At 62.4% G+C, this 113,427-nt stretch carries 105 protein-coding genes, 2 tRNA genes and 1 pseudogene (1 of these 108 only partly in view); 36 read left to right on the top strand and 72 right to left on the bottom strand.

Going from position 1 to position 113,427, the window contains the following annotated elements:
• On the bottom strand, positions 1-429 hold the 5' portion of the coding sequence (locus FYJ68_RS05105) for an SIR2 family NAD-dependent protein deacylase (RefSeq protein WP_326832232.1). Its footprint begins 402 nt before the window's first position; 429 of the gene's 831 nt are visible here — the first part of the coding sequence; the start codon lies at positions 427-429; its stop codon lies beyond the left edge, outside the window.
• Entirely contained in the window at positions 422-1,231 is an 810-nt protein-coding gene (locus FYJ68_RS05100; protein ID WP_229772039.1) for a protein-ADP-ribose hydrolase, read from the bottom strand. The genes FYJ68_RS05105 and FYJ68_RS05100 overlap by 8 nt, the downstream gene beginning before the upstream one ends.
• A gap of 146 nt (positions 1,232-1,377) precedes the next feature.
• Here FYJ68_RS05100 and FYJ68_RS05095 point away from each other — a divergent pair, with 146 nt between their 5' ends.
• The 4 genes from FYJ68_RS05095 to FYJ68_RS05080 all read left to right on the top strand — a co-directional run bounded on the left by FYJ68_RS05095 (position 1,378) and on the right by FYJ68_RS05080 (position 4,863).
• Positions 1,378-1,989: a 4Fe-4S binding protein gene (locus tag FYJ68_RS05095; protein WP_195837729.1), complete on the top strand. Its 612-nt coding sequence runs from the start codon at positions 1,378-1,380 to the stop codon at positions 1,987-1,989.
• Positions 1,990-3,531 carry an ABC transporter permease/substrate-binding protein gene (locus tag FYJ68_RS05090; RefSeq protein WP_154434645.1) on the top strand — a complete coding sequence of 514 codons (1,542 nt, stop codon included), beginning with the start codon at positions 1,990-1,992 and terminating at the stop codon, positions 3,529-3,531.
• Positions 3,531-4,364, top strand: coding sequence for an ABC transporter ATP-binding protein (locus FYJ68_RS05085; protein ID WP_154434643.1), 834 nt, complete (start codon positions 3,531-3,533; stop codon positions 4,362-4,364). The genes FYJ68_RS05090 and FYJ68_RS05085 overlap by 1 nt, the downstream gene beginning before the upstream one ends.
• 64 nt (positions 4,365-4,428) lie before the next feature.
• Complete coding sequence (locus FYJ68_RS05080) at positions 4,429-4,863, top strand: Rrf2 family transcriptional regulator (RefSeq protein ID WP_154434641.1); 435 nt, start codon at positions 4,429-4,431, stop codon at positions 4,861-4,863.
• A 74-nt stretch (positions 4,864-4,937) separates the two neighbouring features.
• Here FYJ68_RS05080 and FYJ68_RS05075 read toward each other — a convergent pair whose 3' ends face one another.
• The 3 genes and pseudogenes from FYJ68_RS05075 to FYJ68_RS10480 all read right to left on the bottom strand — a co-directional run.
• The gene (locus FYJ68_RS05075; RefSeq protein WP_229772038.1) at positions 4,938-5,720 is read right to left on the bottom strand and encodes a PhzF family phenazine biosynthesis protein; all 783 of its coding nucleotides are present in this window, start codon (positions 5,718-5,720) and stop codon (positions 4,938-4,940) included.
• Between the two features lie 98 nt (positions 5,721-5,818).
• Entirely contained in the window at positions 5,819-6,196 is a 378-nt protein-coding gene (locus FYJ68_RS10165; RefSeq protein WP_229772057.1) for a TipAS antibiotic-recognition domain-containing protein, read from the bottom strand.
• A gap of 212 nt (positions 6,197-6,408) precedes the next feature.
• Positions 6,409-6,513, bottom strand: a pseudogene (locus FYJ68_RS10480) (MerR family DNA-binding transcriptional regulator); the annotation flags it as partial.
• 142 nt (positions 6,514-6,655) lie between these two features.
• On the opposite strand from FYJ68_RS10480, the gene FYJ68_RS05065 reads away from it, so the two are divergent.
• A complete protein-coding gene (locus FYJ68_RS05065) occupies positions 6,656-7,615 on the top strand; it encodes a GIY-YIG nuclease family protein (protein ID WP_154434639.1) in 960 nt (319 codons plus the stop codon).
• Between the two features lie 76 nt (positions 7,616-7,691).
• Here the strand turns inward: FYJ68_RS05065 and FYJ68_RS05060 are convergent, their stop codons facing one another.
• The 8 genes from FYJ68_RS05060 to FYJ68_RS05025 all read right to left on the bottom strand — a co-directional run bounded on the left by FYJ68_RS05060 (position 7,692) and on the right by FYJ68_RS05025 (position 15,878).
• Positions 7,692-7,922, bottom strand: a complete 231-nt coding sequence (locus FYJ68_RS05060) for a hypothetical protein (protein ID WP_154434638.1) — start codon at positions 7,920-7,922, stop codon at positions 7,692-7,694.
• Entirely contained in the window at positions 7,915-9,408 is a 1,494-nt protein-coding gene (locus tag FYJ68_RS05055; RefSeq protein WP_195837728.1) for an ATP-binding cassette domain-containing protein, read from the bottom strand. The genes FYJ68_RS05060 and FYJ68_RS05055 overlap by 8 nt, the downstream gene beginning before the upstream one ends.
• A 704-nt stretch (positions 9,409-10,112) precedes the next feature.
• Positions 10,113-11,486 (bottom strand): MATE family efflux transporter, encoded by a 1,374-nt coding sequence (locus tag FYJ68_RS05050; protein ID WP_326832231.1) that lies wholly within the window; start codon positions 11,484-11,486, stop codon positions 10,113-10,115.
• Positions 11,487-11,652: 166 nt separating this feature from the next.
• A complete protein-coding gene (locus FYJ68_RS05045; RefSeq protein WP_154434634.1) occupies positions 11,653-12,501 on the bottom strand; it encodes an aldo/keto reductase in 849 nt (282 codons plus the stop codon).
• Positions 12,502-12,549: 48 nt separating this feature from the next.
• Positions 12,550-13,410 carry an aldo/keto reductase gene (locus FYJ68_RS05040; protein WP_154434632.1) on the bottom strand — a complete coding sequence of 287 codons (861 nt, stop codon included), beginning with the start codon at positions 13,408-13,410 and terminating at the stop codon, positions 12,550-12,552.
• A 196-nt stretch (positions 13,411-13,606) separates the two neighbouring features.
• Complete coding sequence (locus FYJ68_RS05035; protein WP_154434630.1) at positions 13,607-14,278, bottom strand: flavodoxin; 672 nt, start codon at positions 14,276-14,278, stop codon at positions 13,607-13,609.
• Between the two features lie 130 nt (positions 14,279-14,408).
• Positions 14,409-15,311, bottom strand: a complete 903-nt coding sequence (locus FYJ68_RS05030) for a prolyl oligopeptidase family serine peptidase (protein ID WP_229772037.1) — start codon at positions 15,309-15,311, stop codon at positions 14,409-14,411.
• A gap of 114 nt (positions 15,312-15,425) precedes the next feature.
• A complete protein-coding gene (locus FYJ68_RS05025) occupies positions 15,426-15,878 on the bottom strand; it encodes a flavodoxin family protein (protein ID WP_154434628.1) in 453 nt (150 codons plus the stop codon).
• 249 nt (positions 15,879-16,127) lie between these two features.
• On the opposite strand from FYJ68_RS05025, the gene FYJ68_RS05020 reads away from it, so the two are divergent.
• The gene (locus tag FYJ68_RS05020) at positions 16,128-16,706 is read left to right on the top strand and encodes a TMEM175 family protein (RefSeq protein WP_154434626.1); all 579 of its coding nucleotides are present in this window, start codon (positions 16,128-16,130) and stop codon (positions 16,704-16,706) included.
• A gap of 127 nt (positions 16,707-16,833) precedes the next feature.
• Here FYJ68_RS05020 and FYJ68_RS05015 read toward each other — a convergent pair whose 3' ends face one another.
• The 4 genes from FYJ68_RS05015 to FYJ68_RS05000 are packed head-to-tail and all read right to left on the bottom strand — an operon-like array spanning position 16,834 to position 20,376.
• A complete protein-coding gene (locus FYJ68_RS05015; RefSeq protein WP_154434624.1) occupies positions 16,834-17,451 on the bottom strand; it encodes a flavodoxin family protein in 618 nt (205 codons plus the stop codon).
• A gap of 10 nt (positions 17,452-17,461) precedes the next feature.
• On the bottom strand, positions 17,462-18,295 hold the full coding sequence (locus FYJ68_RS05010; RefSeq protein ID WP_154434622.1) for an SDR family NAD(P)-dependent oxidoreductase: 834 nt from the start codon (positions 18,293-18,295) through the stop codon (positions 17,462-17,464).
• Between the two features lie 51 nt (positions 18,296-18,346).
• Positions 18,347-19,465 carry an alpha/beta hydrolase gene (locus tag FYJ68_RS10475; RefSeq protein ID WP_154434620.1) on the bottom strand — a complete coding sequence of 373 codons (1,119 nt, stop codon included), beginning with the start codon at positions 19,463-19,465 and terminating at the stop codon, positions 18,347-18,349.
• Positions 19,462-20,376, bottom strand: coding sequence for an alpha/beta hydrolase (locus FYJ68_RS05000; protein ID WP_229772036.1), 915 nt, complete (start codon positions 20,374-20,376; stop codon positions 19,462-19,464). The genes FYJ68_RS10475 and FYJ68_RS05000 overlap by 4 nt, the downstream gene beginning before the upstream one ends.
• Before the next feature lie 794 nt (positions 20,377-21,170).
• Here FYJ68_RS05000 and FYJ68_RS10545 point away from each other — a divergent pair.
• Together FYJ68_RS10545 and FYJ68_RS09995 are read left to right on the top strand one after the other, a co-directional pair.
• On the top strand, positions 21,171-21,668 hold the full coding sequence (locus FYJ68_RS10545) for a helix-turn-helix domain-containing protein (protein ID WP_154434616.1): 498 nt from the start codon (positions 21,171-21,173) through the stop codon (positions 21,666-21,668).
• On the top strand, positions 21,592-21,888 hold the full coding sequence (locus FYJ68_RS09995) for a hypothetical protein (protein WP_195837737.1): 297 nt from the start codon (positions 21,592-21,594) through the stop codon (positions 21,886-21,888). Before FYJ68_RS10545 ends, FYJ68_RS09995 begins: the two co-directional genes overlap by 77 nt.
• A gap of 80 nt (positions 21,889-21,968) precedes the next feature.
• Here the strand turns inward: FYJ68_RS09995 and FYJ68_RS04990 are convergent, their stop codons facing one another.
• The gene (locus FYJ68_RS04990; protein ID WP_154434614.1) at positions 21,969-23,129 is read right to left on the bottom strand and encodes an iron-containing alcohol dehydrogenase; all 1,161 of its coding nucleotides are present in this window, start codon (positions 23,127-23,129) and stop codon (positions 21,969-21,971) included.
• A gap of 57 nt (positions 23,130-23,186) precedes the next feature.
• Positions 23,187-24,554, bottom strand: a complete 1,368-nt coding sequence (locus FYJ68_RS04985) for an MFS transporter (protein WP_154434612.1) — start codon at positions 24,552-24,554, stop codon at positions 23,187-23,189.
• Positions 24,555-24,701: 147 nt separating this feature from the next.
• Here FYJ68_RS04985 and FYJ68_RS04980 point away from each other — a divergent pair, with 147 nt between their 5' ends.
• Positions 24,702-25,541 (top strand): LysR family transcriptional regulator, encoded by an 840-nt coding sequence (locus tag FYJ68_RS04980; RefSeq protein ID WP_154434610.1) that lies wholly within the window; start codon positions 24,702-24,704, stop codon positions 25,539-25,541.
• Positions 25,542-25,656: 115 nt separating this feature from the next.
• On the opposite strand, the gene FYJ68_RS04975 is transcribed toward FYJ68_RS04980, so the two are convergent.
• From FYJ68_RS04975 to FYJ68_RS04960, 4 genes are all read right to left on the bottom strand, one after another.
• Positions 25,657-26,274, bottom strand: coding sequence for a flavodoxin (locus FYJ68_RS04975; RefSeq protein ID WP_229772035.1), 618 nt, complete (start codon positions 26,272-26,274; stop codon positions 25,657-25,659).
• Positions 26,271-26,954 carry a hypothetical protein gene (locus tag FYJ68_RS04970; protein ID WP_154434608.1) on the bottom strand — a complete coding sequence of 228 codons (684 nt, stop codon included), beginning with the start codon at positions 26,952-26,954 and terminating at the stop codon, positions 26,271-26,273. Before FYJ68_RS04970 ends, FYJ68_RS04975 begins: the two co-directional genes overlap by 4 nt.
• A 140-nt stretch (positions 26,955-27,094) precedes the next feature.
• Positions 27,095-27,379, bottom strand: a complete 285-nt coding sequence (locus tag FYJ68_RS04965) for a cupin domain-containing protein (protein WP_326832242.1) — start codon at positions 27,377-27,379, stop codon at positions 27,095-27,097.
• Positions 27,380-27,494: 115 nt separating this feature from the next.
• On the bottom strand, positions 27,495-28,763 hold the full coding sequence (locus tag FYJ68_RS04960; RefSeq protein ID WP_154434606.1) for a 3'-5' exonuclease: 1,269 nt from the start codon (positions 28,761-28,763) through the stop codon (positions 27,495-27,497).
• 398 nt (positions 28,764-29,161) lie between these two features.
• Between FYJ68_RS04960 and cas1 the strand changes: the two genes are divergently transcribed.
• Both cas1 and cas2 read left to right on the top strand, forming a co-directional pair.
• On the top strand, positions 29,162-29,911 hold the full coding sequence (gene cas1, locus FYJ68_RS04955) for a type II CRISPR-associated endonuclease Cas1 (RefSeq protein ID WP_154434604.1): 750 nt from the start codon (positions 29,162-29,164) through the stop codon (positions 29,909-29,911).
• Positions 29,902-30,207, top strand: a complete 306-nt coding sequence (cas2, locus tag FYJ68_RS04950) for a CRISPR-associated endonuclease Cas2 (RefSeq protein WP_154434602.1) — start codon at positions 29,902-29,904, stop codon at positions 30,205-30,207. The genes cas1 and cas2 overlap by 10 nt, the downstream gene beginning before the upstream one ends.
• Before the next feature lie 68 nt (positions 30,208-30,275).
• Here cas2 and FYJ68_RS04945 read toward each other — a convergent pair whose 3' ends face one another.
• Entirely contained in the window at positions 30,276-31,076 is an 801-nt protein-coding gene (locus FYJ68_RS04945; protein ID WP_154434600.1) for a DUF1295 domain-containing protein, read from the bottom strand.
• Between the two features lie 135 nt (positions 31,077-31,211).
• Between FYJ68_RS04945 and FYJ68_RS04940 the strand changes: the two genes are divergently transcribed.
• Positions 31,212-31,718 (top strand): hypothetical protein, encoded by a 507-nt coding sequence (locus tag FYJ68_RS04940; protein ID WP_154434597.1) that lies wholly within the window; start codon positions 31,212-31,214, stop codon positions 31,716-31,718.
• 100 nt (positions 31,719-31,818) lie between these two features.
• Complete coding sequence (locus tag FYJ68_RS04935) at positions 31,819-31,959, top strand: hypothetical protein (RefSeq protein WP_154434595.1); 141 nt, start codon at positions 31,819-31,821, stop codon at positions 31,957-31,959.
• A gap of 210 nt (positions 31,960-32,169) precedes the next feature.
• Here the strand turns inward: FYJ68_RS04935 and aspS are convergent, their stop codons facing one another.
• Entirely contained in the window at positions 32,170-33,939 is a 1,770-nt protein-coding gene (gene aspS / locus FYJ68_RS04930) for an aspartate--tRNA ligase (protein ID WP_154434593.1), read from the bottom strand.
• Between the two features lie 248 nt (positions 33,940-34,187).
• Here aspS and FYJ68_RS04925 point away from each other — a divergent pair, with 248 nt between their 5' ends.
• Positions 34,188-34,853, top strand: coding sequence for an HAD family hydrolase (locus FYJ68_RS04925; protein ID WP_154434591.1), 666 nt, complete (start codon positions 34,188-34,190; stop codon positions 34,851-34,853).
• 679 nt (positions 34,854-35,532) lie between these two features.
• On the top strand, positions 35,533-35,841 hold the full coding sequence (locus FYJ68_RS04920; protein WP_154434588.1) for a CDP-alcohol phosphatidyltransferase: 309 nt from the start codon (positions 35,533-35,535) through the stop codon (positions 35,839-35,841).
• Between the two features lie 158 nt (positions 35,842-35,999).
• Here the strand turns inward: FYJ68_RS04920 and FYJ68_RS04915 are convergent, their stop codons facing one another.
• The 3 genes from FYJ68_RS04915 to FYJ68_RS04905 form a co-directional block, all read right to left on the bottom strand.
• Positions 36,000-37,628, bottom strand: a complete 1,629-nt coding sequence (locus FYJ68_RS04915) for a 4Fe-4S dicluster domain-containing protein (protein WP_154434586.1) — start codon at positions 37,626-37,628, stop codon at positions 36,000-36,002.
• A gap of 68 nt (positions 37,629-37,696) precedes the next feature.
• Positions 37,697-38,392 (bottom strand): RluA family pseudouridine synthase, encoded by a 696-nt coding sequence (locus FYJ68_RS04910; RefSeq protein ID WP_154434584.1) that lies wholly within the window; start codon positions 38,390-38,392, stop codon positions 37,697-37,699.
• Positions 38,389-39,393 carry a LysR family transcriptional regulator gene (locus FYJ68_RS04905; protein ID WP_195837725.1) on the bottom strand — a complete coding sequence of 335 codons (1,005 nt, stop codon included), beginning with the start codon at positions 39,391-39,393 and terminating at the stop codon, positions 38,389-38,391. Before FYJ68_RS04905 ends, FYJ68_RS04910 begins: the two co-directional genes overlap by 4 nt.
• A 244-nt stretch (positions 39,394-39,637) precedes the next feature.
• Between FYJ68_RS04905 and FYJ68_RS04900 the strand changes: the two genes are divergently transcribed.
• Entirely contained in the window at positions 39,638-41,047 is a 1,410-nt protein-coding gene (locus FYJ68_RS04900; RefSeq protein WP_154434582.1) for a Na+/H+ antiporter NhaC family protein, read from the top strand.
• 158 nt (positions 41,048-41,205) lie between these two features.
• On the opposite strand, the gene hisS is transcribed toward FYJ68_RS04900, so the two are convergent.
• A complete protein-coding gene (hisS, locus tag FYJ68_RS04895) occupies positions 41,206-42,519 on the bottom strand; it encodes a histidine--tRNA ligase (protein WP_154434580.1) in 1,314 nt (437 codons plus the stop codon).
• Between the two features lie 1,029 nt (positions 42,520-43,548).
• Positions 43,549-44,637, bottom strand: a complete 1,089-nt coding sequence (locus tag FYJ68_RS04890) for a hypothetical protein (protein WP_154434578.1) — start codon at positions 44,635-44,637, stop codon at positions 43,549-43,551.
• A gap of 299 nt (positions 44,638-44,936) precedes the next feature.
• Between FYJ68_RS04890 and FYJ68_RS04885 the strand changes: the two genes are divergently transcribed.
• A complete protein-coding gene (locus FYJ68_RS04885; protein ID WP_154434576.1) occupies positions 44,937-45,794 on the top strand; it encodes an aldo/keto reductase in 858 nt (285 codons plus the stop codon).
• A 231-nt stretch (positions 45,795-46,025) separates the two neighbouring features.
• Here FYJ68_RS04885 and FYJ68_RS04880 read toward each other — a convergent pair whose 3' ends face one another.
• The 6 genes from FYJ68_RS04880 to nadA all read right to left on the bottom strand — a co-directional run bounded on the left by FYJ68_RS04880 (position 46,026) and on the right by nadA (position 52,493).
• Positions 46,026-47,273 carry a hypothetical protein gene (locus FYJ68_RS04880; RefSeq protein WP_154434574.1) on the bottom strand — a complete coding sequence of 416 codons (1,248 nt, stop codon included), beginning with the start codon at positions 47,271-47,273 and terminating at the stop codon, positions 46,026-46,028.
• 231 nt (positions 47,274-47,504) lie between these two features.
• Positions 47,505-48,554, bottom strand: a complete 1,050-nt coding sequence (locus tag FYJ68_RS04875; RefSeq protein WP_326832241.1) for a branched-chain amino acid aminotransferase — start codon at positions 48,552-48,554, stop codon at positions 47,505-47,507.
• A gap of 261 nt (positions 48,555-48,815) precedes the next feature.
• Positions 48,816-49,361: a transcription repressor NadR gene (locus FYJ68_RS04870; RefSeq protein WP_154434570.1), complete on the bottom strand. Its 546-nt coding sequence runs from the start codon at positions 49,359-49,361 to the stop codon at positions 48,816-48,818.
• 1 nt (position 49,362) lies between these two features.
• Entirely contained in the window at positions 49,363-50,223 is an 861-nt protein-coding gene (gene nadC / locus FYJ68_RS04865; protein ID WP_154434568.1) for a carboxylating nicotinate-nucleotide diphosphorylase, read from the bottom strand.
• Positions 50,205-51,464, bottom strand: a complete 1,260-nt coding sequence (locus FYJ68_RS04860) for an L-aspartate oxidase (protein ID WP_154434566.1) — start codon at positions 51,462-51,464, stop codon at positions 50,205-50,207. The genes nadC and FYJ68_RS04860 overlap by 19 nt, the downstream gene beginning before the upstream one ends.
• Before the next feature lie 9 nt (positions 51,465-51,473).
• The gene (gene nadA / locus FYJ68_RS04855) at positions 51,474-52,493 is read right to left on the bottom strand and encodes a quinolinate synthase NadA (protein ID WP_229772034.1); all 1,020 of its coding nucleotides are present in this window, start codon (positions 52,491-52,493) and stop codon (positions 51,474-51,476) included.
• Positions 52,494-52,769: 276 nt separating this feature from the next.
• Between nadA and FYJ68_RS04850 the strand changes: the two genes are divergently transcribed.
• Entirely contained in the window at positions 52,770-53,828 is a 1,059-nt protein-coding gene (locus tag FYJ68_RS04850) for a threonine aldolase family protein (RefSeq protein WP_154434564.1), read from the top strand.
• On the top strand, positions 53,828-54,835 hold the full coding sequence (locus FYJ68_RS04845; protein WP_154434562.1) for a DMT family transporter: 1,008 nt from the start codon (positions 53,828-53,830) through the stop codon (positions 54,833-54,835). Before FYJ68_RS04850 ends, FYJ68_RS04845 begins: the two co-directional genes overlap by 1 nt.
• A 214-nt stretch (positions 54,836-55,049) precedes the next feature.
• On the opposite strand, the gene FYJ68_RS04840 is transcribed toward FYJ68_RS04845, so the two are convergent.
• Positions 55,050-56,492, bottom strand: coding sequence for a radical SAM protein (locus tag FYJ68_RS04840; RefSeq protein WP_154434560.1), 1,443 nt, complete (start codon positions 56,490-56,492; stop codon positions 55,050-55,052).
• Positions 56,493-56,675: 183 nt separating this feature from the next.
• On the opposite strand from FYJ68_RS04840, the gene FYJ68_RS04835 reads away from it, so the two are divergent.
• The 3 genes from FYJ68_RS04835 (at position 56,676) to FYJ68_RS04825 (ending at position 60,179) form a co-directional block, all read left to right on the top strand.
• Positions 56,676-57,248 (top strand): TetR/AcrR family transcriptional regulator, encoded by a 573-nt coding sequence (locus FYJ68_RS04835; protein WP_154434558.1) that lies wholly within the window; start codon positions 56,676-56,678, stop codon positions 57,246-57,248.
• A 322-nt stretch (positions 57,249-57,570) separates the two neighbouring features.
• Positions 57,571-58,449 carry a radical SAM protein gene (locus FYJ68_RS04830; protein WP_154434556.1) on the top strand — a complete coding sequence of 293 codons (879 nt, stop codon included), beginning with the start codon at positions 57,571-57,573 and terminating at the stop codon, positions 58,447-58,449.
• A gap of 503 nt (positions 58,450-58,952) precedes the next feature.
• Positions 58,953-60,179, top strand: coding sequence for a DUF349 domain-containing protein (locus tag FYJ68_RS04825; protein WP_154434554.1), 1,227 nt, complete (start codon positions 58,953-58,955; stop codon positions 60,177-60,179).
• A gap of 165 nt (positions 60,180-60,344) precedes the next feature.
• Here FYJ68_RS04825 and FYJ68_RS04820 read toward each other — a convergent pair whose 3' ends face one another.
• Positions 60,345-61,340: a 3-hydroxyacyl-CoA dehydrogenase gene (locus FYJ68_RS04820; RefSeq protein ID WP_154434552.1), complete on the bottom strand. Its 996-nt coding sequence runs from the start codon at positions 61,338-61,340 to the stop codon at positions 60,345-60,347.
• 198 nt (positions 61,341-61,538) lie between these two features.
• Here FYJ68_RS04820 and FYJ68_RS04815 point away from each other — a divergent pair, with 198 nt between their 5' ends.
• On the top strand, positions 61,539-62,360 hold the full coding sequence (locus tag FYJ68_RS04815; RefSeq protein ID WP_154434550.1) for a Cof-type HAD-IIB family hydrolase: 822 nt from the start codon (positions 61,539-61,541) through the stop codon (positions 62,358-62,360).
• A 222-nt stretch (positions 62,361-62,582) separates the two neighbouring features.
• On the opposite strand, the gene FYJ68_RS04810 is transcribed toward FYJ68_RS04815, so the two are convergent.
• Positions 62,583-63,203 carry a flavodoxin family protein gene (locus FYJ68_RS04810; RefSeq protein WP_154434548.1) on the bottom strand — a complete coding sequence of 207 codons (621 nt, stop codon included), beginning with the start codon at positions 63,201-63,203 and terminating at the stop codon, positions 62,583-62,585.
• Positions 63,204-63,361: 158 nt separating this feature from the next.
• Here FYJ68_RS04810 and FYJ68_RS04805 point away from each other — a divergent pair.
• Positions 63,362-63,437: transfer RNA gene (locus tag FYJ68_RS04805), tRNA-Thr, on the top strand.
• 384 nt (positions 63,438-63,821) lie between these two features.
• Here the strand turns inward: FYJ68_RS04805 and FYJ68_RS04800 are convergent.
• The 8 genes from FYJ68_RS04800 to frlD (FYJ68_RS04765) all read right to left on the bottom strand — a co-directional run bounded on the left by FYJ68_RS04800 (position 63,822) and on the right by frlD (FYJ68_RS04765) (position 71,140).
• Positions 63,822-64,652, bottom strand: coding sequence for a BtpA/SgcQ family protein (locus FYJ68_RS04800; RefSeq protein WP_326832230.1), 831 nt, complete (start codon positions 64,650-64,652; stop codon positions 63,822-63,824).
• 59 nt (positions 64,653-64,711) lie between these two features.
• Positions 64,712-66,238, bottom strand: coding sequence for an FGGY-family carbohydrate kinase (locus tag FYJ68_RS04795; protein ID WP_229772033.1), 1,527 nt, complete (start codon positions 66,236-66,238; stop codon positions 64,712-64,714).
• Positions 66,239-66,481: 243 nt separating this feature from the next.
• On the bottom strand, positions 66,482-67,207 hold the full coding sequence (locus FYJ68_RS04790) for a GntR family transcriptional regulator (RefSeq protein WP_154434546.1): 726 nt from the start codon (positions 67,205-67,207) through the stop codon (positions 66,482-66,484).
• Positions 67,200-67,934: a GntR family transcriptional regulator gene (locus tag FYJ68_RS04785; protein ID WP_154434544.1), complete on the bottom strand. Its 735-nt coding sequence runs from the start codon at positions 67,932-67,934 to the stop codon at positions 67,200-67,202. The genes FYJ68_RS04790 and FYJ68_RS04785 overlap by 8 nt, the downstream gene beginning before the upstream one ends.
• Before the next feature lie 223 nt (positions 67,935-68,157).
• Positions 68,158-68,586, bottom strand: coding sequence for a secondary thiamine-phosphate synthase enzyme YjbQ (locus FYJ68_RS04780; RefSeq protein WP_154434542.1), 429 nt, complete (start codon positions 68,584-68,586; stop codon positions 68,158-68,160).
• Positions 68,587-68,594: 8 nt separating this feature from the next.
• Complete coding sequence (locus tag FYJ68_RS04775) at positions 68,595-69,446, bottom strand: amidohydrolase family protein (protein WP_154434540.1); 852 nt, start codon at positions 69,444-69,446, stop codon at positions 68,595-68,597.
• 14 nt (positions 69,447-69,460) lie between these two features.
• Entirely contained in the window at positions 69,461-70,288 is an 828-nt protein-coding gene (frlC, locus tag FYJ68_RS04770) for a fructoselysine 3-epimerase (protein ID WP_154434538.1), read from the bottom strand.
• 51 nt (positions 70,289-70,339) lie between these two features.
• Positions 70,340-71,140 carry a fructoselysine 6-kinase gene (gene frlD / locus FYJ68_RS04765; protein ID WP_154434536.1) on the bottom strand — a complete coding sequence of 267 codons (801 nt, stop codon included), beginning with the start codon at positions 71,138-71,140 and terminating at the stop codon, positions 70,340-70,342.
• A 277-nt stretch (positions 71,141-71,417) separates the two neighbouring features.
• Between frlD (FYJ68_RS04765) and frlD (FYJ68_RS04760) the strand changes: the two genes are divergently transcribed.
• The gene (frlD, locus tag FYJ68_RS04760; RefSeq protein ID WP_154434534.1) at positions 71,418-72,203 is read left to right on the top strand and encodes a fructoselysine 6-kinase; all 786 of its coding nucleotides are present in this window, start codon (positions 71,418-71,420) and stop codon (positions 72,201-72,203) included.
• A gap of 156 nt (positions 72,204-72,359) precedes the next feature.
• Here frlD (FYJ68_RS04760) and FYJ68_RS04755 read toward each other — a convergent pair whose 3' ends face one another.
• The 4 genes from FYJ68_RS04755 to FYJ68_RS04740 form a co-directional block, all read right to left on the bottom strand.
• Positions 72,360-73,322: a PfkB family carbohydrate kinase gene (locus FYJ68_RS04755; protein ID WP_154434532.1), complete on the bottom strand. Its 963-nt coding sequence runs from the start codon at positions 73,320-73,322 to the stop codon at positions 72,360-72,362.
• Positions 73,323-73,387: 65 nt separating this feature from the next.
• A complete protein-coding gene (locus FYJ68_RS04750) occupies positions 73,388-74,224 on the bottom strand; it encodes a TIM barrel protein (RefSeq protein WP_154434530.1) in 837 nt (278 codons plus the stop codon).
• Between the two features lie 50 nt (positions 74,225-74,274).
• Entirely contained in the window at positions 74,275-75,372 is a 1,098-nt protein-coding gene (locus FYJ68_RS04745; RefSeq protein ID WP_154434528.1) for an aldose epimerase family protein, read from the bottom strand.
• 136 nt (positions 75,373-75,508) lie between these two features.
• Positions 75,509-76,471 (bottom strand): dihydrodipicolinate synthase family protein, encoded by a 963-nt coding sequence (locus tag FYJ68_RS04740; protein WP_154434526.1) that lies wholly within the window; start codon positions 76,469-76,471, stop codon positions 75,509-75,511.
• Positions 76,472-76,803: 332 nt separating this feature from the next.
• Here FYJ68_RS04740 and FYJ68_RS09990 point away from each other — a divergent pair, with 332 nt between their 5' ends.
• From FYJ68_RS09990 to FYJ68_RS04730, 3 genes are read left to right on the top strand one after another with little or no spacing between them, the layout of a single operon-like run.
• A complete protein-coding gene (locus FYJ68_RS09990; protein WP_195837724.1) occupies positions 76,804-77,859 on the top strand; it encodes an SIS domain-containing protein in 1,056 nt (351 codons plus the stop codon).
• Entirely contained in the window at positions 77,844-78,818 is a 975-nt protein-coding gene (locus tag FYJ68_RS04735) for an ROK family protein (RefSeq protein ID WP_326832229.1), read from the top strand. Before FYJ68_RS09990 ends, FYJ68_RS04735 begins: the two co-directional genes overlap by 16 nt.
• Positions 78,819-78,825: 7 nt before the next feature.
• On the top strand, positions 78,826-79,902 hold the full coding sequence (locus FYJ68_RS04730; RefSeq protein WP_195837722.1) for an SIS domain-containing protein: 1,077 nt from the start codon (positions 78,826-78,828) through the stop codon (positions 79,900-79,902).
• Positions 79,903-79,988: 86 nt separating this feature from the next.
• On the opposite strand, the gene FYJ68_RS04725 is transcribed toward FYJ68_RS04730, so the two are convergent.
• The 6 genes from FYJ68_RS04725 to FYJ68_RS04700 form a co-directional block, all read right to left on the bottom strand.
• Entirely contained in the window at positions 79,989-81,386 is a 1,398-nt protein-coding gene (locus FYJ68_RS04725; protein ID WP_154434520.1) for an ROK family protein, read from the bottom strand.
• 10 nt (positions 81,387-81,396) lie between these two features.
• Entirely contained in the window at positions 81,397-82,521 is a 1,125-nt protein-coding gene (locus FYJ68_RS04720) for an SIS domain-containing protein (RefSeq protein ID WP_154434518.1), read from the bottom strand.
• A 91-nt stretch (positions 82,522-82,612) separates the two neighbouring features.
• Entirely contained in the window at positions 82,613-84,139 is a 1,527-nt protein-coding gene (locus tag FYJ68_RS04715; protein WP_326832228.1) for an amidohydrolase, read from the bottom strand.
• A gap of 5 nt (positions 84,140-84,144) precedes the next feature.
• Positions 84,145-85,092, bottom strand: coding sequence for a ribokinase (locus tag FYJ68_RS04710; protein WP_154434514.1), 948 nt, complete (start codon positions 85,090-85,092; stop codon positions 84,145-84,147).
• A gap of 3 nt (positions 85,093-85,095) precedes the next feature.
• Entirely contained in the window at positions 85,096-85,992 is an 897-nt protein-coding gene (locus FYJ68_RS04705) for a 6-phosphogluconolactonase (RefSeq protein WP_154434512.1), read from the bottom strand.
• Between the two features lie 102 nt (positions 85,993-86,094).
• Positions 86,095-87,546, bottom strand: coding sequence for an amino acid permease (locus FYJ68_RS04700; protein ID WP_154434510.1), 1,452 nt, complete (start codon positions 87,544-87,546; stop codon positions 86,095-86,097).
• A gap of 309 nt (positions 87,547-87,855) precedes the next feature.
• Here FYJ68_RS04700 and FYJ68_RS04695 point away from each other — a divergent pair, with 309 nt between their 5' ends.
• The gene (locus FYJ68_RS04695) at positions 87,856-88,632 is read left to right on the top strand and encodes an alpha/beta hydrolase (protein WP_154434508.1); all 777 of its coding nucleotides are present in this window, start codon (positions 87,856-87,858) and stop codon (positions 88,630-88,632) included.
• An 80-nt stretch (positions 88,633-88,712) separates the two neighbouring features.
• Here FYJ68_RS04695 and FYJ68_RS04690 read toward each other — a convergent pair whose 3' ends face one another.
• The 3 genes from FYJ68_RS04690 to FYJ68_RS04680 all read right to left on the bottom strand — a co-directional run bounded on the left by FYJ68_RS04690 (position 88,713) and on the right by FYJ68_RS04680 (position 91,525).
• A complete protein-coding gene (locus FYJ68_RS04690) occupies positions 88,713-89,570 on the bottom strand; it encodes a sugar phosphate isomerase/epimerase family protein (RefSeq protein WP_154434506.1) in 858 nt (285 codons plus the stop codon).
• A gap of 85 nt (positions 89,571-89,655) precedes the next feature.
• Positions 89,656-90,651, bottom strand: coding sequence for an SIS domain-containing protein (locus FYJ68_RS04685; protein ID WP_154434504.1), 996 nt, complete (start codon positions 90,649-90,651; stop codon positions 89,656-89,658).
• A gap of 100 nt (positions 90,652-90,751) precedes the next feature.
• Entirely contained in the window at positions 90,752-91,525 is a 774-nt protein-coding gene (locus FYJ68_RS04680) for an SDR family NAD(P)-dependent oxidoreductase (protein ID WP_154434502.1), read from the bottom strand.
• Positions 91,526-91,671: 146 nt separating this feature from the next.
• On the opposite strand from FYJ68_RS04680, the gene FYJ68_RS04675 reads away from it, so the two are divergent.
• The gene (locus tag FYJ68_RS04675; protein WP_154434500.1) at positions 91,672-92,568 is read left to right on the top strand and encodes a Cof-type HAD-IIB family hydrolase; all 897 of its coding nucleotides are present in this window, start codon (positions 91,672-91,674) and stop codon (positions 92,566-92,568) included.
• Between the two features lie 56 nt (positions 92,569-92,624).
• Here FYJ68_RS04675 and FYJ68_RS04670 read toward each other — a convergent pair whose 3' ends face one another.
• From FYJ68_RS04670 to fdrA, 6 genes are all read right to left on the bottom strand, one after another.
• The gene (locus FYJ68_RS04670; protein WP_154434498.1) at positions 92,625-94,052 is read right to left on the bottom strand and encodes an MATE family efflux transporter; all 1,428 of its coding nucleotides are present in this window, start codon (positions 94,050-94,052) and stop codon (positions 92,625-92,627) included.
• Positions 94,053-95,108: 1,056 nt separating this feature from the next.
• A complete protein-coding gene (locus FYJ68_RS04665; protein WP_154434496.1) occupies positions 95,109-95,357 on the bottom strand; it encodes a putative toxin-antitoxin system toxin component, PIN family in 249 nt (82 codons plus the stop codon).
• A 196-nt stretch (positions 95,358-95,553) separates the two neighbouring features.
• Positions 95,554-96,813: a dicarboxylate/amino acid:cation symporter gene (locus FYJ68_RS04660; RefSeq protein WP_154434494.1), complete on the bottom strand. Its 1,260-nt coding sequence runs from the start codon at positions 96,811-96,813 to the stop codon at positions 95,554-95,556.
• Between the two features lie 85 nt (positions 96,814-96,898).
• On the bottom strand, positions 96,899-98,137 hold the full coding sequence (locus FYJ68_RS04655) for a dicarboxylate/amino acid:cation symporter (protein ID WP_154434492.1): 1,239 nt from the start codon (positions 98,135-98,137) through the stop codon (positions 96,899-96,901).
• Positions 98,138-98,167: 30 nt separating this feature from the next.
• Entirely contained in the window at positions 98,168-98,977 is an 810-nt protein-coding gene (locus FYJ68_RS04650) for an oxamate carbamoyltransferase subunit AllH family protein (protein ID WP_229772030.1), read from the bottom strand.
• Between the two features lie 40 nt (positions 98,978-99,017).
• Positions 99,018-102,023: a bifunctional FdrA/YlbE family protein gene (gene fdrA / locus FYJ68_RS04645; protein WP_154434488.1), complete on the bottom strand. Its 3,006-nt coding sequence runs from the start codon at positions 102,021-102,023 to the stop codon at positions 99,018-99,020.
• Positions 102,024-102,357: 334 nt separating this feature from the next.
• On the opposite strand from fdrA, the gene FYJ68_RS04640 reads away from it, so the two are divergent.
• Together FYJ68_RS04640 and FYJ68_RS04635 are read left to right on the top strand one after the other, a co-directional pair.
• Positions 102,358-103,980 carry a PucR family transcriptional regulator gene (locus FYJ68_RS04640; RefSeq protein ID WP_195837719.1) on the top strand — a complete coding sequence of 541 codons (1,623 nt, stop codon included), beginning with the start codon at positions 102,358-102,360 and terminating at the stop codon, positions 103,978-103,980.
• A gap of 5 nt (positions 103,981-103,985) precedes the next feature.
• On the top strand, positions 103,986-104,855 hold the full coding sequence (locus FYJ68_RS04635) for an alpha/beta hydrolase (protein WP_154434484.1): 870 nt from the start codon (positions 103,986-103,988) through the stop codon (positions 104,853-104,855).
• Between the two features lie 314 nt (positions 104,856-105,169).
• Here FYJ68_RS04635 and FYJ68_RS04630 read toward each other — a convergent pair whose 3' ends face one another.
• Together FYJ68_RS04630 and FYJ68_RS10540 are read right to left on the bottom strand one after the other, a co-directional pair.
• Positions 105,170-105,487 carry an MGMT family protein gene (locus FYJ68_RS04630; RefSeq protein ID WP_154434482.1) on the bottom strand — a complete coding sequence of 106 codons (318 nt, stop codon included), beginning with the start codon at positions 105,485-105,487 and terminating at the stop codon, positions 105,170-105,172.
• Positions 105,421-105,792 (bottom strand): TOTE conflict system archaeo-eukaryotic primase domain-containing protein, encoded by a 372-nt coding sequence (locus FYJ68_RS10540; protein ID WP_407670316.1) that lies wholly within the window; start codon positions 105,790-105,792, stop codon positions 105,421-105,423. The genes FYJ68_RS04630 and FYJ68_RS10540 overlap by 67 nt, the downstream gene beginning before the upstream one ends.
• 351 nt (positions 105,793-106,143) lie before the next feature.
• Between FYJ68_RS10540 and FYJ68_RS04625 the strand changes: the two genes are divergently transcribed.
• A complete protein-coding gene (locus tag FYJ68_RS04625; protein WP_154434480.1) occupies positions 106,144-106,560 on the top strand; it encodes a hypothetical protein in 417 nt (138 codons plus the stop codon).
• A 240-nt stretch (positions 106,561-106,800) separates the two neighbouring features.
• Here FYJ68_RS04625 and FYJ68_RS04620 read toward each other — a convergent pair.
• The 4 genes from FYJ68_RS04620 to pepT all read right to left on the bottom strand — a co-directional run bounded on the left by FYJ68_RS04620 (position 106,801) and on the right by pepT (position 110,878).
• Positions 106,801-106,877, bottom strand: a tRNA-Met gene (locus tag FYJ68_RS04620).
• Positions 106,878-107,039: 162 nt separating this feature from the next.
• Complete coding sequence (locus FYJ68_RS04615; protein ID WP_154434478.1) at positions 107,040-107,339, bottom strand: hypothetical protein; 300 nt, start codon at positions 107,337-107,339, stop codon at positions 107,040-107,042.
• 659 nt (positions 107,340-107,998) lie between these two features.
• A complete protein-coding gene (locus tag FYJ68_RS04610; RefSeq protein WP_154434476.1) occupies positions 107,999-109,564 on the bottom strand; it encodes a YfcC family protein in 1,566 nt (521 codons plus the stop codon).
• 87 nt (positions 109,565-109,651) lie between these two features.
• Positions 109,652-110,878: a peptidase T gene (gene pepT, locus FYJ68_RS04605; RefSeq protein ID WP_154434474.1), complete on the bottom strand. Its 1,227-nt coding sequence runs from the start codon at positions 110,876-110,878 to the stop codon at positions 109,652-109,654.
• 325 nt (positions 110,879-111,203) lie between these two features.
• Here pepT and FYJ68_RS04600 point away from each other — a divergent pair, with 325 nt between their 5' ends.
• The 3 genes from FYJ68_RS04600 to FYJ68_RS04590 all read left to right on the top strand — a co-directional run bounded on the left by FYJ68_RS04600 (position 111,204) and on the right by FYJ68_RS04590 (position 113,385).
• Entirely contained in the window at positions 111,204-112,073 is an 870-nt protein-coding gene (locus tag FYJ68_RS04600; RefSeq protein ID WP_154434472.1) for a GH32 C-terminal domain-containing protein, read from the top strand.
• Positions 112,074-112,097: 24 nt separating this feature from the next.
• Positions 112,098-112,718, top strand: a complete 621-nt coding sequence (locus tag FYJ68_RS04595; RefSeq protein WP_154434470.1) for a glycerol-3-phosphate acyltransferase — start codon at positions 112,098-112,100, stop codon at positions 112,716-112,718.
• Positions 112,719-112,953: 235 nt separating this feature from the next.
• Entirely contained in the window at positions 112,954-113,385 is a 432-nt protein-coding gene (locus tag FYJ68_RS04590) for a helix-turn-helix domain-containing protein (RefSeq protein ID WP_154434468.1), read from the top strand.
• Positions 113,386-113,427: the final 42 nt, after the last annotated feature.

Genomic DNA, 113,427 nt, shown 5'->3' with positions numbered 1-113,427 from the left:
CTCGTTGTCGTAGGTGGCTTTGTGGCAGGGCTTGGAGCACTGCAGCAAGCCGTAGTCGCCCTGCGTATAGAACAGCCGGTCGTGGTCGATGCCCGCGCGCTGGAACTGGTGGTCCACGTTCGTGGTCAGCACAAAGTAGTCGCGGCCACGCAGCATGTGGAGCAGGTCCAGGTACGGCTGGCCCACAGGGCAGTCGTAGCGGTTGAGCAGGATCGAGCGGCTCCACCATGCCCAGAGCGACTCCTCGTCCGGAAAGGGATAGAACCCGCCGGAGTACATGTCCGTTATGCCATATGCGTCGCGGAAGTCCGCAAAGTTGTCGTCAAAGCGCTTTCCCGCGTAGGCAAAGCCCGCAGCGGTCGAAAGCCCCGCGCCCGCGCCCACCAAGATGGCGTCTGCATCGCGAATCGCGTCTGCAATCCTATCCACGCACTCCGAGAAGCTCCCGGTAGATGTCGTTATCAACTGGCTTGAAAACATCAAAGATCACCTTCATCTTGCTGTTGGTCTTATTCTTCCAGTCGCGCACCGTGGCCACGGCCACCTGCGCGGCCTCGCGATTGGGGTAGCCAAACTCTCCCGTCGATATGCAGCAGAACGCCAGGCTGGCCAGCCCCCGCTCGTGCGCCAGCTCCAGGCAGGACGTGTAGCAGCTCTCAAGCAGAGCACGGTCACGCCGCGAGGGCATGGCGCCGCCCACGACGGGGCCCACCGTGTGCAGCACGTACGCGGCCGGCAGGTTGTAGCCGGGCGTCACCTTTGCCCGACCCGTGGGCTCCTCGTGTCCCTGCGCGGCCATCTGGCGCGCGCACTCCAGCCGCAGCTGGATGCCCGCGTACGTCTGTATGGCGTTGTCGATGCAGCGGTGGTTGGGCACAAAGCAGCCCAGCATCTGGCTGTTTGCCGCGTTGACGATGCCGTCCGCCGCAAGCCGGGTGATGTCGCCGCGCCACACGGCAATGCCGTCAGGCGAGAAGGACACGTCCTTCTCGCCCACGGCACCACCGCGCTCGGCCAGGCGTCCCCGCAGGTACGCATCCTGCACGCGCAGCAGCTCGGGGTCGGCCGGCTCGGGCGGGCGCACGTTCACGAGGGCCCTCAGCAGCAGCCGCTGGCCCTCCGCGTCGTCTGGCATGTCGGGGGTGTCGCCACCCCAGGCCCTTCTCTCCTCCTCGAGCGCACGGATGAGCCAGAGCCTGCGCTCGTCCTGCGTCATGTCCTTCTCCGCCATGTGGTGTCCCTTCCTCCCTCGCGGGCGAGAACGCTCGCATGGGACGCTCGTGTTTGCCGGCGCAATAGTAGCAAACGTGTCAAGTTTTTCTTGACATGTTACGTGTCACAACATATATTACACGTAAGCCACAGGAGAGGAGCCCCATGAACGCACAGGACTGTTTACAGACGCTTCGCGATATCAAAGACGTGTCGTTTGCCACGGTGGATCAGGAGGGTCACCCCCAGATTCGCATCATCGACGTGATGCTGGTGAGAGATGGCGCGCTGTACTTTTGCACCTCGCGCGGAAAGGACTTCCACGCGCAGCTTATGCGCGACCCGCACGTGGCCATCGTGGGCATGACGCACGACTTCAAGATGGTGCGTCTTGCCGGCGAGGTGCGCTTTGTCACCGACGACCCCCACGCCTGGATCGACCGCATCTTCGAGCAGAACCCGTCGATGGACGACGTGTACCCTGGCAGGTCGCGCTACGTGCTGGACCCGTTCGTGATCGACAACGGCTGCGTCGAGATCTTCGACCTGGGGGTCTCCCCCATCTATCGTCAGACCTTCTCGCTGGGGGGCGCACCCACGCACCTGCAGGGCTTCCAGATAACCGACGCCTGCATAGGCTGCGGCACGTGCGCACGCAACTGCCCGCAGCAGTGCATCACCCCGGGCAAGCCCTTCGCCATAGCCCAGGAGCACTGCCTGCACTGCGGGCTGTGCTACGAGAACTGCCCCGTCCAGGCCATAGAGAAAAGGGGATAGATGCTTGCGCAGACTTGGAACCTGCTCGTCCAACGCTGGGGCTTCTTCTCGGGCCTGCTCCTGGAGCACGTGGAGATATGCCTGGTCGCCGTCCTTATCGCCATCGTGTTTGGCGGCATCGCCGGCATCCTCATTGCCGAGTACCAGAAGGCGGCCAAGCCCACGCTGGCCGTCGTAAACTTCCTGTACACCATCCCGTCCATCAGCATGCTGGGCTTTCTCATCCCCTTCAGCGGCGTGGGAGACGCAACCGCCATCATCGCGCTTACCGTCTATGCGTTGTTGCCCATGGTGCGTTCCACCTACACGGGCATGACCAACGTGGACCCCACCGTCATGGAGGCCGCCGAGGGCATGGGCGGCACGCGCATGCAGACGCTCGTGCGTGTGCAGCTGCCGCTTGCCCTGCCCGTCATCATGAGCGGCATCCGCAACATGGTCACCATGACCATCGCGCTTGGCGGCATCGCGTCGTTCATCGGCGCGGGCGGCCTGGGCGTGGCCATCTACCGAGGCATCACCACCAACAACGCCGCAATGACCATCGTGGGCAGCCTTCTTATTGCCGTGCTTGCCCTGGTAGTTGATGCTGTTCTGGGCTTTGTAGAGAAGCGCGTACAGATGCGCGGTGCCAAGGCGCGGCGCACCAACCGCAGGCTGGCCATTGGTGCCGCCGCGGCATGTGCGGCCGTGGCACTGGGAGTGACCGCACCGGGCATGCTCGCCGGAGCAGGCGGCACCATCCACGTGGCCACCAAGCCCATGACCGAGCAGTACGTGATGGGCGAGGCCCTCAAGATGCTCATCGAGCACGACACCAACCTCAAGGTGGAGCTCACCGAGGGCGTAGGTGGTGGCACCTCCAACATCGAGCCCGCCATGGAGTCCGGCCAGTTCGACCTGTATCCGGAGTACACGGGCACCGGCTGGGCGATGGTCCTCAAGAAAAAGGGCACCTACTCCGAGGATGAGTTCGACCAGCTGCGGTCGGGCTACCAGAAGCTTGGCATGAGCTGGGTGGGGATGTACGGCTTTGGCAACACATACGGCATTGCCGTGCGCAAAGATGTCGCGGAGAAGTACAACCTCAAGACCTACTCGGACCTGGCCCGTGTGGCAGACAAGCTGACCTTAGGCGCCGAGGCGGACTTCTTCGAGCGGGAGGACGGCTACGATGCCCTCTGCAACACCTATGGCATGAACTTTGGCAACACCATACAGATGGATATCGGCCTCAAGTACGACGCACTGGCCCAGGGCAGAGTCGACGCCATCGTGATCTTTACCACCGATGGCAAGCTGAGCACCGCAGACGCAACGGTCCTCACCGATAACAAGGGCTTCTTCCCCTCCTACCAGTGCGGCAACGTCGTGCGCGACCAGGTGTTGCGTCAGCACCCCGAGCTGCGTGGCGTTCTGAAGAAGCTTCAGGGCACCATCTCCGAGCAGGATATGGCACGCATGAACTATGAGGTGGAAGAGAGGGGCAAGGACCCCAAGACCGTAGCCAAGGAGTTTCTCAGCTCGAAGGGACTGATCTGATGAACACCACGACGACCAGCAACGTCGCCATCGAGTATCGCGACATCTGCAAGTCCTATGGCGAGAAGAGCGTGCTTGAGCACCTGGACCTCAAGATTCCCAGGGGCGAGTTCGTCACCATGATCGGATCCTCCGGCAGCGGCAAGACCACGGCGCTCAAGATGGTCAACCGGCTGATCGAGCCCACTTCGGGAGACGTGCTGGTCGATGGGCGCAACGTCCGTGACGTGGACCCCATCCAGCTGCGTCGCAACATCGGCTACGCCATCCAGGGCAGCGTGCTGTTTCCCCACATGACGGTGGAGGACAACATCTCCTACGTACCCAACCTGCTGAACAAGCGCGACCACGAGCGCACACGCAAGGCGGTGCGCAAGTGGATGGACATCGTGGGGCTCCCCGACGACCTCCTGGAGCGCTACCCGTCCGAGCTCTCGGGCGGACAGCAGCAGCGCGTGGGCATCGCGCGTGCCCTTGCAGCGTCGCCGGACATCCTTCTGATGGACGAGCCGTTCGGTGCCGTGGACGAGATCACCCGCGGGCAGTTGCAGGCCGAGATTGCCCGCATCCACCGCAAGACCGGCATCACCGTGATGTTCGTGACCCACGACATCGCCGAGGCGCTGCGGCTGGGCACGCGCGTGCTCGTGCTTGACGCAGGTAAGGTACAGCAATACAGTGCGCCCGAGGAGATTCTGGCGCGCCCCGCAACGGCGTTCGTCGAGCAGCTGGTCTTGCGCCAGCGCCACGCCTGCGACCTGCCGGAAGATCAGTTGTGTGCCTGCAATCACAGCGGAGCGGCCCGCGCAAGGGCGGCGCTCGCCGCGAAGTAGTACTCTCGCACCAAAGGCAGAGATAATACTTCGGCAAGGTAGTAGTTACGGAATAGGTACGCACATGCAGATAACCAGCAAGCTCACGATGGCGGCGCATATGGTGTGCGCCATAGACTACTTTGGCGGCACCAGGCCCGTCACCAGCACCTTCCTCGCAGGCAGCATCGGCACGAGCCCCGTCATGGTCCGCACGATCATGGGCATGCTCAAGCAGGCGGGCATCATTAACTCCAGCAAGGGCAAGACCGGCATCACCCTGGCGCGCCCGCTGGAGCAGATAACCCTGTTAGACCTGTGGCGCGCCGTGGACCAGAGCGACGCGGACTCGCTCTTCCACTTTCACGAGAACCCCTGCCCACAGTGCCCCGTGGGCGGCAACATCCATGCAGCGCTTGACGATCGCCTGGAGGCCGCCCAGCAGGCGCTCGAGGACCAGCTGCGGCGTACCACCATGGCGGACGTCGAGAAGGACATCCGCCTGATCGCCGCCAGCTAGGCTTTGCCGGGCGGGCTTGCGATCATGGCGGCAGCTGGCCAAACGCGCTTGAAGGCGAGGTCTCGGCTCGGCGGCTAGACGCTCAGCTCCGCACTCGCAAACAGGACCGCCTTGCCGGCAATCTTCACGCGGTTGCCTGACAGGGTGGCACGGAGCTCGCCTCCCCGCTCGGACGCCTGATAGCAGCTGAGTTCCGTCTTGCCCAGCCTCGCGCACCAGTACGGCGCGATCATGCAGTGCGTGCTGCCGGTTACGGGATCCTCGTCGATCGCGAGCTTGGGTGCAAAGACCCTTGAGACACAGTCGTACTTCTCGCCCTTCGCCGTCACTGCCACAAGGAGCCCGTCCAGCTCCTTCATGCGTCCCTGGTCGGGATGAAGGTCGCGGACGTCCTCCTCAGAGGGAAGCACGAGCAGAAGGTCGCGGTCGAGGTAGGCCTCCTCCGGCCGCACGCCAATCGCCGCCTCCATGGCATCGGTGACGGGTACGGCCGTGCAGGTGTAGGACGGAAAGTCCATCACAAGGAGGTCTCCCTGCCGCTCGACGGAACACTTGCCCACCTGCGTGTCGAAGGTAATGGACCCGGCATCCGGACAATAGAAGTGGAAGAGAACGAATGCGGTGCCGAGGGTCGCGTGACCGCAGAAGTCGATCTCGCCACCCGGCGTGAACCAGCGGAGGTGCCATCCCTCCGGCTCGTGCGCGACAAACGCCGTCTCCGAGAACCGGTTCTCCTTGGCGATGTCCTGCATCAGCTGGTCAGGGGGCCATTCGTCGACGACGCAGACGGCAGCCTGGTTCCCGCTGAAGAGTTGGTTGGTAAAGGCGTCCACGATGTACTGCCTCATGGCTGGCATGCCCCCGCCCTCGTTGCTCTATTGAGTCCCAAACATCATCCCACACCTCGGGACCACGGGCCGAGTTACCTTGGCGACGGGCCGACGTCTCGCAAAAACTACGCTCGCTCGCAGTACGCTCCCACCGCGGCGGCGGCAGACTCGGCGGCACCAGGACCGGCCGCCGCGTTCATGTTTCGCGTGAAGTCGCCACCGCTGCCGTATGCCTGGCCAAGCCCCGCCAGGATCTCGTTGGTGCAGTCGTAGTAGTTCTCGGTGATGAATGCCTGAATCTTTGCAACCTGAGCCAGCGCCTCCTCGCACGAAGGGTCGGCCCCTTCGGCGGACATCCGCCCAAACGGCACGAAGAGCTCCATCAGGCTCTTGCCCATCGCGACCTGCTCCTCCTTTGGCCTTCCGACCCACTTGTCCTCATATTCCTTCCATTGCGGGGTCTTTCCCCACGAAGCCTTCGCCTGCTCGGCGTATTCGTCCAGCTTGCTCGTGTCGAACGCTCGAATTCCAAGATGCTCCCCTCTTCGCCCCTTAGGGCCTTTGCCATGTCTATCAGGCTGCCGATGTGCTCCCGACGAAGTTCCAGAAGCTCGATCTGGTGGTCGAGCGCCTTCCGCAGGTCAAAGTCCGGGCTGTCGAGAATTGCCCCTATGTCGGCAAGCGAGAACTCCAGCTCCCGAAAGAGCATGATCTGCTGCAGCCGCGCCAGATCCTTGTCGCCATACAGCCTGTAGCCTGCCTCACTGCGGGCACTTGGCTTGAGCAGGCCTATCTTTTCGCAGTGATGCAACGTCCGCACGCTCACGTGCGCAAGCTCGCTGACTTCATGCACGGTTCTCACGGATGCTCCCCTCGCTCGTCTTGACCACCCTCCACACCCTGGCAAGCTAACAACTGGTAGAGTAGGAGTTGATGTATCTCAATTCCAATCGGGAGCATCAATGCCAACGCCAATGATTCATGGGCTGCGCTTCAAACAACTCGAACTCGATGGAAGAGCTTCCATATCTACCGACCTCACCGACGAACAAGCGTCTGGAATATATGTTTACGAGTTTACCGACGGCATGTGGTACGTCGGCAAGTCAAAAAACGTGAAGGCGCGACATGTACAGCACATGCATGATTACCGCCATGAATGCCCAGCCCGTATCCCGAAGAGAATGCTGTGGGCAGAGGTACACGGCAACGAGAGACAGCTCGACTACGCCGAAACACAGGCCATTGCCTGGTTCGAGCAAAGAGGATATCCGCTTCTCAACACCATGAAGACCGGAAGACCTCGCGGGGAAATGAGTATCGTAGTCGATACCGGAGCAGGCTGGGGCGTGCCCATCCCCTGGGAACGAGAGAACCTTCCGAAGAGCGCGCGCCCATTCAAGTACCAGCCCGACGAGGAGAAACGGAATCGTTTCGAAAAGCTGAAGAATATGAATTGCTACGCAGAGCTAGCAGCCCTGCTGCGCTACTACATCAGAGAGACAATACCGGCTCCGGAGGACACCGCAGGCACCCTCTGGACCGCCACGGCCCTCCCCACCACGAGCGGGGGGTCGCGCCTTTGCACTATATCCTGCCAGAACGCTGAGACTCTCGTTATCTTGAAGGGCGAGCCAGACAATCCCGGACCATTCGGCTTCGTGAATGTCAAGCAACCAGAAGGCGGGATGCTCCCCAAATGGAGAAAACGTTACAGGCAAGACTACGGAACGCTGCCGAACGCCATCGGGCTTTACTTCGACACGCTCAAGGAAGCCGACCGCCTACTACACAAGCAAAATGCCCTCGAAGCATGCTATCGTGCCAATGCCGAGCTAATGCGACGCGGCGCCTCCATGTACCGTCGCTTCAATAACCCTTACCTTGTTGAGGACCTCCTGCGAGAAACAGGAAGCAAGTAATGCTGCGCGCCATCTAGGCGTCAAGGCATCCATTCCCCCACCCCGACTTCTCCCGCTGCGTCATAAGGTATTTCATCTAGTCCATCTGGCCGACGAGGAAGGCCAGCATCCGCTCGAATGCATCCCGTGCGACCTTGTCCGTGCGCTCGGAGGCCACAAAGCAATGCGGCATCTTAAGGCCACGCTCGGCCAGCGGACCACCTATGCTCTTGCTTCCCCCCGAAAAGCCGCCGCCGTGGAAATAGACCAGCGTCGGCCTGCGTACAGAGGTATCCGCATCGGCCGAAGGCGAACAAAACTTATTCATCGGCGACTTGTAGTCTCATCCCATTCTCGTCTCGCCTCGTCTCCCACCCAATCTGCGTGACCGCCTCCGACAGCTGCCCATCATGCGTGACCAGCAGGAACGCGCCAGGAAAACCAATCAGCATACCTTGAAGCGCTTCGATGGAGCCCACATCGAGATGATTCGTCGGTTCATCGAGCACGAGGAGGCTGGGATTCGCAACAAGCTGCTGCGCGAGCATGAGCTTGCGGAGCTCTCCAGGGCTCAAATCGTCTCCATCGAGCAGTTTATCGGGGTCGGAATTCAACCGTGCCACGATCGAGAGGATGCGGCCCTTCGTCTCTTGGTCCTGACCTAGTAGTCGTCTCAGGGCCCGCCTGCGTTCTTCCGGTCCAACGTTCTGGGGGACGTACGCCACTTTGACGGTATCGGGAACAGATTCAATGACGCTTCGTACCACCAGGCTCTTTCCCGTTCCGTTCGCGCCAGTCAGCACCACGTGATCCATTGGCGAGATCCAGAGCTCTGGCACGTCTATCGAGAAATCACCAGCGGACAGCCGCGTCGCCTCTAGGTGCACCACGCAGCTCGAACGCGCGGCAATGCCGAACGCGCCGATAGTATGGTCGTATCGCTTCGAGACGACTCTCTTCGAGAGCTCTCCCTCGGCCTTTGCCAGCCGTTCACTCATATTGGACGAGAGCCTGCCAGCCACGCCGTCCTTTCCTGAGACTATGGCACGTCCAATCCTCTCCCGTGCGTCACTGTCGTGCTTGTCCAGGTTGCGCTTGCTGCGCCTGCCCTTCTGACGCGCCGCCTCCTCGCTTCTGCGCTGGACTTCCGCCTTCAAGCGCTTCGCTTCGCGGGCAGCCTTCTCGCGGTCCCTGATTGCAGCAGAGCGCTCAATGGCCGCTTGGACACTCGCCTTCGTGTACCCTCCGGGTCGCATGGTCCAACGCACCCCCTCGCACATCAGGCTCTGGCTCACAAGGCTATCCAGCAGAGCCCTGTCGTGCGAGATGAGAATTCCGATGCCGCCGAATGAAGCGAGGGCTTCCCTCACGATGTCGCGTGTCACGATGTCGAGGTCGTTTGTCGGCTCGTCCATGATAAGGACTTCCGGTCGCGCATAGAGCGCGCATGCGATCTGGAGCCGCTTCTGCTGACCGCCGGAGAGAGTGCCATAGCGCCAGAACCAGTCGTCTTCGACGCGAAGCAAAGCCCTTGCTCGTTGCGCCTCCTTGCCCCAGTCCGATGCGAGGTCGAAGAGATGGTCCGGTTCCTGGGTCGAATCCTGCTGGCAGTACGCCGAGAACAGCTTCGGGCTCACCGTTCCGGAATCTGGCACGATGGAGTGCGCGGCGATACGGGCAAGCGTGCTCTTCCCGCATCCGTTATCGCCGATGATGCCCGTCCATCCCGACGGAAACGCGACGCTGACATCATCGATGGCGGCCGATACCGTACCAGGGTAGGTATAGCTGATGTGATTGAGATTCAGTTGCATGGCGAGCTCCTTCGAGGGGAGGTCGCGCAAAGGGTCAGGCACGCGATGCATGAACTTGAAACAAGAAGATACTGAAGCGATGCGGCACCCTGAAGCGCGACCGGATTGGCAGAATGGTCGTATGGGGCGCCCGAAATGGGCATCGCTAGTTCTTCATCTAACCTGACCTAACTCGAAGCGGCGCTTGCCAAAGGCCCCGCCGATGAATTGTCGTCGAGCATTGTAGCGTGGCTCTGGCCTGGATGCAAAGCGGATTTGCAACCAGGCGAAGAACACCCTAATGACGCATCCCTGATGCTGTCCACACAATGCCAGGTGTTACGTTTTTGATCGGAGCCTGCGCAACAAACCTTCGATGTCGCTCCAGTGCAAAGCGAGCGGACTCCAGCAAGCCTTTGGGACTCGTAGCGCTTCTGCTCATGCTCCACGTCCCCATCGGCGGCAACGATACACGCTCGACGTCATAACGGGCAAGCGCAACTTGCCTGGCAGCAAATAGCAGGAGTCCTGGCTCAACAGCTTTGAAAGGCTTCCTGAGGCTTAAGAAACTCCTCTGCCGAACTGCGTTCGGCAGAGGAGGGGGCTGCGGTGGTGATATTTTTTCTTCTCCTACTGAACGATTTTTCCAATCTCTACTACACGATTTTCACCGTCACTACTGATGGATTTTCCGCAAGCACCGTTCCACACCTGGTCGAAGACCGCTACGCCCCCTGCACGCGCTTCTTGGTCAGCGTCCTCACGGGATGCAGTATCAGCAGCAGCGCGATCAGGCACACGCAGTTAAGCCCAAGGCTGATGGGATAGATGTTCATGATGGTCTGGAACGTGTGGCTGGCGGGGAAGACGACCGCAATCCAGAAGAAGCGCAGACCACAAATTACGATCATGGTGGTCAGCGCAGGCGGCGTGGACATGCCAAAGCCGCGCAGGTAGCCGCTTATGACCTCGTAGAACATGCTGAACGCGTACGCCGGGAAGATGGTGCACAGGCGCATGTAGCCGTACTTGACCACGGCGGGGTCCGGGTTGATGAGCCCCAGCACCTGGCGCCCCAAGAACACGGCAAACAGGATGAGAAGAGCGGTCGCCACGGCCCCCTCCGCCGCGCACACGGCAAGCACACGCTTGCAGCGGTCAAGGTTGCGCGCGCCATGGTTCTGGCCAACAAATGTGGTGCATGCCTGGCTGAACGAGTTCAGCAGGCTGTAGCACACGAACTCGATGTTCATGCCGGCGCTGGAGGCTGCCATGACCTCGGTGCCCAGGCTGTTGATGGCGCCCTGGATCACGATGTTGGCGATGGAGAACACGGCACTCTGGATGCCGGCGGGCAGACCTATCTGCACGATGGTACGCAGGCTCTTCCGGTCCACATGCAGGCGGTGCGGGTCGATGCGCACCGGCGAGTCCAGGCGCAGCAGGCGCACGAACAAAAGCACCGCGATGGTGGTGTAGCACAGGTCGGTGGCGATTGCCGAGCCGACCACGCCCCAACCGAACACGCCAATGAACAGCAGGTCCAGCACCACGTTCATCACGGCCGAGAGGCACAGCGCCTGCATGGGGAACTGGGCGTCTCCGTCGGCGCGAAGGATGGCCGCCTCGAAGTTGTACAGCAGGACGGACGGCATGCCCAGAAGGAACACGCGCAGGAACAGCACCGCGTCGGGCAGCGTCTCGGGCGGCACCTGCAAAAGCACCAGCACCGGCTGTGCCACCAGCTCGCCCAGCGCGATGACCGCGAGGCCCGCCAGCGCCATCAGGATGGAGGTGTGCGCCGCCCTCGACGCCGCCTCGTGGTCGCCAGCGCCCAGAGCGCTGGCGACCGTGACGTTGGTACCCAGCGAGATGCCCACGAACAGCACGATGATTAGGCTGGTCAGCTGCGTGTTTGCGCCGACGGCCGCCATGCCCACCGTGCCCTCGGGCCCCATCAGGCGACCGATCATCACGGTGTCGATCAGGCTGCTGAGCTGCTCCAGGATGCTGGTCAGCGCCACCGGAATGGCGAACCGCAGGACGTTCGTCCAGAGGTTGCCGGACAGGAATTGTATTTCGTGATGTTGTCGCGTCAAAACGCTCCTTCCAAAAACGGGACCACCCGCGTTTGCGGGCGGCCCCATCATTCTCTACCTGGTACCATCGCGCAAATGTGGCATCGCCATACGTCGGCGACGTCCTTCTTCATTCGGAAAGAAGAGCACCCGGCAGATGAACGAGCCTCCGTCCCTTGTTCACGCGCTACGCCTGCTTGGAGTAGTCGTTGGGGCCCCAGACCCAGGCGGGTGCCTCCTCGGGGACGTTGTAGTAGGTGCGCTGGGGGATGGCGTTAATCCGCGCCATCTCGTCGTCCGTGAGCTCGAAGCCGAAGATGTCAGCGTTGGATGCCATGTGCGCGGGGTTGGTGGTCTTCGGGAAGACGACGTTGCCCTCTTGCATGTGCCAGCGCAGGACGATTTGCGGCACGGACTTGCCGTACTTCTGGGCCAGCTCCTTAAAGACGGGCAGGCTCAGCAGCGCCTTGTCGCCGTGGCCCAGCGGATACCAACCCTCCCACACAAAGTGCTCGTCGGCAAGGGCGGCCTTGAGCGGATGCTGGTTCCAGCGGGGGTTCATCTGGACCTGGATGACGGCAGGCTTGATGGTGGCCACGTCCAGGATCTGGCGAATCTTGTGCTCGTTGAAGTTGGACAGACCGATGGAGCGGACCTTGCCCTCCTTTACGGCCTCCTCCATGGCGCGCCAGCCGTCAACGTACTCGCCATAGGGCTGGTGGAAGAGGAGAAGGTCGAGGTAGTCCATGTCCAGACGCTCCAGAGTCGCGTCGATGGCAGCCTTGCACTTCTGGTACGGATAATCCTGGGGGAACAGCTTGGACGTCACAAAGAGGTCCTCGCGCCTGGTGCCTGAGGCCTTGATGGCCTTGCCCACGGCCACCTCGTTGTAGTAGGCGTTCGCGGTGTCGATGTGGGTGTAGCCGGCGGCAATGGCCTCGGGCAGGTGCTTCTCGACGTCAGCTGAGCTCATCTGGAACACGCCATAGCCGAGCTGGGGAATCTTGTTGCCGTCGTTCATGGTCAGGTACTGCATGGTATTGCTTCCTTTCGTTGTGGATTGGGTACTAGGCGAACTTGCGCTCTACGCCTGCTTCGGAGCGTTCTCGAACCACTTCATGAAGCCGGCGACCACCTTGGGATCGCGATGGTCAAAGATGATGGACTTGTTTGCGTCCATGGAGGCAATCAGCGAACGGTCCTCCTTCGACAGCTGGAAGTCGAACACGTCGATGTTCTGGGCCATACGCTCCTTGTGCGTGGACTTGGGAATTACGATGACACCCAGGTCCATGAGGTAGCGCAGCGCCACCTGTCCGACGCCCTTGCCGTGCATCAGGCCGATGGCTGACAGCATGGGGTCGCTGAAGAAGCCGTTGGCGCCCTCGGCGAAGGGACCCCAGGCCTCATGGGCGATTCCCAGCTGGTCCATTACCTGATGGTTCTGCCTCTGCTGCCAGTACACGTGGGTCTCGACCTGGTTCACCATGGGCTTGATGCGCGCGAACGTGCTGATGTCCAGGATGCGGTTCACGTCGAAGTTGCTGACGCCGATGGCGCGAACCTTGCCCTGGTCGTAGGCCTTCTCGAGGTCGCGATAAGCTCCGTAGTAGTCGCCGTAGGCCTGGTGCAGCAGCATCAGATCCAGGTAGTCGGTACCCAAACGCTTCAGGGACTCATCGATGGAGCGCATGGTGTTGCCCTCGCCGTAGTTGGTCACCCAGACCTTGCTCGTGACGAACAGCTGGTCACGCGGCACGCCGGCCTTGGCTAAGGCGGCACCCACGCCCTCCTCGTTGTGATAGGCCTGCGCCGTGTCAATCAGGCGGTAGCCGGTATCGATAGCGTCCTTCACGCAGCGCTCCGTCTGCGCGTTGTCGATCTGGAACACGCCGTAGCCCAGCATGGGCATCTGGACTCCGTTGTAAAGCTCCTTGTACTCCATGGTCTCTCCTAATCCTTGTCCCCCAAGGGGTTGCTCCTTCTGTCGTTCTGTATACATCGTATGGACAACTGACCTGCATGTACAATGCGCAATTTCCTAGTTGCTATGCATTCATCTCATAGCATTTGCTAGCGTCGCCATAAAAACAGCCGCTGAGTCGCGGCTGCCCTTACTACGTTGACGCAGCGACGATCCGTTACAGACCCAGGCTCGAGACCCAGCTGTCAACGTCGTCGTTGCTGGCGCTTTCGCCGAAGCGGTGGCCATCCTGCCAGTCACCACTCCCCGCCAGGTTGGCCAAATCGCGGCCGGAGTTGCCCAGTCCGGAGGACATGGAGGTGCAGAACGGGTAGACCGTCTTGCCCGTGAAGTCGTTGTCACTGGCAAAGTGGGCGATGGGCCAGGCGTAGTTCATCCACCAGATGGGATAGCCAACGAAGACAACGTCGTAGTCCGCCCAGTTGTCGGGAGTGGTCACGCTCAGGGGAATGTCGCGCTGGCTCTGGTCCTGGTACTCCCTGACCACGCGGCTGGAGCTGTCGTTGAAGTTCAGGTCGTCGTTGCTGTAAGGCTGCGCGGGAGTGATCTCGAACGTATCGGCACCCAGGTCCTGGGCGATGCGTTGCCCCACGCGCCTGGTGTTCCCCGTGGCCGAGAAGTACGCAACGAGCACCTTGTGGGATCCACTGTTAGAAACGGCAGAACCGGAGCTCGCACCGCCGGTGGAGCTGGAGGAACTCGTGGACGCAGAACTACCAGAGCTAGACGAGCTACCGCCCGACGCGCAGGCGGAGAGCCCCAGTCCAGCGATGGTGGCAAAGGTGCCTGCGATAAACGACCTGCGGCTGATGATGTTCTGGAACGACATGGCCCTTCCTCTCAATTTTCGTTCTTGAGTTGCGATGCTTGCGCTATCTAAAAGTCTAGGTTTGATAAAACACGACGTACAATGCCTATTGTGTCAAATTGCGATTCACTATTTGCATAGCGTGACACCTCTAGTCACGGAAGAGCCAGCCCATGATGTCCGAGTCGTGGGGGAACAGCGCGCCGCCACCCGCATGCTGGCTGGCGCCAGCGCTGCGGCCATGGTCCGTGAAGTACGAGTCTGGCTTCACGTCCAGGACCACCAGTTCAGATATCTGGGCGTCGGTTAGCCCCTTCTGACGATATGCGTCGCAAATCTGCTGGTAGGTCGCGCGATCAGGATCTGAGCCGTAGTAGTCGTCGTGCAGGCCGATGGCCATGTAAACCGGCACCTGTGCATCGGTCAGAACGTCCAGGTTGCCGTCCCACCGGGATATGGTGTGCAGGGCGCGACGATACAGGTCCGGCCTTTGCCCCAGCACCAGCGAAATGGTCTCGCCGCCACCGGAGTTCCCCGAAAGGTACACGTGGCCCGCGTCTATGTTGTACGTGGCCAGCAGCCACTCGGTCAGCGCCACCACATCGTCAGCGGACTGCTGGCCCCAGTCGTCCAGCTGTGGCGAAGCCACAATCATGTTTGGGATGTAGTCGTTTGCCACGAAGGGGAAGTCCTCCACCAGGTTGGCGCCCACCCCCTGGAAGTAGAGACCCTCCCAGCCGGGGCACGAGACGTACAGCCTGTAGGCGGCCGACCCGTCGTAGCCGTCCGGCACGTGCAGGCTGAAGTGCAGGGTGCGGCCACCGACATCGAGGGAGTCATCCACAACGAAGCCGCGGTCCACTCTACTACCTTGAGTGAACTTGGCCTCGGTCGCGATGCCCGCCGAGGATGCGGGGCCCTGGGCACCACCATCCAGCTGGGAGACGTTCGCTCCCCCATCTGCAGGTGCACGCGAGCAACCCGACAGAATCGTCCCGACGCTCATGCCCATCAGAGCGCCCAGGAACCTTCGACGGCTGAAGGGATATTCCATGAACGACCTCCTATGAAGTAATCAGTTGTTGGAAAGGGCCGCAGCGGAAACCCCGCCGTGGCACAGCCACGTGCGAAGTCCGCTGCGGCCCCAAGGCAAACGCACTCAGAAGCGTTAGATTGTCTGCCCCAGCTTCTTTGCCTCGGAAGGGGTCGTGGCCATGCCGCCCCAGTCCATGCCGTACAGACCGGCGAAGCGGCTCATGGTGAACTCGCCCGCGTCGAGCATCCACTTCTCGGGAGAGGCGCCCTGGAAGACGAGATACAGCCTCCTGCCCGCAAGGCTCCCCGACCCCACCGGCCCGTAGAAGCGGTCCAGCAGGTTGCGCATCAGACCACAGATGTTGTGCCAGTACATGGGAGACCCCATGACCACCACCTGGGCCTGTTGGATCTTCTGGAGCACCTCGTCGAACTGGTCGTCGTCAAAGCGCTGTCCGTACGCGTAGATCTTGTAGTCGACCAGGTCCAGCTGTTCATAATCGCGACCGGCCAGCATTGCCTTAGCGAGGGCTGCGGTGTTCCCATCGTGGTTGGGGCTAGCGTTCACAAAGAGAATCTTGCTCATGGGTGAGACTTCCTTTCCGTGGGTGCAACTCGCACCTTCCTTTGGACGCCTTCAAGACTAGGCGCGCCTCGCACGGAAGTACAATGTCCAGGTTAGAAGTCGGTATTTGTAACACGCATACCATTGCGCTGTAAATGTGCCGTCATACCTCATAATTAACTATATACTTTGTATCTGACAGTGTTTGTATAGCATAGTCAAAGAAGGACTGCTCTGCGGCGTAGCCCTTCGTGCAGCATTGGAGGCCCTATGAACAAAGAGCGTCTGGTGGCGTTTACCGATGCCATCCTGGCAATCATCATGACCATCCTCGTACTGGCCCTAGAGCGACCCAGCGAGCCAACCCTACAGGCATTCTGGGCGCTACGGAACAGCTACCTGGCCTATGCGCTTTCGTTCTTCTGGTTGGGATCGCTTTGGATGGGCCTCAACGAGGTGTGGGACGGTGCGCGGCACATAGACAACGCCACGGTCCTATGGACGCTCGTCCTGCTGTTTCTTGCGTCCCTGATTCCCTACGCGACCGATCTCGTGAGCTATTACTTCGAGAGCCGCATCGTGCAGTGCGGTTATGGCCTTGTGGTCCTGCTGATGACAGGCGCCAACTGGATGCTGCATCGGACGCTCGAGAGGCCGAACGCGGACGTTCCCGAACTCATCGAGACCTCACGCAGGTACCGGAAGGTCCTTGGCCCTGACATCGCGATAAAGGTGGGTGCCCTCATGCTATCGCTCCTTATTTGGCCGCCAGCCACAATGGTGGGCGTTCTCGTCGCAGCCGCGTACTTCTTCGTGATGCGCTTCAGGTGGTCGCGCCAGGAGGCCTAGCGGCTCGGACATCCATGAGAAATCGAGCGGGACGACTGGCGATTGCCTGCCGTCCCGCTCCGTCGCTAGAGCCCCTGCGAGAAGAACGTCCCGAACTTCTGGATTGCGATCGCGTCCGTTCCAGCCGCTACCTCACGAAGTTCGTGAAGTGGGTCTTGCTGAGCTCCGGCGAGCCGTAGCGCTCGCGGCCATCGGCCAGAGACCGCATCATGAAGACCATGGAGTTCGCCAGGTTCCGCATGGTCTGAACGCCCTCCTCGTCCTCGTACACGTCCTCCGCCGTATAGCCATGGACGTCGTTCCAGTAGAGCGAAGGGGCAATGGGCATGCCCGAGATGCTGAAGAACTGGTTCAGCGCCTGGTAAGAGGCACTGTTGCCCCCACGTCTGCAGGACACTATGGAAGCGCCCACCTTCATCGTGAGGTCCGCCTCGCTGCTGTAGAACAGCCGCTGCGCAAAGCTGAGGAGCGTGCCGTTGGGATTTCCGTAGTACACCGGTGAGCCCAGGATGATGCCATCGGCTTCCTCCAGCTTTGGGAGCGTCTGGTTCACCAGGTCGTTGAACACGCATTTGCCCGTGGTCTTGCAGTAGCGGCATCCCGTACATCCGCGGATGTCCTTACTGCCAATGAGGATCTCCTCCGACTGCACCCCCTGCTGATCGAAAATCTTCGCGACCTCGGACATGGCGGTGTGGATGCACCCCTTTGGGTCGGGGCTTCCGTTGATCATAAGCACCTTCATGGCCGGCTCCTTAGTAGTCCGTGCTCTCGGCGATATGGCGCCACTTGCTAATTTCAGCCTTGCGGTCGTCCAAGGTCTTCGTCGCCACCTCGATCATCCCCCTCCCCAGAATCAGAACCTTGGGAGGTTGATTCATATGCACGGCGACGTACAGGGCCTCCCCCGCCTTCGCAGGATCCCCTGGTTGGTTGTAGGGGTTCTCACTCAGGTATTTCATGGATGCGGTGGCAGTCTTTTCGTAAGCCTCCGATTGGGTGTCCGGACTCTGTATGGCGGCGGCCCTGAACTCGGTCCGGAAGGCGCCGGGTTCCAGAATCATCACGTGGATTCCCAGTGGCTCGACCTCGTTGCCCAGCACGTCGCTCAGCATCTCGAGGGCGGCCTTGGACGCGACGTAGTAGGCGTTGCCCGTGGCACCTTCGAACATGACCCCCATGGAGGAGGTGTTCACGATCATCCCCTTGCCTGCCTTGCGCATGTGGGGCAGGACCTCACGAATCATTCCTACGGGGCCAAAGAAGTTCGTCTGGAACAGTAGGCTAATGTCCTCCGACGTGCTGTCCTCTACAGAGCCGAAGTGTCCCTTTCCAGCGTTGTTCACCAGTACGTCGATTCCACCGAACTCCTGAATCGTCCGAGCCGCCACGGCATGCCTTTGCGCAGGGTCGGTAACCTCCATAGGCAGCGGTAACACCCGGTCGCCAAACTGGTCTGCCAGGTCTTCTAGCTTGTGCGGGTCCCTGGCGGTGACCGCCACCCGGTCACCGTGAAGCAGAGCCGCCCTTGCGATGCCTCTGCCCAGTCCCGAAGACGCACCCGTAATCAGCCAAGTCATTGTGCTCATAAATAACCTTTCGCTTGGTGGACATCCGTTCTAAGGACCAGCCGTTCAAGCTCACGCGGCGAACGCCTGCTGGAGGAACGCATCATATCCGTCGATCCAGCCACCCACGGCACCAAAGCCGTGTGGCCAACCGCGCAGAGCGACACCCTGGACTTCGACGCCGGCCTGCTCGAGCGTCTGTATGTTTGCCTCAAACTCATGAACGAACGGGTCGCGCGACCCATACACGAAGTAGGTGGGCGGCAGGTCGCCAGCGCGCAGTTGGTCCACGTCCTTGCTGGCAACGGAGAGCCTCCCGTAGAACGAGTAGATCATCCCGTCCGCAGATACGTCCACGGGCTCCCCGTCCAGGTCGTCGGGCACGTACGTGGCATCGTAGTCGCGAGGGCTCCTGGTGCCATCCCAGTCCAGCAGCATCTGGCCTGCGGCTATGCCTCCCGCCGAGAAACCCATGACCGCCACCGCGTCGCGCTTTGGCAGTGCGTAGTCTTGCCAGTGACGCTGCACGAACCTAACCGCACGTGCCAGGTCAATGGCGCCCAGGTCACGGCTCAGACGATAATCCACGACGAAACACTGGTAGCCGCGATCAGCCAGCCTGCGAGCCGTCGGATATGCATCGCCACGTGCGCCACGATACATGAAGGCGCCACCAGCCTCCAAGAGCACCGCCCCCTTGACCGTGACCCCCTGGGGCACCGGGAAGGTGGTGACGGCGGCCCGGAAACCAGCGCTGTCGGCACCTAGGGCCCTACCACCACCCGGGACGTTGTCCTCGTCCCAGAGGTAGAACACCTGCTGGGTGCCGGAATCCAAGTTCTGCGGTTCTGACACGCTGCCTGCGACCAAAGACAGGTCAGGAATCACGTGGTCGGTAAAGTCCTCCCGCGGGATGGACTCGAAGTCCCGCCCCTCCTGATCGGATGGAATGTAAGGCCGTATGTTGCTACTCGTGGGCATATAGTCCTCCCCCAATGCGCTCTGATTCATCCTGGACGCCGACGCCACGTCGGTCTGCACCTGCGAGCTGTCCGATGCCTGGACGCCTTGGTCACCCGCCAGGGCACCCAGCCATACCGATCTCGCCTCATATAGCATCGCCAGTGCAAAAATGACGATGGCGCCTATGCCACCCCATACGGCGAGCTGCCGCCTTTTGCTCTTCTTCACCTATTTGCCTCCCAGAACGAAACGGCCTGGTCCAGCCATCCGTCGGCCACGGTGCCTGCACCCAGGCCAAAACCGTGCCTGAGCCCGTCGTAAACGTGGAATTCGGTCGGAATGCCCGCCGCAGACATCTGGCCCAGCCGCGCCTGCATCACGCGCCAGTTGGCGATGCCATCGGAGGTCCCCACGTTGGCGTAGGTGGGAGGGTCGGTCTGCGACCAGTCCGAGAGCCCCGTGTACTGGGTCACCACCGCGGCAGGCTGGGGCAAATCCCTCTGCCCGAACGACGCCGTGCCATAGCCGCCAACCCAGGCGGACATGCGCGCTCCTGCAGAGCCTCCACCCAGAAGGTAACCGTCGGTCTGGACGCCCAGCTCGTCGGCATGATCCCAGATGAACGAGATGGCCCGTGAGAGGTCCTCGCAAGCGGTCTGGGCCCCAGGCCTGTAGATGACGGCAAAGGCGTTGTATCCGCGCTTCGACAACTCGAGGGCATGGGGAAAGCTGTCGTGCATGGCTGCAACGTAGGCAAAGCCGCCACCGGCACTCCACACCGCGAACGGATTGCCGGCGTCTCCCCTAAAGAAGAACAGGCCTGTGTCCTGCTTTGCGGGGTCATCCGCCTTCTCCTGGTCGGAGTAGATGTCATAGAACACCTGCTGACCCGAGCTGGCCTTCTCGTAGAAGTAGTTGCAGATCTCGACCGTCTTGTCGGGGTCTATGCAGCTGTACCACGCCAGATTCATGCTTCCGAGCGTACTGCCGCTCATGTAGCCCTCGTCTACGGGAAACAGCAACCTGCCCCAGCTGCCGAACGCGGGATCGTTACGCACGTCATCTATGTTCGTGTTCTGCGAGAAGGGCTGCAGGTTGGTCGAGCCACCCTGCGTCTGGGCAGAGCCACCGTTGGACATCCGTGCTCCATTCGTTGATGTACTTACCGTCGCCCCACCAGAACCCGCACAGGCAGAAAGACCCGCCACCGCAAGGACGCCTGCCCCTCCCACCAGAAGGGATAGCGCGCTTCTTCTGGTGAACGAGTGACGAAGCTGGTTTGCCGCGCGAGGGAAACGGCGATCGTTGACTGACATTGGGCTTCACCTTGGCTGTCGCATGACGTCTTCGAGTCTCAGTATGCGGAACGAAAGTGCCCAAGTACAATATCCAGTAGGTATCTTAGTATTAGGTAACTGCATAGCATAATGTGATGCGATGTAACCTTAGGGTTTGGTCGACACGACCAGTCATCACTTCACAGTTATTATCGAGCGGCATATCATTGCTTTACGCATTAAATATATCTGCTGTTCACGCGGCTTGTTACTCCTCCTCGAGGCATTACCTAAGAGCCGGCATGCACGGGTTGTCACCCGTAGCGCCGCATGGTGCCAAGGGGAGGTTTTTATATTTCAGCTATTAATCATGTATTCGTTAATCTCATATATCTACTATGCGTAACCCGGGAGACCCGCTCCTGGCAATCAAGGGAAGGAAACGTTGGACATGAGGACCATCACAAGAAGAAGACTGCTACAAACCATGGGAGTGGGAGCGGCCGGCACCGCATTCGCGCGAACGGGTAATCCGTCGATCGACGGTCTAGCCTGGGACGCCTACGACTCGCAAAACCACAACACAGTCATGGATTGCTCTTCGTAGCCCTGCCGTGGCCACCCCTCAGTAGCGGCGGGCCATCAGTTGTCCCCGCATGTTGACCCTATACCGTTCCCGACCATCACTCTGGGAGGATGGTTCTATGTACAACCATCAGCTGGACACCTTCGTATACGTGGCGGAGTCGGGCAGCTTCATGCGCGCCGCACGGAAGCTGTACATCTCTCCCGCGGCGGTCGCAAAGCAGATGAATCTCCTGGAGGCGCACCTGGGGGGCAAAGCTGTTCCACAGGTCACACGCGGGGCTCACGCTGACCCGCGCGGGTCAGAGCTTTCTGCAGGACTCGCGGCACATCATCAGCTACTCGAAGGACGCGATTGCCCGCGCGCAGGCCATAAGTCGCTCCGATGGCGAAACCATCCGCGTGGGCATCTCGCCTCTGACGCCTTCCGCATCCTTCAAGAGGCTCCTTGCGCACGTGCACCAGGAAAACCCACGTCTGAGCATACGCGTGATGCCCTTCTCGAACGGACCAGAGGCCATACAGCTGAACCACCCGAGCATCCGCATTGTGGGCTTTCCCTACTTTGACGCCCAGGTGTTCAACAGATGCGTCCAAGAAGGGGTAGCGCTGGCAACGCTGCCCCTGTGGAAGGACGTCCACCCCAAGATGAGGACCGTTCCCACCGACTGGGACCTCTGGGCATCAGTAGGAATGCTGTACTCCCGCACGCCCAGCGAGGGAGTGCAGGAATTCGTGGACCTGCTGCAGTCCGCTGCCGAGCAAAGGCACTCGGGGTCGATGCAATAGCCCCTCATTCATCGATGTAAAAACGGCGCCCGCCTGCCCGGTTGGCAGGCGGGCGTCAGTTGCATCTAGCCCATGGGGTGCTAGCGGCACTCGGCCAGGATGTCAAACAGCTCGTCGCTGGAGAGTTTCTTTGCGCAGCCGGCAGTCAGAATGGCGGTGTCGGCAACTGCGCTCAGAGTCTGGTCCGATGCATCTCCACCCAGCTCAGCGAAGGTGGTCGGAAGGCCCATCTCCTTGATGAAGGCAGCCAACGCGTCGATGCCGCGGTAGGCGGTGTCCAAATCGGTCTCACCCTCCTGGACGTTCCAGACCTCCCTTGCCCAGCGCGCGAACTGCGTCGGGGCACTGGAGGCCAGGTGACGGTACACGTGCGGATGTATCACTGCGAGGCCCTTCCCATGGTTCGTGTGGGTGTAGGCACCGTACTGGTGCTGAATCATGTGGCACTGGAAGTCAGTGACCTTGCCGACCTTCAGCACGCCATTCTCCGCCATCGCGGAGTCGTACTCCAACTCGGAGCGAGCCTGCATGTTGCCGGAATCCTCCACGAGGGCGCGCATGTTGCGGATGATGTTGCGCTGGACAGCAAAGTTCATGTCATCCGACACGTTGTCCTGACGCGGGGTACCGAAGTAGGTCTCCATGCAGTGGCTCAGCGTGTCGAAGGCACCGCTAATCAGCTGGTCGTGGGGCACTGTGAGGGTGAACGCAGGATCCAGGACGGCCCACTTGGGCAGGGCCCCCAGGAAGGGACCCTTCACGTGCGTCTCCTCGTTGGTGATGACGGCGCCGTTGTTCTGCTCGGCACCCGTGCCAAACACCGTGACGACACAGCCCATGGGGATGAACTCGTTCGGCACCTTATGCTGGACGTGTTCGAACTCGTCGATGTCCTGGTCCAGCCAGGCCTGAGCCGAGATGACCTTGCAGCAGTCGAAGACCGATCCGCCACCTGCCGCCAGAATGAAGTCGACGTCCTCCTGACGCGCCAGGCGAGCACCCTCCTGCACCTTCTCGTAGGTGGGGTTGCTCATGATGCCACCAAAGTCCACGACCTTCTTGCCCGCGGCCTTGAACTCGGACACCAGGGTGTCGTATAGGCCGCTACGCTTCAGCGAGCCACCGCCATACGCCAGCATGACCACGTCACCCATCTGGGGAAGCTCGGCCTGGAGCGCACGGTCGAGGGAACCCTTGCCAAAGTAGTTCTTTACGGGGTAGTCATACACAAAGCTTTCCATGGTGAAACCGCCTCTCGTTCGATGAAACAATGCCTTGGATACGTTCTATGTACACTGCTACTCAACGTCGCTCAGCGCCTGCACCAGACAACGCTGCTCGCTCGCCAGCACCAGGAATCCGCACACACCAGTCAGCACGATCATCAGGAGCATCATGCCCTGGGCCGCGTCGATGGCGGCCACCTCCTGCATGCCAGACACGGCCATGGAGACGGCGGCCAGGCCAACCGCTGCACCCACCTGGTGGAACACGTTCACCACGCCCGAGGCAGCGCCGGAGATGTCCTCGCTAGCACCCGCGACACCCGCCACGGTAAGGGGGCTCACGATAAGAGCCTGACCCATGCCGATGAGCACCATGGGGATGGCAACCCCCAGCAGATAACCTGCCTGGACGCCAACGGCCCAGCCCAAGAACAGACCCAGGGCATCAATGACGCAGCCCAGGATGAGCACGCGGGCGTTCGAGAACTTGCGGGTCAGCGCGGGGACCGTGAGGGACGAGAAGAACTGCGTGACCGTTAGAGGCAGGAAGCCAACTGCCGCCACGAGCGGAGTGAAGCCATATACCTGCTGAAGCGCCGTAGGCATGAGGAAGAAGTACGACATGCTGGCGCCCATCATTAGGAAGCGGCCCACGTAGGCGGCGCTACGACCAAGGTCGCCAAAGAGGCGCAGCGGCATCAGGGGCACCTTGGCGCGACGCTCGCGCAGCACCAGAGCCACCAGGGCGACGACGGCGATGACGATCGAGACCTCACGACCAACGCGGCCGTCGATGCCATAGATAAGGCAGGCAAATCCGATGACCGAAAGGATGGCGCCCGCCCAGTCGACGTTCGAGCCGCTGGAACCACTCTTGCTGGGGATGAAGCGCAGCGTGAGGACTATCAGCAGGATTCCGACGGGCACGTCGATATAGAAGGCGTAGCGCCAGGATGCATAGGCAGTGATGAAGCCACCCAGAACCATGCCCACGCTGCTGCCGATGCCTGCCACCGTGCCATACGCCGCGATGGAACGTGTGCGCATCTGGCCCTCGTAGTTGTCTATCAGAAGAGCCAGGGTGGACGGCGCCAGCATGGAAGAGCCCATGCCCTGGAGGGCGCGCATCGCCACCAGCATGTTTCCGCTAGTGGCAGAGCCCACCATAAATGACGCGGCCGTAAAGACTGCCAGACCCGCCAGGAAAATCCTGCGACGGCCAATGATGTCGCCCAGCCTACCGCCCAAAAGAAGGAACCCGCCAAAAGTCAGGGCGTATGCCGTGCTGACCCATGAGACGGCAACGCTGTCCATGCCCAGTTCGCGTGCGATGCTGAGGCTGCTGGAGAACACCACCGAGTTGTCCATCAATATGAGGAAGTACCCCAATAGAACTATGGGGAGCACCGCCCCGAATCTCTGCTTTGTCTGTTCGGCCATTGCTGCACAGGCCTCCCTTCTGTCCAACCTGCGGAGGCCGGCTCGTCGTTTCTTTGTCTGTATTCAATCTACTAATCGCTGTGAGTGAAGTACAATGTTAGATTGGGTTATATCTATTCCTCAGATGCATAGCGTTAGGAGGCTTCAATGGAACTCGAGCAACTGCGACAACTGGTAGCCATCGCAGAATACGGAACCATGTCAAAGGCGGCCGAGCAGCTGCACATATCACAGCCGTCCATCAGCAGGAGCGTCCGCGCGCTGGAGCACGAGCTGGGACAGGACCTGTTTACTCACACGCGCAACAGCGTGATTTTGAACGACGCCGGAGCCATTGCCGTCGATGGGGCACGCAAGGTGCTGGCGGATGTGCAGACGATGCGCGGCGACCTGGACGAGCATGCAAAGCGCATGCGGACCATCAGGCTGGGCACCGTGGCCCCCGCCCCCATGTGGCTTCTCACCGAGCGAACGGTGGCCGCCCATCCCGGCACGATCTTCTCGACCGAGTACATGGATGAGCAGGATCTGGAAAAGGGCCTCCTTGACAGGACGGTAGATCTGGCCATCCTGATGCACCCGCTGGCCCTCCCCACCGTCAGCTCCCGCCGCCTGCTTACCGAGAACCTGTCGGTGGAAATGCCACCCAACAGCGACCTCGCTGGCATGGATCACGTGACCTGGAACGACCTCAACGGCAGGCCGTTTTTGGTGCTGGAGTCCATCGGATTCTGGATGGACGTCGTGCACGACAACCTGCCCGACTCGCAGATTATCGTGCAGCAGGACCCGCAGGTCTTTACGCAGCTGATAGCCTCGTCCGACCTGCTGAACTTCGTGACTGATGCGTCGGCGTTCTCGCACCCCACCACGGGACGCGTGCGCATCCCCATCTGGGGCACCGGCGCCAGCGCCACGTACTTCGCGGTATGCCTGAACGACTCGAGCGACCAGGTACGCCGAGTGCTCGACCTCTTTGAGGAATAGGCCACACATGAACAAGGGACGGAGGACCGTTCATCCCTTCGTCCCATGTTCATCCTTCTCTGACCCAGCTGTCGACATCGCTTTCGCTCGGGTTCTCCCTAAAGCGCTGGCAAGCCTACCAGTCACCGGTACCCGCAACAGTGGCCAAGTTCTTTGCGGAACTACCCAGGCCGGAGGAGATAGACGTGCAGAACGGGATGACCCTCTTGCCCGTGAAGTCGTTATCGCTGGCGAAGTGAGTGATGGGCGACGCGTAGTCGCCCCACCAGATGGGGTACCCCACAAAGACGGTGTCGTAGTCGGCCCAACCATCCGGGGTCGTCTGCCGCAGGGACACGTCGCGAAGGTTCTGGTCCTGGTATTCCTTGCTGACGCTGCTGGTGTCATCGTTGTAGCCCAGGTCGTCATCCGAGTAGGCCTGGGTGGGCAGGACCTCGAACGTGTTGCCACCGGCGTCCTGGGCGATGCGCTCTGCGACGCGCCTGGTGTGGCCCTGGGCCGAGAAGTACGCCACCAGGACCTTGCGGGAGTCGCTTTCTCCCGTGGCGCCGTCGTTGGAGTCTGATGCGGCAGTCGCAGATTGGGAGGAAGCCTGCGAGGAGCTCGAGCTGCCCGTCGAAGTGGATCCGCATGCTGAAAGGCCTGGCCCGGCAGCAATCGCAAACGCCCCCGTGACAAACATCCTGCGAGTGATGTCCTCATGGTTCCCCATGACCTTCTCCAATTCTGTCATGCAGCACCGGCACCCGAGCGAGCACCGCGACCTGACAACATGCGAGCCAACGCACCCAGGAACACAAACGGAGAGCCCGCCAACAGCACCTCAAGCACCCCATAGGCAACGGGCGCGTCGACGGCGACGCCTGTGAATCCGTACGCAAACGCCAGGTGCACGGGGAATCCCATGACCACGAAGTCGTAGCTGCCCAGGGCAAGAAGTGCAAGGCAGACCACAACAGAGAGCAGGCGCGCCGAGCCCTTTGCACTTCTCCACCAGCCCCGCAGGCCGCGACCGCAATGCGTCCCCACGTGGAATTGCGCCAGCACGTATATCCAGCATGCGAGTCCCGCGTGTACGGAACGCGACGTCCAGACGCCCAGAGGGCTCGGCAGGCGCAGGGGCAGCGCCGTCGTGAGCGGCCCAATCGTCAGCAGCAGTACCACGCCCATGCCCGCAAGCAGAAGGATGGGGACGGCAACCACCACCCTGAGCGGCGTCCACCGTCCCCTGCGAAGCGTCTTCCACCAGGGGCGGTTCAGGAGGTTGTGTGCGATGACGAGCACGAAGAAGCCGATGCCCAGCCACTCGTGGATGGCGAATCCCGTGAGCGAGCGCGCCACAAGGAATGCCAGGTCCAGGAGCATGGCCACGTCGACCAGGACCTTCATGCCCTTGCGCATGTTCCCCTGCATGTTGGTACTCCTAACTGCTTGCATGTTTGGGGTGGAGGGGCATTCGACTAGGGTGCACTCGATTGGAGGCGTGCTCAGCTACGGGCACGTTCGGCGGGGAGCACACATGAGCATGAACAAACCTCCGTCCCCCGTTCACGTTACAGCTGCTCGTACGCCTGGGCGTCGACGGGCTCCAGCCACTCGGCGCTGGCGCCCTCAGCGGTCACGGCCAGAGCGATGTGCTGGAACCACGAGTCCGCCGCGGCGCCGTGCCAGTGCTTGACCTCGGGCTGGATGCTCACCACGTCGCCTGGCTTCAGCTCCTGCGCGGGCTTGCCCCACTCCTGGTACCAGCCGCGACCGGCGATGCAGATGAGCACCTGGCCACCCCTGTGGTGAATGTGCCAGTTGTTGCGGCAGCCCGGATTGAACGGGGGGACAATTTTGTCCCCCCGTTCAACCGCCCCAGGTAAGTCCGTCTTAGAAATGCGCCGCGGGTCGCGTCAGCGGCTACTTTCTACCGCAATCCAGGCCCTTGTCGTCTGTATTGACGCCCTGTCAGCTCTTCTTGGCCTTCCCGATTAGTCTCGCTGCGGGCAATAGCAGAATCACGGCGACGATGAGGGATGCCAGGCCGCCGCCGAACGGCACATACATGAGCGCGAAGGCTCCCGGGATCGCGAGTGATACTCCGATGGACCAGAGAACCAGCTTCCTAATGATTGCTTGCCCCCGCCCGGCAACGTGGCGCTCCACTTCAGGCGAAGTGCGCATATGGCCTGCTGGCTTTGCCTCCGCGACCGTATTGACCTCCATGCTCCGATTGGCGGCGGCATCGTTCGCTTCGAGCTCTCGTAGCTTGGGCCTGTCCCTCTCGGCGAGCTCCGCCGCCTTCTTGGCTAGCGGTGACCCCTCGGAGATCGTGACCGAGCAGCGAATCGACCCGGAGTCGGCTTTGCCCAGGGCGACCTCGCATGCCACCGACCCCGGAAGGTCGTCTTCCGGTCCGAGCTGCATGAATTTGCGCACCTTCTCGGTTGCGCGTGCCGTGCAGGCACCGACCTCCCTCCCGTTGAGTCGCACGAAGTAGCGGGGCATGCCCTTCGACTTGCCGCTCGCAAACTCGCCCAGGGTCAGCTCGCCGCTCCCCGTCAGGCTCGTCGTCTGTCCCGGCAGCAGGTCGGATGCCGCCTCCCTCGTCGACTTGGACTGGGTCGCCGATATCTGCCTGGCGGACGGGTAGGGCTCGGTCACGAGGCTGAGGTACTCGGGGTCGCAGAGGAGCGAGCGGAAGCACCATGCCGTGGCCCTAGCGTCCTCGAGGGAGTCGTGCGCGGAGAAGGAGTACCCGTAGAACTTCGCGCAGTCGGTTAGCTTTGAGTACCTGTACCTTCCGCTGTCGCTCCAGGAGGAAGCCCCGCGAACCCTTAAGTACTCGAGCATCACGTCGAAGGTTTGGTCTGGGCTCCATTCGCTTCCGAATATCCCGGCAGCCCTCAGGAACCCCATGTCGAACTTCATGTTGTAGGCGACCAGGAGCCTGTCCCCTCCGAAGATCTCCCTGATCTGGGGAGCCAGCCTGTCGATGGTCGGGGCCCTCCTGACGTCCCTCGGGGAGATTCCGTGGATGCGCTCGGCGTCTGGCCACGACTTCCTTCGCGTCGGCCTGACGAGGCTGTCCATCAGCCTGTTCCCGAAGGCGTCGACGATGGACACCTGGAGCAGCTCGTCCAATCCCGGCCTAAGGCCAGTTGTCTCCGTGTCGAACACCACGACCCTGTCGAGGGGTACGCCCAGCAAAAGCGAGCATATGTCGGTCGTATCCATCGTCGCTCCCTACCCCTCGCGCATCTCGTCGGCGGACTGGACCCACACGACCGTCCCGATCACGGTCACGGGGCCGTCCTCCTCCCTGAGCACGATGTCCTCGTAGCCGTCCGTTCAGCGGGGGGGACAGTTTTGTCCCCCCGTTGAACGAATATTCCTGCGCTTGCCGCAATTGTCCATCCGTTCTCGGCCATCGTACGACAATCTCACTCAACGCACCCAGTCGTACAGGAACGGGAAGCCATGGCCTTCAGAGTCGTTACCATCGAACACCCGGCAGAGGTTCACGCTCGCTCCGGACAGCTCCAGGTTATTCAAGACCAGGGGACGGCCTCCATTCCGCTAGAGGACATCGCAATGCTCATCGCTGATGCCCCTAACATCAGGCTTTCAACCACGTGCCTTGGCGAGCTTTCTGCCCATCGCATCATGCTTGTCACGATGGGGAGAAACCATCTCCCCTGCACCCTAACCATCCCGATGGTTGCCAACGCACGACAGTCCCGCCTCACGGCTCGGCAGGCCGCCATGCCCGAAGCGTTCAAGGCCCCACTCTGTGGAAGAGGGTGGTTGTCTCGAAGATCGAGAACCAGGCGAGGGCGCTATCCATCCTTGGGCTAGACGGCGCAGAGGAGGTGTGGAGCTTCTCGCTTGGCGTTTGCCCTGGTGACCCGGACAACCGAGAGGGCGTCGCCGCCCGATGCTACTTCCAACATCTGCAGCCCGATCTCAACAGACGTTGCAGGGATCCCCTGAACAGTGCGCTCAACTACGGTGCTGCCATCGTGCAGGCAGCGGTAGCACGGTCACTCGTGGTCGCGGGGTTTGTTCCCGCGCTGGGGATTCACCATCATTCGCAGCTCAACGCCTTTAACCTTGCCGACGACATCATGGAGCCGCTCAGGCCGGTGGTCGACATTCTCGCCTTGGAGGTGGTCGAATCCTCGTGCGAGCTCTCCCGGCAGCAGCGCAGCAAGCTTCGCGGTGTGCTTCTGCGCACCGTATGTCTGGAGAACCAGAAGATGACGGTGCTCCGAGCGACCAACAGGATGGGAGAGTCACTGCGCGGCGCCACCACATGCGAAGACGCGAGCCTCATGCTCACTCCGACAATTTTGGCGCAAGGAACTGAGACGCAATGCGCATAGTGGTCATGCTCCGCCCCACAAACCGTCGGGGGACGAAAACCGAGTACACCGCCTATAGGAAGCGGCTCGTCACGCTGGGATACTCGCTCGTGCAGCCCGAGGTCTGCATACGCGCCGTCCCCAGCAGGAAGACGGCGGCACGCTGCCTTCGCGATCTCGAGGAGCACGTTCCCACAACGGGCTCCATCTGCGCCTTCTGCATGACGGAGCGTCAATTTGCAGGTGTGAGGTACCTAGTGGGCGGGAGGGACTACCAGGAGGAGCGCGTCGGCGTTCGAACGATGGTCGAGCTGTAGCGGTCTGACAGAAGAATTCGCCTCCGCCATTCGCGTGAGCCCAGAAGCCCTGGAGCGCGGAGACCCGCCTATCCCTTGAGCCAGGTGCAGTCCGCCACGGAGTACAGAGGCACGAACGGCAGCAGAATGGGCGTGCGACGCACATAGGCCTGGTACTCCGGGTCCGAGCCATAATTGCGGTTCTGGCGGAGCTCCAGTCGGCGCGCGCCGCCAAACATCACGTACACAATCGCCACGTACCCACCAATGGCCGCAAGCCACTGCCACGGACCCGCGAGTGCCGTGAGGCCAGACACGAGGACGCCGGTCCACGTGAGGACCTCACCCAGGTAGTTGGGGCACCGAACGAACGAGAAAAGGCCCTCGTCACAGAAGCGGTGCGGGTTGCGGCGCTTCTGCGCCGTCTTTTGGAGGTCAGCCGCGGACTCCAGCACGATGCCACCTACCATGATGAAGGCGCCCACGACGGCGCAGGCGTCTGCGGGTGTCCCGTTGGCAAGTCGGAAGTAGATTGGCGCGGCTTCGCACGCATACAACAGCGCGCACGACCCCCACACGAGTATCTGCACAGGAAGCCCCAAGCCCGACCCATCGTTAACCTGCGTCTTCATGACCTTGTTGTACGCCGCGCTGCGACGCTCGCGCACGAGCAGGTACCCGCCCAGCCTGAGCCCGTACGCCACGAGCAGGGCGCTCATGACGAGCGGGACCGTCGCATCAGCGCTGGCACCGGGGGCAAACATCACGAGCAGTGCCACGCCGATGGCAACCATCGAGAATCCGTATCCCAGCGAGATGAACCACACGAACTTGTGGAAGCCAATCGCACTGACGGCGAGTGCTATGCAGAACATGACCAAGAACCCCATGACATTCCCCCACCCAGCAACTTGGCGCCTCGCACCGACGGCGCACGTCTCTCTCCGCCCAATGATACGGTTGCGGTAACGTGAGTGCCAGACATCGGGAACGTACGAGGCACGGCACGCGAAGGCAGGAGTGACATGTCAGGGGATCGGCATGAACAGGGCGAGAAGGGCGAGGTGCCAGAGGGCTTCTCGCTCTCTCTGGCTTTGGCAGATGTGGTACCCGTAGCGCTCTTTGCCTCCTCGGCGTTTGTTGCGGCAGGGAGCATCGCTAGTCCTGCCTGGGCACTTGGGGCAATCCTCGTCACCGCTGGCGGTGTGGGGAAGGTCGCCTGGAAATTTTTGATGGCACTGGCGCACAAGAACGTGCCGGCCCTGAGCAGGCAGATGCGCTACGTGATGCCGGTGGGTTTCGCCCTGATGGTTGTGGGTGCCACATTGGATGCCGCAGGAACTCTGGACCTTCTTAGCTCACTGGGACGCATGCCCAGCCTGGCCCTTGTGGTGGCGTGGCTGGGCTGCATGCTGCTCATGGTGCGGTTCGCACGCAGGCGCGACCAGCTCGACGCCCGGGCAAACTGGGCCGAACAGGGCGTAAACGCAGTCGGACAGCTCACGTTGTTTGTTGCTCTGCTGCTAGCGTAACGGGGTCGCGCAAGAAGGTGGGCAGGGAACGGTGGACACGATGATCGACTACGAGGCTGCGGCAAGGCACTGAACCGACCGCGAGCACGATGCGAGGCGTATGCCAGCGAAGGTGCTACGCGAGCGGATAGAGGGGTTTCTCTCCTCGCATCGGGTGTGCGCGCTCGCGACGGCAAGCGCAGACGGTGGCCTGGTACGCAACACGCCCATTGAGTACGAGTGGTACGACGGGTCATTCTAGGTGCCGTCCTCATAAGACCCGAGCGATTTCCCTTAGCAACTTCGGACGCTTAGGGGCCCGTATGCGTCCGAAGCCGCTGCGACGGGTTGCAACGTTACGCAAATCGCCCCCCCACATTGCCGGCAAACGCTGGGACCGGCGAGCACGACAAGGCGAGGGGGCCGCCCGTGGGACGACCCCCTCCCTGAACACCGCTCTTCTCTCCCCCACCTACAGGAGCCTGAGCGAGACCTCCTTGAGCTGCTTGCCCGAGACCTCGCTGGGTGCGTCGCTCATGAGGTCGGAGCCAGAGCTGGTCTTGGGGAACGCCATGACCTCGCGGATGTTGTCCGCGCCGGCCAGCAGCATACACACGCGGTCGAGCCCAAGCGCGAAGCCGCCCATGGGAGGAGCGCCAAACTCCAGGGCATCCATGAGGAAGCCAAACTGGGCGTGCGCACGCTCGGGGGTGAAGCCCAGCTTCTCCAGAATCTTCTCCTGCAGCTTGGCATCGTGGATGCGCATGCCGCCGCCGCCCGCCTCGTAGCCGTCCATCACGAAGTCGTAGGTGTGGGAACCCATGGCGAGGGGGTCGGCTTCCAGGAGGTCCAGCTGGTCCTCGTTGGGCTGGGTGAAGGGCTGGTGCTCGGAGTCCAGGCACTTGCGATCCTCGTCCCAGTGGAACAGCGGGAAGTTGACGACCCAAAGGAAGTCGTGGCCCTGACGCGGGACATCGAGCGCATCTGCCATGTGGCAGCGCATGCCACCCAGGATCTGGTCCGCCTGCAGGCGGTCGGCGACGGCGAACATGACAAGGTCGCCGGGTTCGACCTCCATCTCGGAGCGCAGGGCGGCCATCTCGTCGTCGGAGAAGAACTTGACGATGGGGCTGGTCACGGAACCATCCTCGCGGAAGGCGATGTAGGCCAGGCCCTTGGCGCCAAACTCGGCGGCGACGTCGGCAAGGCGGTCGATCTTGGCGCGGGGCCACTTGCCTGCACCCTTGGCGTTAATGGCCTTGACGTACTGGCCCTCGGTGGCGGCAGCGCTCGCGAACAGCTTGAACTTGGAGTTTGAGAAGATCGACGTCACGTCGTGCAGGGTCATGCCATACCGGGTGTCAGGCTTGTCGATGCCATAGGTGTCCATGGCGTCCCAGTAGTTGATGCGGCGCAGGGGAAGCTCGAGCTTCACGCCCATCTTGGCGAAGGCGTCGGCAAGCACCTCCTCCAGCTCGCCCATGACGTCGTCCTGCGAGACGAAGCTCATCTCCACGTCCACCTGGGTGAACTCGGGCTGGCGGTCCTTGCGCAGGTCCTCGTCGCGGAAGCACTTGGCAACCTGGTAGTAGCGCTCGACGCCGCCCACCATGAGAAGCTCCTTCAGGAGCTGGGGCGACTGCGGGAGCGCGTAGAAGTGACCGGGCTGCATGCGGCTGGGAACCAGGAAGTCGCGGGCGCCCTCGGGCGTGCTCTTGAAGAGCGAGGGGGTCTCGACCTCCATGAAGGCGCGCTTGTGGAACGCCTCGCGCAGGGCGAAGGTGAAGTCGGAGCGCATCTTGAGGTTCTGGGCCATCTTGGGGCGACGCAGGTCGAGGTAGCGATAGCGCAGGCGCACGTCCTCGGCAGTGTCCAGGTGGTCCTCGATCTGGAACGGAGGCGTCTTGCTGGTGTTGAGCACCACGATCTTGGTCACGTACACCTCGATGGCGCCCGTCGCCAGCTTCTCGTTGTCCTGCCCCTCGGGGCGCTCGCGCACAGTGCCGCTCACCTGGATGGGCCACTCGGAGCGGATGGTCTCCGCCTCGTGGAAGGTGCCCTCGTCGCAGACCTCCGGGTCAAACTCCAGCTGGGTCACGCCGGTGCGGTCGCGCAGGTCGACGAAGATGAGGCCACCGTGATCGCGGCGGTGCCACACCCAGCCGGTCAGCGTGACCTCCTCGCCAATGTTGGACTCGCGGAGCTCGCCGCAAGTGTGGGTGTGCATGGAGTGCTGGGCCATAGTGTTCCTCTCGTCTCCTCCGCCCCGTGCCGTGACGGGCGGACCTGCAGATGACGGCACGCCTGCGTAGACGGCGGAGGCGCGCGCGGGTTCACATAATAGCAGCGTCGGGACATTAGGATGGCAGCGCTCGAGATATGCAGACTGCGGAAACCTTCCCGACACGAGTGGGGCGACGTGCGCCGTGGTGCTAGGCTCGTGGCTGGTGGCATGACGCCGCCAGCTGGACGAGGCAAGGGGAGAGGAACATGGCATACCGGGCTGCGATCTTCGACTTGGACGGGACGCTCCTCAACACCCTGGACGACCTCGCCGCGGCAGACAACTACGCCCTGGCCCAGATGGGCATGCCAGCCCGCAGCCGCGAGGAGGTCCGTGCCTTCCTGGGCAACGGCACCCGCGCGCTCATGCACCTCTCGGTGCCCGAGGGAACTGACGCCGCGACGGAGGAGCGCGCCTTCGAGGTGTTCACTCACCGCTACAACGCGCACCATGCGGATTCGACCGCCCCCTACCCCGGCATCGTCGGACTGGTGCGGGACCTGCGAAACGCGGGGATGCCCCGAGCCGTGGTCTCCAACAAGCCCGACGGGGACGTTCAGGCCCTCATCGCCTCATACTTTCCCGGTCTCTTCGACGCGGTCGTGGGCCAGCGCGACGACGTGCGGCGCAAGCCGGCGCCCGACTCCCTCCTCGCCGTCATGCGCGAGCTTAGCCTCTCGCCCAGGGACGTGGTGTACGTGGGCGACTCGGAGGTGGACGTGCAGACCGCGGCGAATGCCGGAACCGACTGCGTCATCGTGAGCTGGGGCTTCCGCGACGTTCCGTTTCTGCGCGAACACGGGGCAGAGGTCATCGTGAGCACACCCGACGAGCTTCGGACCGCCATCCTGGGCGCGGGAGGCCAGCGCTAGGCGAGCACCAGACAAAGTAATCCATGCCTGGACTAGCGCGGCTAGGCATCGCGCAACGAAAATCCGCACGGAGCCCCGGGGCACCACCGCAGGCACGCCCACTCTCAGCCCACGCTTAGAACCCAACCGACACCGGCGCCAACGCCCTAGAGCCCTGCTAGGGAAATCACGGCCGCGGCAGGCGACCAGACAGGCTCGCGCAGAAAGCCTGCTGAGAAAAGACGACCTGTGGCAATCGACCCTCGCCACCATTTGCCACAAGTCTCATTTTATCAGCGGATTCTCGCCCCGGCAGCCCAGCAGCCCGCTTCCGATTGCCACAACTCAAGTTTTCCCGGCAGGTCCCTTGTCGTATTGGCCCCCGGATTGCCACAACTCCACTTTTCTCAGCAGGTCCCCCGGCGGGCGGCTCATCGCGGCGCGACGCGCCACGGTCTCGCGCCAAAGGGACACGATTCCCTCCCCCAGGGACCGCGATGCCCAAGAACCTGGCGCATCTGTTCCCGCTTTTGGCGACTCGGTTTCACTCGTTTCGGCAAATGGCTCGCGCTCCCCCACCCACATGGGAGTTCGCTACGCTTGCCTAAACGGGACGCCGCGATTGTATGTGGCCGGTTAGACGGCGGTAAGATTCCCGTTGAGCAGCAAGGAAGGCAAGCCCTTCGAGAAAGGACGCGACATGGGAAAGAAAGCGGCCGAGGCACTCGAGATAAACTACGACGAGTTGGCCGACTACCTGCACAAGAACCACTCGGTCTACATGAAGGTCGACGACGACGTCTACTACCTGACCGACGTGAACTTTGAGGCCTGGCGCGCCCAGGACACCAGTCGGCGCAACTCCAAGAACCACTTCGTGGACTGCAGCGACCTCGTAAGCACCGTGGACGAGTTCCTCGCGCTCCCCTTTGTCAACGGCCACACCATCAAGGATGTGTTTGACCACGCGACGTTCTATCCCTCGATGAAGGGCGTCAAGGAGCCGTAGGGCGATCCCATCTCATGGCAGACGACTCGGGACGGGTCGGGAGCAATCCCGACCCGTCTTGCCATCGCGGGCGAGAGGAGCGGGACTACTGTTCTGACACCACCCCCGCCGGCATGGCGCGGACCGCCGCCCAGACGGCCCGCGCCTCTCCACGGGCCCTACTCCTTTGGCTGCTCCGTAGGGACCGAGGCCTCGATGGTCTCCTCCACCTCGTGGTCCAGGTCTCCCTTGCCAAAGCCCTGCGACAGCATGGGGATGAGCATGCGGTACGAGTCCTCGGTGGCGTTGTTGCGAGGGGAGCGCTTGGCGTAGCGCTTGACCGCGGCGGCCGACTTCTTGATGGCGACGAGGGTACCCGCGCCCGCCACGCAGCCGCCCGGGCATGCCATGCCCTCGAGAAGGTAGCCGGGGTACTTCCCCTTGGTGGCGTCGCGCATCATCTTGCGACAGTCCTCGAGCCCCTCGGCGTTGGCCACGTTGACCTCGCGGTCGGGATAGCGCCGGTGGATGGCGTTGACCACCGCGTTGGCGACGCCGCCCGCCACGGCAAAGCCCCTGCCGTCGGCGCTCGCCACGTCGAAGTCGCTCTTGTTGTCGTCCTCCAGGCTAAGGTAGTCGATGCCGCGGGCATCCATCATGCCCGCCATCTCCTCGAAGGTCAGGACAAAGTCGACCTCGCTGCGAACGCTGCGACGCATGGCCTCGAGCTTCTTGGCGGCGCAGGGCCCCACGAACACGATCTTTGCCTTGGGGTGCTGCGTGCGGATCATGCGGGCCGTGAGCGTCATGGGCGTGAGCGCCATGCTGATGCAGTCCGCGTACTTGGGAAACTCCTTCTTGGCCATGACCGACCAGGCAGGGCAGCACGACGTCCCCATGAACGGCAGCTTGTCGGGCACCTCCTCCAAGAAGTCCTCCGCCTCCTGCACCGTGCACAGGTCGGCACCCAGGGCAACTTCCTCAACGCCGGAGAAACCCAGCTCCTTGAACGCCTCGCGAAGCTTGCCCACGTTGCCCTTTCCGCCAAACTGGCCCACGAACGCGGGCGCCACCGCGGCGATGACCTCCTCGCCCGCCAGGATGGACCAGATGACCTGGGCTATCTGGCTCTTGTCGGCTATGGCGCCAAACGGGCAGTTGACCAGGCACTGGCCGCAGCTCACGCACTTCTCGTAGTCGATCTGAGCGCGCCCGTGCTCGTCGGAGCCGATGGCGTGCATGCCGCAGGCAGCCGCGCAGGGGCGCACGTGGTGGTGGATGGCCTGGTAGGGGCAGGTCTTTGCGCACATACCGCAGTGGATGCACAGGTCCTGGTCAATGTGGGCGTGCTTGTCCACGAAGGTGATGGCCTTCTTGGGACAGATCTCGCGGCACGGGTGGGCCAGACATCCCTGACAGGTGTTGGTGACCTCGTATACGTTGTCCTTGCAGGCGTTGCACGCAAACTTGATTACGTTGACCAGCGGAGGCTCGTAGTACGAGAGGTCACCCGTCTGGGTGAAGCCCTCCGAGATGCGCGTGGGCCCGTCGACCCCCTGGAGGGGCAGCCCCATGGCAAGGCGGATCCTCTCGGCGATGATGGCCCTTTCGAGGAACACGCTCTCGCGATAGGTGGCGACGTCTCCCGGCAGGATCTTGAACGGGAGCTCGTCAAACCGCTTGTCCAGGTCGGCATCGGTCTGGGTTGGGTCGTCTCCCATCGAGTAGCAGACCTTTGCGACCTCCCTGAAGACGTCACGACGGATCTTGGTCAGGTTGGTGTACACGCCACGCATGGTGTCAGACATATCGCGCTTCCCCTATCCTCTCCTCGGCCGATGGCCGACCCACCCCACAGTATGAGCCTTGTGGGGCCCTACGTGGCCCCTCCCTCCCACAGGCCCGGGCAGTCTGGGAACGCATCCAGGAACCTCTGGGGGAACTCAGTGCGCACGAGCAGGTGCTCGCCGGTCACGGGGTGGTCGAACTCCTCCTCAAGGGCGTGGAGCATGAGGGTCTGCCCGCGCCGGCCCCTGAGTGCGGGCCTGCCGTACAGCCGGTCCCCCGCGATGGGGAACCCCAGGTGGGCCAGGTGGACCCTGATCTGGTGGCGGCGGCCGGTGAGAAGCTCAACGCGCACGAGCGTTTGACCCCCCGCCACCGCGAGCGGCGTCACCACGGTCTGCGACGGCTTGCCGGTGCGGGAGACCCGCATGAGCCGGGCGTCGTGGCGGTCGCGTCCCAACGGGAGCGAGATGGTGCGCGTGCCCCGAGGGAGTCTCCCCTCCACCACTGCAAGGTAGCGCTTGCCCATCTGGTGCCCCGCCACAAGCGCGTCGAAGGCGGGCTGCGTGGAGGGATCGAGCGAGAGGAGCACGAGCCCCGAGGTATCGACGTCCAGCCGCTGGAGCGCCTGTGGGCGCGTGGCTGCATCCCCCTCCCCCCGCAGCAGGTCGGTGACGCGGTCCGTGAGGGTTGGTGCGCCGGTGCCGTCGCCGTGCACGAGGAGACCCTGCGGCTTGTCGGCTGCCAACACCCAGCGGTCACGGTAGGTGACCCTCACCGAGCTCATGCTTGTCCCCCCTGCTCGCGAGCCCCGGCGTCGGGAGCGACGACCCTCTCGCCCCAGGGGGCCGGCCCCTCCTCGCTGCGGGCGAGCTGCGAGAGGAGGAGCCGGTAGAACGCCTCGACCACGCTCCACACGTGCTTGGAGTCGCGCCAGGCGGCGCAGATGGGGATGGACCCCTGGGGGCCCAAGTCGACGCAGCGCAGGGTCTGCCCGCCCTCCTCGCGCGCCGCGGCCTGGGCGAGGTCGAGCGGGACAAAGCAGGCACCCACGCCGCGGATGGCGAGGTCGACCAGGGTTTCTGAGTTGGAGGACTGCACGCGCTCCCAGGGCTTGACCCCGCTGTGCTCCAGCAGCCGTCGTGCCAGGTCGCCGGGCTCGTCGCCCTGCCCCAGCATCATGAACGGGCACGATGCGAGCGGGGCGAGCGACCCCTCGCGGGCCACCGACGCCACGACCTCCTCCGCGCGGTCGCCGTACAGCCTTGCCAGGAGCTCGTTGGAGAGGAGCAGGACCACCCTGTCGGTGTACAGGCGGTGGACCACCAGGCCGGGCTCGTCTTCCGCCACCGTCGCGATTGCGATGTCGATGCGACCCTCTTTGAGGTCGGTCACGAGCTCTCGGTTCTCGCCCTCGTGCAGGAGGACGTTGATCCCGGGGTGGGCGGCCTGAAACTCGGCGACGGCACGCGGCATGATCATGTGCCCGCGCGTGCTGGCCACGCCCACGCCCAGAAGGCCGCGCTCGTCTCCCGCTATGTCCTGGAACTCCTGGCGCATGGAGCGCTCCTGCGCCTGAAAGCTGCGCGCGTAGCCCAGGAACACGTTGCCCGCGTAGGTGAGCGTGAGGGGCACCTTGCGGTTGACCAGGCGCACGCCCAGCTCTCGCTCCACCCCGGCAATGTGCGCCGAGAGGGTCTGCTGCGTCACCGAGAGCCGCTCGGCGGCCTTGGTGAAGCTCCTCTCCTCCGCCACCGCCACGAAGTAGTCCATGGTGGTGAAGTTCATGGCATCCCCTCTCCCCATGACGGTCACGGTGCCCCCGACGCAGGGCGTGAGGCACGACCGATGCACATGCGACACCGATTGTTCCAGCACAAATACAAACTGTTTCGCATACCGAATATAACAGTTGGACTCAAGGTTTTGAGGGGGATAGTCTTCTTTCTGCAAAAGGAGGTACGCGCGCGGGTGCGCCCGCGCCGCCAGGTGGGAAGACGACGCACGGGCGTGCGGAAGGAGCTGGGAACTCATGGTAGAGACGTTGGTGCTCGTCACCTTTGCGGCGGCGCTGGTGATAGGCATCGTGGCGGGCATCCCGCTGCTCGCGATCCTGATTGGGGGCTTCTTCCTCTTTGCGGGCTATGGCCTGTACCGCGGCAACTCCGTGCGTTCCGTCCTGTCCATGGCGGGAGAGGGTCTTCGCACCATCGGCTCGGTGCTCATGCTGTTCGTGATCATCGGCATGCTAACCGCCTCGTGGCGCGCTGCCGGGACCATCCCCGCCATCACCTGCTGGAGCACCAGGCTCGTGAGCCCACCAACGCTCGTGCTGCTCTCGTTCGTGCTCTGCGCCATGATGTCGTTCATCACCGGCAGCTCGTTTGCCGCCGCCGCGACCACCGGCGTCATCTGCGTGACCATAGGCACCGCCATGCACGTGAACCCGGCCCTGCTGGGTGGCGCGGTCATGAGCGGCTGCTTCTTTGGCGACCGCTGCTCCCCGCTCTCCAGCGCCGCCGCGCTCGTGGCGACCCTCACCCGCACCCAGGTGCTCGACAACGTCAAGCGCATGTTCCGCAGCGCCTTCATCCCCGTTGCGTTGTGCCTCGTGCTGTACGCCGTCCTGGGCGTCTCGCAGGCAAGCCCCATCGCGCTCCCGGACTTCGAGTCGCTGTTTGCCCACACCTTCGACCTCTCGTGGTACGTGTTCCTTCCCATCGCGATCGTGCTGGTGCTCTCGCTCCTCAAGGTCAGCGTGAAGAAGACCATGCTTGCCAGCCTTGCCTGCGCCCTCGTCCTGTGCGTCACGGTGCAGCACATCCCCCTGGCCCAGATTCCCTACATGCTGGCCTTTGGCTTCAGCACCCACAACGAGGCGATCGCCCGCATGGTCAACGGGGGCGGCATCGTCTCGATGCTCGACATCGTCCTCATCGTAGGCGTCGCCTCCACGTACTCGGGCATCTTCGAGGGGACCGGACTCCTGCTGGGGCTGCGTGACTACGTCAACAAGGTGGCTCGCAACTTCACCCCGTTCGTGAGCGTGCTCGCCACCAGCATCGCCACCTGCACCATCGCGTGCGACCAGGTCGTGGCCCTCATGCTGACCTCGCAGCTGTGCGACCAGACCGAGCGCGACGGCAGCGCCCTCGCCCTCGACCTGGAGAACAGCGCGGCCATCATCCCGGCGCTCATCCCCTGGTCCACCTCGTGCATCGGGATCATCGCGTTCCTCGGCCTGCCCACGTCGAGCGTGCTTTTCACGTTCCTGTGCTGGCTCATCCCGCTTTGGACGCTGGCGCTCTCCGCCTGGGAGCACCGCCACCCCGAGTTCGTGGACACCGCCTTCGCCCGCGCCATGGGGCTGGATGCCAGGGACGACGTCCGTCGCTTTCACCCCGACCACACCAGCAGCCTCCCGCTCCGCCCGGCGGCATAACGCCCGACGCGGGTAGCCCAGGACGAGTCGCCTAATACACGAGGCCCGGCCACTCCCGATGGGAGGGCCGGGCCTCGTCGTTTTTGGGGTGAGGAGCTCTCGATGCCGGCGGAGAGGGGAGCAGCAACGTGGGCGGCGTCCCTCTCCCCTGCCGTCGCCTAGGCCAGACGCGACCTCACGGCATCCACCAGGCCGTCCATGGGAACCTGCTCCTGCTCGTGCGTCTGCATGTCGCGCAGGGTCGCCACCCCGGAGGCTATCTCCTCGGACCCCAGGACCACGCACAGGCGCGCCTTGTGGCGGTCGGCCTGCTTGAACTGGCTCTTGAGCGAACGGCCCTGGTAGTCGGCCTCGGTGCGGATGCCCGCCTGGCGAAGGGCGAGCGTTGCCGAGAACGCCGCGTCCCTCTCCGCCGCGGAGGTGCAGGCAACGTACACGCATCCCGGCTCCTCGCCGTCCAGGTCGACACCAAGGCTCTTGAGGGCCAGGTACATGCGCTCGAAGCCGACCGCGAAGCCGATACCCGGGGTGGGCTTGCCGCCCTCGAGCTCCATCAGACCGTCGTAGCGGCCACCGCCACCGATGGCACCCACGCCTGCGTCGGCGACCTCGACCTCAAAGACCGTGCGGGTGTAGTAGTCGAGCCCGCGCACGAGGGTGGGATCCTCCACGTAGGAGATGCCCGCCTCGTCCAGGTAAGCCTTGACCTTGGCGTAGTGGGCGGCGCATTCGTCGCACAGGTTGTCCTTTGCGAGCGGCGCGTCGGCCATTACCTCGCGGCAGTGGTCGTTCTTGCAGTCGAAGGAGCGCAGGGGGTTGATCTCGGCGCGCTCCAGACAGTCCTCGCACATCTCGTCACGGTGGGCCAGAATGAAGTCGCGGACCTTCTCGCGGTAGGCGGGACGGCAGGCGGCGTCGCCCATCGAGTTAATGCGGAGCGTCAGCCTGTCGGCGGGGAAGCCCATGCGCTTGTAGAACTCCATGAGCATGATGATGCACTCGGCGTCCGCCGCCGGGTCGGGTGCGCCCAGCCACTCGACGCCCACCTGGTGGAACTGGCGCAGGCGACCCTTCTGCGGGCGCTCCCCGCGGAACATCGCCTCTGCATACCACATCTTGACCGGCGCACCACCCTGGGGGACGAAGTTGTTCTCGACCGCGGCGCGGACCACGCCCGCGGTTCCCTCGGGGCGCATTGCCATTCGCTGCTTTGCCTTGAGGCCACTCTCGGTGCCCGCCTCGAGGAGGCGGTCCATCAGGGCACCCGAGAACACGCGGAACATCTCCTTGCGAACGACGTCCGTGGACTCCCCGATGCCGTGCACGAAGGTGTCCACCTGCTCGATGGCGGGGGTCTCGATCATGTCGAAGCCGTACGCGCCAAACAGGTCGCGCGCCACGTCCTGCATGCGCTGCCATGCGCGCATGTAGCCGCCAAACAGGTCCTCGGTCCCCTGGATCTTCTGTGCCATGCTCTGTCTCGCTTTCCCGCGCCTTCAGCGCGTCCCTTGGCCGCGGCCACGAGCGGTGCGCGTCGCGCAGCGCCTTCCACGGCCATCGCTGGGCAGTATACGCCTGGCGTCGCGCACATCGGTGCGGCGCGTGCGGGGTGGTGGGGGCTCCGCGGTTGGGTTTGGGACTCCTCGCGGGTGAGGGTGCTGATCGCCCGCAGCCGAAGCCTTCTTGGTGTGGGAGCTCCTCGAACGCTCCCTCCGGTATCTATCCAATTCGCAAGCGACCACTCTCGTCAGGCAATTGAGGAAAAGGACTCGCGGGGGATGCCAGAGGGATCCTTTGAAGACAGTCCGCCTTCTTCCCGGCCAGCCTGGCAACGACGTCAGGCAAACGTCCCCATGAGTGCAGGGAAGTACTTCAAGGTCAAGGAGGAAGGCACGCACGTGGCCGCCGCCCCTTCACCTTGACCGAGGGGCGCAATCTCAGTGGCAGCAAAGTCCCGATGTGAGCGGTCTGGGGAGGACGGCCGTCGACGAGCCCCCGTAAAGTCCGCGCGTTTGCCCAGGTAGCGCAGACGTCCATCCGCAGTTGACTCCCTTCCATGGCAACGGGAGCCCGTAGTGAGTGCTCACGTCGGGAGTTTGCCGCCATTGCTGGAGCCATTTCCGTCAGACAGCCGGTGAAACGCAAGATCATCCACGGGCGAGAAACGCGGAAGGCACTCACTTCTGGAGTTTGCTGCCCAGCCCATCGCCCAGTCGTGGTCCCCTGCTGCGGAAGAGCGAGCCATGGCAATCTCGGGAGGTATCCCCGAGAGCCTTCAGGACTACACCTACTGAGGAATCTCGAGTTGTGGCAATCGGTGAGGTCTGGCAAGCCATATCCGCTGAGAAAAAACGGAGCCGTGGCAGCGATTCGAGGTAGCGCTCATGGACAAAGCCCGACTTTCCCCAGTCGAGACGGCTTTAGATTGCCACAGGTCGCATTTCCTCAGCACCCCTCGCCGAAGGGACCGTCCGGCGACCTGCAAGGCGCTTTTCGACCCCCTACTTCCCCTTGCCGTGGCCCTTCGACTTGCCCTTGTGACCCTTGCCCTTCTTGCGGTCCTTGCCCTTGCCGCCGCTCTTCGACTTGTCCTTTTCCCTCTTGCCCTTGCTCTCCCTGCCGTCACGCTCGGCGACCCCATCAGCACCGCCAGGGAGGTTGGGGTCCGACAGTTCGGGATTCCAGGCACGATGCACGAGCGCACTCACGCCGCCCCACGGCAGCTCCATGTCGAGCCAGAAGCTCAGCTGCACCAGGTAGCGCTGAACCGCGCGCGTGAGCGCATAGAACTCGGCAAACGACACGACCTCGCCGTATGCTGCCGCCGCCTCCTCAAGCAGCTCGGAGACGTGCGCCATATGCGCCGAGTCCCTGAAGATGGGCGAGAAGAACCTCAGCTCCCGGGCAGCGACCGCCCGCAGCGTGCGCACGCTCCCCTCACGCTCGTATGCCATCCCCAACAGCACGCGCAGGAAGTCGGCGAGCGTGACGGCCTCGCCCCAGGCATACGCCCACACCCCAAACTCGCGCCCCGTCTGGGCGTTGCGCTCCACCATGCGGTCGATCTCGCCTGGTCGCTTGAGCCAGATGGCCTCGAGCTCGTCCTCGAGCACCCTGACCTCAAGCGTCTTGGGGGCGGGCAGCGGGAACAGCCGCTCCGGCGCCGGCAGGGCGCACGGCTCGTCCCCGGGGGCATCGCTCACGACCTCGACCTCCACCGTGATGGGCTGCTCGTGCCACGCGCGCTCGGCAAGCCGCTGGAAGGCAGGGAGGTCCTCCTCCCTCACCTGCGCGAACTTTGCCCCCGGCCCAAACTGCTCCATCCTGCGCGTGAACACGCACACCGAGCTCCAGTCGTTGTAGAACGTCACATCCCCGGGCTCGGTCTCTGCCTGGACGTTCTGCTCGCCCCAGTAGTCCGCGACGGGCGTGTTGAAGGTCATCTCCCCATAGCACACGTTCGCGGCAAAGAGCACCGTCCTAAAGCGCCCGGCACGCTCCATCTCGATGCAGGCGAGGGGCGCCTCCTTGGTCAGGAGGTCCGCGTACAGCTCCGTTCCGTCCACGGTGAGCCTGAGTCGCTTTGTCATCAGTGCCTCCCTTGCGCGGGGACGGGCGACCACGCACCCTCCCCACCCCAGTATCCGCAGGCCAATGGGGACCAACCGATGCCGATGCTAGCATCCGGGCGCGAGGGACAGACTTCGTTTGCCCGGAGTTTGCAACTTGGAAAGCGGGTCTCTCCCCTCCCGATACGTGCTGGACATCTTTGCCACGGCGTCGTAAGGAGACGGGTTCCGATGCGTTACCAAGGAGCGCGGAATCGCCCCCATGCCCCAACGAACGTGGTAGCTTGGCCTCTGGACGACCCAGGGAGAGGGGAGCGACCATGGAGAGCCTCAAGCTATCAAACGGCACGATGATCCCCCAGGTGGGGTTTGGCACCTTCAAGATTCCTCGCGAGAGAACGCAGGAGGCGGTTGAGCAGGCCCTGGAGCAGGGCTACCGCCACATAGACGGTGCCGCGGCATACCTCAACGAGAGGGAGGTGGGCGCCGCTCTCCGGGCAACCGGCATGGCGGGCAAGGTGTTTGTGACCGCCAAGCTCCGCAATTGCGACCAGGGTCATGACCAGGCGCTACGTGCGTTCGAGGAATCAAGGGAGCGGCTTGGGGTGGACGTCGTCGACCTCTACCTCATCCATTGGCCGTGCCCGGCGCGCGACCTCTACGTTCAGACCTGGCGAGCCCTGGCGGAGCTTCGCGACGAGGGTGCGGTGCGCGAGATCGGCGTGTCCAACTTCCTGGTGGGGCACCTCCAGCGGCTGGTGCTCGAGACGGGTGTGGTCCCAGCGGTCGATCAGATCGAGTCTCACCCGCGCTTCTGGCAGCCCGAGGTCAGCGCCTGGTGCGGGGCGCACGATGTGGTGGTTGAAGCCTACCAGCCGCTCGGTCGCGGCCGCGACATCGAGTCCGCACCCGTCCGCGCGGCGGCGGAGGCACACGGTGTCACCTGTGCGCAGGTGGTGCTGCGCTGGCACGTGCAGTCGGGTCGCGTGGTGATCCCCAAGTCCGTGCACCCCGAGCGCATGAGGGAGAACCTCGACCTCTTTGGCTTCGAGCTCACCAATGCCGAGATGGACGCGATCTCGGCTCTCCACGACGACTCCCGTCGGCTGAGTGGAGACCCGCGCACCTTCGAGAGCCCGCAGGACGAAGCTGACATGCTCGCCCGAACCCTGAGCTAGAGCCCGCGAGGACTAGCTGCTGGCGATTCGCGCCCGGCGGGGCACCCCCAAGTTGCGAGCCTTCGAGGGGCTCGGCTTGGGGCCGTGTTCCAAGGCTTCAACCATGCCTCGCGTCTCGGGACGCGAGGCCTATCGTCCCACTCGCAGCGGGCACCCCCCGCCACAGGAGCAAAGGGGGAGCGACGGCCCGGCAGCCACGCCCCTCTCCCCTGCCCGCGAAGCATGCCGCCGCTACGCAACCCTCACGATGGACCCGTCCAGCCGCGAGGTCGAGTCCGTTTGGATGTCGATGTCCGCCTCCCCCGCCAGCACGACGGATCCGTGCACGACCGTCCCGTTGGTCAGCCTGAGAGTGGGGACCCCGGCTGCAACGTAGACGGCAGGTGCATGCTCGCTCGTGCTCTCGACGCCGCTCAGCTCGACCGCCACATCTCCTGCAAGCTCTGCAAGGCTCGCGTGGGAGAGCACCTGCGCCCCGCTGACGCGGATGCTCGAGCCCTCCCCCTCCGCGCGCAGGGCCGTGCCACCCGTTGCCTCGAGCGAGCCGCCGGTCATGATCACGCTCGCGCCATCCGCCGCCTGGAGTGCCGCGCAGCCGCTGCCCGACGCGTACGCTGACGCATCGCTCAGGGTCGCAGTGGTGCCGGAACCCGTTGCGCTCACCGCCACGCTCCTGACGCCGCGCGCCGATGCCGTGGAGCCCTCGCCAAGCGAGACGGACGAGGCCCCGTCCGCGGCAACCGCAACCACGTCGGCCCCGTCGCCAGGCGCCACCGAGACCACCGTCGAGCGCACCGCCGCCAGGCTCGTTCCCCCACTGACCTCGACCGCCGGGCTCTTGCCCATGGTCGACGTGATCACGGCGTCGGCAATCTGCCTCGTGCCCTCGGAGCCGGCGGTGGCGTTGGAGTCGGTCCCGTCGTCCTGCCCCTTGGGAGCGGTCGCGTCATCGGAGTCCTCGTCCCTCTCCTCCGAGACGTATGCCGCGGCAACCGAAAGGGACGCGGGCGTGCTGGTCTCGGCCTCTTCGCGCAGCGCCTCCACGTGGGTCTCAGCCGTCTGGGAGACCGTCGCGCCCATTGTCTGGCGACGCTGGTCGGTGGAGGAGAACGCCACGCCCCGGGAGCCCGTGCCGTCGTCGGATTCCGCCGACGAACCCTCGGTCGCGGTCGTCACATGCGCCGCGCCGACCGCGCCCTCACCCGACGAGCCAACATCCGTAGGGCCGTGCGCCGACGCCGCCGAGTCGGCCCCGTCAGAGTCAGCCGACGCCACAGCCGCTTGGCCGCCCGTCTCGTCGACCGCCAGTGCGTGCGTGGGATAGGTGCCGCCCAGGACCGCCGTGAGGGCAAAGCTTGCCGCCATGACGCAGACGGCCTTAGAGAGCGTGGATGTGTTTGCGGGAGACCTGCGCCACCAACGCACCGGCTCGGCGAGCGGATCGTCCCGAAACCCCTGTGTCGCACCTTCGTTCTGCATGAGAGCAACTCCCTTCGGGGGACGGCCCCTGCCGTCCCGTTGGGAAGAGTCTCCCCGGGCGCGAGGGGCCTTTTCCTCCCGTCACCGGAGCCCATCACCATGGCACGACGCTTCGAGGAAGCTTAAGAACGTGCCTCTCCCCCGCCCCTGGGCCAGGCCCCATGGCAAGGCGAGAGGGGCGCCCGCCCCGTGGCAGACGCCCCTCCAACTGGTGACACTTGGTCGTACCGGCTACTCCACGTCGATCTTGTGGACCCAGCCAAACTTGTCCTCGATCTCGCCGGACTGGATGCCGGTGAGGGTTTCGCGCAGCTTCTTCATGACGGGGCCCACGTTCTCCATGCCACTCTTGAAGACGTAGTGCACGTCGTCGGTGTCGACCTCGCCCACCGGCGAGATGACCGCAGCGGTGCCGCACATGCCGGCCTCCACAAACTCGTTATCCAGGATCTCCTGGAACTTGACCGGGCGCTGCTCAACCTTCATGTCGAGCATCTTGGTGGCCACGTCCACCAGTGAGCGGCGGGTGACGGAGGGCAGGATTGAGTCGGTGAACGACTTGGGCACCACGAGCGTGCCGTCCTCCTTCACAAACAGGATGTTGGCGCCGCCGGACTCCTCAACGTAGGTGCGGGTCTGGGGGTCCAGGAACATGTTGTCGGCATAGCCCTTGCTGTGCGCCTCGACGCTGGGATACAGGCTCATGGCGTAGTTGAGGCCGGCCTTGATGTTGCCGGTGCCGTGGGGCGCGGCGCGATCGTACTTGGAGACCTGCAGCTTGACGGGGTGCACGCCGCCCTTGTAGTACGGGCCCACCGGGGTGACCAGGATGCGGAACTGGTACTCGGTCGCGGGCTTGACGCCAATCACGTCTCCCGTGGCAAACATGAACGGGCGGATGTACAGCGTTGCGCCAGAGCCAAAGGGCGGCACCCACGCGGCGTTAGCCTTCACGACCTCCTCGACCGCCTTCACAAAGCGGTCCTTGGGGAACGGCGGCATGCAGAGGCGCTGGGCCGAGTTGTACATGCGCTCGGCGTTCTGGTCGGGACGGAAGCACACCACGTCGCCGTCCTTGGTGGTGTATGCCTTGAGGCCCTCGAAGACCTCCTGGCAGTAGTGGAGAAGGCCGGCGCACTCGGACAGCGTGACCGTGTGGTCGGGGGTAAGGGTGCCCTCGTCCCACTTCCCGTCCTTGTAGTTGGAGACGTAGCTGTAGTCGGTGTGCTGGTACGCAAACCCAAGACTACCCCAATCGATGTCCTTCTTCTCCATTGGAATGCTCCTTCTGGATGACGCGAAACTTACCCTCTGACACCTATCGTGTGCAGTGACGCACAGTGTACTACCCGCTCCAATCAGGCCCCTAAGAGGTCACTGTTCTGAAACAAGTCATCACGCGTACCCCAAAATGTACAGAAACTAATGTACACGCAAAGCATGGCCCCCACGAGGTATTGGATAAGGCAGATGGGGGAGACGAGCACGGACGCACTTCCACCCGCTCCCGGCGGCGGGAACCCCCTCCCGGCCCCCCCGACGCTAGTCCAGGTCCTGGCCCAGCTCGTAGGGCAGGCGGTCGACCAGGAACCCACGCTCCCTCAGGGCGTCCTCGATGTCGTCCAGCACGTCCTCGCTGGGGGCGCTCACGTGGTGAAAGTGGTAGCCCGAGGTGATGGTGGAGAGGGGCGTGGACTTGCTGGAGCGGATGTCGTCCAGGTAGCGTCGCACGTCTCGCCGACTCGCGATGCCAAGCTTGGCCTTGAGCCTGCCGTAGGTGCGGTGGTTCACCACCACGTCCTCCACCGTGCCGCCCAGGTCCACGAAGAGGTTAAGCTCCTCCTCTATCTGATCGGCGGTGTGGCGCACCTTGAACGTTCGACTGTGCCCCTGGGCCTCCACCAGCACGTAGCCGCGGTTGGTCGAGGCGACGTTGGTTCCGGACGAACGCAGCAGCGCCACGTCCTGCACGATCACCTGGCGGCTCACGCCCAGCGCCTCCGCCAGTCGCTTGCCCGGGACCGGTCCCTTCGCATGCGCGAGGGCGGCGACCAGGCGCTGGCGGCGGCGCTCCCCGTCGCCGGCCATGCTAGGCCCTCCCCGTGACCGTGAGGTGCTTCAGGCTCAGGTCCAGGATCGGTGCCGAGTGGGTCAGGGCCCCGGAGCTCACGATGTCCACACCCAGGTCGGCCAGAGCGGCGAGGTTCTGTGGTCCCACGTTGCCGGACGCCTCCGTAACGGCTCGGCCGCCAATCATCGACACCGCCTTGCCCATGGTCTGGTGATCCATGTTGTCCAGCATGATGATGTCGGCCCCCGCGTCAAGCGCCTCGGCAACCTGGTCGAGCGTCTCGGTCTCGACCTCCACCTTCGTCACGAAGCTCGCGTGCGAGCGCGCGGCGGCAACCGCGGGGCCGATGCCTCCGGCGGCGTCGATGTGGTTGTCCTTGAGCATCACGGCGTCGCTCAGGTTGTAGCGGTGGTTGGTGCCGCCGCCCACGCGCACGGCCTCCTTCTCGAACACGCGCATGTTGGGCGTGGTCTTGCGCGTGTCCACCAGCCGGGTGTTCGTGCCCTCGAGCACGCGGCACATCCTGCGGGTGAGCGTGGCTATGCCACTCATGCGCTGGAGGTAGTTGAGTGCCACGCGCTCGCCGGAGAGGAGCGCGGCCACGTGGCCGTAGACGGTTCCCAGCACCTGGCCGGACGTCACCTCGTCGCCCTCGCCCACGCCGAGCTCCGCGTGCGCCTTGGGATCCAGCAGCTGGAACGTTCGCTCGAACACGTCGAGCCCGCAGATGACGCCATCCTCCTTGGCGATCAGGCTCACCTGCCCCCACTCGTCCGCGTCCACGACCGACGCCGTGGACACGTCCTCGCTCGTGATGTCCTCGTTGAGCGCCATGAGGATGAGTGGCTCGGCCTTGAGCCTCAGCGTGACTGGATCCATTGCGCGTGCCTCCCCCGTACGATGTCGCGTGCCGCCAGCCGGGCGAACACCATGCTCTCGAGCAGCGAGTTCGACGCCAGGCGGTTCTTGCCGTGGACCCCGTTGCAGCTGGTCTCGCCCGCCGCGTACAGGTGGTCCATGGTGGTCTTGGAGTTCTGGTCCACGTGGATGCCGCCCATCAGGTAGTGTTGGGCGGGAACCACGGGGGCGGGCTCCCTCAGGATGTCATACCCCTCTTCCAGGCAGGTCTCGTAGATGTGGTGGAAGTGACCCGTGACGACGTCACGCGGAACGTTCTGGAAGCTCAGCCACACGTGCCTTGAGCCCTCCTCGCGCATCTTGGCCAGGATGTTCTGGCTCACGATGTCACGCGGCTGCAGCTCGTCGCAGAAGCGCTTGCCCGAGTTGTCCAGCAGGATCGCCCCCTCGCCGCGGCACGACTCGCTGAGGAGGAACGAACGCCCCGGCTTGGTGGTGTACAGCGTGGTGGGATGAATCTGCACGTAGTCCATGTGCTCCAGCTCCACCCCATGCGCTGCCGCGATGCGACAGCCGTCCCCCGTGAGGCATCGGTAGTTGGTGCTGTGCTCGTACGTGCCGCCGATGCCGCCCGTGCACAGGATGGTGTCGCGGGCGCGAAGCGAGAGGCCCGTGCCATCCGGGCGCACCGCATGCACCCCGGCACACGCGCTTCCCTCCACCAGCAGGTCGTCCATCACCGTGTTCTCCAGTATGGTGACGTTGGGCAGCTGACGGACCTGGGCGAGAAGGTGCGTGGTGATCTCGCGCCCGGTCACGTCCTCGTGGTGCACGATGCGCGGCCGCGAGTGCGCCCCCTCGCGGGTGTAGTCGAGCCCGCCCTGCGGGGTGCGGTCAAAGCGGACGCCCAGGCGCATGAGCTCGAAGATCACGTCGCGCGAGTTCCAGATCATGGTGTCAACGCTCTGGGCGCGGTTCTCGTAGTGACCCGCCCGCATGGTGTCCTCGAACCACGAGTCGTAGTCGTCGCGATCTCGCATCACGCAGATGCCGCCCTGCGCCAGCATGGAGTCGCAGGTCGCCACGTCCTCCTTCGAGAGCATCACGATCCTGAGCGCGCGCGGCAGGTTGTACGCCGCGTAGAGCCCGCTCACGCCGCAGCCCACGATCACCACGTCGCAGTCGAGGCGGCTCGGCGCCTCCCCGCCTGCCGGCGCGGCAGCCTGCGGAGCCCCGGTGGCACGGTTCCTCTCGTCTTCCATCTTCTCCCCCTATCGTGCCGCGAGCTCGAGCATGCGCTCGAGTGGGGCCGCAGCCCTGTCCGCACAGTCGGGCAGCTCGACCTCGCCCTCGCCGGTCTGGAGCGCACGCAGCACCTTCTCGGGACCCACCATCGCCATGTTGGGGCAGATGGGAGGGGTGGCCGGGAAGTAGACGCGCTTGTCCTGCCCCTCTGTCAGGCGGGTGATCTCCGCCGCAACCCCAACCACGGTCAGCACGATGTACTCCCGCCCGTCCCCGTTGGCTATGTGCTCGATGATCTGCTTGGTCGATCCCACGAAGTCCGCCTCGCGCAGCACCTCCTCGCTGCACTCCGGGTGGGCGCACACCTCCGCCTCGGGGTGCTCCAGCTCAAGCTGCTCCACCTCCTGCGGAATGATGCGCTGGTGCGTGGGGCAGTACCCGCGGTTGAGGATCACGTTCTTTTGGGGCAGCTGCTCGCGCACGTAGCGCCCCAGGTTCATGTCTGGGATGAAGAGGATGTTGTGCTGCGGCAGCTCGCCGACCACCTTCACGGCGTTGGACGAGGTCACACAGACGTCGGACCAGCTCTTTATCTGGGCCGTGGAGTTGACGTAGCACACCACGGCAAGGTCGTCGTAGCGCTCGCGCACCGCGTCCACGTCGGCCTTGCGCACCATGTGCGCCATGGGGCAGTTGGCGCGGGGCTCTGGGTTGAGGACCGTACGCGACGGGTTGAGCATCTTCACGGCCTCGGCCATGAACGAGACGCCCGCGAGCACGATCGTCTTGCAGTCCAGGGTGCGGGCCAGGCGCGCCAGGTAGAACGAGTCGCCCACGTGGTCGGCGAGCGCCTGCGTGGCGGCGGGCACGTAGTAGTGCGCCAGGACCACGGCGTCGTGCTGACGCTTGAGCTCCTCCACCTGCGCGGCAATGCGCCCGAAGTCGGGGCCAAAGTCGGTGGGGACGGCTCCCCCATCGCGGCGGTACCCCTCGAGCGCTGTGCGATAGCTGGACTCCTCCAGCGGTGTGCGGACGTAACTTTTCAAGGTGTCCCCTCTCCTTGCCTGAGTGGCAAACTGGGTGGGCAGTATGGCACGTGTCTTGTACCGTGACAAGTCAGGTGTCTTGTCACTTAGCGACGGGGCGCGGAGGCCGGTCGCCCGGTCGCGGGCGAGAGGGACTGGCTGCCGGCGCGGCGAGTCGCTGCCATGGGGGCACGCCCCTCTCCCCCGCCGCCGCGTGCCGCGTCACCGCGGCGCATAATGGCACCGTGAGACCGATGCGTCGCGCGAGTCCCGCCGGCGCGGAAGGGAGAGACCCGCATGCGCATGTTTAGAAACGACTACTCCGAGGGCGCGGCCCCCGAGGTGCTCCAGGCCCTGGTCAAGACCAACGACGAGCAGTGGCCGGGCTACACCGAGGAGGGGGACGAGCACTGCGACCACGCGCGCGAGCTCATTCGCCAGGCCGTGGGGCGCGACGACGTGGACGTGGAGTTCTGCATTGGCGGCACGTCCGCCAACCTGATCGGCGTCACCGGCATGCTGCGCGACTGGGAGGGCGTGATATGCACGCAAGACGCGCACATCAACGTCCACGAGACGGGCGCCATCGCCGCCTGCGGCCGCACCATCCTGCCCACGCGCGACGCGGACGGCTTCCTCTCGCCCGACGAGGCGGAGCGCGTGTACGCGGAGCACATGTCCACGGGGCGGCACATGACGCGCCCCAAGGCGGTCTACATCACCAACGCCACGGAGTTTGGCGGCGTGTGGACCCGCACCAAGTTCGACGCCATCTGCGACTGGGCAAAGGGACACGACCTCAGGGTGTTCGTGGACGGCGCCAGGATGGCGAGCGCCCTCACGTCGCCCCAGAGCGACCTCTCGCTCAAGCACATCGCTCGGCGCGCAAGCGCGTTCTACCTGGGCGGGACCAAGAACGGCCTGCTGTTTGGCGAGGCCATGGTCATCGCAGATCCCGAGCTGCGCGACTCGTTCCCCTACCTGGTAAAGGAGCGCGGCGGCCTCATGGCCAAGGGCCGCCTCCTGGGCGTGCAGTTCGAGGCCGCCTTCACTCCCGGCCCAGACGGCGAGGCCCCCTACTGGCGCCTGGCCCGCCATGCCAACGAGTGCGCCCTGCGCCTGCGCGACGGCATGCTTGGCCTGGGGTACCGTACGTATCTCCCCTCGTCCACCAACCAGCAGTTCTTTGTGGTCTCCCCCAAGGACGAGGCCGCCTTTGCCCAGGCGGTGGGCAGCGAGACCTTTGCCGTGCTGCCCTCGGGCGAGCGCGTGATCCGCTTTGTGTGCTCGTGGGCAACGCGGCAGGACGACGTGGACCAGCTGTTGGAGTTTGCCGCCTCGCGGAGGCAGGGCTGATGGCGAGAGGGGCGTTCTCCTCGGGCGGCGGGGACGATCCGACGGCATCGCGGGACAACGGCACCCGGGCCTCGTCCCGGGGCGGGACGGGCAGTCTGGTGGCGCTCGCTTCCCTCTCCTGCGTGCTGTGGGGCAGCGCCGTCCCCATGGTGCGGCTGGGGTACCGCGCGTTTGGGATAGGCCCCGGCGACACGGGGTCGCAGATGCTGTTCGCGGGCCTACGCTTCGTGCTCGCGGGCGTCTGCGTCACCGTGGCGTGGTGCGCCATCAACCGGTCCGCGCGCCTCCCCCGCCGGGGCGAGCTGCGCGTGATGGCAAGCGTGGCCCTGTTCCAGACCTTTGGCCAGTACCTTCTCTATTACATGGGGCTCTCGCGCGCCACGGGGGTCAACGGCTCCCTGATGCAGGGCTTTGGCGTGTTCGCGGCGCTCATAATGTCCGCGCTCGTGTTTAGGCTGGAGAGACTCACGGGACGCAAGCTTTTGGGCTGTGCCATCGGCTTCGCGGGCATCATGGTCGCCGGGATGGGCGAGCGCGCCGTGGGTGGCACCGGCTTCCGCCTCGACGGCGAGGGGCTCCTCCTGCTGGCCACGGCATCCGCCTCCGTGGCCTCATCGATCCTGCGGCGTCACGCGAGCGAGGCAGACCCCGTCCTGGTTTGCGGCTGGCAGTTCATGATGGGCGGCGCGGCGCTCCTGGCGGTGGGCCTGGGGCTGGGCGGGTCGCTCGCCTCCGCCGGGGCCGGCGGCGCGGGCATCCTCGCCTGGCTGGTGATGGTCTCGGCCGTGGCCTACGGCGTTTGGTCCCACCTGCTGCGCAGCCACGATGTGTCGCAGGTCGCCGTGTTCGAGTTCCTGATCCCCGTGTTCGGCGTGCTGCTGTCGCTGGCCATCCTCGGGCCCGAGGGCACCAGCGTGGGACCGCACACCGCGGTGGCGCTCGCGCTGATCAGCGTGGGCATCTACGTGGTGGAGAGCCGCCCCGCCAAGCTGTGGGCCCAAGGATAGCCACTGGCCCGCTGTCCGCGACCCACAGGCTGGCGCGGGGCGAGCCGCCCTTCACGAACGGAGGCGGAAGTCTCGCCCCACCGCGACACCCTCTCGAGCGAGCCGGGACATCGCGTCTCTCTCCCACGATGCGTGCGCAGACAAAGTGAGAGGTACGGGAGCCCTGTGGCCCCGTCCCTCTCGCCTATGGACGTCCGTTTGTTGAGAAAAACCGCTACTCGGAGACCGTGGCCTCGTCCTTAAGGCTCATCTCGCGCTCGACGGAGCCGATGCGGTCCTCCTTCTTGCCCGAGGGGTGCTCCTCAAGCCAGAGCTTCTGAGCCTCGGGGCCCCACTCCTTGGCATAGGGCAGGGTACGCTTCATGATGTCCTCGGGGGTCTCCTCCGCCACGTACTGGGTGCACTTGGCGTCGGCCTCCTTCACCATCTGCGGCAGGATGCCCGGGTTCTCGAGCATGGGGCAGGGCTGCAGCATGTTGTCGTTCCAGGGATAGCGCTTGCGGTACTCCTGGAAGATGGGCTGCTGCAGGCACTCCAGCCAGCTCTTCTCCTTGATGTTGGCGTTGGAGTAGTGGATGAAGACGCAGGGCTCCACGTCGCCACGGGCGTTGACGTGGCAGTAGAGCCTGCCCCCGGCAATGCAGCCGCGCACGTACTCGCCGTCGTTCTGGAAGTCCATGGCGAAGATGGGCCAGCCGCCGTCGAACGCGCGGACGTCGCGGATGCGGTGCAGCATGTACTCGCGCTGCTCAACGGAGGGCATGAGGTCGGCGTTGGCGCCCTCGCCCACGGGCATGTAGTGGAAGTACCAGGCCCAGCGGCAGCCCTTCTTGACCAGGAGGTCAAAGAACTCGTCACTGGTGACGCGCTCGGTGTTGAGGCGCGTGTAGCAGGTGGAGGTGCCAAAGAGCAGGCCGTGCTCGCGCATCAGGTCGAAGGCGTGCATGACCTCCTCGAAGGAGCCGTCGCCACGGCGCTGGTCGTTGACCGAGGGCTCGTAGGACTCGAGCGAGACGGAGAACACGATGTTGCCCACGCGCTGGACGTCCTGGCAGAACTTCTCGTCCACCAGGCTGGCGTTGGTGAAGACGTTGAACAGGCAGTCGTCGTGCTTCTCGGCGAGCCTGAGCAGGTCGGCCTTGCGCACGAGCGGCTCGCCGCCGGTGAGCATGAAGAGGTGGGTGCCGAGGGCCTTGGACTCGGTGATGAGCTTGTCCATCTCCTCGTAGGTGAGGTTGAGCCTGTTGCCGTAATCGGCCGCCCAGCAGCCCACGCAGTGCTTGTTGCAGGCGCTCGTGGGGTCAAACAGCACGATCCAGGGCACGTTGCAGTCGAGCTTGCCTGCGTTGGCCATGGCGGTACGGAATCCGCGGAAGGCACCCTCGTAGCCACCGTTGAGTACGGCGCTCTTGAGGACGTTGTGGTCGGTGTTGTCGATGACGTCGAAGAGCCACTTCTCCCACTTGGACCCGGGATACAGGGCGGCGTGCATGCTGTCGATGGCGCCGGGGTTGGTGTCCTTCAGCAGCTTGCTTGCCATCGAGATGAGGTTCTCGACGGTCTTCTCGCGGTCCTCGCCCGAAGCCGCCTTGAGGATCTTGTCGACTGCGACGCTGAACGCCTTGCGCTCCGCTGCGTGCGCGATCTTTGACTGCATTGCTCGTCCTTTCGAACCCTTGCGTCCGCTTACCTATTCATAACAGGGCAAATGGGCGCCACTTCCAAACCACTTTTTTTGAAGCATGGTCAATTGTGACCCTTGCCGAATGGTAGGACAATGGGCAACTTAATCCAAGGAGTATAGTTATCCATACACGGAGTCTATTATCTGGAGGCCGCGATGGAGCAGACCGACCAGCACGAGGACCTCAGGGTGACCAGGACGCGCGCCTGCATCGAGGCGGCGTTTCTCAGGTTGCTGCGCACCCACACGTTCAGCAAGCTCACGGTACAAATGATCGCGAGCGAGGCGATGGTGAACAAGGGCACCTTCTACCATCACTATAGGGACAAGTTCGACCTCGCGGACCAAGTGAAGCGTCGGCGGCTGGAGGACTTCCATCAGCTGGCGCTCTCGGTCTTTGAGCAGGAGGACCCCGGCCTGCGACCGCTGGGCGACAGCATCGCCCCCATGGTGGACGCGCCCGAGAGCTGCCTTGAGGACCTGGCGACGCTGCGCTGGGTCCCCTCCAACGACGTGGACGTGTTCGACGAGATCAGGAAGATCGTCCTCGCCCAGCTGACCAGGTACGCGGAGAGGACCGGAACGCCGCTGCCCGACATCGAGTCCGAGGCATGGGCAGCGGCCTACCTCGCGCTGGGCTTCCCCGAGTTTCGGCGGGAGGGACGGGCGAAAACGTCGATCGGGGACTTTGCCGCCTCGGTCCACCGCGCCTGCGGACTCTTCATGTAAGGGGCGCGTTGACCGGGCTGCCGGCGGAACGGGGCGGGGCGACGGGCCCTGCACCTCTCCCCCACATGGGAGACCATCGCGTGCCATCGTCGTGCCACCCGGTCACGTTGGCGATTCTCCCCGGGCGGGGGCCCAAACGCACACGCGGCCGGAATGTGCCCCCAAGCCCAACGCTTTGCGCCACGAAGATTCTCGCCTCAGACCCCACCCGCCGATTGGGTGGGCGAGACGGGCGCTCGTCTCCCCTGCCCTGGCCTACCCTAGGAGCCGTTGACCATACGACGTCGGGGAGGGTGGACCCTCCCAAAAGCGAGGGAGAGACATGCACTACGCGGACGGGGCGTTCTGGCGCCCCCTTTTCGAGACGAACATGGAGCTGCTGCAGGTGCAGGTGGGCTGCCCATACGAGCGGTGCCGCTTCTGCAACATGTATGGCGACGGATGCCTTGCCTCGCCCCGCGAGGAGGTTGAGGCGGACATCCGGGAGCTCGCGTCCTCGGGGGCGAGACCCACGCGCATCTTCCTCGCCGGCGCCGACGCCATGGCGCTGCCGCAGGGCGACCTGGAGTGGACCCTGCACCGAATCCGGGAGCTGCTGCCCTCCGTCGAGAGCATGGGATGCTTCGCCGGCGTGAGAAGTGTCGCGGCTAAGTCCGACGAGGAGCTGGGCGAGCTGGCACGGCTGGGGATGTCGCTCGTCTCCATCGGCGCGGAGACCGGCTACGACCCCGCGCTGGCGTTCATGGGGAAGGGCTTCAGCGCGGCGGACGTCGTGGAGCAGTGCTCGCGCCTGGACCAGGCGGGCATCACGTACGCCCTGTTCTACGTCGCTGGCATGGCGGGCAGGGGACGCTGCGTGGACGCCGCGAAGGCGACGGTTGCGACCTTCTCGCAGGTCAACCCGCAAATCGTAATGCTCCAGACGCTCACGCCCCTGGAGGGTACGCCCCTGTGGGACGACGTCCGCGACGGGGCCTTTGAGCCCGCACCCGAGCTCGAGGTCCTGCGGGAGGTCCGCGAGTTCGTGGCGACCTACCCCAAACGGACCTTCCTGATGGGACAGCACTCCACCAACGTGCTGCGCCTGCAGGGCAAGCTCCCCGACCAGGCAGCCGAGATGCTCCCCCACCTCGATCGGGCCATCGACGGCCTGGACGAGAGGGACCTCGAGCGCTTCCGCGCGAGCCTGAAGTCGGTCTAGGGGAGCGTACCCGGGCCCTTTCCGCAAGCCCAAGGGGCCCAGACATACTCACCCTAAATAAGTCGCATGGCAGCCGATGCCCGGGTACTATGCGACGTCGATTCCCCTCAATGAGCTCATCTGTGGCTGTCCGCAAGCCGGACGAACCGTGTCCTCCGCCTCGGAGCGGGACGGAACTCCCGATTGCCCGAGGGGGACGGGTGTGCCTCTCGGCGGTCGTTCCCCTTGAACTGCGCTCCTCCCCTCCTTGGGTCTTGGAAGCGGCATCGGCTTCGCATCAGTTTTCGAACTATGGCAAGGAGAGCCCGTCGTGAGCACTTTTGGGAGTTGAGCCCGTCCGTTTCCCCAGCCCTTCGAGACCCCTGCATCACGTCCCAACCAAGCGCGAGCGCGACCGTCAGACCCCACCGGTGCCATTCCCCGGGCCGCGGGGCGACATGACCGCCGCCTAACAATAGAATGGGGGTCGCACGCATCCACGCACCCCACCATCGGGAGACCCCATGACCACTCAGCCGCAGACCGATTCCAACGACACCCCAGAGCAGAACGCGCCCCAGCAGGCGGCAGCACCCACCCAGGCGGAAGAGGAGCTGCAGAAGGACCTCGACCGACGCGAGGAGCTGTGCCGCCAGGCTGAGCAGGTCGCGGAGGAGAGGGACTGGCGCCATGGCTCCGGCGACCTCCGTCGGCTGCAGGAGCAGTGGAACGACATCCGCCGCTGGCACGACCCGCGCGAGGACGCCCTGTGGGGCCGCTTCAAGACCGCCCGCGAGGCCTACTACCAGGCGCGCGACGCCGCCCACGAGCAGGCAAGGGCCGCAAAGGAGAAGCTAGTAGCCGAGGCCGAGCGCCTGGCGAAGTCGGACCAGTGGAACGCGACCGCCGAGCGCATGCGCACGCTGATGGACGACTGGAAGGCGGCCGGACGCACGGGGGACCGCGAGGAGGACGACCGCCTGTGGGAGCGCTTCAACGCAGCGCGCAGGGGCTTCTTCGACCGCAGGAGCGAGCACTTTACCCAGCTCGACGAGCAGCGTGCCAAGGCAAAGGAGACCAAGGAGCGCCTGGTGCACGAGGCGACGCTGGCAGCCGCAACCTCCGCCGACTGGACGGGCGACCAGTGGGCCAAGGCGTCCGCGCGCATGCGCGAACTCATGGACCAGTGGAAGGCCGCGGGCGTCGCTCCCAAGGCGGACAACGACCGCCTGTGGGAGGAGTTCCAGGCGGCCCGCAAGCCGTTCTTCGACGCTCAGCACGCCCACTACGAGGCGCTGGACGCCGCCCGCAAGGCTGCTGCCGAGGCAAAGCAGCGCCTGATCGACCAGGCCAGGCAGCTCGCGCAGGGCAACGATTTTGGTCACGAGGCCACGGAGCGCGCCAAGCAGCTGGACCGCGACTGGAAGGCCACGGGCTTTGCCGGCAAGGAGCTGGGTGACCGCCTGTGGAAGGAGTTCACCACCGCCAAGGAGGAGTTCTGGGACAAGCGGCGCGCCCACAACGACCAGCGCCACGAGGAGTGGTTGCAGCGCACGCGCGACGCCATCGATCGCCGCAAGCAGCGCATCGCCAACCTCCAGGAGCAGATCGACCGTCTGCAGGACCGCCTCAACCACGCCTACGCCACCGACCACGTGGAGGAGATGCAGGAGCGCCTGGACGACCGCAGGGAGGCGCTCGCCCAAGTGGAGGCCGAGGTCCGCGACATGGAGTCACAGCTCAAGGACTAGGGGAGAGACGCGATGGCACGCGACCCCCGACCTAATCCACGGGCCGGGGGTCGCTTCTTGTAGGCAAGCCGCCCGGGCGACGCATCCCACCCGGGGCACGCGCGACGGGAAGCCGGCGGGAGGGGCGCCTGCCACGTGGGCGGCACCTCTCCCCCACCTGCGCCGCTACTCCACCACGTTGCCGTTCTTGTCGTACTTGTAGAAGCCCTCGCCGGCGCTGCGCCCCAGCTTGCCGGCGTCGATATACTCCTTGAGCACCCTCTCCATGCCCTTGAAGTTGTAGGGCAGCATCATCTTGCGCAGCAATGGGGTGGCGATGCCGGGAACGCGCTGGTACTGCTCCACGATGTTGTACGCGGTGGTCAGTCCCACGGTGTCAAACACCTGGAACGGCCCCTTGGGAGCACCCGTGCCCATGGTCCAGGCGATGTCGATGCTGCGGGGGTCGCTGATGCCGTTGGCGTATAGGTCCAGGCCGCTCAGCAGCCAGGGGATCAGCTGCGAGTTGAGCAGGTAGCCAGCCTTTTCCTTCTTGACCGGCAGCGGAATCATGCGGATGGAGCGAGCGAACTCGGTGACCGCCGCAAACGAGTCTTGGCTGGTCTGGTCCTGGACCATGACCTCGGCCACGTTGTGCTTCCAGATGGAGTTTGCAAAGTGCAGCGCCAGGTACCGGTCGGGACGGCCGACGACCTTGGTGAACTGCGAGGGGAGAAGCGACGACGAGTTGGTGACCACAATCGTCTTCTGCGGCATGAGCGGCGCAAGCTTGGAGAAGAAGGCGGACTTCTGGTCTGCCACCTCGGCCATGCACTCCACCACCAGGTCAGCGTCTCTCACCGCCTTGGCGAGGTCGAGCTCCAGCACCAGAGATTCGTAAGCCTGGTCCACCCTGCGGTCGCACGCGTCCGCGTCAAAGCCCTCAAAGTCGCTGATGCCCGCGCACCAGGCGGGGTCGTCCTCGCCCTTGGCGCCACGCATATCCTCAATCGCCTCGTGATAGGCACCCCTCAGCATGTCCAGCTTGGGGCGGCAGCGACCGATGGAGCCCTCCGAGCGCAGCCATATGGTGACGTCGTGGCCAGTGTAGGCGCTCTGGAAGGCAATCTGGGAGCCAAGCACGCCGCCTCCGGCGACCACGACCTTCTGAATTCCCGACATATACGACCTCCTTGCGTGAGCCTGCAGACATCGCCCACGTTACCCGAGCCAAGGGAGGAATCTAAGCGAGCGGTAGGTGGGCGGTCGCAGTCGCTGGGGGGCGGCGCCCTCTGTCGCGGCACCCCCAGCGCTGGTGGGTACGTCACGCGCCGCGCGGTCGTATCATCGTGGCAGGAGACGACGAGAGGAACGTGACAGATGGCTGATAGCAAACACACGTGGCGGGCGATCTTCAGCGACATCGACGGAACGCTGATTGGGTCGGACAAGAGAATGTCACCCGCGACGGCAGAGGCGCTGCGGGCGTGCGTGGAGCGGGGTGTGCTCCTGACGCTCTCGTCGTCGCGGAGTCCGCAGGGCATCGAGCCTCTGGTGCACGACAACGGCCTGCGCTGCTGCATCAGCGCGTTTGGCGGTGGCCTGCTGCTGGACGAGCGACGGCGCGTCCTGGCTCATCATGGCTTCTCGCCCCGGATGGCATGCGACGTGGTCAGCTTCTTGGAGCGCGGGGGATACGACGTCACGTGGAACGTGTACACGGCGGACCAGTGGATCGTGCGCGACGAGACTGACCCGCGCGTTCGGCGCGAGGAGAACCTGGTGCGAGCCACTGCACACGATGGTCGGCCAGAGGACCTCGACGCCAACGACGTTGTGTGCAAGCTGCTGCTGATGAGCGAGGCGGAGGACTCCCCCGCCATCGAGCGCGACCTGCGGGCGGCGTTTCCCCAGCTGGCGGTGACCAGGTCGTCGGACGTGTTGGTGGAGGTCAACGCACGCGGGGTGAACAAGGGCGTCGCGGTACGCGAGCTGTGCGAGGCGCGCGGCATCGACGTGGTGGACACCATCGCCTTTGGCGACAACTACAACGACCTCAGGATGCTCGAGGCCGCGGGCTTTTCGGTGGTGATGGGTAACGCACCCGAGGACATCAGGAGGGACGCCGGCATGGTGACCAATGACAATGACCACGACGGCGTTGCGCACGCCCTTCACAAGCTTATCCTGGACCGCGCGTAGGGTGCGTCTCTCCCATGGACGTGTGGCGACACCGCGTGAGGCGGGCCCGCACGACTATTGACGGCTCCGCTGCAGAGGGACCACTCCCCCGTGTGACGGAGGCCGACTCCGTGGGAGACGCGCCTCTCCCCTGGGTGGCGGCGGCACACAAACGAGCCGCCGCCCCGGACGCGAAGACAACCGGGGCGGCAGACGAGACGGCGGCAGGCGTGGCTTGCGTCCTTACCTCACGAAGTTGGTGTAGGTGTCTGCGGACTCACGCTCGGGCAGGCCGTACCTCTCACGCCCCAGAGCGATGGAGCGCATGAGGAAGGTCATGTTACGAGCGAGTTCGCGCATGGTCGCAATGCCCTCGCCGTCCTGAGTCGCCTCGCCAGCATCCATGCCGTGGATGTTGTTCCAGTACCGACTCGACGCGATGGGCATGCCGCTGATGGTGAAGTACTTGTTGAGTTCGTCGAACGTTGCCGTGGTGCCGCTGCGGCGAGCGCACACGACGCTGGCACCGACCTTCATGCGCATGTCAAAGTGGGCACTGTAAAACAGGCGGTCGAGCAACGCGATCAGGGTGCCGTTGGCGCTGGCGTAGTAGACGGGAGACGCGACGACGAGCCCATCGGCATCCTTCAGCTTGATGGCCACCTCATTCACGAGATCGGCAAACACGCAGCGGCCAAGGGTGGCGCAGCGATCACATGCGATGCAGCCACGGATGTCCTTGTTGCCTACCAGGATGGTCTCGGTCTGCACCCCCTCCTGTGCAAAGACCTCCTCCATCTGGGCGAGCGCAAACGCAGTGTTACCCTTGGGACGCGGGCTTCCGTTGAGCATCAGGACCTTCATGGTGTGCCTCTCCCCTCCCGTGGTGCCTAGTTGTGCACAAGAAGCATAGAACATGCCCCTCACGTAACGTCAATGCCGTGATTGCTCAGATTGCCGCTTGAAAACCTCGGCGGTTCCCGTATAGTACTATCTGCTGCAGCGATGCAGCCACATAGGAGGCCAGCTTAGCTCAGTTGGTAGAGCACCGCTCTCGTAAAGCGGGGGTCATCAGTTCGAGTCTGATAGCTGGCTCCATGGAAATTCGCAGGTCACGGGCATTGTTTGCCCGTGACCTTTTTGCATGCTAAGTATCAGATTCGGCGTTTAGTCTACGAGCTTGGCAATCACTCGCCTTCAGCAGCCCCCTCTCCTTCAACAGAGGTGTGAACCGCCCACGAGAGTCGAGCGGACCCCATTCCATAAGATTTGACGCGGTTAGGGAGCGTGTAAACGCGCCGATTCTTACGAGACCCGATCCGAAAAACTTGACGCGGTTAAGGAATCCATAATCGCGTCAAGCTATATTTGGCAGAACACACCACGAAGGAGACCGGGCCTCGTTATTGCCTGCCGTTAGCAAAAATGGGGGCCGCTGGACCATCTTCGGTCCGGCGACCCCCAGCTCATAATTGCCCACGGCTACATTTCGCTACGAACGTCACGAACCACTTTCATGAACTCCCTGACTCGGTTCACGTCCACGCGAACATTGTTGAGATTCTCATCCTCAAGGAGGCCCCCCTCCTTAAAGTACGTCCCAACAACTGCCGCGTCACAGACGGAGAGCTTCTCGCGAATCGTGTCGGGGCGGCATCCCGTGTTCACGAGGACGGCTACCTCGGGATTCTTCTTCTTGACCGAAGCTATCAATCCCGTGTTAACGTCAGATCCCGCCGCGGTGGCGGACACGCAGAGCCCATCCGGGTGAACCTTAAAGATCGTTGACGAGGCAATCTCTGAAAGCTCCCTCGTATCGAGATTCCTGTCTGACTCGGGATTGATGAAATAGAGCATCTTTAGGTCATCGAGATGCAGCGCCGCCTTCCTCCTCATCAGCATGGAGAAATCGTTGTTGTAGAGTCCGCCATCGCCCACATAGACCCCCGAAAACGTCCCGCGAACGAAGTTTGCCTCGCAGGCGGCAGCAAGCTCGATGCAGGCAAGACCATCTGATATTGCGTCCACGCCAAACGGGACAGAAAGCTGCGACTTCAGCTGGCCGACTATGTATGCCATGGAGGCAGGCGTTACGAAGTCCATGTGCCGCTGATACGGAAGAGAGAACTCGTTCGAGACAATTACGCCATCAACGCCCCCCTCCTGGAGCGCGTCGAGGTCCCTCTTTGCATGCTCGACGGCATCCGAAAGTCCACCCCCGTCATGCCCAAACCTAGGGTCCCCTGGTAGCGGATCCAGATGAAGCATGGCAATTATTGGCTTCTTGGTCCCAAACATCTCATTAATCCACACGACAGACCTCCTTGATCATCATCTCGCCGCTGATTCGCTCGCAAGGCATCCGAGCCTGCCTAGCAATTGAGCTCATGCATCAGTTCCTTTGTCGCGGGATACAGCGCGTCAAAGACCCTCTGGTACCTCTCGTACCTCTCGTGGTTCTCCATATCCGGTTTGTAGGTGACTCCCGGCCGAACCTTGCTCGCCAGCTCGCCAAACCCGCTCCATGCGCCAGTCCCAACGGCTGCCATCATCGCGTCACCGTAACTTGCGCCAATCCCAATCGAGGGAACCGAGATCTCCTTGCCGGTGACGTCGGCTACGATCTGCATCCATAGCGGGTTCTTGGTGCCACCGCCCGCTGCCATGACGCGAGAGATGGGAGCACCGTCCTCCTCGAAGATCTTGAAGTGCTGATTGATGGAGAAGGCAACCCCCTCGAGTCCCGCCCGATAGAGATGCGCACGGGTGTGTGAAGTCCTGAGCCCAAAGTAGACCCCGCTCGCGTATGGGTCGTTGATGGGCGTGCGTTCCCCTGCGAAGTACGGAAGGCAGATCAGGCCATCGCTACCCAAGGGCACGTCGCTCGCCTCTTCCGCCATGGCGGCATAGGCGTTCTTGCCCCCATCCTCGCCAGCCTTCTTAAGATCGGCAAAGACGTTGTCACGCAGCCAGCGGGTCAGCGTACCGGCGGTGTTAGTGCCAGCCGAGACGTCAAACGTCCCAGGGATGATGAAGCGCTCGCGCCAGATCCTGTCGTCGTTGACGAGGTGGTCGGTGACTAGGAACATATAGATTGAGGAACCAAACTGCAGCATCAGATCGCCAAGCCTGCCGATGCCGCACGAGATGCCCTCGGCTCCGGAGTCATCCGTTCCAACCGTCACTGGCGTGCCAACGGCAAGCCCGGTCTCCTGTGCTGCCTGGGGGGTGACGCAGCCGGCGATATCGGTCGTTTCCCCAACGCTTGCCAACTGTTCGGGACGACAGATCGGCTTGCAGAGGTCCGGGTCAGGAGTACCGTCCTCCCTGTAGAGGGGGTTGAAGCTTGCGAGGCCGAGGAACTTGTCGACGTAATACTCCCCCGTCAGCTTTGCGGTGATGTAACTGGACCCCGTGAGGAACTTGTGGGTCTTGGCATATACCTCAGGTTCGTTCTCCTTGATCCAAAGGATCTTCGGCATCACGTCAGAGGAGCCGAGGGGACGGCCAAACCATTCCTTGATTTGGCTCTCCCCATACATCTCCGTCAGCTCGTGACACTGGTCAAGCGCGCGCGCGTCAATCCCGTAGAGAATTGCCTTGCGCAGTGGCCTGCATTCCTCGTCCACCGGCAGGCAATCGGCGCCCAGCGCACTTGCCGCGACCCCCTTTATGTCCTTCGGGTCTATTCCGCTCTTGGCAATGAGGTCGTTGCTTATCTGGCAGAAGTCATGCCACCAGACCGCCTCGGCGTCATGCTCGTAATAACCCGGCTTTGGATTCTCCATGCCGTGTTCCGCCGAGCTCTCGGCAATAACGTTGGCGTCAGCATCGATGATGACGCCTTTGCTAGCGAATGTCCCCGTATCGATGCCCATGAAATAACAGCCAGCCATCATGCACCCTCTCTCTATGAGTGATGGATTATATAACTTCTATTTAATTTTATACCAGCAAGATTGAGATGCGCCTTGCCTCGCGCGTTAGCGGTAGGCAAGGCCAGACTAGCGGCCTGCGCAGTATCAAAAGAAGCCGCAAGCGGCAAAACCCTGGATAGAAATGGTCTGCCCGACGGATGACGAGCGAGAGCTTGTCACCTATTCATGTGGCCGGTCTCGCAATCTAAGAAGAGCCGCCCGACCCTAGCCGTTCGTCACCTTGACCGTAAAGAAGCAGGAGTCACTCCTGTTGTAGGACTGCATGTACTCAATCGTCCTGCCATCAGCCCGATAGGTGTAGCAGGTAAAGAGGAGCACGTTCCTGTTCTCCCCAAGCTCGAGCATGCGTGCCATCTTCGGTTCAGCAGAGACGATATCCAGCGTCTGCCACGCACGATCAGGAGACGACCCGTAGAAGCCGTACACATCTTGGAGCGAGAACACCTCGAGGTCGACGTCCATGAGGTTTGGGAAGAGCTCGCATGGGACATATACGGACTCAAGGGAAATGGGCTTCCCGTCGGCATAGCAAAGCCTCTTGATGAAGAAGACGTCATCATCGGGGGAAATCCCAAGTTCATGGGCATAGAGATAGCCGGCGCGTCTCCTCTCCTTCTCGAGAATCTTGACATAGGGGTTTGACATGCCCCCCTCGATGGCCTTGTGGAAGCCGGTTAGGTAGTCGAGGTTTCGCTCGATGCGCTTACCAACGACAAAGACGCCCTTCCCCTGGATCCGCTTGAGAAGCCCCTCCTTCACAAGCCCATCCAGGGCGCTCCTCACGGTGAGGCGATTGATTCCATACGTCTGGGCAAGCGCGTTCTCCGAGGGAATCGCGACTCCGGGAGCATACTCCCCCGTCGTGATGCGCTCTCGCACCACCTCGCGCAGCTGCATGAATATTGGTGAGTTCTCGTCAATCTCATGCATTGTCAAATTCCCCCATGCCCGCAAATGGCCTCATCTCTGAGCCGAGGATGATTCTCTTGGGTAGTATCACGTTCATGAAGTACTCCAGGGGGTTTCCCTCCTGGTTGAGCATCAGCCCCTCCTGAAAGAACGCGGCGGTACCCACCGGATACCCAAGCAGGTCCGCCTCATCCTCGGAGAGGGAGGTAACATCGATTTTCTCCGACCCGTGGTCAGCGATAATCCCGTAGGAGTCCCTGAGCACACCGTACAGGGACTCCTTCGAATAGTCATGCTCTTCTATCCCCTCGCAATTTCGAGCATTGACCAAAACGCTCTCCATCGCCGCCTTCTCACCGTTGACGCTACCGACACGAGTCAGGGCGAGAACGGGCGAGGCGAGCATGACGTGAAGGTGCTTGACCGCAAATTTGTTAGCCTCAACGAGCTTGCAGAAGACCACCTCTCGCGTCAGCTCCCCACCCGCTGCATGGACGGCATCAGAGAACCCCAGCGTATCCTGTAGGTTTCGGACAATCCTGGGCTTGGCGACGAACGTGCCAAGCCCAACCTTGCTCTCTAGAACGCCGAGGTCCTCGAGGCGTTTGATTGCGTTTCGGAGCGTCATCCTATTGACGCCCCAGATTTCGCACAGCTCACGCTCCGATGGAAGCCTGTCCCCTGGCTGGAGCTTGTTCTCAATGATGAAAGATTGGATAAGTTCAGCAATCTTCTCTCTTGAACTCATCTGAAACTCTGTCCGCTCGAAATCGTGTCCCTTAGATTTCCCAAATTCAATGCCTTGCTGTACGACGCCTCAAGGGCCATGAATCATGGTTCCATATCCTCAGTATAGTTCAAACCATATTTCTGACGATATGGGTGACAAGAGGTTGTGCAATTAAAAAACACCGTCTGGCGGGACTCTATTCGAGCAAGGGGTATCCTTCTCTTCTAATTGGCCACTCCCATCATTCTCCCATGACCTGAACGATGAAGGTCCTCTCGGACGGTCCGTCAAACTCGCAGAAGTAGACCTCCTGGGCACCGCCTCGTTCTATCTCCCCGTCACGAACCATAAAGTGCGCATGGTTCCCAACCAGCATAGCCTTGAGATGCCCCGTTGGGTTTCCCGCGGTGGAGCCATAGTCAGCCAACATCCTGGCATGCGAATACGGGTAATCCTCCGGAACAAGCCGCTTGAGGAACACATCGATATCGCTCTCGAGGCACTCCAGGGACTCGTTAGTGGTAACGCCAGCGGTCGTGTGCTTAGAGATGACCGTAACCATCCCGTTCTGTACGCCGCTGTCGCGAACAGCACGTTCAACCATCTTGGTCACCACGATGTACTGGTTGTACTCTCTCGTTAAGAGAGTGAACTTCTCCTCGTAAACCATCTCACCCACTACTCCAAACCATTGAGGAATTCGAGTGCGTTCTTCCCCTTGATAAGCTCGACGGTACTGTCTCTCAAGCCAAGGCCTTCGAGGGCATGCGCCATTCTGATCTGCTCAAACCGGGGGTTGTCGCTCCCAAACATGACCTGGTGCCTCAGGCTCCTGTCAATCCAGGTCACCTCGAGCTCCCTAGTGAAGAGACGCGAGTAGAATTCCCTCGCGCAATCAAAGTACAGGGCGGCGGTGTCCGCATACACGTTCTTGTGCTTCACCATGAGCATCGCAGCCTCCTCGAGCCACGGCCAGGCAAAGTGACCGAGGCAAAAGCGCAGTCCCGGCCTCGTCTCTGCCAGCTCCTCGAACTCGATCGGCCTTCCGTACTTGGCAAGCGTATGAGGCTCCCATGACATCCCGGCATGGAACATCACTGGCTTGTTGTAGGTCTCGCATATGTCATAGAGAGGTTGCACGCACTCATCCATCGGGTAGAAGCGCTGCCTACCGGGATGGAGGTTGAGCCCGCTCAGCCCAAGGAAACCTAAGGCATGGTCGAGCTTTTCGGCCGCCTCGGGATCGTGCGGGTCAACAGACGCAAAGCCGATGAACTGATCAGGCATCAGGTCAACAAGCTTCTTTATCTCTTCGTTTGTTACCGGGACCTCCCCCTCCTCCGTGAGGTAGTCCTGAGGGAGGAGGCAAAGCTTGTCCAACCCTGCCAGCCTCATCTGGTTTCGTACGTGCTCGAGCTTGGCGACTCCATTTAAGTGGATATCAAGCACCTCATGACGCATGTCCTCGCGCATGGGATCATCGTTGATTGGCTCATAGAATGCAGGGTGAACATGTATGTCGATAAACATGTGGTGGCTCCGACCTACTCTTCGGCAAGCATGGCGCGAACGTTATTGATGGCGCGCTTTGCATACAGGCGCGGCTCGTTGATGTAGTTTGTCACGAGCTCGATGGTTGCCGTGCGCTCATACGGAAGGTCGCGGATCTCCTGCATGAGCTCCCTGTAGGGCATGACCCCCTCGCCGGGAACGAGGTGCGTCGCATCCGCTCCATTGGAGTCTGGGATGTGCAGGTGATACAGCTTGTCGCCCAGGAGGGTGAAGTAGCTCATCATCTGCTCCTGCTGAAGATAGGGGGGAACAATGTCCATCATCCCGTACAGATAGTCGTTGTCAACGTGCTCGAAGAGCTCCAACAGGTCGTTTGCGCTGTTGAAGCAATTGGACTCCTCGGGAGTGAGCGGCTCTACCACCAGCTTCACCCCAACGTTTCGGGCATACGCGGCAAGCTCCTCTATCGTCCTGTACAGCCGATCGCGCATCTGGGCGTACGTCGTGTCGTAGCCAGCGTGGGCAGGCGAGACGAGCATGAAGTCTGACCCCAACCTTACCGCCTGGTCAAGACAGACCTTGAGGTAGCGAACCGCATCCTCGCGCTGGCGCTCAGACCCAATCATGAAGTTGTACGGATAGGCGTTGTGCTCGGGGCAGTACCCCGTGATTGGGACGCCGTACTTATCCCGAAGCCGAATTATCTCATCGATGTCGCCGGCGGCAAGGTCTGGCGCGTAGGCATGCGGACGGCCGCCCCACAGCTCGATGTAGTCATAGCCAAAGCGTGCGGCGTCAACGAACATGTCTTCGAGGTTGTTGCGCTGATATCCCGAGGTGAACATTCCGATCTTGAACATTGTCTTCTCCCATCTCGCCTTTGACCAACAACTGCCCCGAGCGGCACTCGCTCACTCGGAAACCACCCACGGCTCAAAAACGCTTACTACCTCGGAGGCAATGCGCGCTCCCCTGTCGAGGCATCCCGCGATGTCATCCCCATTGAGAACGCCGACGAGGAAGCCGGCGATGAACGAGTCCCCCGCCCCAACCGTATTGACGAGGTGCTTGGTGGGATACACCGGTCCGTCGTAGAACCTCGTTCCGTCCCAGGAGAGGCTGCCTTCCTCCCCAAACGTCGCCGTCGCCACGGTAACGCCCCTGTTGACCTTGTCTTGCAGGAACGACCTGATGAAGTCGTCCTTCCCCTTGTGATAGGAGTAGAAGGCGTAGTCGACGTCGCCAAGCGTGCTTTCAACCAATGGGTGATCGAGCTTATCCGCGTAGTCAAAGCTCACCTTTGTTCCGGCCTCGTGGATCCTGTGCAGGGTCGACTCCGCGTTGCCCCACAGCGCCGTATGGACGATGTCGTGCTCAATCGCAAAGCGAACGTCCTCATCGTCAAACACCATGTCTGCAAGGACGCCTTCCTCGTAGGTGCCGTGCACGCGGTCCAAGCCCTCTAGGTCCATGTACGTAATAGCGGTCTTGCCCTCGGCGACCTTAAGGTGAGACGTGTCCAGCCCCTCGTGCTTGAGGGTCTCAATCATCCACTTGCCGTACTCATCAGACCCGGTTGTCGAGATGATGGAGGTCGGCACCCCCAGCTTCACCATGTTTACCGCCGTGTCGACCGCATTTCCGGTGGGATACTTTCTCTCGAGGTTTCGGTAGTAGTCAATGCAGTTGTCACCGATGCATGCCGCTCTCATTTGACCTCCCAAGCTAAGGTATAGTTTTTCCCATTACTTATATGGTAGGTCATTTTTTCTGCCACAGAACCGCATCCGGATCATCTGCCGTCTGCGGGTATTTTCATTACGTTCACCTGGGTTTTGAGCCTCTCAAAAGTGAATTTACCACCTATCGACGAATGCTATACTTCTACCCCTCTCTTTTATACCTTAGCCAGAATTCAAGTACCATGGAGGGTGGGTTTCACAAGAGGGCTCAAACGACGCGCCTCATGGCGCAGAGAGGGGGACACACATGAAAGTCGCGGCTGTGGGTGACAACTGCGTTGACGTCTATAAGGAGGAGGGAAGGCAGTATCCCGGCGGCAACCCCGTCAACGTCGCCGTCTATCTTGAGCGGATGGGCATAGACGCCTCCTACACGGGCGTCGTGGGGACCGACGAGCAGGGAAGGTTCCTCGTCGATTCGCTTAAGGCAAAGGGGGTTGACACCAGTCACGTCCACGTGAGCGAGGGGTCGACTGCTGTCACCTACGTCCAGATTGTCAACGGAAACCGCGTCTTCGGCGACTATGTCGAGGGCGTGATGGCAGACTTCAAGATGAGCGAGGAGGACCTCTCGTTCGTCTGCTCCCACGACCTCGTCGTCAGTGGCATCTGGGGTCACACGGCCGGGGACCTCGGGCGAATAAAGGAGTCGGGAACCCTCGTCGCCTTCGACTACTCCGACCAGCCTAACGATCCGGTCGTTGACCAGTCAATCGGCAACGTCGACTACGCCTTCTTCGGGCTCGAGTCCGATGACACCGAACAGGTCCGCTCGTTCATGAAGGAGAAGCAGGCCCTGGGTCCCAAGGTGGTCATTGTCACCCTGGGAGAGCATGGCAGCCTCGCCTTTGATGGCGAGAGGTTCTACAAGCAGGGCATCATCGAGGTCGAGGTGGAAGACACGATGGGCGCGGGCGACTCCTTCATCGCCGGCTTTATCAAGGGCGTTCTCGAGAACAAGGACGTCCCAGACTGCATGAGCGAGGGGGCAAGGAGCTCCTCGGTGACACTCCAGTATTCTGGTGCCTGGTAGCAGCAGGCTGACCCACAAAGCTCAGGTGCGGCGCGACCCGTCCACGCGATGGGCCGCGCCGCCTTCCTTTACCGCCGGTTTACCCCCGTAAAAGAAACTCGGCGCCGTGGGAAACAGCGCCGAGGGGGAAGCGATACATCTGATCCATCTGATCCGTTACTCCTGGAGGGACTTCATCCATTCCTCGACATCGGAGAGCGGTGGGTAACCCTCTCCCGGCCTATTCGTCATAGTGCCCTCGCGGGTGACCTTATAGGCCGCGTACTTGCTCGCCCACTCGCATGCCTCCCTGAGGGTCTTGCCCCACACGAGACCGGCTGCGGTCGCCGCAAGATACCCGTCGCCCGCACCAATCGTGTACACCGCCTTGACCTTGGTGCCCCGGACGAAGAAGTAGTCGTCTCCATCAAGCACCGCGGATCCCTCTGCCCCGCAGGTCATGATCACGCCGTTGCAATGATACGTGGCGACGACCTGGTGGCAGATCTCCTCGAACGGTGTCTCCGAGTCCTCCGGCAAACCGCAGAGGACCCTCCCCTCGACGTCGTTCACGACGAGGTAGTCAACAAACCCGAGGTCACCGAGTGGCTCGGAGGGAAGGGGGGACGCGTTGCAGAAGGTCGTCATCCCGTACTTTTCCTTCGCGATCCTCGCCCCCGCAAGCGCCTTCTGGAAGGGCATCCCAAAGCCGGTGATGAACACCTTTGCCTCGCTCATGGCGGCAATCGCATCATGGATCTCGTCAACCGTGAGGGCGCGGCATGCAGAGTCGCCATCGACGATGGTGTTAAGGCCGTCATCGTCGATCATGATCAGCCCCGTGCCAGTCGATACGCTGTGGTCGCGATACATGTAGGTGGTGTCTACGCCAGACTCGCTCATCCACGTGTCGCCCATGTCCCCCCAGGGGTCATAGCCGACCTTCCCGATGTAGCCAGTTGACACCCCGAGCCGTCCGAGGGCGACGGAGACCGTAGCCCCCTTGCCGCCATCCTCCTCGACATGCCAGTTCCACGCCTCCATCGTCTCGCCTCGACGCGGCAGCCTGTGGACGTTGCACACCTGCCCAACGCCGTGGGAGTTCATAACGATTACATCAATCGGACCGTTCTTGCCCATTGAGACACCCTCTTTCCGTCAGACGCCTCCCCGCTGGCGAGACGCACGTTCCTCCAAGGCAGGGGCTACTGGCCAAGCAGGCCCCTGATCACCTCGATGCCCCTCTCCGCCGCGAAGTCCGGCTCGTTGCCATACCTGCTGAACAGTTCGAGCGCAAGGTAGCCGTCGTAGTCGACGCTCCTCAGGTAGTTGACGATGCGCGACCAATCCATAGAGCCATCGCCAGGTATCAGATGGTCCTCGCAATCTGGCTCCGCGTCGATAAAGTGAATCTCCCTCACCGCGCCGGGCATCTTCTCCCAGTACTCGCTCATCGGCTCGCCGCACGTAAGCGGGCAGGCGAGGTCAAGTACGACCTGAAGGGCATCGTTGTCGACCTCGTCCAGGAAGTACTTCACGTCGTCAGACGAGCAGCAGAGCTTGCCCTCAAATGGGGTCACGGGCTCGAGGATGACGGTCACCCCAAGATCTGCGGCATGATCGGAGATGACCTTGAGGTCTTCGACCACCTGTCTCTTGAGGTACTCCCGGTCGATCCCAAACCCCGGCATGTTAATCGCAAACATCACCATGGGTGCCTCAATCGCCTTAGCAGCGTCAACGGACTGCTTGAAGTACTCGACGGAGATGTCGTTCAGCTCCCGCTCCCTGAACACGAAGCTATGGGGTGATCCGGTGTTCTCGGGAACATAGCTGACGATGGGGACCTGGTACTTTTGCACATAGGAGAGAATCGCGGAGGCTCCTCCGTTTACTCCCCCAAGCACGTCAGGTGGATATGCGTGGGGACGGAATCCCCCAACGTCCACCCCATCGTACCCACAGCGCGCGGCCGCCTGGAAGGCCCTCTCCAATGGCCAGCTCGCAAACCCCGTCGAGAAGAGCGACACCTTCATCGCCATGTGCCCCGCCTTTCATCTGTCGGCATCAAGCCGAGTGAAGCCCAAGGGAACTACCTGCCAAGGATCGCGTCGATGCACGCCTTGGCGTCGTTTGTCTCGCGTTCGTCCAGAAGCCCAAAACGCCACCTGAGAACGTCGCTTTCTCCCGGCCCAAGCGTGTTGAAGTGCCCGTGCTCCCGCTGATAGGCCGAACCCCTGTTGGTCCCCGTGCTGGGCACCGCAATCCCGACGCCGTCCTCGTCGCCGGTCCTGCACAGCCACCTCAGGGCATACGGGGCCTTCGTGGCGTCCCACGCCACGTAGTAGGAGCCCCCACCGGGAAGCTCCATGAGCGAGTGGGCCCACCCGTCCTCGTCGGTCTCGTACCGATAGTTGATGCACATCTCCGGGTCGTACACCTGGGAGCTGGAGTCAAGCACATCTGCGAGCGTTGGGTCAGAGGCCAGCTTCCTCCCCCACTCGCGAATCGCAACGGCGCGAGGGGAGTCGTTCCCAAGCTCCGTGGGGGCGACGAGGACGTGATCAGGATCCTGGGGAGCGCTGTAGTAGAATCGGCCCCCTTCCACCCCCAGCCAGTTCATATGACATAGCCAGAGGTACTCAAGCGGATGGGTTCGACGATTATGCACCGTCGCCTTCATCTCCACCATCGTCTTCCCCTCATAGAGCCTGAGCTCCGGGGCGTAGGCCCAATACAACTCCTGACTGTTGCGGAACACGTAGGTGCCACCAACGGCGAGGTACCTACCCTCCTCGTCCACGCCAACGCCCGTGTAGGTGTTCTCGTAGACGGCAAATGGCAGGACGTCGTGCATGGGGTAGGGATCCTCCCCCTCCTCCGGCCCGTTCACATTGTTGAGACCGCAATGGTACAGGAACGCCCCGTAGTTGTCGCCGAACTTCGTCGTCGCCAGCGGCATGTCGAACATGGACTTCTGGGTGACGTTCCTGCCGTCGAAGGTGACGAACCAGACCTGCATCCCCATGTACGGAAGGACGACCATGCTCGAGCGGGAGTTCTGGACGCGCAGCCCGGCGACCCCCGTCTCGTACCGAAACGCGGTCGCCTTGAGCTCGCCATCGCTCACGAGCTCGATTGGCCGGTCTGAGAAGAATGACTGGGTGAAGCCAACCCGTGTGAAAGACAATTCCGCACCTCTCTCCCCGAGGAGGACCCTCTTGAAGGCAGGCGAGCGCGCCGTACCTTCCAGGACGCTCGCCCTTGCTCCGGCAAACTCGAACACCGCTGGGGTGATTCGAAGTCACCCGCGATTCGACGACCCCCTAGCGGAAGTCGGCCTTTCCCGCCATCTCCTCGTCGAGCTTTGTGGGGAAGATCTTGTCGCCCAGGCTCTGGTATCCGTATTCGACCATGAGCCGATCGAGCTCGACCTTCACCTCGTAGGGAACCCAGTCCTGCTTCTCCCCCATGCGAGAGACGGTCGGGCGGCCAAAGCCATACTGCATTGCCCAGTTCCACCCGGCGTTGAACGGAGTCTTCTTGAGGATGTTGCGGATACGCAGGACCTTCTGCTGGGCCTCGATGCAGCCCTTCCAATCCCCCGCGAGGCCCTTGTCGACGATCTCCTTCATCTCCCGGGGATAGGGGACGGCCATGAACGACACGCACCCAACCCCTCCAAGCAGGATCATGACGCCGTCAAAGCCGTCGCAGCCACCGACGAGGTCGAAGTTCTCCGGGTCGACCTGCAGCAGGTCGTTCTGGAAGTTGATGATGTTCGTGGAGGCGTCCTTGAATCCGCGAAGGTTCTCGTGCTCGCGGGCCAGTCTTCCCAGCGTCTCCGGGGCATACATGACCCCCTGCTCGCGACAGTTGTAGATGAAGACGGGACGCTTTGCGTAGTCGATGAGCTCTGCGGTCCAATCATAGAGAGCGGCCTGGGAAAACTTGTAGAAGGGAGGTGCGGTGACGCAGTAGCAGTCGCACATCCCCGTCTCCTCGTAGGCGTCGAGGAGGCGCTTGTTTGCTCGCAGATCGTTCTCGAAGGAGCAACCCATGATCTTTGCACGGCCCTGGTTTGCCTCGTAAACGCACTTGAGGACGGCAAGCTTCTCCTCGAAGGAGAGCTCGAAGGACTCGCCCGCATACCCATTGACGAAGAAGTTCTCGATACCGCAGTCGATCTGCCAGCAAATCATGTCATGGAGGTACTCGAAGTCGATTTTGCCGTCCTCCTTGAACGGAGTGCAGATCTCGGTAAGCACGCCGGTGATGTAATGTCCCATTCTCGTCCGTCCCTCCGGTATGTGGTTTGTTATACAGATGACTTCTATATACTTCTATACCACCTAACCGAAATGTAGCATCAAAGCGCATCCAACCAGTCGGGCATCGGCGGAAGGGTCATATCACCTGTTGAATGACCATAGTCTGATCCGAGAAACACGTAACCTGTCCAGTAGCCCCCTCTCCCCTTAGCGATAAACGGGCCTCTGACGTATTCTTCTCCTGCTTGGTACAGTATTTGGTCTCACTTAGTTATATGCTTTCCATACCGTTGTCACCAGCGTTTGGCCACGCCTCAGGAACTCTCGACGAGCTCGGGGAAGGGAATGCCATGAACACCAATCCCATACTCCAGAACATCTACGAGCAGCCGAAGGAGCTGGAGAGAGTCCTCGACGACCTGTCTGGCCCAAAGCTAGCCCAGGTACTCGAGATCTGCAGGGTCGCGCACCTTGCCGGCGAGATAGTGCTCACCTCGATGGGCAGCGCCCTGTACTCTCTCATGCCCATGTACGAGGCAATGCTCGATGCGGGAATGCGCAACGTGAGGCTCGTAGAGACCGCGGAGCTCATTCATCATCCCGAGCGCCTGTCTAGGAACGCGCTCTACTTCATGATGAGCCGCTCTGGCGAGAGCCGCGAGGTGGCGGACTTCTCTCGCTGGCTCAGGGAGCACCGCTTTACATCTGCCTGCGTGACGATGACCCCGGACTCCACCATGGCCACCAATTGCACCTACGTGCTGCACGACATTGCGAGCTATGACAAGATCGTATGCATCAAGGCGTACAGCTCGATGGCGCTTTGTGGTCTGTACATCGTCTCGATGATGAACAGGGACACCCCGGACAAATCCCTCGTCGCTTCTCTGAAAAACGCATTTTCCTGGATGGAAGACAACAAGGAATCCCTCCTTGGGGCAATGGAGGGCGTCGGGTGCCTCCCCCAGGCAGACAGCTTCTACCTCCTCTCGCGGGGATGGGGAATCAACATGATGCGCAGTGCCTCCCTCTGGCTCGAGGAGACCGCCAAGGTTCCCGCAAACGTGATGTCGATTGACAACTTCTACCATGGGCCGATGGAGCTCGTCCGTGCCCAGGGCATCGCGAAGTCGAAGACGGTCCCCGTCCTCCTCGATGCCATTCCCGACTCTCGGTCCAAGATGATTTGGGGATATGTGAACGACGCCACTCAAGACACCCTCTACTTTGGGTCCGACCCAACGTCCAAGGCGGGCTATCGCTTCACCTTTCCCGACCTTGGCCTGCCAGCTCATTGGATGATGCTGGTCCAAGCCATGTACTTTCAGCTCCTGAGCTACCAGACGGCAATCGCAAACGGCATCGAGCCCGGGATGTTCTTCGAGGACGGGTGGGTGGTCAGGTGAGCGGGACCGCCTCCTGCGGCAGCAGCCGCCTCCTCTGCGGCATCGACGTTGGCGGCACGCGCACCAAGGTCGGGCTCATCGACCCAAAAGACCCGTCCGCGGTGCTTGCGATGGAGGTCTTTGACACCGAGCGCAACTCCGAGGAGCTGTTTCTGGGGAACATCCGCAAATCCGTCCAAAGGCTCACGGACAAGGTCGGAAACCCGAGCGCGGCGGGGGTGTCGATAGGTTCCTATGCGTTCCGCGATGGAAGCATCGACGGCTTCTCCTCGATGATCCGCTTCATGACGCATGGATATCCACTCGCCACGAAGCTATCGGATGCGCTCTGCAAACCCGTCAGAATAGACAACGACGCGCGCCTCATCTGCCTTGCAGAGGCAGTTGCCGGAAGTGGGAGGGGGTTCTCACGCGTTCTCACCATCACCCTTGGGACTGGGATTGGCATCGGCATCTGTCAGGATTCAAAGCCCCTGGGATCAGAGCCGTTCTTTCACCTTGCCGGACATCTCAAGGTGCGTGAGGGAACGGAATTCCCCTGGCTCGATGAAACCCCCTGCTATTGCGGAATAAGCGGTTGCGCCGAGTCAACATGCTCTGGGACTGCCCTTGCGCTCCACGTAAGGCACGAGCTTGGCAAGGGAACTGACGTCAAGAGGATGTTCGAGATGGCAAGCCAGGGCGACCTCAAGGCGAAGGCCGTCGTTGACTGGTACATCACATACCTGTTGAGGGCACTGAACCAGTATGTCTATGCCTATTGCCCAGACGTAATCGTCTTGGGTGGAGGGGTGGCGCATGGCCTCTCGCCATACCTCAACAGGATACGTGCCGGAATCACCTCATGGGTCTTTGAGGGCCAGCGCACCGAGGTCCGTCTGACATCCCTAGAAGAAGAGGCGGGCGTGATTGGAGCCGCCTCATTGTTCTGCTCCGACGATTGGAGGGCGAATGCCTAGAAAAACGATGCTTGATTACGTTCGGGAGACACCACAGGTTCTGAACGGCCAGATTGCCCAAGACATGGCGAGACCGCTGGCGGATGCCTTTCTTGGGTCGTCCTACGATAGGGTCAGGATCGTCGCCTGCGGGTCATCAAAGAACGCGGCGATGATTGCAAGGCCATATCTTCGCAGGTCTCTGGGACGCGAGGTGATAGTCACCGAGCCATACACGTTCTGCGCGTACGAGCACGAGCTGCCCGCCTCGGAGTTCACCTTCGTGGTCTCCCAGAGCGGGTACTCGACGAACGCGCTCGCGGCCCTCGACCTCATCCGGTCTTTCGGCATGAAGGCGCTTGGGGTGACGGGTGACGCGAACTCGGACTTCAGGCAGGCAGCCGACGCCCTGTTTGACTACGGGGTCGGTAACGAGGAGGTCGGATACGTCACCAAGGGCGTCACGTCGCTCGTCGTCTTCCTCTGGCTCTTTGGCATCGATGTCGCCCTCGGCGAGGGTCGCCTGAGCACGGAGGAGCGCAGCCGCGAGATTGCCAAGATCGAGGCTCTCGTCCCACGCTACATGAGTGTGCTCGAACAGGCACCTCTCGTGCTCGAGCATCGATACAAGGAGCTCTCCTCCATGGAGAGGACATTTCTGATCGGGGCGGGGACGAACTACGGCATCAGTTGCGAGGGAGCCCTGAAGTTCGGCGAGTGCCTGCAGATTCCTGCAATCCCCCTTGAGCTTGAGGAGTACCTCCATGGCCCGAACCTGCAGCTCGCCCCGACCTACACGGTCTTTGTTAACGCCGTGGGGGCATCTGACCGCGCCCGGGCAAGGGAAATCGTGGAGGCCACTCGACTCGTCACCGACCACGTCTTCGTCCTCACCGACGACAGAGGCTTCGAGGGAGCAACGGTTACGGTTGACCCGCTGGAGTCCAGCCTCCTCGCACCATTGTCGCTTCTGCCGTTCTATCAGGTGCTGGCATACCAGCTGACCGAGGACAAGCATCTTTGGCACAAGCATCCGCTCGTCGCACGATTCGACCGAAGGCTCTCGGGAAAAAGCGACAACTACGTCGACAAGGAAGTGCTCTGACGTCACCCAAAACGCACGAGCGGCCGGTACCGCCTCAACGAAAAAGGGGTGGTGACAGCCGCTGACATTTACCACGGGAGCAACACTCACTCTGGAGAGGCTCGCCATTCGATGGAATATGGCAGCCCCTCTCGCTGCCAATAGCTATCTCCCTCGATCGACTTGAGGACCTCGCCCCGGAACAGGTCGCTCGCAAGGGCAAGGTCTCCCTCAAACACAATCGATGCGGGATCGAGGAACGTTGCGCAAAACGACACTGCCTCGCCAAGGGCAGAGCCGAACCTCTCCAGCCCCAATAGTGCCTCAGAATCGCCCCGCCTCGCCCGACTCGTCAGAAGTCCCAGCGGCATGTCTGCCAACACCCCATCGAGGGCTATGCCATCCTCCATGACTCCCGATGCCACCAGAAATGACCCCAGCTCCCCTGCCCCAGGATGAGCGAGGAGGTCCTCTCCCCCGCAAGAGAGCTGGCAGGTCGTCTTGTCATCCGTGTACACGACCCGAAGTTCGGACCCCCTTCCAGGGAGCAAATCCTCGTCAAGGGGGCGTTCCGTACCACGAAGAGCACAGGCACAAGCCCCAAGCAGCGCCCCCTCATATCCCAAGGCCGACGGCTCCACAGTCAGCCGGCTCGCGGGGCGAATCCTCCTGAGCTCGGAGATGAGCGAGGGGCCAAATCCTGAAAAGCCGAGTGATATCCCGCCTCCGATAACCACCTTGGAGGGCGCAGTGACGGAATCCACTCGAGCGATCGCTCGGGCAAGATAGACCCCCTCAAGCCTCATCGTCTCAAGGGCCGCCGGCTCTCCAGCCACAGCCCTGGCAGCGATTTCCCTGCCACCAAGGCGCGGTTTGGCAGTCCCGCCAAGCGACGCATAGGTCTTGCCCATTCCTAGGGTGGAACAGTAGTCCTCGAGCCTGCCACGTGGAAACCAGGAGAGGTCGGGTCTCGGACGATCCTCGACCACGGTCAGGCCAACCTCGCCCGCCAGAAGCCTGTCCCCATAGAACAGCCTGTCGCCCAAGAACAGCCCCCCACCTATTCCCGAGCTCACGGTAATGTACAGGAAGTCACTGGAATCCCTCGCGGAACCAAAGTAGCGCTCGGCAAGTGCGCAGGCATTGCAGTCGTTGTCGCCAAAGAACGGGATCCCAAGCCGCATGGCAAGGTGGTCGCAGATCGGGAGGTCGTGAACGTCGAGATAGTCTGATTCGATCCAGATTCCCTCCCTCGGATCGGCGAAGCCGGGAATGGTCACCCCTCCAGCAACCACCCGGTTGGCGAGGTCCGGATGCTCAGCGAGCTCTTCCCCCATTGCATCCTCAACCTGCTTCAGGATCTGCGATTCGCTCACTCCCGACCACTCGTGACGGGTCGAGCAAAGAATGTTGCCCTCGTCGTCACAGATGCCCGTCATGTACTTGGACCCTCCAATGTCAATGCAGGCAATCAGGCGGTCTGGAACAAGGCTCGCGAACACCACCACAACCTCCCTAGTCCTCGTACGCAGGAATCATGATCGGGTCAAGCTCGGGCAGCTTGGGAATCGTCAGGTCAATTCCACGGTCCTCCGCGAGCATCGTCGCAATGACCTGGAGCGGGACAAGGTATTCGATGGCACACACGTCCTTCTCGTCAGACGAGGCGATTGTGAGGGAGCCGTCAACGGAAGACCCAGGGGTCATCGCCTGGATAAGGCTGTTGACGAGAATGACATTGTCGCAGTATCGGGGAAGCTGCCTTGCGAGCAGGGCCATGCGGTCTCGCTCGGGGCCGGCGTCCGCAGAGAGGAGCAGCACCACGTCACCCCTGTGCAGCGAGCGTAGCGGGCCATGGAGGGTTTCCTCAAGCTGAACTGCCTGCGTCGGCCTCTCGTGGCACTCCAGGAACTTGAGGGCCCCCTCGAGGCAGGTCCCGTAGTTTGAGCCGTATCCAATGAGGAAGAACCCTGGTGCGGCGAGCAGCCTCTCCCGATTCCCCAGGTACCAGTCACGCGAGATCAAAATGGTCTCTCGCACATTATCAGGCACGGAGTCCAAGGCATGGAGCGCCCTCGTGTATTCCCCGTCCCCAAGGCGACCCAGACAGTGTCCGGCCTCGACAAGGCAAGAGAGCAGCATGTACAGGGCCATCGTCTGATTCTTGGTGGCTGCGATGGAGCGCTCGCTCGCCCCGGGCTTTACCAGTACGACGTCGCATTCCCTCGCAAGCACCCCGTGGGGGTTGAGCGTGGTGCACACCACGGAAACCCCTGCATGTCGTGCGCGTCGCGCGGCGTCGACCTGGCCTCGGGAATGTCCCGTCTCCGCAGGGCAGACGAGCAGCACCTCTTCCGGACTCAGCTCTCCGGTACAGTCGAACGACCCATGGAAGGCGAACTCCCCTGCCATGACGGGGTCGACGTTTGCCCCCAAGAGCCCCTCCGTCGCATAGCGCAGGGTCCGTCCGGCATAGTATGGCGAGCCGTTTCCCACGAGGAGCACCCGTTTGAAGTCGTGTTCCCGGCAAAGATTCACGAATGGTCTCGTCCAGGTGTCCCTGGTGTCCCTAAGCCCGGCAAGAAGATCGGGCTGCTCCAGAATCTCGGAGAACGCGACGGAGAAATCCGACTCCACCATTTGGTCCCTCCCATGAACTAGATGGCGGGGCGGCGCCAAGACCCTGGGCGCGCCCCGCCGTGCATGCCATCAACGTCTTTGACCTGAGTCCCTATCGCGCGTCATACACGACCTTGCCGCCAACGACCGTCAGCACGCACCTGCAGGTCCTCGCCTCACGGGGTTCGGTCTTGAGCACGTTGGTGTCAAAAACCGCCAGGTCCGCAAGTTTTCCAGGCTCAAGCGTCCCCAACTCGTCCTCCCTCATGAGGTCGTACGCCCCGCCCTTCGTCCAGGCGGCAAGGAGCTCTGCGGGGGCAATCATGTTCTGCGGGTTGAAGGACTCTCCGCCCTCGGGGAAGTATCCGCCGCAGGCGCAGTAGACCCCCTCTCCAAGGTCGTCGACCGTCATCGGCAGATCTGTCGCGCACGCAAGCGTCACACCGGCGTCGATGAGCCCGCGGCGGTTCCAGTAGTGGCTCCCCCGCACCTGTCCGATCTTCTCCGCGATCATCGACAGCTTGCCCTCGCGGTCCGCAATGGACTGTATGAGCGGGTACACCTCCGCAATGACGCCGAGCCGAGCCATCCGCTCGAAATCGACGGGGTCTGCGTCTTCCAGGTCGGTGATCGCGTGGCGGAGGCGCAGCGCCCCTTCCTCGTCCCTCTCACACCCCTCGAATATGTCAAGGGCATGCGCCACCGCGCCGTCTCCCTGCGCGTGAAGCGAGAACCTGAACCCCGCCTCCTCGGCACGGCGCACCTCGTCCTTGTGGTGGCCCCAGTCGATGTCCATCGAGCACGTACCATCGAAGTCGAGATACGGCTCCTTCATCTCCCCCTCGTTCTGGCTGATCGAACCATCGGTCATCTGGTTGTAGCCCGAGAACGAGAGCATGGGGTCGCCCTCGAGAGACTCCCTTGCCCTGATACCATACTCGATGTCGGCGTCCCTGCCGACCGGCTGGCTCATGACGCTCACCCTCAACGTGAGCTCACCGGCCTCTTCCAGATCCCTCGCCTGATCAAAGAACCACGTGTCGTCGTAGCCGATCTCCTTGGTCGAGGTGACTCCGTACGAGTTCATCATCCGCATGTACTGCCGATAGAGGCGAGTTGCCTCCTCAGAGTCCTCCATCACTGCCTTGAGCAGGCGATACGCCTTCTCGGACCAGCATGCGCTCGGCGTGAAGCCAAAGCGATCCTCGGCGGCGGTGTTCATCACCATTTCCTCTGCCCCAACGCACACGAGAACGGTGGGGAGGTCGCCGAAGGCGGCGTCGATCACTGACTCCTCCACCCCGGCAAGATCGACGGGCAGCCCGTGGCCCACGAGGAAGTCGGTGTGTCGCGAGGAGCGCAGAATCCCAATCGCGTCCTCTATCGTTGATGCCTCAGAGAGGTCCGCCCCATAATGCTGGAGAAGCCAACCGTTGAAGAAGCAATGGGCGTCCACGAGTCCAGGGGTGACCAGCTTGTCGCCAAGGTCAATGACCTCGGTATCACCCTCAACCAGCTCTCCCCCGTCGCCCTCGCCAACCGAGAGGATCCTGTCCCCCTCGACCGCGACGTACCCAGGGTACGTGACGCCCGCATTGGAGTCGAAGATTGCGCTTGACCTCAGAAGGAACCTTGCCACCGTTATCACTCCTCGCATGTCTTGGACTGGCAGCCATTGATGAAGGCATTGACTTCGTCGAGGGACCGGTAGGCGGGAATGGTCCCATCGATGGTGACCGCCAGCGCAGAGTAGTAGCTTGCCCACTCCATCGCCTCGCGAAGGGTCTTCCCCCATACGAGGTTGGCGACCGTCGCAGCCATGAAACCGTCTCCCGCACCTGCCGTGTTGACCACGTTCTCGACCTTCACCGGATCGACCTTGAGGAACTCGCCCTCTTCTGTCAGGGCGCAGGACCCATCGGATCCAAGGGTGACGATTACGTTCCTTGCCGAGGTCGCCTGCAACACGCCCCTTGCGAGGCTCTCCAGATTGCTTTTCGCCATCCCGGCCAGGGCGGCCGCCTCCACCTCGTTCACAAAGAGATAGTCGATGAAGCCGAGGGGCGGAAGGCTCCCGGCGGGGAGCGGAGAGGGGTTGAGCACCGTCTTCATCCCAAGGTGATGGGCCCTCCTCGCCCCCTCGAGGGCTATACCCTCAGGCACCTCGAAGCCCGTGATGAAATACTTAGAGCCACGCATCCCCTCGATGGCAGCCGTCACCTCATCCACCGTGAGGGCCGAGCTCGAGCTGTCCCCGTCGATGATCGCGTTGCTTCCGTCCGGCCCCAGGAGCACGAGTCCCGTTCCCGTCGAGACGGAGGGATCCCGATAGAGGAAGGTCGTGTCGGCGCCCGCCTCGCTCATCCACTTTTCGCCCAGGTCACCCCAGGCGTCATCCCCAACCTTCCCCACATATGCCACATCGAGTCCAAGGCGACCCAGGGCAACAGTGACGTTTGAACCCTTTCCCCCATCCTCGGCAATGTGCCACTTGCTCACCGAAAGCGTCTCCCCCCAGCTCGGCATGTGGTCGCAATATGCGTATTGGCCGACACCGTGGCTGTTGAGGACGATGGCATCCCTTGCCGTCATCGACTACCACCCCCTCGTGTCATGGGACATGGGGTGGTCAATCGTGTACTCGTCGGTATACAGGGTGACGTCCGGGACGTACTTTGGAAGAATCGTCACCGGGTACTCGGTCGTTGGCTCGCTAAAGAGCATGATTCTGCAGACGGTCTTCTTCCAGTCACCCGTCGCGACCATGTAGACCGCGCGCTTTGCCGAGCAGATAACGTGGAACCCAATAGTGAGGCCCTTCGGGGGGATGCGGTCGAGGCACGTGCCAAACGAACGCTCCGCCATGGCGACCATGGTGTCGGAGTTGATGTCGACGATTCTCGTCTTGGAGTCTGCGTACTCCTCGACCGTCGGCCGATACCAATAGTCACGCGGCTCCTCGTCAAAGGCGACGAGGCCAGTTGCCCCGATCCCCGCCCAGACGGTGTCGATCCCGCCAAGTTTGTCGCACATCTCGTCCGGGTAGTCGAGGTTGTTGATCCTGGGCCAGATTCTGTGATCCTCAGGGGGCCGAAGCTCCTCGTCAATCCTGTTGTAGAAGCACGCCAGCATGGTTCCCTCGAGGCTCTCGTAGGTGTCCGCAACGGGATAGGGACGACATTGCCAGTCAAGGAACTCGTCCATGTGAAACACCCAGAGGTTCTTGCAGTCGATCCTCTCCTCGTTGACCCTCCTCACAAAGGTGTCGTACTCGTCGCACGGCCCGGCGGGGAGAACCCACTTCGTCGGGAGCCCCTTGGCATTGTGGTCGCGCACCTCATCTGCCATGAGGTTTCCGATCTCCGCCATCATCTCCGCTCGATCTTTGCGGACTGCGAGCTTAATCTTCTTGCCCTCGCATCCCTCAAGACTCTGCCAGGGAATGGAGCACCATTTGAAGATCTCCTCGCTCGTAAGCCTGTTCATCAGCATGGCGAAACCCCTCTAATAAGGAGGCCACCCGGCGCCCGACGTTTCGTCAGACGACCGGGTGGCGCTCATTGCTCAGTCACGTATGTGCTTTTGCAGCCGTTCTTACTGCTCTACCGTGGCTTCCTCGGCGACCTCTTCCTTGATCTCGGCGTTGCGCCTTGCCTCGGCAGCCTCGATGATGTCCGCGTTGACCTTCTTCCAGTGCAGGTAGAACGGGACCGCGGAGATGACGACCAGGATTCCTGCGCTGATCGGGTTGAAGCTGAACAGGGGCACCTCACCAGAGATGATGCCGCTCAGCTCGCCAAACATCAGGATCAGCGAGGGGACGATGGCGAGAATTGCCATGACGGGACCACCGGGGGCCTTGAAGGTGGGGTGGTAGTTGCTCTTCTTCTGCAGAGGGAACCAGGCGCAGAAGAGAAGGGCGTTACGCAGGAGGCAGATGAAGGTGAAGATTGCCACGAGGTCCTGGATGCTGGTAGCCCAAACGAGGACGAGCGCGAAGCCGGACTGCCACAGCATGGAGATGACGGGAGAATCGTACTTGGGGTCGATCTTGCCCCAGGAGCGCCACCAGTAGCCTTCCTGAGCAGCCTTCATCTCGCCACGAGCCTGGAACATGATGAGCGAGGAGAGGGAACCGGTCACGACGATGACCGCGAGGATAGCGGCAATGTTACCCGCCTGGGAGCCGATACCGGGAATGTGCGAGAAGGCCTCGGCGACAGGTGCATCAGAAGCGGCAAGGGTGTCGATGTCAACCAAGCCGACGGCAGAGACAGAGAGCAGGACGTAAAGAAGGGTGACGACGAAGACCGTGCCGATGAGTGCGATGGGCATGTTCTTCTTGGGGTTCTTGACCTCGCCGCCCATGGTGACGCAGGTCTGCATTCCGTCGTACGACCACGTGGTCGCTGCGATGCCCGCAATCATGGCGGCGAGAATCCCGCCATGTGCCGCAGCGGAGCTGGAGACAGGCGCAGCCTCGAGGTTGCCGCCGTTAATGAAGAACAGGCCGGCGAGAACGAGGAGGAGGAACGGAACGACCTTGAAGGCGGTGATAAAGTTCTGCCACTTGGCTCCCGCGTGCTTGTGGCACATGTGCAGCCAGGTGAAGAAGATGATGAGGAGGCACGCGACGACAGAGACGGTCACCGACGACCACCCGGTGAAGAAGGCGAGGTAGTTGGCAACGGTAAGACCCATAATCGCGATGCCAACCGGGTCGCTTGCCCACCAGCACGACCAGACGAAGAACATGGCCATGAAAGGCCACCCGGCCTCGCGGAAGTAGACGAACTGCCCGCCATCCTCTGAGTATGCCGTTGAGTACTCCGCATAGATGAGGTTCTGCGGAATCATGATCAGGCCACCGATGAGGAAGGCGAGGATGGTCAGAAGCGGCGTCCCTGCCGCACCCGCAACCGCACCTACCGAAGTAAAGATACCTGACCCGATGGTGGTTCCGACACCGAGCGCGATGGCCGTACTCAGGCCGAGATGGCGTTCCATCCCTTCGCCGCCCTTGACAACTTCCTTACTGTCAGACATGCCCACTCCTCTCGCTACTTCACTGGCGTTGCACTAAACCAGGTGCACCCTTGAGCACGCCTGGCATTGCTTACGGAGTAGGATTGCACAAGTGGTCAATATATCTTGCCAACTTGTTTATTTATCGGTAAGTGGTACAAATTCAGTCCTGTAGTTATCTATCTTGACTTCGTACTAGTATATGAGGAAGCCCTCGACGCGAGCTACCTGTACGTAAGATGGCCATCCACCCATTCATCTATTGCGTGCGGGCAAAGTGCTCCTCAACGGCATGTCTATGTGTGCTAATCATGTGATAGGAGGATTCCATTGAGCACCTTGAGCGGCGACCTCTACTCCGAATCGCTTCGGATTACGCAGCACGTGAACATCATCATTCCCGATAAGTCTGATGATTTCTGGTCCACGATAGATGACGAGGTCCGCGTGCTGTACCTCCTCCATGGGCTCGGTGCAAACGCGGACGAATGGACGCGCTTCTCGATGATCGAGGCCTATGCCAAGATCTACGACCTGGCTGTCGTTATGCCAGATGGAAACCGCAGCTTCTATGAGAACGCCCCGTCTGGCCCTCGCTATCTGGAATGGGTCTCGCAGGAGCTACCCGCGATCATTCACGCCTGGTTTAACCTGCCCTCCGACCGAGAGCACACGTTCATCGCAGGAGAGAGCATGGGTGGCTATGGAGCTTTGAGCATCGGCCTCGAGAACCCAGGGGCCTACGGGGGGATAGTAGCGCTCTCCCCCGTCACTGACCCCACTATTCTCGCGAGTGACTTCTCCGAACTCTTCTTTGGGGCTGCCGAACAAGCGGCGGTATTCGGATCCCAGGGACCCTCCAAGGCAGACTCGATCGTCGCCAAGGCAGAGCAATCGGTTAAGCAGAATGGAGCTGGGGCCATCCCCCGAATCATCCAGATGGTTGGCGCCGACGATCCGTTTGCCCCTCATGTCAGGTCGACTGCCGAGGAGCTCACCAGCCTGGGGATTGAAAATAGCTACTCAAGCTGGCCGGGAAGGCATGACTTTCTCTTTTGGAACGAGGCGATCGAGCGTTCCATACGAATGCTCTGCGAGGTGGAATAGCAAGCGAGACGGTGCGCGACCCGGAAACAGACCGCGCACCGCCCGCATTCCTCAGCCCTCTGCCGTCGAAGAGGAACCTGCTATCCCTTCAATCCGAGCTCCTCGCGTAGATACCTGCACGTCTCGGCATGGGCAGAATGGGGGTCTTCCCAGTAGATGGAATCGTTCACCTCGAGGTCGATGCCGTTTTTGAAGTCGTGCTCCTCGAGCGTGCGGATATACCCCGCAAGCTTCTCCCTGCCGTATTCGCCGCTCCCAACGACCTCATGATGGCTGTCGGAGTAGTGAATCCACTCAACCTTGTCTCCAAACGCCTCGAAGTACTGCTCCAGGTGCTCTCCCTGGACCTCCATGGCGGTCAGGTCGACACAAACCCTGAGGTTGGGGGAGCCGACTTCTTCGAGCATGCGACGAACGCCTTCCAGGCTCACCACAAGATTTGACTCGTACGGCTGAAGCTGTTCGAGGGGAACGAGGATGTCCGCCTGCTCGGCGAGGTCGAGAATGACCCGGAACGTGTCTACGCAGCGCTTGAACGACTCCTCGCGGTCCGCGTTCCTCAACCCAGACCCCGAGTTGATGAAGACACGGTTGCACCCCAACGTATGGGCATCGTCGAATGCCCACTTGAAGTATTCGATGGTTCGCAGGGTCATGGCAGGGTTTGGGTCGCTGAAGTTAAACGGGTACCCAAGGGTCTCTGGGGTGTAAATCGTGATGCGCTGGCCCCGGGCCTCGACCTCAGCGCGTATCTTCCTCAGGCACTGGGTCGCTGCGTAGTCATCTGCATAGTCCAGCCTGCAGTAGAAGGGCTCGGCACCCCAGAGGTCGATGTTCCGAATCCCAAGCCGAGCCATTGAGTCGAGGAAGTACTCGAAGGAATAGTGCACATAGGACGTCCCCATCACGGAGACATCGTGCATGGTAATCGTCGACATGCGATCAACCTCCGACAAAAGGAATCGAACCGTTCTTAAAGAAGGACGCGGGGCCGCCCCGTGTGGGATGGCCCCGCCACATTCCCTAATACTTGAGCTGACGATAGTAGCGACGGATCTCCATCGGGTGGCAGTTGATGCGCTCGATGTGGACGTCGATGCGATTGGTGACCTGATGCGTCACAAGATGGCTGAGATAGCCACGATACTCCGGGGAAATCCCCTCCAACTCATAGTCCTTAGAATCGATGAGCGTATACCGGGCGCATACCCTGGGCAGGAACCGTGCAACCCGCTCCGCCAGGGGACGCTCCGCATCCTCGCCGAGGAACACCGTTACGTTCGTGTCCCTGTCAACGACCTCAAGCATGCCATGGAAGAACTCTGCCGCATGGATGGACTTCGTGCGAAGCCAGTGCTGCTCCTCCCAGTAGCACATGGCGTAGGAGTATGTGGAGCCGTACTGCTCCCCCGCTCCGACGAAGTAGTGCATCTGGTCGTCGTGGTGCTCCTGCGCAAAGTGGCATGCAAACTCGTCCGACGCCTCGGCGACACTCACCAGCGCCTCGGCAAGATGGGCATCGAGCTGCGCGTAGTACTCGTCGTACTGCGGGAACTGCCCGGCATTCTTCATGAAGCGGTCCGCGACCATGAAGAACTTGAGCTGCTCGTTCTCGGGGTACGTGATGCAATACGTCGCGTCCTTGGCGAGAGGGGCGTCTGAAACATCGACGAACCCGATGGTCGTCACGCCCCTTGCCTTGAGCGTCTCCATGGCGACGACCATCTCGGCGGTGTTGCCAGAAACGGACGAGAACACGACCACGCTCTTGTCGGTGATGCGCTTGTTCCCCATGGCGTTGAACTGGCCGGCGTTCTCGACCAGGACCGGGAGGTCGCTCAACTCCTTGATGTGGGACTCAACTTGAAGGGACGACGCCCAGGTACCGCCAATCCCCATGAAGCAGATGAGGTCGTAGCCCCTGTCGCAAATCTCGTCCACGACCTTCTCGACCGTTGGGCGAATCGCAAGCGCCCCGTTTACGCTGTCGAGCTCGTGCTGCTTGTCATACTTGATCATTACGATACTTTCCTTTCGCTATCTCCCACACGACTAGTCCGTCATTAACGCGAGCACGTAGTCCGGGCAAATCCCTGACCTGCCCATTCAGGCGAACGTACTACTGCTTCCCGAGGTACTTCCCCCCGTCGGCATGGATGTCAACGCCGTTGAGGATCTTCGCGTCATCGGAGGCCAGGAAGGCGAATATGCCAGCTATCTCAGAAGGCTCCTCCGCACGGCCAAGGGGTCCATAATCCACGAGGTCGCCCTCGTTTTGGTAGTCCATGTCACCAAAGCCGTCTGCCGTCTCGTCCATCATCGGCGTCTTGACCCAACCAGGAGAGACGCAGTTGACGCGAATCGTGTTGCCATTCTCGTTTGCCAGGCACTGGGTGAGGTGGATGACGGCCGCCTTGCTCATCGCATAGGGGGCCTCGTACGCATAGCAGGCGGTCCCGTCAACGGAAGCCGTGTTCAGGATCACGCCCTCGTTCTGGGACTTCATTATCGGCAGGACATGATTGATCATGCAGTAGGTCCCAAGGAGGTTGACCTCGATGACCGTCCGTGCGTCTGACACCGGCTGGTCCTCGACCGGCCCGACCTTTCCGCCAATCCCGGCAATGTTGCAGAGAACGTCAATGCGACCGAACCTCTCCACAACGGCGTCGACCGCCGAGCTAACCTGGTCGTCCTTCGTCACGTCAACAGGCAGGGCGACGAAGGAGCCCTCCTCAAGACCGAGGTCCCTTGCCGCCTCCTCGATTGCCTCCTTGCGGAGGTCGAGCATCGCGACGAGGGCGCCCTCGTCCGCGAATCGCTTTGCGGTGGCCTTGCCGATGCCACTCGCGGCACCTGTCACGATGGCCACCTTGCCCTTGATTCCTTCCATGAGAACTCCTCTCACGCTTGCATGGCGAAGCAGGTGCCTCGCTTTCCTGGCGTACACGCTACCGCAATGGTATATATTTCGTATTAACTTATTTAGTCCCTGCTTTCAAGAATAAATCCGCCAAGAGCTGACGCGAACGCCCAGGGATGCAAACGCGCCAGAACGCCCCGAAGGAGCCCAGGATGCAAACGCTCGGCCAGAGAGCCAACAGCCCGTCAGACCCGTCCCACTCCGAACCAAACGCGAATCTTCCTCGACTGGTTGCCACCGACATGGACGGAACCTTCCTTGACGACCATGGCGGCTACGACAGGGTCCGATTTGCAAGGATACTCAGCGCGATTCAAGGGGCAGGCTGTCGCTTTGTCATTGCAAGCGGAAATCAGTACTACCAGCTTAGAAGCTTCTTCGAGGACGACCGTGAGCTCGCATACGTTGCCGAAAACGGAGCTCTTACCGTCGTGGACGGAGAGGTACTCTCGTGCGTTTCGATGGAGGCGGAGGTACTCGCACGCACTTGGCAGGTGATCCAGGACGACGGAAGGGCAGAAGCCGCCCTCTGCGGGCGGAGGTGCTGCCACGTTCAGCGCGGTACCGCCAGCGATAGGTTCTTCAGGACCATGTCCAGGTACTTCACAAGAATAGAATGGGTTGACGACCTCGCCGACGTCGACGATACCCCCTTGAAGTTCTCGCTCTCGGTGGAAGACGGAAGCGAGGGGGAGGTCGCCGGGGAGCTCTCGGATGCCCTTGAGAGCGCGCTCGTTCCCGTTGTCTCGGGAAATGGCTCGATTGACCTCATGGTCCCCGGATGCACCAAGGCCAGCGCACTGCGACTCCTCTGCAGCCGCTGGGGTCTCTCGGCATCCGAATGTGTCGCCTTTGGGGACAGCGAGAACGACGTCGAAATGCTCAGGGAGGCAGGCTGGGGCTACGCAATGGAAAACGCCTCCGTGCGGGCCAAGGAGGCCGCTGACTCCATATGCCCCTCAAACCAGGAGTCGGGGGTACTCGTCACGCTCGAGAGCATCTTCGGGCTGTAGGGCCGTCAGTCTCAGAGAGGCGTCCCCGGGATGCGCAGAGACCCGAGCGCCATCCCCTAGTGCGTCTCGGTGACGGAGGACCTGTTCAGCCACCTTCCCCTAAGCAGGCGAGCCAGCATGAGACACCCACGCGCATTCAGCTCGATGCACATCGCGCTCCAGATTCCCACGAGTCCCAGCCTTGGGGCGAGAAGCACCATCAGGGGAATCCTGATCGCCCACATTGACCCAAGGTTGATGAGGCTCGGGGCGACGGTGTCCCCCGCGCCCCTCAGCCCGCCGGGGATGACCATCGCGGCACCATAGAGTGGCTCCGCGAATGCCTCGATCCTGAGGACGCTGCACCCAAGGGCGGAGACGGCCGGATCAGACGAGAGGATTGCCATCACCTGGGGGGCAAGCAACCACATCATGCCGCCAGCTGCCCCCATGAGAAGGACTCCCAGCAGGGCCGAATAGTTGCCGAAGGCCTTCGCCATGTCACGCCTCCCCGAGCCAAAGGCCTGTCCCACCAGCGTGGTGGCTGCCTGCGAGAGGCCATACCCCGGCATGTAGCAGACGCTTTCGGCAGTAGTCGCAATCGAGTTGGCGGCGACGGCAATGGTCCCCAACGGAGCAACCACGATGGTCTGAGCTATGTAGGCACCGTTCATCACGAAGCGTTCCAGGAAGAGAGGTGCGCTCAGGACAAGCGCACTTCGCAGACAGGGCTTCCCCGGCGTCCAGCTGGCTCCCCTCCGAAGAGAGAGCCTTCCACTTCGCCCAAACACGAACCAGAGCATGGGGAAGGCCGCGGCAGCGGTGGCCACGCCCGTCCCGGCTGCCGCGCCGCGCACGCCCATTCCCGCACCAGGGACAAATACCGAGACCCCGCCAAGGGAATGGACAGCCCCCGGCATGATGAGGAGGAAGTTGAAAACCACGTCCAGGAAGCACGACACCACGTTGATGATGCTTGGGGTAGCCATGTCCCCGGTACACTGAAGCATGAGGGCACCATACCGCTGCAACATCACCACGGGCATGAACGCGCTCATGAAGAAGAAGTACCCCGCCGCATCGTCCAGCACGCCCGCCGGACCTCCAAGCCACCTTGGCACTGACTTGGAGAGGGCCATTCCAACGAATGCGATTACGAGGGAGAACGCGCTGCACACCACCAGCCCCTGACACGCCGCGTTGCGCGCGGCACGGTCCCTTCCGGCGCCAAGGAACTGTGCGACCTGGATGGAGAAGCCCAAGGCAGCGCACTCGCAACAACCAAACAGAAGCCAGGTTGTCGTTTGCACCACACCAATCGCGGCGGAAGCATTGGCGCCCAGGCTCCCGACCATTGCAGTATCGATGTACTGCATCACGGTCGTGCTCACCTCCGCGAGCACCGCGGGTAGGCCCAGGTGCAGAATGAGGCTGATGGCCTCTCGCCTTTTTGGGATGTCCGGCCTCGCCAGTACCTCAGTCAGCTTCTCGCCATACGATTCCATCCGAACGTCCCCCAAGCGCAGTGGGCGGGTCTCCCCCAAAGGGACAGAGGTGCGCACCCACTTGCGCTTCATCTCAAGAGAAAGATAACTACAGCTGATTTATATACCAATTTCAACACGGCCCATCCAGGCCTAGCGGCACACGGCGTTCGCTTCCAGTCAAACGGGAAGGGAGATTGTTCAGATGCCTAGCCAGTAACGCGGGGACGTTCGACGGCAGACAAGGGGGGCAGCCCCTCTCCCTTCACCGCTCGATTAGCATGCGAATTGAGAACAAGAGGCGCAACGTACGTTGAGTCCACCAACGCTGGCGTATACGGCGCTAACAATACCCGCACGCGAGCTCGAGTACATCAGGTCAAGCGGGGTCATCTCTTTTCCTTCGCGTTACCGCGTGAAGCAAACCGATATCTGCAAGGCTTCAGAATGTAGGTCACCGACGAAGAGCCGGAGCGCCACGACAAGCCGTGCAAGCGCGGAGACTACCCCAGGGAGCCCGGTGAATGGGTTGTGCATCCGCAGGGCAGGCCATGGCTCTCCAACGAATCCCTAGCCAGCGTCAACGTCAAGTTCCCAGCGTGATGGTCAGAGCAATAGACGCAAAGGAGCGCTCGGACTTCATGCGACGCACAGTGGCCGCGGCGCCCCATGCAGCTCGCAACCAACTACCTACAAGTGGCATTGGCCGGCGGAACGGCACGCGATCGTCGGACTCCGGATTCCGTATATCGTTGCAATAATCTCGGAGCGCTCTTCGGAGATCGGTCTCCCGAGGTCGGACTCGAGAAGCCTAGACGGTCCACTACGGGCACCGGTATTCTTCCCGTCTCGTTCTAGAAGTCGCCGACGGACTTCTCCTGGAAAGGGATGTCAGCCGCACCAAGAAACTCGCAGACCGCAATCTCCCCGATGGAGACGCTCCCGCGAGACGCCATGCGTGACCCCTTCTAGCAACGAGCTGGCTTAACCCCCATCTTGAGCTCAGAGCCCCAAATCTGACCACGTGAATCAGCGCCGATTCTCCAGCCGGAACTACCATCTAGCAGAAGGAATCACCTACAGGTACCTCTCGCAAAACTCGGCGGCTGTGACGATTTCCACACCCTCGTACTTACCTATTGCGAGAAGGTCTTTATCCCCGCTCACGACATGAACGGCACGAGCATCTATTGCACATTCCAGGAACTTATCATCATCTGGGTCACGACAGATTTCAATCTTTGCCCGAGGCTCCACGAAGGAAAGTGCAGCTTCGAAAGGTGCGAGAACATCTCTGCCAAGGCTCCCCTGCTTGCGCGAAATCATTTCGTCAATGACCTCTGGCTATTCCCCTAATCCTTACGAGACCTGCGGCGCGGCTTCCAGTCACCAACAAGCAGGGCGTATGAACGAAACGATTGCAAACCTTCAGCTTGGAGAAAACTCAGATGCTATAGACCTCTCCGTCTTTCAATCGACGTGCAATCAGAAATAACTTGTCGCATGCCCACGACGCGGCAATCTAGTTCCTCGCCTCGAAGACCTCCCGATCGATTCCGTCCTCGTAGTTCGCGGCGACCATGAGGGCGCAGTACACGTCCGAGTCGACGTTGAGGATCGTCCTGATAGCACCAACCGGGTACGTCAGTCCGGCGAAGATGCCAATGCTGTCCAGGGGCAGACCCAGCTGGGGAACGATCATCGCAAGGGACACAAGGTCTGCACCAGGGGCGACGGCATTGGCCAACGAGAGAAGCGTGCAGATGACTGCAAGCGAGACAAGCTCCGCCCCACCATACGTGACCCCATAGATCTGAGAGATGGTAAGCGCAGTCACGGCAAGGTGAATCGAGGCTCCGTTTGAGTTGAGCGGCATGCCCAGCGGAAGCACGAGGTCCGCGATGTCAGAACGAATGCCAAGCCGTTGCTTGGCGTCCTCCATCTCCACGGGAAGCGTCACCGCACTTGAGGTCGTGGAGAGCGCCATCACGCTCATGCGCCACATTTTGTGGACGAGCACGACTGGGGAAAGCCCGCAGCGTACGCAAACGACGACAATCCATACGCATGTGAAGACGAGAACCGTACCCGCCAGTACGAGCAGATACTTGAGCAGGGGGATTAGCACTTCCGCCCCAAGCGACCCCACCATTGCCGACACGTAGCAAAAGATGCCTATCGGAGCGACGGTCATCACACCCCTGATGATGGAGAGGAGCAGGGTGCCCAGCTCGACGCAGAAGTCGTACACGACACAGTGCCCCTCGTGCATCTGCCGCCAGCCAGAGCAGACGAGACCGAGCGCTATGGCAAAGACAATGCACTGAACCATTGAGCCGCCGCCCATCGAGGCGACGATGTTTGAGCCAAAGAATCCAGACACCGTGTCCTGCCACGTGCCACTTGATGCCTGGACCGTGTTGGCCGAAGCACCTTGCACCAGCGCACTCCCATCCAGTCCAGCGCCAGGTTGAAACAGTAGCGTGGTGGCGATGCCAAACCCGGAGGCGAGTATCGACGAGACCGCAAACCAGACGATGCCCTTGAGGCCCACATCGGACAGGTCTCGGGTCGTCAGCCCACCCACCGCCTCGATGATGGTACACATCACGAACGGGATGATGCCCATCTGGACGAGCGAGAAGAATATGTCACCGATGAACTTCACCTGCGCCATCGGCTTTCCGACCACCATGCCAGCGATGAAGCCAACGACCATTGACAGAGCAATGAGCTTCGTCGGGGACTTCTTTCCAAAGCGAGCGACTTCGTGATTGGCCATGTCTCCACCTCACCCAGTTGGATAAAAAAGAGAATGGGCCTGGGAGCGGCCCCACGTCACCCCCAGGCCAAGGAACGAAACACGACTAGGCGGCCTTCTCCTCCCCGTTGAACACCTCGGGGTGGAGCTTCCCCTCGCTGGCGGAGACCATGAGGCAGGTGTAGACGTCGCCGTCGACGTTGAGGATCGTACGGAGTGCACCGGTGGGGTACTCCAGCCCGGCGAAGATGGCGATCGACTCCATGGGAAGGCCGAGCTGAGGAACGATCATGGTCATCGAGACAAGCGAGGCGCCAGGCGAGACCGCGTTTGCCAGGGAGAGGAGGAAGGAGATGACCCACACGTAGACCAACTCGCCGGGGCCGAAGGCTACACCGTAGATCTGGGCGATCGTGAGGGCCGTGACGGCAAGGTGAATCGCAGCGCCGTTGGAGTTGAGCGGCATGCCGAGGGCCATGAGGAGGTCGGCGATCTCGGGGTCGGCACCGAGCTTGGACTTGGTGTCCTCGAGGGCGGTGGGCAGCGTGACGGCGGAGGAAATCGTGCCAAGGGCGAGCGCGCTCATCGGCCACATCTTCTGGATGAGCTTGACGGGGTTGTAGTGGCAGCGCACGGAGACCAGCGCGATCCAGATGGCGAACATGATCACAACTGCAATGAGCATGACGAGAAGGTACATGGCAACGGGGATGAGGACGGCAAGGCCGAGGCTGCCAATCATCGCTCCCACGTAGCAGAAGATGCCGATCGGGGCGATCTTCATGACGCCACGGATGATGTTCAGGATGAGCTTAGAGAGCTGACTGCACACGTCGTAGACGAGGCACTCGTTGTCGTGGGCCCTACGCCACGCGGAGCAGGCGAGACCGAGGGCAATCGCGAACACGATGCACTGGACCATGGAGCCTTCGCTCATGGAGGACACGATGTTTGACCCAAAGAACCCGGAGATGGTGTCCTGGAACGTGACGTTGGAGGCCTCGTAGTCGACGGCGGCGGACGCCGCGGCGATGCCTGCACCAGGCTGGATGATCACCGCAAGAACGAGGCCGATTCCAGCCGCGAGGAGGGACGACCCGGCGAACCAGGCAATGCCCTTGAGGCCGTAGCCCGAGAGGGCCTTCGCGTCGAGCGCGCCGACCGCCTCGATGATGGTGCACATCACGAACGGGATGATGCCCATCTGCACCAGATGGAAGAAGATGTCGCCGATGAACTTGACCTGGGTCATCGGCTCGCCGATGACGAATCCAGCAATGACACCCAGGACCATGGATAGCACGATCCAGGTCGTAGACGATACCTTCTTCTTCGTCTCTGCCATTTTGAACCTACCTTTCGATTTGTTGGAAACCTAGCCGTCCACCTGGTTGCGTAGGGCGGACTCCAATGCGAGCCTCATGCCAAACAACCCGTCAGCACCGGAGGTCGCCCCGTAGCGGAGGAGCCCATCAAGGACCTCCCTCGCCCCCTCGAGGTCATCTCGCCCGAGACGATCGGCGAGCAACCGATAGTCGTAGTTCGCAAAGCGGTCCATCATCGCCCCCAGGTACGCCGCGCTCACCGCCGTGGTGCGGCTGAGGTCGAGCTGCCGTACCAGGCTCAGGAAGGGCTCTGCATTGCCCGTCATGAGGGAGCCGATGCCATACCCAACCAGGACGTCGTCGCCGGAGGGGGTCAATCCCCTCCCCCGTCCAAGAAGCCACCGCAGACATCCCATCGACTCCTCGTCTGCGAAAATGCCATGCGAGAGGATCTTCGCAACCCGGTCGAACTCCCCTGTCGGGGGGATGCCCAACCGACCCTCCAGGCCCATCGACTGCAGGAGGTCGCACAGCCCCACCGCCTCCGCCCCCCTCAGCCGATCGACCTTGCAGGGGAGCTCCTCGAGGCCCCGAAGGTTGATTCGAGTCACGCCTCCCTGGCACCAGATGCCCAGCGCCCCGTCGCCAAGCCGGACGAGACCACCAACGCGAACCGAGCGCACGAACCTCTCTGCCATCTCGTCCGGAAGGGCGATGCCGAGCACCGAGAGCCCAGAGGAGATGGGTCCCACGTGGAGGAGAATGCCTGGCAGCGAGACGTTGAGGCTCGAGCGGAAGACGCTGTGGACCACGCCCTCAGCCGGAGAGGCGAGCCTGGCGAGGGCATAGTCGCTCACCATGCCCTGCGCCAGGCGATATGTCTCGCCCCCTCCCACTTGCCTACTCGATGCCAAGCCGCGCGCAGTACGCCTCGAGCGCCTTCTCGAAGCAGGCGAGCGGGGCCCTGACCGTTCCGGCGCCAACCTGGCCCAGGCCCGCCTTCTTGTGGGCGATGCCGGTGTTGATCAGCGGCGTGATACCCGTGGCAACCACCTTTCGGATGTCGATGCCAAGGCAGGTGCCCTTGAAGTCCCAGGTCGGGATGGTCCAGTTGGGGTTATGCGACACGCAAATCCTCTCCATCTCGTTCGAGATGTTAAGGGCGTCCTCAAAGCCGCCCGCACCCACGAAACGGGTCACGCCGGGGGCGGCGACCATGGCCATGCCACCGACGCCCACGGTCTCGCAGATTGCGGAGTCTCCGTTGTCGGGACAGGCGTCATCCTCGGTGAAGCCGGTGAAGTACAGGCCGTGCGGCGTGTTGACGGGCGCGGTAAACCACTCGTCCCCGCACGCGCCAATGCGGACGCCAAACTCGTAGCCGTTGCGGGTCATCGTCGTGACGATGCAGCTCTCCTCGTCCTCACGTGCGTAGTCCACTATGGACTTGCCCGTCGCCATCATCACGTTGAGGAAGAACTGGTCGGTATCCGCCAGGAACTGGATCACGCGCTCCTTGGCGTCCTCGTCCACGTCGGTCTTGACGATGAGGGGCGCGACCTCCTTGAGGAAGTTGAGGGAGGCGGCCATGTTGCGCTGGTGGAACTCGTCTCCCTGGGTGATGGCGCGCGCGATGAGGACGGAGAGGTTGATTCCACCCTCCTTGAGCTTAAGTGCCTTTGCCAGCACGGGGCCGAGCTCGTCCGCCATCCAGTGAAGGCGGTCGACCACCTCCTGGCTGTAGGCGCCAAAGCGCAGGACCTTGCCGATGCCCTCGTTCATCGTGCAGTAGGCAACGGTGTCGTCAGCCTTGTTCTCCACCACAAGCACCGCCATGTTCGCGGAGGTGATGCCACCCATGGGACCAACCGCGTGGCAGTGGTGGCAAGGAATGAACTCGACCTCGCCGGACTCGAGGAGCGCGAGCGCCTCCTCCTCGGTGTTAGCCCAACCCTCAAAGAGAGCCGCGCCGATGCAGGAGCCCCTCATCGGGCCCATCATGTTCTCCCAGGTGATGGGAGGACCGGCATGGAGCAGGGTCTTGCGGGCGCGGTTGAGCTCGGGGATGACGGTCTTTGCGGGGACGACGTCCACCAGGAACGGCTGCGACTCCCTGAAGCGCGCGATCATGCGCTCGTTGGCTGCGTCAATCTCATCGCGACGCTTGTCCAGTTCGTCAAGCAGGTGAATCATCCGCTTGTTGCCACCGGCGAGCGGCTTCCAGTTGAACTGAACGGTCTTCGCACCGTAGTCACGCAGCGACTCGTTAAAGCTCTTGACGCCCACGTTGATGATGCGTGGCGTGGTGTTGAGGAGCTCGACCAGCTGCGGGCTGGGCTCGGGGAGGGGCGAATCGTCCTTGACCTCGTACGGCACGACCTCGCGGTCCTCCTCGGTGAAGTGGATCCCCTTGAGCTCAAGGGCGAGGCGGATTGCGCGTGCGTTGGAGGTCTCCATGATCGCCCCGGCATCGCGGAGCTCCTGGAAGGACTTGTGGTAGTCCTGCGGGTCGTTCTCGGTTCCGGTAACGGAACCCACGAAGTAGAGCTCGCGACCCTCGGCCTTCGCCTTGTCCAGCTGCTCTCTGATAATCGGGGCAAGTGCGCCCGCCATGTCGGGATGGCACCCATAGCCCAGCATGCAGTCGAAGAGGATCACGCCGGTCGAGGGCATGGAGGCGTACTTGCGGATGTAGTCGATTCTGACCTCAGGGTCGATCATGGGATGCGGCTTGCCCTGGGTGTAGATGTCGTCGCCCAGGTCGATGACATCGTAGCCCTTCGCATGGAGGATGTAACCGTCCTCCTTCACGACGCCGCCGAGGTCTAGCGCCTCGGAGACGAGCATGCCCGCCTCGTTTGCCAGGGTTCCGCCGGAATAGAGCCCGATGACGGTCTTCTCCTCCGGAAGCGGGTTGGTGCACTCGAAGTCAAGCGGCTCGAGGTAGTTCTTCCTCACAGGGTTGCCGTTGGCGAGGTCCACCGCGATGTGGGCAGTCTCTTCCAATGTGTGAGCCAGATAGACCTTGCCCAGGTGATGTGTGGGCTTTTCTCCCAGGAAGATGGCAACGACCGGCTTGGAGCACTTCTCCAGGAGATCGACCACCTCATCGCGAACGGCTGGCGCGGGTGGCTTGGAGATGACGCAGATCACATCGGTCGGCTCGTGGTTCTCGAGCCCGACGATGGCATCCTTGACCGTGATGGCCCCCACCTCGCTGCTGAGGTCGCGACCACCCGTTCCGATGGCATGGATCAGGCCACCGCCCAAGCGGTCGATGATTGCAGCAACCTCCTGGATGCCGGTTCCGGACGCACCGACGATGCCGATGTTCCCCGGCTTCGACACGTTCGTGAACGCGATGGGAATGGAGGATATGACGCCCGTGCCACAGTCGGGGCCCATGAGCATGAGGCCCTTCTCGTGCGCCTTCTGCTTGAGGCGAACCTCGTCCTCAAGCGAGATGTTGTCGGAGAACGAGAACACGTTGAGGCCACGGTCGAGCGCCTTCTCGATCTCTGGGGCGGTGTACTCGCCTGGCGTCGAGAAGAGCGCCAGGTTTGCGTCGGGCAGCTCCTCGAGGGCGTCATCCCAGCAGTCGACCTCCTTCAGGCCGGAGGCCTCGTGCTTCACGGAGAGGTCGGAGAGGAACTCCTCGGTTTTGTCGAGCACCAGGTCTAGGACGTCGGCTGAGTCGGAGTCAACAACGATGACCATGTCGCTGGGGTCTGCTGCCTCCGCCTCCGGGGTGAGCAGCCCGGAATTCTTGAAGATGTCCTTGTTCGCATCCGTCCCCATCATGATCTGGGACTTGTTCACGCCCTCAAGCGCATTGATTGCGTTGGTGAGCAGCATGAGGTTGATCGAGTCCTGATAGCTGTTCTTCTTCACGACTGTCTGGAGCATGGGTAACCTCCTCGGTTGCGTCGCATCGCACAACGATGTTCCTGACCTTGCACGCAGGGGCGGCCAAGCCCTGCGTCTTGTCTCGCGCCAAGTCTCTTCCATCGATGTGCCCAGGTCTTTTCAACCGGGGGATAACCTTGGAGCCAATTCTTGTCCCAATTGGGAAATGTCTTTTTGTGGGTCTATCGGTAAAGTTCATGAGGTAGACTTGCATTTTTGTTTATGAATATTCGTTTTCATGCCGTTTTCATTCTGTAAAAGGGACCGATGCGGAAACGGAGCGGTGCTAAGGGGCGAGATGGACGGCAAAACGCGAGAGCAGGACTCACGGCAAATGACGATGCGGGACGTCCTTCAGCTTCGCCCCCTCGAGGGAGCCTCCCTCCTTGCCGGCTCTTCCGGACTCGACCGCGAGGTCACCAATGCAATGGTCATGGAGGGACCCGACGTCCAGAAGTGGGGTCGGCCCGGCCTCGTGCTCGTCACCAGCTTCTTCGCGCTGGTCCCCCTCTCCCCCGCTCAGAGGGACGAGTTCTTCTCCACCATCCGCAACCTTGGGATTGCGGGAATCATCTACAAGCCGGGCAGGACCTCTCCCGACCTGCTCTCATCCTGCCGCGACACCTGCGAGGCAATAGCGATGCCGCTTGTCCGCATGGATCCCAGCGTCACGTTTGAGGACGTGCTCATGGACGTTATGGGTACGGTCATCGACTCCAACGCCCGTCTCCTCGACAGCTTTTACGACATGCACCTGAAGACGATGCGGCTTGCCATACAGCAGCCGAGCATCTATCAGGTCGTGTCACAGCTGAGAGAGAACATCGGGTGTGACGTGACCTTTGTGAACAGGGTGGAGGATGCGCGGGTCGGGACGAGCGAGGGCGCGAGCGGTTGGAGCTCGTTGCATCTTGAGGAGCTCCCAGAGCAGGGCTACCAGGGCTATCGCTACTTCGAGGCAGCCCTTGGCTATCGGGGCGGCACGATGGGGTCTGGCCTTGCTGTGCGGATTCCCAGCCAGTCGCTCACGTCCTGCTACCTCATTGCCCACAGAAAGCCAGAGGACGTCTCCGCCTTCCAGAGGATGACCATCGAGAACTTCGTTAACCTGCTGATGATCGAGCTCCTCAAGCAGGAGGCGATTGACCAAAGGCTGTACAACCGCAACAACATGCTGGTTCACGACCTCATCCAGGGGAGGTTCACTTCGCACGACGAGATTGATCAGGCGGTGTCGGAGCTGGGCATTGGCGCCCATGCGCTCTACCAGGTGATGCTCGTTCGCCTCTCGATCGACGACCCGATGGAATCCGATAGGATTGGAGACCTGCTTCTCACGTTTCGAAGGAGGGTCCGCAGGCTCTATCCCAACTCGGTCTTCTTCGAGGGCAACAACCGACTGTCCTTCCTGCGTAACCACACGTCAGGCTCCGTCGGGTTCGACGCGGGGGAGGTGACTCGCATCTTGGGTGAGATGCATGCCGACGCGGGCCTCCCCGACTTCGCCCATCTCATCGTCCTCTCGGGGCACGAGGACCGGTACTCAATTCCCAAGGCTAACGACCAGGTGCTGTCGATCTACAGGCTGTTCGACTCAAACCAGCTGTCAAACCGTTGCGTGCGGTACGACGACCTGGGATTCTACAAGTTCCTTGTCGACGTTGGCGACCCCTCCAAGCTGGCTTCCTACATGGACTCCCGCCTTTCCAGGTTGCACAGCGAAAGCCCCGAGGGCTTCCGTACCCTCATCACCCTCTGCAAATGCGAGTGCAACTACAAGGAGGCCGCCAACCAACTGTACGTTCACCCCAAGACCGTGAGGTATCGTGTGGGAAGGATTCGCGAGGAGTACGGGATCGACGTCCACGCCACCGACGACATGATGCAGGTGCTGCTCGCGGACAAGCTCGTCGCACTCCTGGGACCAGACTGGGAGCCCGAGCTCAACGAAAGGTAGGCGCCATGCGAACGGAAGAGTGCTTCTCGTGGAGCGGGATCACGGCAGGCGTGACCATCCTGCGACCAGACGACGAGGTAGGGGTACGCAAACGCCCCCTCTCGCATGCGCTCGTGCTGTACCTCCATGGGGGTGGCCTTCTTCTGGGAAGCCGTACGGATCTTCCCGAGACGTACGAGGCTATGTTCCTTGATAGGGGCTGCACGTTGGTCGAGGCGGACTACCCGCTGGCGCCGGAATCAAGCCTCCGCGTCATCCACGCCTTCGTCGATGCGCTGTGGTCGTGGGTGAGTGATGAGGTCGCCCCCAGGCTGGGATGCGACTCCGTCTTCCTGTTTGGACGCTCCTCGGGCGCATATCTGGTGCTCACACTGGCAGGCAGGCTCACAGAGACGAATGGGGCACGCAAGCCGACAGGGGTCATCGACTTCTATGGTTACGGCAGCGCGACCGACCCCTCGATCACCACTCCATGCGAGACGTACCTCTCATACCCAACCATCGGCAGCAAGGTGGTGGACCGCATCACGCAACCAGAGCCCGTCACGAGCGGACCGGCGGAGAGGCGCTTCGCCCTCTACATGTATGCACGCCAGACTGGCCGCTGGGCGGACCTGCTCGGACTTGGTGATGGCGAACGGGATCCGTTCGCTCTGACGCAACGACAGATCGATGCCATGCCCCCGGTTTTCTACGCCGCTGCCACCGGCGACGGAGAAATCCCCTATGCCACGTCCAAGTCGCTGGCGCGGAAGCTGCACGCCCAGACGTTCACGTCGTATGGGAACGACCACGAGTTTGACCGCGACACCAGCAGCCCGGACGGCCGGCAGGCATACGAGCGGTGCCTCACGTGGATGGAGGGGCTGGTGTAAGGAGATTCTGCCTCCTCACATGCGGGAAGCGACGTCGTGATAGTGCTCCCCAGGCATAGGTACTGAGGAAATGCGAGCTGTGGCAATCTGAAAGCCGCCTCGACTGGGAAACGTCAGCTCTCGGATTGTGGAAGCAACCGAATCGCTGCCATAACTCATGATTCATCAGCAGGTAGACCCCTTGAGACCCCGCTGATTGCCACAGGTCGCATTTCCTCAGCAGGCAACGCCACGAGGGACGTCTCGAAGACACCTTCAGCCATCACCGATGCGCTTCCGTGACGCGCAGCAGGAACTTTCCCAGGCCTGTTCCCTCACGCCTCCCACGAGAAGCGGCTCATGTCGACCTTGCCGCTCGGGAGAAACCCGACCCCCTCCGCCTCGAGCATGCGCCTTTGCTCCTCAGGTCCTCCGAAGGCAAACCCGGGCGCGAGGCTTCCGTCTGCGAAGATGACCCTATGGCACGGTACCCCACCCTTCATTCCCGGGCTGGAGTGCATCGCGAACCCGACGTAGCGCGCCTTGCGTGGCTCACCCATCATGCGTGCCACCTGCCCGTATGTGGTCACACGCCCCTCGGGGACCTGTCTAACGATGTCGTATGCCCTCTGGAAGAACCCGTCGTCTGCCATTCGTCTCTCCCCTCACCCGCGCGTTTGTCGTACGTATGGTCACTCACCTTCTCCCCAATCAGGCGCTCGTCCGCACCCCTGAAGTGGTTGGTGAGCGTCTTGTGGCCGAGTGGGAGGAAGGAGCGCGCCAGGTACTCCGCGCAGCTCACCTTGTTGTCCGCAGCGCGGGGGCAGACGCCGCGCCGCCACTCGTTCTTGCAGGCGGGCGCATAGCCAATTCCGCCGTCCTTCCGACGGTAGCCATGGGCATGCACGTCCACACGACCACGAAAGAGGGAGAGGAACAGATCAACTTTGTCGTGCATCGGCGCCTCCCCACCCCGACGGGAGCCGCAACATCACCGCGAAGCATTAGGGGCCCTGAGAAGGCTACCGGATTGACCTTCACTTCAGTGGCTTGTCGTGGTGATCAACGTCAAGCAAGACGATGAGCCTGTCTCCTTCGAAGGAAATCGTCATTCGGATGTCCATGTTCACGCTGATCTCAACCCCCCCGTACCTTGAATACGCTTTGTTCGCAGCGATGGATGCCAAGGGTCACGGGCAAGGATGCGTAGCTTTGCGTCAACCATATCTCGCTCCTTTGGAGCAAGCTTGGAGTATCGCTTGATGAATTGCTTCTCAAGTTGGAGGCGATAAGCCATCTAGACTGCCTTGTGCAAGTCTGCAATGAGGTCCTCAACGTCGTCGTAAACATCGGCCTTTCCCGTTGCCGCCGACTCACGTGCCGATGCGGCGAGCGCTTCGAGCGCGTCTTCAACTACATGGGGGCGCACGAGGAGCCCCGCCAGAGGGTGTTCTTCGAGGGCCAGGTCTACAACGCATGCGTGCTTCTGGTCTCGCTCGTGCAACGCGCGAAGGAGGGCATCATCCTCATCGACGGCTACGTGGATGCGGGCACGCTCAACATCTTGGCGAAGAAGGCCGAGGGCGTGGCGTCCACCATCTGGACCCACCCAAAGGCCAAGCTAACGGAGAGGGACGTCGAAGCCTTCAACGCGCAGTACCCCGAGCTGACGGTGCGCCACGCATCCTCGTTCCACGACCGCTTCCTGATCTTGGACGGAACCTAGGGCCACCTCGTGGTCGCGTCGCTCAAGGACGCAGGCAGGAGGAGCTTCGCCATCACACGTATAGAGGACCGGTCAACCATCAAGGCCGTTCTGTCCAAGCTCGCCCAACAGTCACAGTCGCTACGAACCAATAGAAGTGCGAGCACCTCCCCCTCACGCGACCCCGTCCACGGGCTGTTTGGAGAGTCTCTACATAACAAAAATCCCAACCAGCATTTCTGCTAATTGGGACCTTAGTTTTGGTCGCGGGGGCTGGATTTGAACCAACGACCTCCGGGTTATGAGCCCGGCGAGCTACCAGACTGCTCCACCCCGCAATGTCTGGGCGCACCGTGTGCGCAAGAAAGTAATATAGGGGCTACGGCAGACGATGTCAAACTCGGGCAACCAGATGTGGAGACGCTCCACATTCAGCCGAGAGGAGCGTGCCCCGCGGGGCCAGCGGGATGGGTCGCGGGCAAGGCGGCTCGCCCTCTCCCCTATCCCCTGAGAAGGGCACCGACCAGCCGGTTGTCCTCCACGGACGGGGAACCCGGCGGCAGGCTGCACGCCTCGAAGAAGTGGCTCCCCGCAAACTGGCGGGCGCGGAAGTTGTCGTGTGCGCCGTCATCCAGGTACCGAACGCGGCTCAGGCAGTCGGTGGTAGCGCAGCTGAGCACGCCATGCCGCGCAACGTAGTGCAAATAGGCCTGGTCGTCCGACCACAGCGTGACCCCCGCCATGCCCTCCAGCTCGTACGCGACGGCATACGAACCCCAACTGATCCCACGGTCGCGCACTTAGTCGTCCAGGATGGTCGCCATGCGCGTGACCCTGTGCAGCGTCGCCCGGGCGTCGATGAGAAGCGCGTTCGGGGCGGGCGGAAAGTACGCCTGGCGCGAGAGCGTGGCGAGCGCACGCGCACGCTCCTCTCCCCCAGCACCACGGCAGGAACAGAGAGCTTCATGGAGTCGTCGGCAAAGAGCTCGATGGCCGAGTGGGCGACCGTGGCCTCGTCGCGCGAGGGGACGCGAAACACCAGGCTGTCGTGCGCGTGCTGAACGCGGCAGCCACGCTCGCGACGCCCGAACACCGCCTGCATCGCCTGCGCCCGCTCGTTTGCCTGCACCCGCGTGGGAGCCTCGCCCCAGGTGCGCCCGAGACTGAACAGGTACAGCCCAAACAGCGGGGCCGTCGCGAAAGGGGCTGAACACCGACATCACGCCCTTCCCCCCGCGTCCTGAGCTACCTCGATGGTAGCCCAACGCAGGCATGCGTCACGTGGGGAGAGGTGCCCGCAACCGTCCTGGCCAGGCAACCCCGTGGCAGCGCGTCCCCCATGCCCCATCACGGCGCACGGAGGAGCCGCGCACCGACCTCGCAGCTCCCCCTACGCACGAGGCGGGCGCCGGCCGAATGACCGACGCCCGCCCGCGATCGAGCCCGCTGCCAACCAGGGTTAGATGACGACCTGTCCAATGAGGAGCAGCGCATTGAGGAGGATGGTGATGATCAGCAGCGGGTTGATGAACTTGAGCCAACGGCTGAAGGGCACGTCGACCATCGCGAGACTCGCGAGGATGAGGCCCGTGGGCGTGATGTAGGAGATGAGGCCCTGGCCGTAGTTGTACGCCGCGATGATGGCGGACTTGGAGACGCCGACCGCATCGCCCAGCGGCGCCATGATGGGGATGGACAGCACGGCGAGGCCCGAGGACGAGTTGATGAAGAAGCCCAGCACGATGTAGACCACGAGCATCATGAGGATGAACAGGATCGGGCTCATGCCAGAGACCACGCCCGAGAAGAAGTGCAGGATGGTGTCGGAGATAAGGCCGTCCTCCAGGAGGATGTTGACGGCACGGGCAACGCCCACGACCAGCGCGGTGCTCATGAGGTCACCGGCACCGCTGATGAACTGGTCCATGAAGGTTTCCTCGGGGAGGCCGCACACAAAGGCCAGGATCATGGCACAGGCGAGAAACACCGCAGTCATGCTGTCAAACCACCACTGGGCGGTCACGATGCCCCACACCAGCACCACAAATGAGAGACCAAACACCGCGAGGGAGATCTTCATCCTGCCGGTGAACTCGGGAGTCTCACCCTGGGCGCCCCAACGCTCCTCGATCTTGTCCTTGAAGTCGTAGCAGACCGACTTGCTGGGGTCCAGGCGCACCTTGCGGGCATAGCGCAGCACGTAGGCAAACGAGATGATGGTGCCGATTGCCAGAGCGACGAAGCGCCAGCTCATGCCGTCTGCCATGGAGATGCCCGCCGCCTTGGTGGCAACGCCCGTGGCAAAGGGGTTAACGGTGGAGTACATGGTACCGACGGAGGAGCCCACAAAGATCACGGCGATGCAGGTCATTGCGTCGTACCCCGCCGCGATGAACACGGGCATGAGGATGGGGTACAGGGCGATGGTCTCCTCGGCCAGGCCAAAGGTGGTGCCACCCGCGACCATGATCAGGCCCAACACGATGATGAGGATGTACTCCTTGCCCTTGGTCACGCGCGAGAGCGCTGCGACCGCGGCGTTGAGCGCGCCCATGTAGTTGAGCACGCCAATGCAGCCGCCCAGGATGAAGATGAACAGGATGATGTCGATGGTGTCGTACACGCCCTTGATGGGGGCGAGGAGAAACTCCAGCGCGCCCTGGGGCTGCTGGTCAACCTTCTGGTAGGTGCCCGGGATTGCGATGGGCTTGGTGATGGACCCGTCCAGGAAGCTGTCGAGACTGCCCGAGACCCCCAGCTTGTCCAGCGTCTCCTGGGTGGGGGGCATGTTCTCCTGGCTGCCGTCCGGCTTGGTGATCACGAACGCGTCCTGCGAGCTGTCGTACAGGAGCTTTGAGTACTCGCCTGCGGGGACGATGTAGGTGAGCGCCGCGGCGAAGAGCATCACGATGAAGAGCACGGTGATTGCCGTTGGGAAGTGGAGCTTGTGCTTCTTCTTCGGGGCGCTCTCCCCGCCCGTGGCCGCCTCGGCGTCCTGCGCGTCGATGGCTTCAGCTTCTGCCATGCCTCGATACCTCCAATGGTCGTGCCTGACTGTAAGAATGAGAACGAACCTCTCGACCTCCCCCATGCGAGGGCGTGCCGAGTGGGGCTAGCCCTTGTGGGCGTACACGCCGACGAGCTCAACCAGCGCGCCCGTGGCTGCCTCCATGCCCTCGACCGTTGCGTGCTCGTAGGGGCCGTGGTAGCCGTAGCCGCCCGTCCCAAGGTTGGGGCACGGGAGCCCGCGGAACGAGAGCTGGCAGCCGTCGGTGCCGCCGCGGATGGGAGTCACGCGAGGCTTGATGCAGGCAGCCTCGTACGCCTCGCGCGCGAAGTCGATGGCGAAGGGGTTGGACTCGATGACCTCCGCCATGTTGCGGTACTCGTCCTTGATGGTGAGGGTCACGGTGCCGCTCCCCCACTGCTCGTTCATGGTCTTCTCGATGTGGCGGAGGGTCTGCTTGCGCGCCTCGAGCGAGGCGGCATCAAAGTCGCGGAGGATGTAGGAGAGCTTGGCGCTCGCCTCGTCGCCGCTGATCTGGTACAGGTGGTAGAAGCCCTCGTACCCCTCGCTATGGCGAGGGTCCTCAGCCTGGGGGAGCATCCCGTTGATCTGGCAGGCCAGCAGGGACGCGTTGACCATCACGTCCTTGGCGGAGCCGGGATGGACGACAAAGCCCGTGACCTCAAACTCCGCGTCGCACGCGTTGAAGTTCTGGTACTGGATTTCGTCCTCCGCGTCGCCGTCCATGGTGTAGGCGACGTCGGCGTCAAAGCCCTCCACGTCAAAGTGCGAGACGCCCGTTCCGATCTCCTCGTCGGGCGTGAAGGCGATGCGCAGGGGGCCGTGCGGCGTACCGTCCTGGATGATGCGCTCGAGCGCGCACATGATCTCGGCGATGCCCGCCTTGTCGTCCACGCCCAGGATGGTGGTACCGTCGGACACCAGGAGCGTGCGTCCCGCGAGCGAGGGCAGCTCGGGGAACTCGCGCGAGCTCAGCGTGCGACCGCTCTCGCCAAGGGGCAGGTCCCCGCCGTCGTAGTCGTGGACCAACCTGGGCTTGATGTCGTGGTCGCAGTAGGCCGAGACCGTGTCCATGTGGGCGATGAGCCCGAGCTTCTTGCGGCCCTCGCACCCCTCCGTGGCGGGCAGCTTGGCGTAGACGAAGCAATCGTCGCTCACCCGGACGTCGGAGACCCCCATCTCGCGAAGCTCGCCCGCGAGCATGTTTGCGAGGTCAAACTGAACCTTTGAGCTTGGGCAGCACGAGTCGTTGTTCTCGTCGCTGGGCGTGCGGACCGCGACGTAACGCAGGAGGCGGTCGATTGGCTGCATGGATTTCTCCCCTCTTCGATGCATGGAAGAGAGCGACCAACCTAAAAGATGGCCACATCTCTTCCATATCAGTTTCATGTAACCTTTTGGAAATATAAAAGTGAAAATCGTTTACACGTTCGAAACTTTTGCAAGCGATACACGTTCCTCCGTGAACGGCGTGTGCGAATTGTAAACGGCTTATATTCATGCTTCACTCTCTGATGTAAGCGGAGCACCCGCGCACGACCCGTCGCTCGGCGAGGGGCCAACAACCCGCCCTGCTGCGCTACCGTAGTGGCAGTGAAATCGAGGCGCCCTCGGGGGGCGTGCGGGGAGGCATCACATGTCGCAGGACAGCTGGAGAAACGCGTTCCACCTCATGCCGGTCACGGGAACCATCGACCGGGTGGATGGCTTCTGCCAACGGGATGGCAGCTACATGGTGGACGCCCACCAGACGCTCGCGGGCTCGGCGTCTCGCCCCGTGCGCTTCTCGAGCCACAACCTCATCCACTGGTCGGTCGAGAGGAACCCGCAGCCGGAGCCCACGGCCGACGACCCGCAGGTGCCTGCCGCCATGCCGGGCGAGCTCGTGGACTATGGCTTTGACTTCTCCTCTCCCCAGGAGTTTGTGGACGACGAGGGCAGGACCCTCGCCATCGCCCTGATGCGGACCCCCGACACCCCCTACGTCAACACCCGAGGCGGGCTCAAGTGGGAGAACTGCCTGACCATCCCGCGCCAGGTGGGCCGCGCGGAGGACGGGAGCGTGACGCAGCTCCCCGTGGAGGAGCTGGCAGAGCTTCACACCTTTGAGGCGAGCATGGACCCGCACGCGGGCGGCCTGTTCCGCAGCCACCGCGCCGACATCCGGCTTCAGGGGATCACGGGCGAGAAGTTCACGGTCGTGCTGGACGAGGAGCTGTACGTGAGGCACCGCGAGGGCGTGCTGTACCTGGGCTTCCGCGGTCCCAACCCGCACACCGTGGGCGGCGGCAGGACCGAGGTGGGGGCTCCCATCGGCCACGTGGACGACCTCAGGATCGTGGTGGACGAGTCCGCCGTGGAGCTGTTTGCCAACGGCGGGAGGTACGCCTTCGCCACGCGGTGGTTCCCACTCACCAAGACCATGCTCGTGCGCATGAACGTGGACGCGGCGTTCGCGCGCGGATGGGGCATGGCGGACGGCGTGAGCGACACCTACCGCGGCTAGGGTCGCGAGGAAGGGGTGGTCGAGATGGACGCGCTCTGCGCACTGGGTAGCCTCGCCATCGGCTATGCATGCGGCAGCTTCCTCACCGCCGACGTGGTGAGCCGCAGGAGGTGCGGCAAGTCCGCCTTCGACATCGGGGTGGGCAACCCGGGCATGGCAAACGTGGGGCACGAGCTGGGCAAGGGGGCTGCCGTCGAGGTACTGGCGGGCGACATCCTCAAGACCGTCGCCTCGTTCGCACTCGCGCGGGCAGCCTTCCCCGCCACCGCGGACGCAGCGGGGACCTTCGCTGTGCTGGGGGCGACCCTGGGGCACAACTATCCCGCCTGGCACCACTTCAAGGGCGGCAAGGGGGTTGCCACGACCTGTGCGGGCATCATCCTCGCCTCCCCGCTCCTGGGCTCCGTCGCATCGGTCGCGGGATTCGCGACCGTGCTGGTGACCGGATACCTGTGCCGCGGGGCCATGGCCATACCCATCTGCTACACCGCGCTCGAGGCCCTCTTTGGCAGCTGGAGAAAGGCCCTCTTTGGCCTGGTGCTCTCCGCCCTCATGTACCTAGCGCACGGAGACGCGATCCGTGGCATCGCCACGGGCCAGACACCCCGTGCCGCCATAGCGGAGAGGTTCCACAAGAGGGGGTAGGCCCCGTCGTTGTGCGAAGGAACCGCAGGCAGCGCTGGACCACGACCACCCTGACGCGGCAACCTGCTGAGAAAAATGGCTCTTCGGTGGTTTCTGTGGGAGAGATTCCGGCATAGGCCCAGCTCAGCGGGCGAAAACAACGATCTGGAACTGAAACGGCCCCGGGAGGGGCCGTTTCCGCGTCATCCGCCTATGATTGCTAAGCCAAATTCAGACAACCGAAGAGGTGTGACGCATGAAGAGTCTACTACTTCTCGCCCTCGGTCTGGCCCGCACGGTCGTCCTGGGCGCGCGCATCGAGGCCGAGCGCATCGTCGTGAGCGTCCGGCCCTACAAGCGCGAGCAGCGCCGCTGCCCCGTATGCGGCAGGGCCTGCGACTTCTACGACATGGCGAACCGCGGGGCCCCCAGGCTGTGGAGGGCGATGGACCTGGCGCGCTCGGCCTGCTACCTGGAGTACGCGCCCTGCAGGGTGCGCTGCCCGGAGCACGGCGTGCGCACCGAGGCCGTCCCCTGGGCGCGGCACGGGGCGCGCTTCACGCGCGACTTCGAGGACTGGGTGGCGTGGCTGGCGGTCCGCTGTGATAGCGCTAGCTTAGGTTTCACCAGATTGACCAACACGCGCCCCAATCCGACCAGCGCGAATGCGCCAGCCAAACCAGCGTAGTTTCACCACTTTCACCAACTAGGCTCAGCCCCGAACCGACGA

This window comes from Olsenella porci (genome assembly GCF_009695875.1).
Taxonomy (GTDB): domain Bacteria; phylum Actinomycetota; class Coriobacteriia; order Coriobacteriales; family Atopobiaceae; genus Olsenella_H; species Olsenella_H porci.
The sequence above is the reverse complement of the archived record's forward strand: the minus strand, read 5'-3'. Positions and strand labels throughout refer to the sequence as shown.

Bases quoted from the DNA above. Each gene is read 5' to 3' on its own strand.
- FYJ68_RS04750 (WP_154434530.1), bottom strand. From the start codon at position 74,224: ATGGCGATGAAGGTGTCGCTCTTCTCGACGGGGTTTGCGAGCTGGCCA.
- FYJ68_RS05025 (WP_154434628.1), bottom strand. From the start codon at position 15,878: ATGAGCAAGATTCTCTTTGTGAACGCTAGCCCCAACCACGATGGGAAC.
- FYJ68_RS04910 (WP_154434584.1), bottom strand. From the start codon at position 38,392: ATGAGCTCGGTGAGGGTCACCTACCGTGACCGCTGGGTGTTGGCAGCC.
- FYJ68_RS05030 (WP_229772037.1), bottom strand. From the start codon at position 15,311: ATGGAATATCCCTTCAGCCGTCGAAGGTTCCTGGGCGCTCTGATGGGC.
- FYJ68_RS04680 (WP_154434502.1), bottom strand. From the start codon at position 91,525: ATGGAAGGAATCAAGGGCAAGGTGGCCATCGTGACAGGTGCCGCGAGT.
- hisS (WP_154434580.1), bottom strand. From the start codon at position 42,519: ATGGCACAGAAGATCCAGGGGACCGAGGACCTGTTTGGCGGCTACATG.
- FYJ68_RS04990 (WP_154434614.1), bottom strand. From the start codon at position 23,129: ATGGAAAGCTTTGTGTATGACTACCCCGTAAAGAACTACTTTGGCAAG.
- FYJ68_RS04670 (WP_154434498.1), bottom strand. From the start codon at position 94,052: ATGGAATCGTATGGCGAGAAGCTGACTGAGGTACTGGCGAGGCCGGAC.
- FYJ68_RS04880 (WP_154434574.1), bottom strand. From the start codon at position 47,273: ATGCAGAACGAAGGTGCGACACAGGGGTTTCGGGACGATCCGCTCGCC.
- FYJ68_RS04700 (WP_154434510.1), bottom strand. From the start codon at position 87,546: ATGTCTGACAGTAAGGAAGTTGTCAAGGGCGGCGAAGGGATGGAACGC.
- FYJ68_RS09990 (WP_195837724.1), top strand. From the start codon at position 76,804: ATGAACACCAATCCCATACTCCAGAACATCTACGAGCAGCCGAAGGAG.
- FYJ68_RS04655 (WP_154434492.1), bottom strand. From the start codon at position 98,137: ATGGCAGAGACGAAGAAGAAGGTATCGTCTACGACCTGGATCGTGCTA.
- FYJ68_RS04780 (WP_154434542.1), bottom strand. From the start codon at position 68,586: ATGGTTTACGAGGAGAAGTTCACTCTCTTAACGAGAGAGTACAACCAG.
- FYJ68_RS10545 (WP_154434616.1), top strand. From the start codon at position 21,171: ATGTTGACCCTATACCGTTCCCGACCATCACTCTGGGAGGATGGTTCT.
- FYJ68_RS04635 (WP_154434484.1), top strand. From the start codon at position 103,986: ATGCGAACGGAAGAGTGCTTCTCGTGGAGCGGGATCACGGCAGGCGTG.
- FYJ68_RS04935 (WP_154434595.1), top strand. From the start codon at position 31,819: ATGCCAGCGAAGGTGCTACGCGAGCGGATAGAGGGGTTTCTCTCCTCG.
- FYJ68_RS04785 (WP_154434544.1), bottom strand. From the start codon at position 67,934: ATGAGTTCAAGAGAGAAGATTGCTGAACTTATCCAATCTTTCATCATT.
- FYJ68_RS05060 (WP_154434638.1), bottom strand. From the start codon at position 7,922: ATGAATAAGTTTTGTTCGCCTTCGGCCGATGCGGATACCTCTGTACGC.
- FYJ68_RS04980 (WP_154434610.1), top strand. From the start codon at position 24,702: ATGGAACTCGAGCAACTGCGACAACTGGTAGCCATCGCAGAATACGGA.
- FYJ68_RS04940 (WP_154434597.1), top strand. From the start codon at position 31,212: ATGTCAGGGGATCGGCATGAACAGGGCGAGAAGGGCGAGGTGCCAGAG.
- FYJ68_RS05040 (WP_154434632.1), bottom strand. From the start codon at position 13,410: ATGGAGTACAAGGAGCTTTACAACGGAGTCCAGATGCCCATGCTGGGC.
- FYJ68_RS04595 (WP_154434470.1), top strand. From the start codon at position 112,098: ATGGACGCGCTCTGCGCACTGGGTAGCCTCGCCATCGGCTATGCATGC.
- FYJ68_RS05090 (WP_154434645.1), top strand. From the start codon at position 1,990: ATGCTTGCGCAGACTTGGAACCTGCTCGTCCAACGCTGGGGCTTCTTC.
- FYJ68_RS05000 (WP_229772036.1), bottom strand. From the start codon at position 20,376: ATGTCCAACGGTGGCTCTGCCCAGACGCAGGGTGGCTCGACCAACCTG.
- FYJ68_RS04820 (WP_154434552.1), bottom strand. From the start codon at position 61,340: ATGTCGGGAATTCAGAAGGTCGTGGTCGCCGGAGGCGGCGTGCTTGGC.
- frlC (WP_154434538.1), bottom strand. From the start codon at position 70,288: ATGTTCAAGATCGGAATGTTCACCTCGGGATATCAGCGCAACAACCTC.
- FYJ68_RS04920 (WP_154434588.1), top strand. From the start codon at position 35,533: ATGGGAAAGAAAGCGGCCGAGGCACTCGAGATAAACTACGACGAGTTG.
- FYJ68_RS05065 (WP_154434639.1), top strand. From the start codon at position 6,656: ATGCCAACGCCAATGATTCATGGGCTGCGCTTCAAACAACTCGAACTC.
- FYJ68_RS04890 (WP_154434578.1), bottom strand. From the start codon at position 44,637: ATGACAAAGCGACTCAGGCTCACCGTGGACGGAACGGAGCTGTACGCG.
- FYJ68_RS04720 (WP_154434518.1), bottom strand. From the start codon at position 82,521: ATGGTGGAGTCGGATTTCTCCGTCGCGTTCTCCGAGATTCTGGAGCAG.
- FYJ68_RS04845 (WP_154434562.1), top strand. From the start codon at position 53,828: ATGGCGAGAGGGGCGTTCTCCTCGGGCGGCGGGGACGATCCGACGGCA.
- FYJ68_RS04775 (WP_154434540.1), bottom strand. From the start codon at position 69,446: ATGTTTATCGACATACATGTTCACCCTGCATTCTATGAGCCAATCAAC.
- FYJ68_RS04610 (WP_154434476.1), bottom strand. From the start codon at position 109,564: ATGGCAGAAGCTGAAGCCATCGACGCGCAGGACGCCGAGGCGGCCACG.
- FYJ68_RS04825 (WP_154434554.1), top strand. From the start codon at position 58,953: ATGACCACTCAGCCGCAGACCGATTCCAACGACACCCCAGAGCAGAAC.
- FYJ68_RS04705 (WP_154434512.1), bottom strand. From the start codon at position 85,992: ATGCTGATGAACAGGCTTACGAGCGAGGAGATCTTCAAATGGTGCTCC.
- FYJ68_RS04710 (WP_154434514.1), bottom strand. From the start codon at position 85,092: ATGACGGCAAGGGATGCCATCGTCCTCAACAGCCACGGTGTCGGCCAA.
- FYJ68_RS05100 (WP_229772039.1), bottom strand. From the start codon at position 1,231: ATGGCGGAGAAGGACATGACGCAGGACGAGCGCAGGCTCTGGCTCATC.
- FYJ68_RS04630 (WP_154434482.1), bottom strand. From the start codon at position 105,487: ATGGCAGACGACGGGTTCTTCCAGAGGGCATACGACATCGTTAGACAG.
- FYJ68_RS04830 (WP_154434556.1), top strand. From the start codon at position 57,571: ATGCACTACGCGGACGGGGCGTTCTGGCGCCCCCTTTTCGAGACGAAC.
- FYJ68_RS05095 (WP_195837729.1), top strand. From the start codon at position 1,378: ATGAACGCACAGGACTGTTTACAGACGCTTCGCGATATCAAAGACGTG.
- FYJ68_RS05055 (WP_195837728.1), bottom strand. From the start codon at position 9,408: ATGCAACTGAATCTCAATCACATCAGCTATACCTACCCTGGTACGGTA.
- FYJ68_RS04960 (WP_154434606.1), bottom strand. From the start codon at position 28,763: ATGGATACGACCGACATATGCTCGCTTTTGCTGGGCGTACCCCTCGAC.
- FYJ68_RS04905 (WP_195837725.1), bottom strand. From the start codon at position 39,393: ATGAACTTCACCACCATGGACTACTTCGTGGCGGTGGCGGAGGAGAGG.
- FYJ68_RS05010 (WP_154434622.1), bottom strand. From the start codon at position 18,295: ATGAGCACAATGACTTGGCTGATTACGGGTGCGTCTTCGGGACTGGGC.
- FYJ68_RS04660 (WP_154434494.1), bottom strand. From the start codon at position 96,813: ATGGCCAATCACGAAGTCGCTCGCTTTGGAAAGAAGTCCCCGACGAAG.
- FYJ68_RS04795 (WP_229772033.1), bottom strand. From the start codon at position 66,238: ATGATGGCTGGCTGTTATTTCATGGGCATCGATACGGGGACATTCGCT.
- FYJ68_RS05085 (WP_154434643.1), top strand. From the start codon at position 3,531: ATGAACACCACGACGACCAGCAACGTCGCCATCGAGTATCGCGACATC.
- FYJ68_RS04600 (WP_154434472.1), top strand. From the start codon at position 111,204: ATGTCGCAGGACAGCTGGAGAAACGCGTTCCACCTCATGCCGGTCACG.
- aspS (WP_154434593.1), bottom strand. From the start codon at position 33,939: ATGGCCCAGCACTCCATGCACACCCACACTTGCGGCGAGCTCCGCGAG.
- nadC (WP_154434568.1), bottom strand. From the start codon at position 50,223: ATGGATCCAGTCACGCTGAGGCTCAAGGCCGAGCCACTCATCCTCATG.
- FYJ68_RS04885 (WP_154434576.1), top strand. From the start codon at position 44,937: ATGGAGAGCCTCAAGCTATCAAACGGCACGATGATCCCCCAGGTGGGG.
- FYJ68_RS04730 (WP_195837722.1), top strand. From the start codon at position 78,826: ATGCTTGATTACGTTCGGGAGACACCACAGGTTCTGAACGGCCAGATT.
- FYJ68_RS04755 (WP_154434532.1), bottom strand. From the start codon at position 73,322: ATGGGCAAGAACGGTCCGATTGATGTAATCGTTATGAACTCCCACGGC.
- FYJ68_RS04870 (WP_154434570.1), bottom strand. From the start codon at position 49,361: ATGGCCGGCGACGGGGAGCGCCGCCGCCAGCGCCTGGTCGCCGCCCTC.
- FYJ68_RS04900 (WP_154434582.1), top strand. From the start codon at position 39,638: ATGGTAGAGACGTTGGTGCTCGTCACCTTTGCGGCGGCGCTGGTGATA.
- pepT (WP_154434474.1), bottom strand. From the start codon at position 110,878: ATGCAGCCAATCGACCGCCTCCTGCGTTACGTCGCGGTCCGCACGCCC.
- frlD (WP_154434534.1), top strand. From the start codon at position 71,418: ATGAAAGTCGCGGCTGTGGGTGACAACTGCGTTGACGTCTATAAGGAG.
- FYJ68_RS04740 (WP_154434526.1), bottom strand. From the start codon at position 76,471: ATGGGACATTACATCACCGGCGTGCTTACCGAGATCTGCACTCCGTTC.
- FYJ68_RS04815 (WP_154434550.1), top strand. From the start codon at position 61,539: ATGGCTGATAGCAAACACACGTGGCGGGCGATCTTCAGCGACATCGAC.
- frlD (WP_154434536.1), bottom strand. From the start codon at position 71,140: ATGAGAGCGGCATGCATCGGTGACAACTGCATTGACTACTACCGAAAC.
- FYJ68_RS04975 (WP_229772035.1), bottom strand. From the start codon at position 26,274: ATGACAGAATTGGAGAAGGTCATGGGGAACCATGAGGACATCACTCGC.
- FYJ68_RS04790 (WP_154434546.1), bottom strand. From the start codon at position 67,207: ATGCATGAGATTGACGAGAACTCACCAATATTCATGCAGCTGCGCGAG.
- FYJ68_RS04860 (WP_154434566.1), bottom strand. From the start codon at position 51,464: ATGGAAGACGAGAGGAACCGTGCCACCGGGGCTCCGCAGGCTGCCGCG.
- FYJ68_RS10540 (WP_407670316.1), bottom strand. From the start codon at position 105,792: ATGCACGACAAAGTTGATCTGTTCCTCTCCCTCTTTCGTGGTCGTGTG.
- FYJ68_RS04810 (WP_154434548.1), bottom strand. From the start codon at position 63,203: ATGAAGGTCCTGATGCTCAACGGAAGCCCGCGTCCCAAGGGTAACACT.
- FYJ68_RS05075 (WP_229772038.1), bottom strand. From the start codon at position 5,720: ATGCCAGCCATGAGGCAGTACATCGTGGACGCCTTTACCAACCAACTC.
- FYJ68_RS04985 (WP_154434612.1), bottom strand. From the start codon at position 24,554: ATGGCCGAACAGACAAAGCAGAGATTCGGGGCGGTGCTCCCCATAGTT.
- FYJ68_RS05020 (WP_154434626.1), top strand. From the start codon at position 16,128: ATGAACAAAGAGCGTCTGGTGGCGTTTACCGATGCCATCCTGGCAATC.
- FYJ68_RS05035 (WP_154434630.1), bottom strand. From the start codon at position 14,278: ATGTCGTTCCAGAACATCATCAGCCGCAGGTCGTTTATCGCAGGCACC.
- FYJ68_RS04850 (WP_154434564.1), top strand. From the start codon at position 52,770: ATGCGCATGTTTAGAAACGACTACTCCGAGGGCGCGGCCCCCGAGGTG.
- FYJ68_RS04840 (WP_154434560.1), bottom strand. From the start codon at position 56,492: ATGCAGTCAAAGATCGCGCACGCAGCGGAGCGCAAGGCGTTCAGCGTC.
- FYJ68_RS04915 (WP_154434586.1), bottom strand. From the start codon at position 37,628: ATGTCTGACACCATGCGTGGCGTGTACACCAACCTGACCAAGATCCGT.
- FYJ68_RS04685 (WP_154434504.1), bottom strand. From the start codon at position 90,651: ATGATCAAGTATGACAAGCAGCACGAGCTCGACAGCGTAAACGGGGCG.
- fdrA (WP_154434488.1), bottom strand. From the start codon at position 102,023: ATGCTCCAGACAGTCGTGAAGAAGAACAGCTATCAGGACTCGATCAAC.
- FYJ68_RS04650 (WP_229772030.1), bottom strand. From the start codon at position 98,977: ATGGTGAGCGACTATGCCCTCGCCAGGCTCGCCTCTCCGGCTGAGGGC.
- FYJ68_RS04970 (WP_154434608.1), bottom strand. From the start codon at position 26,954: ATGCAGGGGAACATGCGCAAGGGCATGAAGGTCCTGGTCGACGTGGCC.
- FYJ68_RS04925 (WP_154434591.1), top strand. From the start codon at position 34,188: ATGGCATACCGGGCTGCGATCTTCGACTTGGACGGGACGCTCCTCAAC.
- FYJ68_RS05080 (WP_154434641.1), top strand. From the start codon at position 4,429: ATGCAGATAACCAGCAAGCTCACGATGGCGGCGCATATGGTGTGCGCC.
- FYJ68_RS05045 (WP_154434634.1), bottom strand. From the start codon at position 12,501: ATGCAGTACCTGACCATGAACGACGGCAACAAGATTCCCCAGCTCGGC.
- FYJ68_RS04640 (WP_195837719.1), top strand. From the start codon at position 102,358: ATGACGATGCGGGACGTCCTTCAGCTTCGCCCCCTCGAGGGAGCCTCC.
- FYJ68_RS04675 (WP_154434500.1), top strand. From the start codon at position 91,672: ATGCAAACGCGCCAGAACGCCCCGAAGGAGCCCAGGATGCAAACGCTC.
- FYJ68_RS04590 (WP_154434468.1), top strand. From the start codon at position 112,954: ATGAAGAGTCTACTACTTCTCGCCCTCGGTCTGGCCCGCACGGTCGTC.
- FYJ68_RS09995 (WP_195837737.1), top strand. From the start codon at position 21,592: ATGCCCTTCTCGAACGGACCAGAGGCCATACAGCTGAACCACCCGAGC.
- FYJ68_RS05015 (WP_154434624.1), bottom strand. From the start codon at position 17,451: ATGAAGGTGCTTATGATCAACGGAAGCCCCGACCCAAAGGGGTGCATC.
- FYJ68_RS04690 (WP_154434506.1), bottom strand. From the start codon at position 89,570: ATGTCGACGATTACCATGCACGATGTCTCCGTGATGGGGACGTCCTAT.
- FYJ68_RS04835 (WP_154434558.1), top strand. From the start codon at position 56,676: ATGGAGCAGACCGACCAGCACGAGGACCTCAGGGTGACCAGGACGCGC.
- FYJ68_RS04665 (WP_154434496.1), bottom strand. From the start codon at position 95,357: ATGATTTCGCGCAAGCAGGGGAGCCTTGGCAGAGATGTTCTCGCACCT.
- cas2 (WP_154434602.1), top strand. From the start codon at position 29,902: ATGCGCATAGTGGTCATGCTCCGCCCCACAAACCGTCGGGGGACGAAA.
- FYJ68_RS04945 (WP_154434600.1), bottom strand. From the start codon at position 31,076: ATGGGGTTCTTGGTCATGTTCTGCATAGCACTCGCCGTCAGTGCGATT.